Origin of the sequence: Brachybacterium hainanense (assembly GCF_042434575.1) — a bacterium.
In the GTDB taxonomy this organism is placed as follows: domain Bacteria; phylum Actinomycetota; class Actinomycetes; order Actinomycetales; family Dermabacteraceae; genus Brachybacterium; species Brachybacterium hainanense.
Genome location: NZ_JBHLSV010000016.1, coordinates 1 through 86,761, shown reverse-complemented (window position 1 = coordinate 86,761; position 86,761 = coordinate 1). Strand labels below are relative to the sequence as shown.

Annotated in this window: 83 protein-coding genes; 32 read left to right on the top strand and 51 right to left on the bottom strand. The window is 73.0% G+C overall.

The genetic code is table 11. From position 1 onward, the window contains the following. Positions 1-340: 340 nt before the first annotated feature. The 6 genes from ACFFF6_RS13350 to ACFFF6_RS13325 all read right to left on the bottom strand — a co-directional run bounded on the left by ACFFF6_RS13350 (position 341) and on the right by ACFFF6_RS13325 (position 4,821). The gene (locus ACFFF6_RS13350) at positions 341-1,390 is read right to left on the bottom strand and encodes an SIS domain-containing protein (RefSeq protein ID WP_376981514.1); all 1,050 of its coding nucleotides are present in this window, start codon (positions 1,388-1,390) and stop codon (positions 341-343) included. Between the two features lie 14 nt (positions 1,391-1,404). Next, positions 1,405-2,214: a PTS system mannose/fructose/sorbose family transporter subunit IID gene (locus ACFFF6_RS13345; protein WP_376981512.1), complete on the bottom strand. Its 810-nt coding sequence runs from the start codon at positions 2,212-2,214 to the stop codon at positions 1,405-1,407. Then, positions 2,207-2,995: a PTS mannose/fructose/sorbose/N-acetylgalactosamine transporter subunit IIC gene (locus ACFFF6_RS13340; RefSeq protein WP_376981510.1), complete on the bottom strand. Its 789-nt coding sequence runs from the start codon at positions 2,993-2,995 to the stop codon at positions 2,207-2,209. Before ACFFF6_RS13340 ends, ACFFF6_RS13345 begins: the two co-directional genes overlap by 8 nt. 1 nt (position 2,996) lies before the next feature. Continuing rightward, on the bottom strand, positions 2,997-3,488 hold the full coding sequence (locus tag ACFFF6_RS13335; RefSeq protein ID WP_376981508.1) for a PTS sugar transporter subunit IIB: 492 nt from the start codon (positions 3,486-3,488) through the stop codon (positions 2,997-2,999). Further along, positions 3,481-3,891, bottom strand: coding sequence for a PTS sugar transporter subunit IIA (locus ACFFF6_RS13330; protein ID WP_376981506.1), 411 nt, complete (start codon positions 3,889-3,891; stop codon positions 3,481-3,483). The genes ACFFF6_RS13335 and ACFFF6_RS13330 overlap by 8 nt, the downstream gene beginning before the upstream one ends. Before the next feature lie 183 nt (positions 3,892-4,074). Continuing rightward, a complete protein-coding gene (locus ACFFF6_RS13325) occupies positions 4,075-4,821 on the bottom strand; it encodes a GntR family transcriptional regulator (RefSeq protein ID WP_376981504.1) in 747 nt (248 codons plus the stop codon). A 249-nt stretch (positions 4,822-5,070) separates the two neighbouring features. Here ACFFF6_RS13325 and ACFFF6_RS13320 point away from each other — a divergent pair, with 249 nt between their 5' ends. The 3 genes from ACFFF6_RS13320 (at position 5,071) to ACFFF6_RS13310 (ending at position 8,292) form a co-directional block, all read left to right on the top strand. Next, positions 5,071-6,777 (top strand): homing endonuclease associated repeat-containing protein, encoded by a 1,707-nt coding sequence (locus ACFFF6_RS13320; RefSeq protein WP_376981502.1) that lies wholly within the window; start codon positions 5,071-5,073, stop codon positions 6,775-6,777. 57 nt (positions 6,778-6,834) lie between these two features. After that, complete coding sequence (locus ACFFF6_RS13315) at positions 6,835-7,599, top strand: CPBP family glutamic-type intramembrane protease (RefSeq protein ID WP_376981499.1); 765 nt, start codon at positions 6,835-6,837, stop codon at positions 7,597-7,599. A gap of 213 nt (positions 7,600-7,812) precedes the next feature. Further along, positions 7,813-8,292: a TY-Chap domain-containing protein gene (locus ACFFF6_RS13310; protein WP_376981497.1), complete on the top strand. Its 480-nt coding sequence runs from the start codon at positions 7,813-7,815 to the stop codon at positions 8,290-8,292. A gap of 95 nt (positions 8,293-8,387) precedes the next feature. Here ACFFF6_RS13310 and ACFFF6_RS13305 read toward each other — a convergent pair whose 3' ends face one another. Further along, the gene (locus ACFFF6_RS13305) at positions 8,388-8,957 is read right to left on the bottom strand and encodes an HAD family hydrolase (RefSeq protein ID WP_376981495.1); all 570 of its coding nucleotides are present in this window, start codon (positions 8,955-8,957) and stop codon (positions 8,388-8,390) included. A gap of 179 nt (positions 8,958-9,136) precedes the next feature. Here ACFFF6_RS13305 and ACFFF6_RS13300 point away from each other — a divergent pair, with 179 nt between their 5' ends. Next, positions 9,137-9,889 carry a hypothetical protein gene (locus tag ACFFF6_RS13300; RefSeq protein ID WP_376981493.1) on the top strand — a complete coding sequence of 251 codons (753 nt, stop codon included), beginning with the start codon at positions 9,137-9,139 and terminating at the stop codon, positions 9,887-9,889. 67 nt (positions 9,890-9,956) lie between these two features. On the opposite strand, the gene ACFFF6_RS13295 is transcribed toward ACFFF6_RS13300, so the two are convergent. The 4 genes from ACFFF6_RS13295 to ACFFF6_RS13280 form a co-directional block, all read right to left on the bottom strand. Continuing rightward, complete coding sequence (locus ACFFF6_RS13295) at positions 9,957-10,628, bottom strand: class I SAM-dependent methyltransferase (RefSeq protein ID WP_376981491.1); 672 nt, start codon at positions 10,626-10,628, stop codon at positions 9,957-9,959. A 160-nt stretch (positions 10,629-10,788) separates the two neighbouring features. Further along, positions 10,789-13,098, bottom strand: a complete 2,310-nt coding sequence (locus ACFFF6_RS13290; protein WP_376981489.1) for a sodium-translocating pyrophosphatase — start codon at positions 13,096-13,098, stop codon at positions 10,789-10,791. Positions 13,099-13,260: 162 nt separating this feature from the next. Further along, positions 13,261-13,785, bottom strand: coding sequence for a hypothetical protein (locus ACFFF6_RS13285; protein ID WP_376981487.1), 525 nt, complete (start codon positions 13,783-13,785; stop codon positions 13,261-13,263). A 40-nt stretch (positions 13,786-13,825) separates the two neighbouring features. Beyond that, on the bottom strand, positions 13,826-14,788 hold the full coding sequence (locus tag ACFFF6_RS13280) for a patatin-like phospholipase family protein (RefSeq protein WP_376981485.1): 963 nt from the start codon (positions 14,786-14,788) through the stop codon (positions 13,826-13,828). Positions 14,789-15,157: 369 nt separating this feature from the next. Here ACFFF6_RS13280 and ACFFF6_RS13275 point away from each other — a divergent pair, with 369 nt between their 5' ends. Then, the gene (locus tag ACFFF6_RS13275; protein WP_376981483.1) at positions 15,158-15,895 is read left to right on the top strand and encodes a DUF6226 family protein; all 738 of its coding nucleotides are present in this window, start codon (positions 15,158-15,160) and stop codon (positions 15,893-15,895) included. 132 nt (positions 15,896-16,027) lie between these two features. Here the strand turns inward: ACFFF6_RS13275 and ACFFF6_RS13270 are convergent, their stop codons facing one another. From ACFFF6_RS13270 to ACFFF6_RS13205, 14 genes are all read right to left on the bottom strand, one after another. Further along, positions 16,028-16,792 (bottom strand): ABC transporter ATP-binding protein, encoded by a 765-nt coding sequence (locus ACFFF6_RS13270; RefSeq protein WP_376981482.1) that lies wholly within the window; start codon positions 16,790-16,792, stop codon positions 16,028-16,030. Then, positions 16,789-17,610: an ATP-binding cassette domain-containing protein gene (locus ACFFF6_RS13265; RefSeq protein WP_376981480.1), complete on the bottom strand. Its 822-nt coding sequence runs from the start codon at positions 17,608-17,610 to the stop codon at positions 16,789-16,791. The genes ACFFF6_RS13270 and ACFFF6_RS13265 overlap by 4 nt, the downstream gene beginning before the upstream one ends. After that, entirely contained in the window at positions 17,607-18,521 is a 915-nt protein-coding gene (locus ACFFF6_RS13260; protein ID WP_376981478.1) for an ABC transporter permease, read from the bottom strand. Before ACFFF6_RS13260 ends, ACFFF6_RS13265 begins: the two co-directional genes overlap by 4 nt. Continuing rightward, complete coding sequence (locus ACFFF6_RS13255) at positions 18,518-19,507, bottom strand: ABC transporter permease (protein ID WP_376981476.1); 990 nt, start codon at positions 19,505-19,507, stop codon at positions 18,518-18,520. Before ACFFF6_RS13255 ends, ACFFF6_RS13260 begins: the two co-directional genes overlap by 4 nt. Continuing rightward, positions 19,504-21,027: an ABC transporter substrate-binding protein gene (locus ACFFF6_RS13250; protein WP_376981474.1), complete on the bottom strand. Its 1,524-nt coding sequence runs from the start codon at positions 21,025-21,027 to the stop codon at positions 19,504-19,506. Before ACFFF6_RS13250 ends, ACFFF6_RS13255 begins: the two co-directional genes overlap by 4 nt. 174 nt (positions 21,028-21,201) lie before the next feature. Then, positions 21,202-21,477 carry a GlsB/YeaQ/YmgE family stress response membrane protein gene (locus ACFFF6_RS13245; protein WP_376981472.1) on the bottom strand — a complete coding sequence of 92 codons (276 nt, stop codon included), beginning with the start codon at positions 21,475-21,477 and terminating at the stop codon, positions 21,202-21,204. Positions 21,478-21,570: 93 nt separating this feature from the next. Then, entirely contained in the window at positions 21,571-21,903 is a 333-nt protein-coding gene (locus ACFFF6_RS13240) for a hypothetical protein (protein WP_376981470.1), read from the bottom strand. Further along, positions 21,893-22,468 (bottom strand): hypothetical protein, encoded by a 576-nt coding sequence (locus tag ACFFF6_RS13235; protein WP_376981468.1) that lies wholly within the window; start codon positions 22,466-22,468, stop codon positions 21,893-21,895. The genes ACFFF6_RS13240 and ACFFF6_RS13235 overlap by 11 nt, the downstream gene beginning before the upstream one ends. Next, a complete protein-coding gene (locus ACFFF6_RS13230) occupies positions 22,465-23,064 on the bottom strand; it encodes an RNA polymerase sigma factor (protein ID WP_376981466.1) in 600 nt (199 codons plus the stop codon). The genes ACFFF6_RS13235 and ACFFF6_RS13230 overlap by 4 nt, the downstream gene beginning before the upstream one ends. A 5-nt stretch (positions 23,065-23,069) precedes the next feature. Next, entirely contained in the window at positions 23,070-23,753 is a 684-nt protein-coding gene (locus ACFFF6_RS13225) for a hypothetical protein (RefSeq protein ID WP_376981465.1), read from the bottom strand. A gap of 26 nt (positions 23,754-23,779) precedes the next feature. Next, positions 23,780-24,328 carry a DUF6286 domain-containing protein gene (locus tag ACFFF6_RS13220; protein WP_376981463.1) on the bottom strand — a complete coding sequence of 183 codons (549 nt, stop codon included), beginning with the start codon at positions 24,326-24,328 and terminating at the stop codon, positions 23,780-23,782. Further along, a complete protein-coding gene (locus ACFFF6_RS13215) occupies positions 24,325-24,726 on the bottom strand; it encodes an Asp23/Gls24 family envelope stress response protein (protein WP_376981461.1) in 402 nt (133 codons plus the stop codon). The genes ACFFF6_RS13220 and ACFFF6_RS13215 overlap by 4 nt, the downstream gene beginning before the upstream one ends. Before the next feature lie 2 nt (positions 24,727-24,728). After that, positions 24,729-24,905, bottom strand: a complete 177-nt coding sequence (locus ACFFF6_RS13210; protein WP_376981459.1) for a hypothetical protein — start codon at positions 24,903-24,905, stop codon at positions 24,729-24,731. Positions 24,906-24,964: 59 nt separating this feature from the next. Continuing rightward, entirely contained in the window at positions 24,965-25,483 is a 519-nt protein-coding gene (locus ACFFF6_RS13205; RefSeq protein ID WP_376981457.1) for an Asp23/Gls24 family envelope stress response protein, read from the bottom strand. Between the two features lie 176 nt (positions 25,484-25,659). Here ACFFF6_RS13205 and ACFFF6_RS13200 point away from each other — a divergent pair, with 176 nt between their 5' ends. The 4 genes from ACFFF6_RS13200 (at position 25,660) to ACFFF6_RS13185 (ending at position 28,516) form a co-directional block, all read left to right on the top strand. Further along, positions 25,660-26,115: an OsmC family protein gene (locus ACFFF6_RS13200; RefSeq protein ID WP_376981455.1), complete on the top strand. Its 456-nt coding sequence runs from the start codon at positions 25,660-25,662 to the stop codon at positions 26,113-26,115. A gap of 78 nt (positions 26,116-26,193) precedes the next feature. Further along, the gene (locus tag ACFFF6_RS13195; RefSeq protein ID WP_376981453.1) at positions 26,194-26,925 is read left to right on the top strand and encodes a methionine ABC transporter ATP-binding protein; all 732 of its coding nucleotides are present in this window, start codon (positions 26,194-26,196) and stop codon (positions 26,923-26,925) included. After that, complete coding sequence (locus tag ACFFF6_RS13190; protein ID WP_376981450.1) at positions 26,922-27,599, top strand: methionine ABC transporter permease; 678 nt, start codon at positions 26,922-26,924, stop codon at positions 27,597-27,599. Before ACFFF6_RS13195 ends, ACFFF6_RS13190 begins: the two co-directional genes overlap by 4 nt. A gap of 35 nt (positions 27,600-27,634) precedes the next feature. Continuing rightward, positions 27,635-28,516 carry a MetQ/NlpA family ABC transporter substrate-binding protein gene (locus tag ACFFF6_RS13185; protein WP_376981448.1) on the top strand — a complete coding sequence of 294 codons (882 nt, stop codon included), beginning with the start codon at positions 27,635-27,637 and terminating at the stop codon, positions 28,514-28,516. Positions 28,517-28,534: 18 nt separating this feature from the next. Here the strand turns inward: ACFFF6_RS13185 and ACFFF6_RS13180 are convergent, their stop codons facing one another. Further along, a complete protein-coding gene (locus ACFFF6_RS13180; RefSeq protein ID WP_376981447.1) occupies positions 28,535-29,479 on the bottom strand; it encodes an AraC family transcriptional regulator in 945 nt (314 codons plus the stop codon). Further along, a complete protein-coding gene (locus ACFFF6_RS13175; protein WP_376981445.1) occupies positions 29,476-30,252 on the bottom strand; it encodes a phytanoyl-CoA dioxygenase family protein in 777 nt (258 codons plus the stop codon). The genes ACFFF6_RS13180 and ACFFF6_RS13175 overlap by 4 nt, the downstream gene beginning before the upstream one ends. A 275-nt stretch (positions 30,253-30,527) precedes the next feature. Between ACFFF6_RS13175 and ACFFF6_RS13170 the strand changes: the two genes are divergently transcribed. The 12 genes from ACFFF6_RS13170 (at position 30,528) to ACFFF6_RS13115 (ending at position 44,535) form a co-directional block, all read left to right on the top strand. Beyond that, positions 30,528-30,659 carry a hypothetical protein gene (locus ACFFF6_RS13170; protein ID WP_376981443.1) on the top strand — a complete coding sequence of 44 codons (132 nt, stop codon included), beginning with the start codon at positions 30,528-30,530 and terminating at the stop codon, positions 30,657-30,659. Beyond that, positions 30,656-30,745: a potassium-transporting ATPase subunit F gene (locus ACFFF6_RS13165; protein ID WP_376981441.1), complete on the top strand. Its 90-nt coding sequence runs from the start codon at positions 30,656-30,658 to the stop codon at positions 30,743-30,745. The genes ACFFF6_RS13170 and ACFFF6_RS13165 overlap by 4 nt, the downstream gene beginning before the upstream one ends. Next, positions 30,745-32,433 carry a potassium-transporting ATPase subunit KdpA gene (kdpA, locus tag ACFFF6_RS13160; protein ID WP_376981439.1) on the top strand — a complete coding sequence of 563 codons (1,689 nt, stop codon included), beginning with the start codon at positions 30,745-30,747 and terminating at the stop codon, positions 32,431-32,433. Before ACFFF6_RS13165 ends, kdpA begins: the two co-directional genes overlap by 1 nt. Before the next feature lie 3 nt (positions 32,434-32,436). Next, complete coding sequence (gene kdpB / locus ACFFF6_RS13155; protein ID WP_376981437.1) at positions 32,437-34,599, top strand: potassium-transporting ATPase subunit KdpB; 2,163 nt, start codon at positions 32,437-32,439, stop codon at positions 34,597-34,599. Positions 34,600-34,624: 25 nt separating this feature from the next. Continuing rightward, complete coding sequence (gene kdpC, locus ACFFF6_RS13150) at positions 34,625-35,239, top strand: potassium-transporting ATPase subunit KdpC (RefSeq protein ID WP_376981435.1); 615 nt, start codon at positions 34,625-34,627, stop codon at positions 35,237-35,239. 2 nt (positions 35,240-35,241) lie between these two features. Beyond that, complete coding sequence (locus ACFFF6_RS13145; RefSeq protein WP_376981433.1) at positions 35,242-37,746, top strand: sensor histidine kinase; 2,505 nt, start codon at positions 35,242-35,244, stop codon at positions 37,744-37,746. Further along, on the top strand, positions 37,734-38,426 hold the full coding sequence (locus ACFFF6_RS13140; RefSeq protein ID WP_376981431.1) for a response regulator transcription factor: 693 nt from the start codon (positions 37,734-37,736) through the stop codon (positions 38,424-38,426). The genes ACFFF6_RS13145 and ACFFF6_RS13140 overlap by 13 nt, the downstream gene beginning before the upstream one ends. Before the next feature lie 164 nt (positions 38,427-38,590). Continuing rightward, positions 38,591-39,277 (top strand): NUDIX hydrolase, encoded by a 687-nt coding sequence (locus ACFFF6_RS13135; protein ID WP_376981429.1) that lies wholly within the window; start codon positions 38,591-38,593, stop codon positions 39,275-39,277. A gap of 42 nt (positions 39,278-39,319) precedes the next feature. Further along, on the top strand, positions 39,320-40,639 hold the full coding sequence (gene nadA / locus ACFFF6_RS13130) for a quinolinate synthase NadA (RefSeq protein WP_376981428.1): 1,320 nt from the start codon (positions 39,320-39,322) through the stop codon (positions 40,637-40,639). A gap of 100 nt (positions 40,640-40,739) precedes the next feature. Then, entirely contained in the window at positions 40,740-42,428 is a 1,689-nt protein-coding gene (gene nadB, locus ACFFF6_RS13125) for an L-aspartate oxidase (protein WP_376981426.1), read from the top strand. 103 nt (positions 42,429-42,531) lie between these two features. After that, on the top strand, positions 42,532-43,398 hold the full coding sequence (gene nadC / locus ACFFF6_RS13120; protein ID WP_376981424.1) for a carboxylating nicotinate-nucleotide diphosphorylase: 867 nt from the start codon (positions 42,532-42,534) through the stop codon (positions 43,396-43,398). Positions 43,399-43,401: 3 nt separating this feature from the next. Continuing rightward, on the top strand, positions 43,402-44,535 hold the full coding sequence (locus ACFFF6_RS13115) for a cysteine desulfurase family protein (RefSeq protein ID WP_376981422.1): 1,134 nt from the start codon (positions 43,402-43,404) through the stop codon (positions 44,533-44,535). 292 nt (positions 44,536-44,827) lie between these two features. On the opposite strand, the gene ACFFF6_RS13110 is transcribed toward ACFFF6_RS13115, so the two are convergent. Together ACFFF6_RS13110 and ACFFF6_RS13105 are read right to left on the bottom strand one after the other, a co-directional pair. After that, positions 44,828-45,133 carry a hypothetical protein gene (locus tag ACFFF6_RS13110; RefSeq protein WP_376981420.1) on the bottom strand — a complete coding sequence of 102 codons (306 nt, stop codon included), beginning with the start codon at positions 45,131-45,133 and terminating at the stop codon, positions 44,828-44,830. A 476-nt stretch (positions 45,134-45,609) separates the two neighbouring features. After that, entirely contained in the window at positions 45,610-47,955 is a 2,346-nt protein-coding gene (locus tag ACFFF6_RS13105; RefSeq protein ID WP_376981418.1) for an AAA family ATPase, read from the bottom strand. Between the two features lie 99 nt (positions 47,956-48,054). On the opposite strand from ACFFF6_RS13105, the gene ACFFF6_RS13100 reads away from it, so the two are divergent. From ACFFF6_RS13100 to ACFFF6_RS13075, 6 genes are all read left to right on the top strand, one after another. Next, a complete protein-coding gene (locus tag ACFFF6_RS13100; protein ID WP_376981416.1) occupies positions 48,055-49,290 on the top strand; it encodes a sensor histidine kinase in 1,236 nt (411 codons plus the stop codon). Next, on the top strand, positions 49,278-49,973 hold the full coding sequence (locus ACFFF6_RS13095) for a response regulator (RefSeq protein WP_376981415.1): 696 nt from the start codon (positions 49,278-49,280) through the stop codon (positions 49,971-49,973). The genes ACFFF6_RS13100 and ACFFF6_RS13095 overlap by 13 nt, the downstream gene beginning before the upstream one ends. A gap of 55 nt (positions 49,974-50,028) precedes the next feature. After that, positions 50,029-51,123 carry an AAA family ATPase gene (locus ACFFF6_RS13090; RefSeq protein ID WP_376981412.1) on the top strand — a complete coding sequence of 365 codons (1,095 nt, stop codon included), beginning with the start codon at positions 50,029-50,031 and terminating at the stop codon, positions 51,121-51,123. A 65-nt stretch (positions 51,124-51,188) separates the two neighbouring features. Then, on the top strand, positions 51,189-51,479 hold the full coding sequence (locus ACFFF6_RS13085; RefSeq protein ID WP_376981410.1) for a hypothetical protein: 291 nt from the start codon (positions 51,189-51,191) through the stop codon (positions 51,477-51,479). A 29-nt stretch (positions 51,480-51,508) separates the two neighbouring features. Next, positions 51,509-52,804 carry an alpha/beta fold hydrolase gene (locus ACFFF6_RS13080; protein WP_376981408.1) on the top strand — a complete coding sequence of 432 codons (1,296 nt, stop codon included), beginning with the start codon at positions 51,509-51,511 and terminating at the stop codon, positions 52,802-52,804. Between the two features lie 50 nt (positions 52,805-52,854). Beyond that, positions 52,855-53,697, top strand: a complete 843-nt coding sequence (locus ACFFF6_RS13075) for a sugar phosphate isomerase/epimerase family protein (protein ID WP_376981406.1) — start codon at positions 52,855-52,857, stop codon at positions 53,695-53,697. Positions 53,698-53,763: 66 nt separating this feature from the next. Here the strand turns inward: ACFFF6_RS13075 and ACFFF6_RS13070 are convergent, their stop codons facing one another. Together ACFFF6_RS13070 and ACFFF6_RS13065 are read right to left on the bottom strand one after the other, a co-directional pair. Beyond that, a complete protein-coding gene (locus tag ACFFF6_RS13070; RefSeq protein ID WP_376981404.1) occupies positions 53,764-54,429 on the bottom strand; it encodes a response regulator in 666 nt (221 codons plus the stop codon). Continuing rightward, positions 54,426-55,709 carry a sensor histidine kinase gene (locus ACFFF6_RS13065; protein ID WP_376981403.1) on the bottom strand — a complete coding sequence of 428 codons (1,284 nt, stop codon included), beginning with the start codon at positions 55,707-55,709 and terminating at the stop codon, positions 54,426-54,428. Before ACFFF6_RS13065 ends, ACFFF6_RS13070 begins: the two co-directional genes overlap by 4 nt. A gap of 113 nt (positions 55,710-55,822) precedes the next feature. Here ACFFF6_RS13065 and ACFFF6_RS13060 point away from each other — a divergent pair, with 113 nt between their 5' ends. Next, on the top strand, positions 55,823-56,566 hold the full coding sequence (locus ACFFF6_RS13060) for a GAP family protein (RefSeq protein ID WP_376981401.1): 744 nt from the start codon (positions 55,823-55,825) through the stop codon (positions 56,564-56,566). Here the strand turns inward: ACFFF6_RS13060 and ACFFF6_RS13055 are convergent. Beyond that, entirely contained in the window at positions 56,550-57,776 is a 1,227-nt protein-coding gene (locus tag ACFFF6_RS13055) for an MFS transporter (RefSeq protein WP_376981399.1), read from the bottom strand. The two genes, ACFFF6_RS13060 and ACFFF6_RS13055, sit on opposite strands and share 17 nt — an antisense overlap. Positions 57,777-57,978: 202 nt before the next feature. Here ACFFF6_RS13055 and ACFFF6_RS13050 point away from each other — a divergent pair, with 202 nt between their 5' ends. Further along, the gene (locus ACFFF6_RS13050; RefSeq protein WP_376981397.1) at positions 57,979-59,070 is read left to right on the top strand and encodes a glycoside hydrolase family 172 protein; all 1,092 of its coding nucleotides are present in this window, start codon (positions 57,979-57,981) and stop codon (positions 59,068-59,070) included. 360 nt (positions 59,071-59,430) lie between these two features. Further along, a complete protein-coding gene (locus tag ACFFF6_RS13045; protein WP_376981395.1) occupies positions 59,431-60,318 on the top strand; it encodes an aldo/keto reductase in 888 nt (295 codons plus the stop codon). Positions 60,319-60,373: 55 nt separating this feature from the next. Here the strand turns inward: ACFFF6_RS13045 and ACFFF6_RS13040 are convergent, their stop codons facing one another. Next, positions 60,374-60,703, bottom strand: coding sequence for a nuclear transport factor 2 family protein (locus ACFFF6_RS13040; RefSeq protein WP_376981393.1), 330 nt, complete (start codon positions 60,701-60,703; stop codon positions 60,374-60,376). Between the two features lie 14 nt (positions 60,704-60,717). Beyond that, entirely contained in the window at positions 60,718-61,473 is a 756-nt protein-coding gene (locus ACFFF6_RS13035) for an SDR family oxidoreductase (protein ID WP_376981391.1), read from the bottom strand. Between the two features lie 63 nt (positions 61,474-61,536). On the opposite strand from ACFFF6_RS13035, the gene ACFFF6_RS13030 reads away from it, so the two are divergent. Next, complete coding sequence (locus ACFFF6_RS13030) at positions 61,537-62,241, top strand: TetR/AcrR family transcriptional regulator (protein ID WP_376981389.1); 705 nt, start codon at positions 61,537-61,539, stop codon at positions 62,239-62,241. A 235-nt stretch (positions 62,242-62,476) separates the two neighbouring features. Next, positions 62,477-62,974 carry an FBP domain-containing protein gene (locus tag ACFFF6_RS13025; protein WP_376981388.1) on the top strand — a complete coding sequence of 166 codons (498 nt, stop codon included), beginning with the start codon at positions 62,477-62,479 and terminating at the stop codon, positions 62,972-62,974. Between the two features lie 13 nt (positions 62,975-62,987). On the opposite strand, the gene ACFFF6_RS13020 is transcribed toward ACFFF6_RS13025, so the two are convergent. The 17 genes from ACFFF6_RS13020 to ACFFF6_RS12940 form a co-directional block, all read right to left on the bottom strand. Then, positions 62,988-63,650: a nucleoside/nucleotide kinase family protein gene (locus ACFFF6_RS13020; protein ID WP_376981386.1), complete on the bottom strand. Its 663-nt coding sequence runs from the start codon at positions 63,648-63,650 to the stop codon at positions 62,988-62,990. Then, positions 63,643-66,948 (bottom strand): UvrD-helicase domain-containing protein, encoded by a 3,306-nt coding sequence (locus ACFFF6_RS13015; protein WP_376981384.1) that lies wholly within the window; start codon positions 66,946-66,948, stop codon positions 63,643-63,645. Before ACFFF6_RS13015 ends, ACFFF6_RS13020 begins: the two co-directional genes overlap by 8 nt. Then, positions 66,945-69,764 (bottom strand): PD-(D/E)XK nuclease family protein, encoded by a 2,820-nt coding sequence (locus ACFFF6_RS13010; protein WP_376981382.1) that lies wholly within the window; start codon positions 69,762-69,764, stop codon positions 66,945-66,947. The genes ACFFF6_RS13015 and ACFFF6_RS13010 overlap by 4 nt, the downstream gene beginning before the upstream one ends. A 91-nt stretch (positions 69,765-69,855) precedes the next feature. Beyond that, positions 69,856-70,452 carry a hypothetical protein gene (locus ACFFF6_RS13005; protein WP_376981380.1) on the bottom strand — a complete coding sequence of 199 codons (597 nt, stop codon included), beginning with the start codon at positions 70,450-70,452 and terminating at the stop codon, positions 69,856-69,858. A 77-nt stretch (positions 70,453-70,529) separates the two neighbouring features. Further along, a complete protein-coding gene (locus ACFFF6_RS13000; protein WP_376981378.1) occupies positions 70,530-71,795 on the bottom strand; it encodes an MFS transporter in 1,266 nt (421 codons plus the stop codon). Between the two features lie 143 nt (positions 71,796-71,938). Further along, positions 71,939-73,435: an arylsulfatase gene (locus ACFFF6_RS12995; protein ID WP_376981376.1), complete on the bottom strand. Its 1,497-nt coding sequence runs from the start codon at positions 73,433-73,435 to the stop codon at positions 71,939-71,941. 78 nt (positions 73,436-73,513) lie between these two features. After that, positions 73,514-74,632 (bottom strand): SPFH domain-containing protein, encoded by a 1,119-nt coding sequence (locus ACFFF6_RS12990; RefSeq protein ID WP_376981374.1) that lies wholly within the window; start codon positions 74,630-74,632, stop codon positions 73,514-73,516. Positions 74,633-74,743: 111 nt separating this feature from the next. Then, positions 74,744-75,280, bottom strand: coding sequence for a glutathione peroxidase (locus ACFFF6_RS12985; RefSeq protein WP_376981372.1), 537 nt, complete (start codon positions 75,278-75,280; stop codon positions 74,744-74,746). A 95-nt stretch (positions 75,281-75,375) separates the two neighbouring features. Beyond that, positions 75,376-76,332, bottom strand: a complete 957-nt coding sequence (locus ACFFF6_RS12980; RefSeq protein ID WP_376981370.1) for an aldo/keto reductase — start codon at positions 76,330-76,332, stop codon at positions 75,376-75,378. A gap of 40 nt (positions 76,333-76,372) precedes the next feature. Then, positions 76,373-77,284, bottom strand: a complete 912-nt coding sequence (locus ACFFF6_RS12975; protein ID WP_376981368.1) for a PfkB family carbohydrate kinase — start codon at positions 77,282-77,284, stop codon at positions 76,373-76,375. Positions 77,285-77,348: 64 nt separating this feature from the next. After that, the gene (locus ACFFF6_RS12970) at positions 77,349-79,280 is read right to left on the bottom strand and encodes a penicillin-binding transpeptidase domain-containing protein (protein ID WP_376981366.1); all 1,932 of its coding nucleotides are present in this window, start codon (positions 79,278-79,280) and stop codon (positions 77,349-77,351) included. An 82-nt stretch (positions 79,281-79,362) separates the two neighbouring features. Continuing rightward, a complete protein-coding gene (locus tag ACFFF6_RS12965; protein ID WP_376981364.1) occupies positions 79,363-80,262 on the bottom strand; it encodes a serine hydrolase in 900 nt (299 codons plus the stop codon). Further along, positions 80,255-81,100: a LysR family transcriptional regulator gene (locus tag ACFFF6_RS12960; RefSeq protein ID WP_376981362.1), complete on the bottom strand. Its 846-nt coding sequence runs from the start codon at positions 81,098-81,100 to the stop codon at positions 80,255-80,257. The genes ACFFF6_RS12965 and ACFFF6_RS12960 overlap by 8 nt, the downstream gene beginning before the upstream one ends. A 133-nt stretch (positions 81,101-81,233) precedes the next feature. After that, positions 81,234-82,433: an RNA polymerase sigma factor gene (locus ACFFF6_RS12955; RefSeq protein WP_376981360.1), complete on the bottom strand. Its 1,200-nt coding sequence runs from the start codon at positions 82,431-82,433 to the stop codon at positions 81,234-81,236. 8 nt (positions 82,434-82,441) lie between these two features. Beyond that, entirely contained in the window at positions 82,442-82,792 is a 351-nt protein-coding gene (locus ACFFF6_RS12950) for a YciI family protein (RefSeq protein ID WP_376981358.1), read from the bottom strand. A gap of 131 nt (positions 82,793-82,923) precedes the next feature. Beyond that, positions 82,924-85,026 carry an oxidoreductase gene (locus tag ACFFF6_RS12945; protein ID WP_376981356.1) on the bottom strand — a complete coding sequence of 701 codons (2,103 nt, stop codon included), beginning with the start codon at positions 85,024-85,026 and terminating at the stop codon, positions 82,924-82,926. A gap of 121 nt (positions 85,027-85,147) precedes the next feature. Further along, positions 85,148-86,254 carry a MerR family transcriptional regulator gene (locus ACFFF6_RS12940; protein WP_376981354.1) on the bottom strand — a complete coding sequence of 369 codons (1,107 nt, stop codon included), beginning with the start codon at positions 86,252-86,254 and terminating at the stop codon, positions 85,148-85,150. Between the last annotated feature and the right edge of the window lie 507 nt (positions 86,255-86,761).

Genomic DNA, 86,761 nt, shown 5'->3' with positions numbered 1-86,761 from the left:
GCCCCTGCCGCAGGGACGACGAAGCGGGGCACCCGTCGACGGACGGATGCCCCGCTTCACCCTGCCCACTTGACAGGGAAACCCCACATATCAGTGCTAGCGCGATGACGTGTTTGAAGACCGCGGGCGTGCAGGCCTCGGTCAGCACGGCATCGGTGAGGTCGCTCCACTCCATGAGCCCAGGATGCGGCGGGGAAGGGACAGACGGGCACGAGCGCGTGTCGGGAGCGCACGAGACAGGGACCGGGGCGCGCCCGCGGGAGCGGCGATGCCCCCGCAGCCACCGCTGCGAGGGCCTCACCGTCATCACGCCGTCATCGACCCATGACCCCGCCCCAGCTCACCGGTCCTTGCTCGCCAGCCGGTCGTGGAACGTCGGGTCCTTCGGCGTCGCCGGGTCGTAGCCCTTCTCCCACGGCACGAGGGCGCTGATGAGCTGCCCGGCGATGGGGAAGGTGAAGGTCTCGTAGCCGTCGTTCGGCACGTCGCCCAGGAACAGATCCGTGCATTCGCGCTGCACGCTGCCGATCACGTGGACGTGCTCGGTCCACTCCTTCAGCACGGCGGCCATGGTCTCCATGCGCGGCTCGGTGCCGTCGTCGAGCAGGACGATGCAGGAGTCCTCGGTGATGGCGTTGTAGATGCCGTGGATGAACTCGTTGAACTCGTACGCGGTGACCGGGACGCGCAGGGTCTCCAGGGTCTTCAGGGCGACCTCGAGGGTGTCGCCGTACAGGGACGCGGGGCCCACGAAGCGCAGGTCGCGGGTGGCGGCGAACTCGGGCAGGTGCGCGCGCACCCACGCCTCGGCGGCGTCGCACACGCCGTCGAAGCGGGTAATCGCCGCTTCGAGCGCGGCCGAGGCTGCGACGGTGTCCTCCGCGGTGAGCGTGCCGTTGCTTCGGCCGATCGCCTGGGCCAGCAGCAGCAGGTTCAGCTTGGTGCCGTAGAAGCCCTTGGTCTTGGCGCCGGCCGTCTCCGGGCCGACGGCGACGGTCAGCACGTGGTCGGCGACCTTGTCCAGGACCGCGCCCTCGCGGCCGCACATGGTGGCGATCGCGCAGCCGGCCTGCTTGCCCAGCTCCAGGGCGCCGAGGGTGGACAGGCTGCCGCCGTCCTGGGAGATGCCGATCATCAGGGTGCCCGCGCCGTCGCCGATCATCTCCGCCGTGACGGCGAAGGGGTAGACGGCGCGGACGTCCAGGCCGCAGGCCTCACGCATGGCTTGCTCCATCTGCGCCGCGCTGTGGAAGCTGGTGCCGGAGCCGGTGACGATGATCCGCGTCCAGGGACCGGCGGCGACCTCGGCGAACAGGGCCTCGGCCCCGGCCTGGATGTCCTTCAGACGGGCGGGCGTCTCGCGGATGTACTCTTCGATGCGGGTGTTCATGGTTCCTTTTTCTGTCAGAGGATGTGGAGGACGTGGAGGAGGATCCCCGCGGCGAGGACGCCCAGGGTGATGCGGGTGACGGAGACCTTCTTGCGGATCAGGAGGAAGATCCCGATCGTCGCGAGCAGCGGCAGGAGCGCGGGGAACATCTGGTCGAGGATCTCCTGGATCTCGACGGTCGCTCCGGACATCCCGAACGTCAGGGGAGTGGTGATGTTCAGCAGGGTCGCGACCATTCCGCCGACCACCATCATTCCGATGATGTTCGCGATCGACATGACCGTGTCCATGGTCCCGGCGGCGGCCATCTTCTGCAGGGATTCCGTCCCGAACCGGTATCCGTAGCGCAGCCCGAGATAGCGCACCGCCAGATGCGGGATGTTGTACAGCAGCAGGAACAGGATCGGCCCGAGGATGTTCCCCTGGCTTGCCAGGGAGATGCCGATCCCGGCGGCGATCACGCGGAACGTCCCCCAGAACAGGGAGTCCCCGATCCCGGCGGCCGGCGCCATGAGCGCCGCTTTGACCGCGTTGATCGAACTCGTGTCGAAGTTCTCCGGGTCCTTGGCGTTCTGCTCCTCCATCGCCGCGCTCACGCCCATGATCGCGGGGGAGACGGCGGGAGTGGTGTTGAAGAACGTGAGGTGGCGCTGCAGCGCCTCGGCCCGCTCCTGCTCGGTCGTGTACAGCTTCCGCAGCACCGGGATCATCGCGTACGCGTATCCCAGGTTCTGCATGCGCTCGTAGTTGAACGCTCCCTGGAGGGCGAAGGACCTCCAGAACACGGAGCGCAGGGTCCTAGTGTCCAGAGCCCGCTCAGTCATAGACGATCTCCCCTTCGGTGAGGCTGTCGACGTCCGACGATTCCTTCGTCGGGGCGCCGTCGCGCTGCGTGAACAGCGTGAGGATGATGGCGATGCAGGCGCCGATCAGGGCGACACCCGTGATGTCGATCCCGGCATAGGCGGCGATGAGGAAGCCGAGCACAGCGAACACCGCCGTCCGGCGCGAGTAGAGGATGTCCAGCAGCAGCGCGAATCCGACCGCGGGAAGCAGGTTCCCGGCGACGGTGAGGCCGTCGATGATCCAGCTGGGCGTCGCATCCATGAATCCCTCGATCCGACCGGCGCCCAGGAGCGTCGCCAGGAATGCGGGAATGGCGGTGGAGAGGAAGAACAGGATCGGCGGGATCCACATCATGACGGTGACGCCGCGGAAGTCCCCACGCAGCGCGAAGGCATCGGCCCGGTTCGCGAAATGCAGGTTGATGATGCGGACCAGGACGCCGAGGGACTGGGCGAGCACGGCGACGGGGACGGCGATCGCGAGGGCGACGCCCACGCCCTGGCCGGACAGGATCGCGAGCGTGGTGCCGATGACGCCGCCGGTGACCCAGTCCGGCGGGGTGGAGCCGCCGATACCTGCCAGGCCCATCCACACCAGCTCGAGCTGGGCTCCGATCATGATGCCCTCGACAGGATGGCCGAGGACCACGCCGACCAGGACGCTCAGCACGAGCGGGCGGCCGAACAGGGTGACGCCGAAGATCCTCTCGTCGAGGATGCCGATTCCGGCGATGAGGCCGATGAGCAGTGCGGTCGTCATGTCAGGAGGCCTTCCGCGACCGGGCCTGCGCGAAGGGGACGGGGGTGTCCCGGGGCAGCATCCGCAGATCGATCGCCACCCCTTGCGCCTGGAGCGCGTCGAGCTGCGCGAGCTCCTCGTCGGTGACGGCGGTGTGGTCGGTGAGCTTCGTGCGTCCCTCGCCGGCGCGCTGGCCGCCGATGTTGAGGCTGGTGATCGCGCCGTCGCTGCCGGCGATGAGCGCCGCGGCATCGGCCACGGTCTTCACCAGCACCATGACCCGAGCCTTCTGGGCGTCGGCGAACTTCCGGACGATCTCCCCGGACTCCGCGACCGAGCGGATGTAGAGCTTCACCCCGGAGGGGGCGGCGAGCTTGAGGGCCATGGCCTGAGTGGGATCGGCCTGGGCGGCGTCGTTGGCCACGAGGATGGTGTTGGCGCCGACGGCTGCGGTCCAGCCGATGGCCACCTGCCCGTGGATGAGGCGGTCGTCGACTCTGACGAGGTCAATCATCGTTGTCCTCCGATGCGTGGATGAGGGTGCTGATGTCGGTGATCGCGGCGCTGCCGGCTGCCGCGAGGGAGGCGCCCGAGGGCGGATCGAGCGCGGTGAGGGCCTCGAGGAGCATGGGCAGGTTCACGCCCGTCACGAGGTCGAAGTCGCCGTGCTCGAGGAGCAGCCGGCTGCAGATGTTGAAGGGGCTCCCTCCCTGGATGTCGACCAGGACGAGCAGGCGCTCCTCGGCGGCGCGACCGGCGTCGACCAGGGCGGTGAGCTGCTGCTCCGCGTCGGTGTGGTGGAGGTCGGCGGTCATCTCGAAGCAGCGGACGTGATCGGTCGCGCCGACGATCAGCGCTGCGGTCCGGGTGAGCGCCGTGGAGAGGTCTCCGTGGGCGGCGATGAGGATGTTGGGCATGAGCGGGCCTCGCCTCCTGGGCGTTTTCGGGCAGGGGTGAGCGCACGGTGGGTGCGCAGGGGCTATCGGGCAGGATCGAGCGCGAAGGGGAGTGCGCCGGGCGTTCTCGGGTGCGGCAGGGCGCCCCATGTCAGGGGTGGGTCATGGGCGGCGAGGCCGCGGTCCCGGGGGAGGTCCCCCGGATCACTCGGGGTTCAGGGACTCCCGGTTGACGATGCGGACGGTCCGGACATCGCCGCGTGTGTACTCGTAGGACCACCACAGGGGTCTGCCCCGCTGGTCGTAGGAGGGACCGGAGGTGCGCAGCCAGGGCTGCGTCGGGTCGGTGGTGAACCGCTCCTGGATCTCAGGGGGAAGGTTCGCGGCTGAGACGTCGACCACCGAGTTCCGGACCGAGCGGCCGTGGCGGTCGGCGATCTCCCGCATCGAGGCATGCCAGTCCGTCGATCGCCAGTCCGGCACATCGGAGGGATTCAGCACGTTGATCGCGTAGGTCAGCAGGTCGCCGCCGTCGATGTATGCGCGCTGGATCTCGAGGACCTCGCCGTCATGATGGAAGAACGAGGACTCCTCCGGCTCCGCGGGCCGCGTCACCGCGGCGAGGACCTCGACCTGCGGCTGGTGGCCGCGGGCCTCGAGGAAGACGCGCATGCTGCGGATCAGGTTCGCGGAGCCCTTCATGATCGTCGAGGCGCCGGGGACGATGTAGCGCCCCGATCCGCGCCGGACCTCGACGATGCCCTCCTGCTGGAGCATCGAGTACGCCTCGCGCACGGTGGTGCGGGAGACGTTGTACGTGCGGCAGCTCTCCGGCTCCGATGGCAGCTTCGCGCCATCGGGCAGGTCCCCGTGGAGGATCTGTCGGCGCAGGTCCGCGTAGACCTGCTGGGTCATCGAGCTGGTCTGGATCGCGCTCGGCGTGAAGTCCACGGAGCCCTCCCTTCGGTCACCGCATCGTATCGTCCCGATTGGTTGCCGGTCATCATGTTGTCCGACAAGTTGAGAGTAGGGTCGACGGCAGGCACCTTGCAACCGGCTGTGACGTGCGTTACGCGACGGGATTCGGGTGTCGGGGAGGGGCGCGGGCGACATGAGGCGGGTCCGCCGCCGGTCGACTGTCCGACCCCTCTCTCGCACTCGAGGCACCGCATCCGTCAGGGGAAGGGAAGGGCGAGCACGATGACGATCATCGACATCGGCCGAGGGAGCATCGGCCAGCAGCAGGCAGGCGAGGACGCCTCCCGCGGGAAAGTCGTCGAGGCGGTCGGGGAGGTCGGTGCGCTCGATGACTCGGTCGCGGATGCGCGGATCTTCGACGTCGACGCCGTGGTCGACCTCGCCCAGCAGGGCTACACCATCGGGGAGATCGTCGAATTCACCAGCGCGAGCACCGCCCAGGTCGAAGCGGCGCTCGAGGCCGTGATCCCGGGCGGCGCGGCGAGCATCCGCGTCGCGCTGCGAAGCCGGCTGCGGGCCTGGGCCGCGCACGCCGCCGACGACGGCTGGCAGGCAGCGGAGTCCGCCTTCGGGATCCCGCACGCCAACATCACCCGCCTGGTCCGCTCCCCGGAGCAGGATATGGCCCTCTCGGCGGGGGAGGAGCCCGAGGCCCTGCGACCGGGCTATCTGGACTCCGCCCTGTCCGGCACCGTGCTCGAGGACGAGCGCGCCCGCACCTGCGTGCGCTGCTACGCGATGGGCGCGACGCTGCAGGAGCTGGGGGACCGCTTCGGCGTCACCCGCGAGCGGATCCGCCAGATCATCACGAAGCACACCCCGTGGAGCACGACGGACATCGGTCGCACGCTGCGCGGTATGCGCGAGGCCCGGGAGAGGGAACACCGCGAGGCCGTGCAGGCCTGGTCCCTGGCACATCCCGGTGACACCCCCGAGAGCGGGGCTCGACGCCTCGGCATGACCGAGGACCAGGTGCGGGAGCTGCTGGGATCCCGGCGTACGAACCATCTCGCTCCGAGGGCGCGTCCGGTCTCCGCTGTGCGGCGCAGCGACGAGCAGATCCTCGAGGACCTGCGCACCTTCCACCGCGAGACGGGACAGCGCACCGCGAGCGCCTTCGCCGCCTGGGCGAAGCAGCGCGGGGTGCCCGGGAACCAGACCGCTGCGATCCGCTTCGGCACCTGGAACGAGGCCCTGCACGCCGCGGGCCTCACGACCGAGCGCGGCCGGCCGCGCTCCGCGCTCGGCGAGGACGACCTCTGGGCTGCGGTGATCGCCGCGGTCGCCGCCCCGGACGGCGGCACCTCCAGCGCGAAGGCCGATGCGTGGCTGCATCGACATGACGGTGCTCCCTCCCTCACCCTGATCCGCCAGCGCCTCCCGTACCGCTGGGCGGAGATCGCGGCGACCGCCCTCGCCGTGCTGCGCGGCGAGCCGATCGACCTGGGCGAGGGGTTCGACGATGCCTGGCGAGGCCGCGTCACCGCCCCGCGGACCTGGAGCGAGGCGTCGCCCGAGGTCGAACCCGCCCAGCATCTCCGCGACGCCATGGCGGAGCTCGGCGAGAACCTCACCATGGCCCGCTACCGCAGCTGGGCGAGCGCGCGCCGCCGGCCCACCGCACAGACCCTTCTGCGCCGCACCGGCCTGAGCTGGGGTGAGCTGGTCCGCGAGGCCGGCGGGATCACCGGTGGGACGAAGCCCGCGTGGACCGATGCGCACTGCCGCGACGCCGTGCAGGACTTCCGCGCCGCGCGACCCGGCGGCGGATCCGAGGCGTACGCGCAGTGGGCGCGTGAGAACGGCCGACCCTCCCTCGCCACGGTGATCAAGCGCCTGGGGTCATGGAGCGGAGCGGTCGGCATGGACATGCCCGCCGCGGAGGTCATGGATTCCCCCCGAGCTCGCGAAAAGCAGGAGCAGCCGTGAGGATGGGGAGACCCGGCGCTCCAGTCGGCGTGACGACCGGAGGATGATCCCGTGCACATGACGACCCCCGAGGGACAGAAGCTCGCGTCGACCGCGCCGTGGGTGGTGATCCTGGTGTGGCTGCTCGGTTCCAGTGCGGCGGCGGTCGGCCTGCTGGCCGTGCAGGAACCTCTCGGTGTTCCCATGGGTGTGCTGTCGCTGGTCATGCTCGCCCCCGCGATCGGGGCCTGCGCGACCTGGGTCCTCCTTCCCCGGGCCCGACACCTCGGCCTCCCCGCGGCATCGGCTCCGCGCTTCCTGCTCTCTCTGATGCTGGCGACGATCGCCGTCGCGATCTTCGTCCTCGGCGTCTGGTTCGCCCGTGGCGCGCCACCGGCGGTGCCCGATGCTCTGGCGGGCACACCGTTCCTGCTGATCCTCATCGCGCAGCTGCTCGGTGCCGTCTGCGAGGAGGTCGGCTTCCGCGGAGTCCTTCTCCATCAGCTGCTCCGGAGGCTGAACCGCCCGATCTCCGCCGTCCTCAACGGCGTGCTCTTCGCGCTCTGGCACGTCCAGTACTTCGCGCTGCCGCCGCTCCAGCATGCGGCGTTCATCATCGCCGCGACCGCGCTCACCCTCACGATGACCTTCGTGATGACGGGATCGTTCTGGCAGCGGATCGTGATCTGCAGCGTGATCCATCTGGGGGCCAACCTCGCCCTGGCCTTCACCGGCGAGGACGTGGTCGACATGCCCGTCTTCGCCGCGATCTCCCTCGTGGCGGCGGCGGTCCTCGTCCCGGCGGCGATCCTGCGCGACAGATGGCCTCTCGCGGACGCGTGAGCGCGAGCTCCCCGATCCGCCGCCACGGCAGCATCCGCCGCAGCCGACCGGGTCGCTTCCGTGCATTCGGCCCGTGCCGGGCGGCATCGGCCGCGGGCTGCACCATGTCCTGGCACCAGTGCGCGCGAGGTCGAGTTCCCGTAGGGTCGAGGGCATGCAGCGCTGCATCGACCCTCGAATCCATGACCGATCCGACGGTGGTGAGCTCTGGTGATGACCTGGGATGAGCTCGTCGAGTATCTCGCCCTCACGCTCTACGAGGTGAGGGAGCGGACGTTCCTGATCATCTCCTCGTCGCGGGAGCGCGGCGGATACGTCCAGTTCGCCGGGGAGACCGATCGTGTGGATGCCGAGGCGGCGTCTGCGCGGTTCGCGCCCGGGATCGACGAGTCCCGGCTCGCTGCAGCGGGATGGGACGCGCCGAGGCCGGAGGCCCAGGATCTCCACTGGAGCCTGACGCTCCCGCTGCCCGCCACGCTGCCGCAGCACCGCGAGTTCGCCGGACGTTGCGTGGCGGCCCTGCGTGACGCGCACGGCGTCGCATCCCCGGAGGACCTCGTCTACCAGGCTTGGCGTGACCCGGAACCGATGCCGGACGGTGTCGACCTGCAGGACGAGGAGCTCGCCGAGCTCGACCCCGGCAAGCCCCGGCTGGTCCTCCCGGAGCTGGGTCTGCGGGAGGAGGGGCGCTGATCACGGAGGAAGCCGGCCCGTGATCGCGTCCTGCCGGATCGACCGGATGCCATCGACCGTCGCACCGGACCGGTGGCGGATGAGCGATCGTTCCGTCAGGCGTCGATCGTCGGTGCCGTCTCTCCGACATCGGCCCCACCACGCTCCGCCTCCAGCCGCAGCAGCAGTCCCACCAGCTCCTCCGGCGTCTCGATCCGATGATCGGGCCGCTCGATCTCGGTGCGGGGCTCGCGCGGGTACCGCGGCGTCCACGCCAGATGCACGCTGGTCATGCCCATCGCGTTCGCCCCGGCCACATCGCGCTCCAGGTTGTTGCCGACCATGACGCAGCGCGAGGCGTCCTCCGGGGAGAGATCCAGGGAGCCGAGCGCGGCCTTGAACATCCGCGGGCTGGGCTTGCGGTGGCGCACGGCGTCGGAGCAGGTGAGCGTCTCGAACAGGTCCAGCACTCCGTGAGAGCCCAGGAGGTTCTCGAAGGACGTCAGGCGTCCGTCGGCGACCAGAGCGAGGCGGAAGCCGGCGTCCGTCAGGCCCTGGAGCATCCGCCGGGCCCCGGGGACCATGTCGCCGGCCAGGACGATGCCGTCCTCGCCATGGACCTCCGAGCCCTCGTCGATGAGGGTGTCGCCGCAGTCGAGCAGGACGATGTGGTGCCTGGTGGTCATGCGGGATCCTGTTCGACGGAGGGGAGCGCCGGAGACGCGCACGGTCCGTGCACCGTACCTCCGGCATCCGCATCGCAGGGCGCGCATGGGCACTTGTCCCCATGTCGGACTCGGCGCATCGCCCCTAGCGTGAAGAGGACAGGCACGCGAGGGTGCGTGCCCCGTCCGAGGAGTTCAGCATGTCCCCCGATTTCAGCCAACCCGAGGAGTTCGCCGTCGGCGACACGGCCAAGGTCATCCGGAACACTCTCACGAGCACCGGCTGTCTGCTGGTCGTGGCGGGACTGCTGCTGTGGTTCCTCATCGCCGCCGGGCTCGGCGCGGCGGGCATGGAACCGCCGCTGGGGCAGATCCTCAGCGCTCTCATCACCCTGGCCGTCCTCGCCCTGCTCCTCGCGCTGCGCGTCGCCCAGCTGCGCCGGAACCTCTCCACCGCGAAGCTCGTCGTAGGACCGACGGGTCTCGAGCAGCACGACGATTGGGGCAACGTGCGGCGTCTCGCCTGGGATGCCGTCCTCGAGGCCGGCACGGTGCGCCCGTTGAAGAAGGACGCGAAGATGATCGCCGGGAACTCGATGGCGAAGGCCGTGGGGGAGGCGGGCGTGAACGCGCTCGCCTCCGCGGCGCAGTCGCTCGGCTCCGCCGTCGGCCTCCTGGGCTACGGCGAGGTCGAGTTCCGCAGGAACGACAGCCCGGCCATGCGAAAGGCCTACGCGGACGCCTTCGGCATCGGCCCCAATGGCCGACCGCTGGTGGGCATCCAGCCCTTCGTCTTCGACGAGAACTGGACCAGCGGGCGCATCGGCGCATGGATCGGGCGCTTCCGGCCCGAGATCCTCGAGCAGGCGCGCGCCGAGATCGCCCGCCGCGGCGGGACGGGGACGCAGCCGGGGGACGCCGGCTCCGGCGGGGCATCGGCGCCCACGGACTGACCTGCCCCGATACGCGTCGGATCCGAGGGGCGCACGCCCCGCCGCCCGAACGGATGCCCATGCCGCATCAGCGCACCGCCCACCCCCACACCGCTGTGTTCACGGGCCACGCGGGGGAGTGCCGCAGCAGGCCCCGGACGGCGTGCACCTCGGCGAAGCCGACCGCCTCGATACGGGCGAGCGTGTCCCGGTGCGGGTCGCAGCCGCCGGCGATCGCTCCCCACGGCCGGCGCAGCGCCCCCTGCGCCCGGCCGCGCAGGCTGCCGGCGGGCGCGGCCACATGCTCGACGAAACGGAACTGTCCGCTCGGTCGCAGCACCCGCGCCACCTCCGCGAGCGCGGCCTCGGCATCGGGGATGGTGCACAGCGCGAGCGAGCAGATGACCTCGTCCACGCACGCATCGGGCAGGGGCAGGCGCTCCGCGGAGACCGGCAGCACCACGGCCTCGATCCCGGCGCGATCGCATCGCGCGCGCAGGGACGCATGCAGGGCCCGGTTCGGCTCGACCGCATACAGCCGCGTGCCCGCGGGCAGCCAGGGAAGGTTGGACCCGCCGCCCGCTCCCAGCTCCACGACGTTCCCGGCGGCGAGGTCCGCGAAGGCCTGGTCCTTGTGCGGTCCGGTGCAGTGGTTCATCGCCCGGATCGCCAGGTCGAGCAGACGCGCGGGCGCCGCCGGCCTCCGGGCTGGACCGGAGGCGTCCTCGTCGTAGGGCAGCAGAGTCAGCGGGGCGGCCATGGCGTCAGCGTAGGCCTGCAGGACGGTGGTGCCTGCACGTCGGCAGCGGTCAGGATCAGGCTCCGACGTACCTCTCGTGCTCGGCGGCGAGTCCTGCGAGGGCGGGGGACCTGGTGCGCCTCGCCGTCTCCACGCCGGCGGACCAGATCCCCGCTCGGCCTCAGCTCCCGGACCCCTCCACGACCCGGGCCCGCTCCGCCTCGTCGTCGCCGGTGTCCTCGAGGACCACGCCGCGCCGGATCGAGATCGCGACCGCCACGGCGATCAGGAGCACGGCGACGGCCGCGATCGCGTACCGCAGCGGATTCGCGTCCCCGCTCAGCGCGGACATCCCTACGACGGCCGGGGCGATCAGCACGGCGACCAGGTTCATCACCTTGATGAGCGGGTTGATCGCGGGACCGGCGGTGTCCTTGAAGGGGTCGCCCACCGTGTCGCCGATGACGGTCGCGGCGTGGGACTCGGAGCCCTTGCCGCCGTGGTGCCCGTCCTCGACGATCTTCTTCGCGTTGTCCCAGGCTCCGCCGGAGTTGGCGAGCAGGATCGCCATCAGCACGCCCGACGCGATCGCCCCCGCGAGATAGCCCGCGAGGGCGGGGGCGCTCAGGCCGAAGCCGACGGCGATCGGCGCCGCGACCGCGAGCAGGCCCGGGGTGGCGAGTTCCCGCAGCGAGTCACGGGTGACGATGTCGACGACCTTGCCGTACTCGGGCTTCGCAGTGCCCTCCATGATCCCGGCGATCTCCCGGAACTGACGGCGCACCTCGTAGACGACGGCACCCGCCGCCCGACCGACGGCGTTGATCGCGAGGCCGGAGAATAGGAACACGACGGCGGCGCCGATGATCACGCCCACCAGGGTCTGGGGGGAGAAGACCACTGCCTGGTCGAGGAACTGCTGGTAGCGCTCGCCGAGGACCTCATGGATCGCATCCGTGTAGGAGCCGAAGAGGGCGGTTGCGGCGAGCACCGCGGTCGCGATCGCGATGCCCTTGGTGATCGCCTTGGTGGTGTTGCCGACGGCATCGAGCTCGGTGAGGACCTGGGCTCCCTCGCCGTCGACGTCCCCGGACATCTCCGCGATGCCCTGGGCGTTGTCGGCGACCGGCCCGAAGGTGTCCATCGCGACGATCACGCCGACGGTGGTCAGCAGCCCGCAGCCGGCGAGGGCGATCGCGAACAGGCCCGTCACCCCGGCGCCGCCCAGCAGGAAGGCGGCGAAGACGGCCCCGGCGATGACGAGCGCCGTGAACACGGCCGATTCCAGGCCCAGCCCGAAGCCGGAGAGGACCACGGTCGCCGCCCCGGTGCGGGAGGTGGCGGCGACCTGCTGGACGGGGCGGTCCTCGGTGCCGGTGTAGTAGCCGGTCAGGTACAGGATCAGCACGCCGAGGGCGATGCCGATCGCCACGGACCCGGCGGCGACGATCCGCGGATCGTCGACCGCGGCGCCCGCATCGGCCATGCCGAGCTCGGCGAAGCTGCCGGGCAGGTAGGCGAAGGCGGCGATCGCGCACAGGACCGCGGAGATGATCGCGGCGACGAAGAAGGAGCGGCGGATCGTGACGAGGGCGCTGACGCCGTCGCGCGGCCGGATCAGGTATAGGCCGATCAGCGCGGTGACCACGCCGATCGCGGGGACGATCAGCGGGAACACCATCCCGGACTCGCCGAAGGCGGCACGGCCCAGGATCAGGGCGGCGACGAGCGTGACCGCGTAGGACTCGAAGAGGTCCGCGGCCATGCCGGCGCAGTCGCCGACGTTGTCGCCCACGTTGTCCGCGATGGTCGCGGCGTTGCGGGGATCGTCCTCGGGGATGTTCTGCTCGACCTTGCCGACCAGGTCCGCGCCCACATCGGCCGCCTTGGTGAAGATGCCGCCGCCCACGCGCATGAACATCGCGACCATGGCGGCGCCGAAGCCGAAGCCTTCCAGCACGAGCGCGGCGTTCCCGCGGAACAGCAGCACGACCGCGCCCGCGCCCAGCAGGCCGAAGCCGATGGTCGCCATGCCCACGCAGGCGCCGGTGCGCACCGCGATCATCATCGCGGGATCGCGGCCGGTGGTGTGCGCCGCGGCGGCGACCCGCACGTTGGCGCGCACTGCCAGCCACATGCCCAGGTAGCCGATGAGCCCGGAGAAGATCGCGCCCACCAGGAAAGCGACGGAGCGGGCCACGCGCAGCAGGAGCGCGCCCGAGCCGTCGGTCCCGTGGACGGGCAGCAGGAGCAGCAGCAGGAAGGCGATCGCGGCGAACACGCCGAGGGTGCGCAGCTGACGGCGCAGATAGGCGGCTGCACCCTCCTGCACGGCACCGGCGACGGCGTTCATGGTCGGTGTGCCGGTGCCTGCACGCAGCACCTCGGCGCGGAACCGCAGTGCCATGGCCACGGCGATCAGGGCGATCACCACGATCACGGCGACCGTGGCCAGGCTTCCGGCGGAAAGGGTGATGGCGTCCGGATTCATGGGTCCTCCACACGTCCTCGTGCATCAGGGACAGGCCCGCAGCTCGTCCTCGAGCGGGCGGTCCTCGTGCGGGCACTCTACTCAGAGGGGGCGTCGAAGCGCGGGCTTTCCGACCGATCGGTGGGTCGACGAGGACGGGTATCAGCCCTCATCGGCCCCGGATCAGCGGCGCAGCACAGAGGGGCGGGGGAGCCCGAGGTCCTCGAGGAGGTCTCCGAGCGCCCGGTCCAGCTCCACGCCGCCCTGGGTGATCTTGTTAGACCCGAAGGCGCGCAGCGCGGCGCTCGGCACGTCGAGGGTGAGGACGGTTCCCGGTCGCGCTGTCGTGTGCGCCTGGATCCGCAGGTGCGTGGACAGCAGCGTCGCCGGCTCGAGCCGGTGCAGCCGCGCGGCGATGGGGTGGTGCACGATCGTCCAGACGATACTGCGGGACCGGCTGCCCGCGTGCTGCAGCAGATCGCTCGGGCGGGAGGTCGCCGTGCGCACGAAGCCGCTGGGCGCCTCCCATTCCAGGCCCCGCACGAACGCCGCCCAGTCCGGAGTGAGCTGCGTGAGCGCCTCCTCCTCGGACAGCATCGGGACCACGGCCTCGAAGGCATGGACGAGGGTGTCGAAGCGGGCGGGCGTGGCGAGCGTCAGGCGGCGGGCCGGGTGCTCCTGGACGGTCTCCTCCATCGCGTAGCTCATGGGGTCATTGTCCCTGTGCTGGCTGTCTGACCGCCCGGCATCAGCATCGCCACAGCTCAGCGACCTGCGGGGCGTTCAGCAGGCCCTGGTCGCGACCGACGCGCGCCGCCTCCGGGCGCAGCGCCGCGTTCATCGCATTCGCTCCGAAGAGGTGATCGTGCGCGACATCGGGCACGAGGACCCGGACCTGGGAGCCCTGCGCGCACAGCGTCCCGACCCGGTCCTCGAGCAGCGTGCCCCAGGTGCGCGGGTGCAGGGACCGACCGCCCAGCGGCGAGAGCACCAGGACGCGCCCGCAGCCGCTGGCGAGGTCCGCGTTCTCCGCGCCGATGCGGAAGCCGCCGTCGATCAGGCGGCGTCCGCCGAGCCGGTAGGCGGGACCGCTCGCGCAGCTCGCCGCGACCGCGTCCACGAGGTCCACGCCGCTGTCCCGGTCCAGCAGGACCTCCTCGCCGGTGCGGGCGTCCACGGCGGTGAGGACCACGCGGCGCTGCGGCCATTCGGCGGTGCTCAGGCGGGCGGCGACGATGCCGCGCCAGCGCCGGGAATGCTGCGGGCCCGCCTGCTCCCCGCGGGCGAGGGCATCCGCGCCGATGCGACGGCGGAAGTCGGGGAGATCTGCGGAGTCCGTGATGATCCCGGTGATCCGGGCGAGGGCCGAGGCCGCACCGGCTGGGCCCGGAGGCGTTGCAGGGGACCGCGGCGCCGAGGAGGCGGATGGCGCGGCGGTGCCGTGCATCGGCGGGGTCTCGAGCACCGCCTGATACAGCTCCGCAGGGCTCCGGCCGATGAGCTGCGCGGCCGCCGTCGCACCTGCAGAGGTGCCGATGGTCAGCTCGGGCGCGGAGACATCGGCCCCGCCCTCGGCAAGGCCCGCGAGGACGCCGATCAGCCAGGCGTTGCCGGTGGATCCGCCGCCGCCCAGGACCAGGGCGCGAACATCGGGCGCCGGGGCGGGCGCGGAGAAGACATCGGAGGACGAGGAAGGAGGAGCTGTATGCATGGGAGTCGCCTTTCGCGAGATGCGCGGTCGGGGCTCCCGGCGGGCGGCTGCGTCAGCCGCGCGATCGTGGAGGGAGAGGAGCACCCACGGTTGCTGCGGTCATGGGTCCCACCTCCTGTCTGCTGGTCACGATCGGATCGAGGCTAGCACCCGCGGGAACCTACGGACGAGGAGGTTTCCGGGGAGGACGGCGGGACCGGGCCGGGCGCCCGCGGCCCGAGCACCCGGGCAGCCCCCGCCCCTGCACGCCGGGGCGGAGGAGGGTATCGTCGGCGAGCGTCGCACCCTGCGGGGGCGGCTGCCCGCGGCGCTGCCGGGAGTCTCGGAGCGGTGATGTGCTTGCCGGGACGACGATCGGAGGACGGGGAGATGAGTGCACGGTTCACGATCCCGCTGTTCGCGGAAGACCCTGACGACGACGTCGAGCCGGCGCCGCCCGAGCTTGCCGCGCCGCTGCAGAGGCTCCTCGGCGATGTCGAGACGGAGTTCGCGCACCTCGGCGGGAACGCGATGCGCTGGGAGGATCCGCATCAGCTGCCCGACGGCACGCTGCGGGACGTCCTCGACGAGGAGTACAGCCGCGTCAGCGATCCGGAGAAGTACGAGGTCCTGGCCGCTCGCGCCGCGGCATGGGCCCGCGTGCTGACCGGCCGCGGCTGGGCGGAGGCGATCGAGGTCGACGGGCCGGAGCTCAGCGCCTGGCGGGCGGCACCGCGCGTCGAGCCCCGCGACGTCACGGTCATGCGTCCTCATCGCCCCGGGGCTCTCGCTCTGCGACTGGGGCGCACGGCGGCCGAGTCCGGCATCCACGGCCTCGTCCTCGGGGTGGGTGAACCCGCCGTGGAGGTCGAGCTGCTGCCGGACTGCGGCTGCGATGCCTGCGATGACGGGTCCGACGGCCTGCTCCGAGCGCTGGACGAGGTGATCCTCGACGTCGTCGAAGGCGCCTACGAGGTCTCCTGGTCCAGACGCGGCTTCGTACAGCGGACCCCGGACGGCGGGAGCCTCGCGGAGGGCGGGCTCTCACGGTTCCCCGAGCCGTTCCGGATCACCGCCCTGCCGTGGGCCGACGCCTGGACCCCGCGCCCGCTCATCGATCCGCTCTGATCCTTCCCGGCCCGACGCCGACCGGGGAAGCGGCCCGCGTCCGCGAGGACGACGTGGAGCCGATCCGCCCGGTGGGGCTGGAGCGATGGGGCCGGTGCGGTGAGGGTGGGATGACGCCGGGTCGCGCCCCTTTCACCCCAGCTGCGGCACGGCCGCGAGGAGCCTCCGGGTGTAGGGGTCCCGGGGATCGGTGAGCACCTCGGGGGTGGGGCCGTGCTCGACGATGCGGCCGTCGCTCAGGATCACGATCTGCTCGCACAGCTGGCCGACGATCGCGATGTCATGGCTGACGATCACCATGGTCATGCCCAGCTCCTCCTTCAGCCGGGCGAGCAGGGCGATGGTCTGCGCGCGGACGGAGACGTCCAGGGCGCTGACCGGCTCGTCGGCCACGAGCACCTCCGGGGAGGGGGCGAGCGCGCGGGCGATCGCGATGCGCTGGCGCTGCCCGCCGGAGAACTCGCCCGGATAGCGGGAGGCCATCCCCGGCTCGAGGCCCACCGACTCCAGGAGCTCGGCGACGCGGGCGCCGTGGTCGCCGGGGATCCTCAGGGATTCGAGGGGCTCGCGGAGGATCCGGCCCACGCTCATGCGGGGATCGAGCGAGGAGCGCGGGTCCTGGAAGACGAGCTGGACGGCTCGGCGGAAGTCCCGCATCCGCCCGGGCCGGGCACGGCGCAGGGGCTCGCCGCGGAACTCGACGGTCCCGGCGGTGGGCGAGGACAGCCCCATGAGCAGGTTCAGGATGGTCGACTTCCCGGCCCCGGACTCGCCGACGATCCCGAGGCTCGACCCCGCTCTCACCTCGAGGTCGATGCCGTGCAGCACGCGTGCGGCCCTCGGCCCGGAGCCGTAGGACTTCTCGGCGCCCCGCAGGGCGAGCAGCGGCGCGCTCATCGGTTCTCCTCGGGCGGGTCGGACGGGGGACCGCCCCGGCCCGGCAGCGCGGTCACACTGCGGGCGGCGGTGATGAGGTCCTGCGCGTAGCCGCTGGCGGGGGCCGCGAGGACGCGGGCGGCGGGCCCGGTCTCGACGACGCGGCCCTCCCGCATGACCACGAGGTCCTCGGCCACGCGGGCCACCACGGGCAGGTCGTGGGAGACGAAGACGAGGCTCACGCCGGTGTCCTCGATCAGCCCTGCGAGCAGGGTGAGGATCTCGTCCTGCAGGGTGACGTCCAGAGCGGTCGTGGGCTCGTCGGCGATGAGCACCTCGGGTTCGCAGGCGAGCGCCATCGCGAGCGCGACCCGCTGACGCTGCCCGCCGGAGAGCTGCCACGGGTACGAGCGCAGGATCCGGTCGTGGTCGCGCAGCGCGACCATGTCCAGCAGCGCGACCACCCTGTCGCGGGCGGCGGATCCGCGCAGGCCCGTGTGCAGGCGCAGCGGCCCCTCGATCTGCTTCCCGATGCTCATCAGCGGATCCAGGGCGGTCAGCGGCTCCTGGAACACCATGGCGATGCGTCGGCCGCGGATCCTCCGCAGCGCGCGCTCCGGCTTGCCCAGCAGCTCCTCGCCGTCCAGGCGCACCGAGCCGGTGGCCCGCATGCCCTCCGGCAGCAGGCCCAGCACCGCCTGCGCGGTCAGCGACTTGCCGGAGCCGGACTCGCCGATCACGCCGAGCCGTCCACCGGCGGGCACCTGCCAGGACGCGCCGTCCAGGAGGCGACGACCGGAGGAGGTGGTGACGGTGAGATCCTCGATCTCGAGGCTCATCGGGCCCTCCTCAGCTGGGGATCCAGGGTCTCGCGCAGGCCGTCGCCCAGCAGGTTCAGCCCCAGCACGGTCGCGGCGATCGCGAGGCCGGGGGCGATCGCCGCCCACGGCTGGGAGGACACCGTCGACTGGGCCTCCAGCAGCATGCGCCCCCAGCTGGGGGCAGGCGGCGGTGGGCCCAGGCCCAGGTAGGACAGGGACGCCTCGGCGAGGATCGAGGCGCCGCCCAGCAGCATCATCTGCACCACGAGGGTGGGCGCGACGTTCGGGATCACGTGACGGCGGACGATCCCGCCCCAGCCGGTGCCGGAGACGATCGCGGCGGTCACGTACTCCTCGCGCAGCACGCGCGCCGTGTTGATGCGGGTGATGCGCGCGATCACCGCGGAGCCCGCGATGCCGATCGCGAGGATCGCCGAGCTGAGCGAGGCCCCGCGCACGGTCACGACCAGCATCGCCAGCAGGAGCGTGGGGAAGGCGATCAGCACGTCGATCACGGCGGCGAGCACCGTGTCGACCACGCGGATCGAGGCGGCGGCGACCACGCCGATCACGGTGCCGATCACGGTCGCGATCGCGACCGAGGAGACGGCGACCAGCAGCGCGGACCGTGCCGCGGCCATGAACTGGGTGAACACGTCCCGGCCCAGCCGGTCGGTGCCCAGCCAGAACGCCGCGGACGGCCCGGCCAGCCGCGGCCCGGATCCGGTGTCCGTGAGCGCGTAGGGCGTCCAGAGGATCGACGCCAGCGCGAGCAGGACGGTGATCCCCAGCAGCACGCCGCCGATCACGAGAGACGGGGAGAGCGCCCGGCGGCCGCTCGTACGGCCGGAGCCCGCGCGGGCATCGGATCCGGGGGCGGGAGACGTGCCGGTGGCGGCGCCCAGCTCGGGTGGTCGCAGGTCGCTCATGCCCGGCCTCCCGGGGTTCCGGCGGCGCGCAGCCGCGGGTCGATGATCCTCTGCAGCAGGTCCACGCCCGTGTTCGTGAGCAGCACGACCGCGGTCAGCAGCACCACGAGGTTCTGCACGATGGGCAGGTCGCGGGCGGTCACGGAGGTCAGCAGCAGAGTGCCGAGGCCGGGCAGCGCGAACACGTTCTCGACGACCACGGCGCCCAGGAGCGAGGTCGCCAGCTCGATCCCGAGGATCGCGACGACGGGGACGGCGGCGTGCCGCAGACCGTGGCGCCACAGGGCGGCGGGCAGCGAGTAGCCCAGCGAGCGGGCGGTGCGCAGGTGATCGGAATCGAGGACGTCCAGGACCGCGGCCCGCACGTAGCGGATCATCACCGAGCTCATGGCGATCGCGATGGTGACCGCGGGCAGGATCAGCGCGCGGATCGCCGCGACCGGATCGTCCCAGCCCTGGCGGGGGAAGCCGCCCGCGGGCAGGGTCCCCGCCTCGAGGGCGAACACCCAGATGAGGATGACGCCCACCCAGAAGATGGGGACGGCGACGCCGACCTGCGAGAGCGCGGAGACCGCGAGGCCCACCGGGGACCGGCGGCGGACCGCCGCGAGCGTCCCCAGCGGGAAGGACACGAGCACGGAGAGCACGAAGGCCGCGAGCGACAGGGGCACGGTGATGCTGAGGCGTCGTGAGATCAGCTCCCCGAAGGTCGTCTTCGAGACGAAGCTCGTGGAGGTGCCGGTGAGGAACTCTCGCAGCCATCCGGCGTACTGGTCCACGAGGGGCTGGTCCGTGCCCAGCTCGCGGCGCAGCTGCTCCAGCTGGGCGTCGGTCGTGCCCACGCCCAGCAGCGCGCCTGCCGGGTCTCCCGGCAGCACCCGCAGCACGAGGAAGACGATCACCGAGGTGGCCCAGAGCGCCACGAGCGGCAGCAGCACCCGGGTCAGGAGGAACTCGGCGGTGCTGCTGCCCCGGCCGCCCGTCACGCCCCCTCGCGCACGATGTTCGCCACGACGAAGGGCTCGGCGTTCTTGTCCGGGGAGAAGCCGGTGACGCCGGCGGCGGCGATGCGGATCTGGGGCGCCATGAACAGCCATGCGGAGGGCGCCTCCTCCGCGATGATCCTCGAGAGCGCGTGGATGTCCTGGACCTGCTCATCCTCGGTCCCGGCCTCCTCCGCGGCGACGGCGAGCTGCTGCACCTCGGCGTTGTCGTACTGCCAGTAGAAGTCCGGGTTCGCGTACCAGAGCACGTCGCGCGGGTTGTTGTGGCTCATGAGCGTGGTCGAGTAGTCCTTGTTCGTGTAGACCCTCTCGTACCAGGTGGAGTCGTCGATCGCGTCGAGCTGCACGCTCACGCCGATGGCCTCCAGGTCCGAGGCGATCTGCTGCACGATGATCTCCTCGGTGGAGCCGGCGACGTAGGTCAGCGGGACGCTGAGGGAGGTCTGGCCCGCCTCGGCCAGCAGCGCGGTCGCGGCCGCGGGATCGTAGGCGTGGATCTCCGCGAAGGACGCGTCGTACCAGGGCTCGGAGACCGGGGGCATCGAGCCGATCACGACGCCCTTGTCGCCCCAGACGGCGCTGAGGATCGCGGGACGGTCGATCGCGGTGTACAGCGCCTGGCGCACGCGCACGTCGTCGAAGGGGGCGACCTCGTTGTTGAAGGTCCACACCCACTTCTGGATGGAGCTGCCCTCGGTGATCGTGTACTGCCCGGGGTCCTCGAACTGGGAGAGCTGATCGGGGCTCTGCTGCTGCAGGACCAGGTCCAGCTCGCCGGTGCGCAGGGCGTTGTTCATCGCGGTCTCATCCGCGAAGAACCGGAAGGTGACGCCGGGGTTCTTCGCGCGCTCGCCCCAGTAGTCCTCGTTGCGGGTGAGGGTGAGGTGGTCGCCCTGGACCCATTCCTCCAGGCGGTAGGGGCCGGTGCCGTTCTCGGAGGTGTTCTCCGTGTCGCCGTCGCGGACGATCGTCACGGAGGCGAGGAAGAAGCGCAGCGAGGCGCTGCGGTGGGCGAGGGTCAGCACGAGCGTCGCCTCGTCCGGGGTGTCGATGCCGGTGATGACCCGCAGGTCGGAGGCGCGCGCGGACTTCGACTCGGGGGCGATGGCCTGGCCGATGGACCAGGCGGCGGCCGTCGAGGTGAGCGGGCTGCCGTCATGGAAGAGGACGCCGTCCTGCAGGGTGATCGTGACGGTGAGGCCGTCCTCGGACACCTCGACGGTCTTGGCGAGCACGTCGATCACGGCGCCGGTCTCGTCCACCGCGGTCAGGCCCTCGTACACGTTGCGGCTGGTCGTCTCGGAGATGCCGGAGGAGCCGCCGACGTTGCGCTGCATCGAGGTGGGCTCGTTCGTGGTGCCGATGACGATCTCCTGCTCGGCGCCGCCGGCGTCGCTCGCGCCGGAGCCGGACCCGCCTCCGCAGGCGGCGAGGGCGAGGGCGGCCAGAGCGCTGCCGGAGAGCAGGAGGGTGCGGCGCGCGAGGGCAGGTCGAGAGGTCATCGAGGCTCCAGGGGCAGGAGGGGGCCGTGGCGCACGGCGGCGCGACGGCGGGTCTGGTCCGGGGGCGGAGGCGTCCGGGACGACAGGACGCGCGCCCGATCACAGCTTATCGGACCCATAGCCCTGGCTTGGGGTGCGATCGGTCGCACTCCGGGTACGCCGCACCCCGGGCGATCAGCTCTCTTCGTCGCTGGTCAGCAGTCCCCAGGCGAAGGAGAGCACGACCGCGCCGAGCACCGCGGTCACGAGGGAGCCCCACGACCACGGATCCGAGAGGACCGAGCCCACGCCCGTCGTGCCGAAGATCCCGAACAGCAGGCCTCCGATGAACGCGCCGACCACGCCGAGCGCCGCGGTGGCGATCCAGCCGCCTCCCTGCTTCCCGGGGATGACGAGCTTGGCCAGGGCGCCTGCCAGCAGCCCCACGATGATCCAGCCGATGACGACCATGGTCTCCTGATGTCTCCTCTTCTCTTCTGCACTCTTCTGTCCTGGTGCTCCCAGCCCTGTTCCGCCGGCACTCGCCCGGCCGCCGAGGGCGCCTCAGCCCAGCGACTGCACGCGCACCATGACGTCCGTGCCCTCGGGCAGATGCCCGCGGACGGCCGCCCGCACCGTCCGCTGCACGTCGGCGACGATGCTGCGCACCGGCGCCGTCCGGTGCAGCCCGATCTCCACGATCACCGTCCCGGAGCCGCGGTCGAGGATGACTCCGTAGTGGGCGTCCGCCTGCGAGCGGCGGATCCGGGCGTCGATCGCGCGCAGGGTCGTGGCGATCCCGGGTTCGATCCCGCGGACCCCGGGGACGGCGCACACGACCGAGACGAGGTCATCGGCGGTGAGCGGCGTGGAGGCGGGCTTCGGCTCAGCGGTCATGGAGATCCTCGATGCGGATGTCGACGGGAAGGTCCTGCAGGTCGAGCTCGAGGGCGCAGGTCTCCTGGACGGCGGCGCGGACTCGGTCGGCGAGGGCGATCAGGCTGCCCCCGTCGTGGCGGGCGGAGATCCGGCACCGGATCCGGCGGGGGATGCCGCGCTGGATCGGACCGTGCGCACTCGGGGTGTACGTGACCTCCGAACGCAGCGCACGTGCTCCGGGGACGGCGTCCACGCTCTCCCGCAGCAGAGTGCGCAGCGCGAGCTCGGTCAGCACGTACGGCCCGTCCGGCGTGGGCGGCATCTCGACGCGGCGGCCGTGCCGAGCATCCGCGCGGACGGCCTCCTTGATCGTGCGCAGCGCGCGCGAGGACATCTGGAACGCGTCGTCGCCGGACTGCTCCTGAGCGGCCCATTCCTCGCGCACGGCGCGGATCAGCCGGTGGTAGGACTCGGTCGCCTGCGCCTGCGCGAGGGCCTCCGCCTCTGGGCGCGGGGAGGGGGCGGATCCGACGGCGTGGGAGGGCCGGCCCGGATCGGGATCCTGCGGGGTCATGTCGCTCACCTCCATTCCTCCATCCGTTCGATGACACGTGCCCGGGCGCGGGCGAGCCTGCCGCGCACCGTGGTCTCGCTCGACCCGACGATCCGGGCGATCTCCTGGTAGGAGAGCTGCTCGAGCTCGCGCAGCACCCAGCAGGTGCGCAGATCCACCTCGATCCCGGAGAGCACCTCGTGCAGCGCACGGGTCTGGGCGTCGAGCTCGGCGGCCCGCGCGGGGTCAGGAGCGGGCCCTGCGGCACCGAGCACGGCGTCGGCCGCGGCCTCGAGATCCCGGTCCTCGCCCGGGTCGGTGCCGCGACGCGCCCGGGTGCGGACGAGGTCGGTGGCGCGCCGTGTGCAGATGCGGGTCAGCCAGGTGCGCAGGGCCGCCGGCTCCTCGAGCAGCTCGATGCGCTTCCACGCGTGCAGGAGCGTCTCCTGCACGACGTCCTCCGCGTCCTGGCGGTCGCCCACGATCATCGCCGCCGTGCGGAAGAGCCGTCCCTGGACACGGTCGATGATCTGCTCGAAGGCCGTGACGTCCCCGTCCTGAGCTCGCAGGACGAGCGTGCGCTCGTCCTCGATGCGCGGCGGCGCCGATGCGAAGGTCTCATCCATGCGCCTCAGGAGCCTTCCCGGGCGGGCATGGGCGCGACCTCGTGCTCACGGGCGGGAGCGCCGTGGGCCGAGCCGGGGACGCCGGGGACGAGAGAGGCATCGCGGCGTCGAGGAGCGGCAGGAGCGACGCGGACGAGGACGTCGACGGCGCGCGGGGCGGTGCCGAGCGCGAGAGCGGAGTCCTCGTGGAGGATCTGCCGGGTCCGCGGCACGCACCGGCGGAGCTCGGCATCCGGCGCGGTCTCCAGGACCGCCCGCAGCCGGAGCTCCCGCACGGAGCCCGAGGCCCGCACGTCGACCCTGCGGATCCCCGGGACGCCTTCGAGGCGATCCTCGAGGGCGTGCTCGAGGACGGCCGGCTCGAGGGAGGCGAGCGATCGGCCCTCGGGGTCGCTGATCTGCAGTCGGGCGCTCGTACGGCGCGCGGGGAGCTGTGCGCGCAGCAGGAGGGCTCCGAGGAGCACGGCGAGGAGCGCGAGAGCCGCTGCCGCGGGCAGCAGCCAGCTCTGGTGCGCCGCGGCGATGTCGGCGATCACGGTGTCCCGGTGCGGGATACCGGGGCGGAGCTGCGCCGGAAGCGCGTCCGTCGCCCCGAGCCGGTCCGCGGTCGCGACGGCGGCGCCGAGGATCAGCAGGATCCCGGCCGTGCCGAGCACGACGCGGTTCCCGGCGGCAGGGGTGGTGGGCATGATCGGACCTCCTGTCCTCGAGGATCTCAGCGGGCCCCGCGCACACGGATGCGCAGCCGCGGGGCGGGGGACGGGCCGAGCTCGGCGATCGCCGCCTCGGCGGCTGCCCGGACCTCGGAACGCACCTGGTCGACGTCCTCGACCTCGGTGCGGATGTCGAGGCGCGCGCGCGAGGGGACGACGCGGACGCGGGCGGAGTGGACCCCGTCGACCTGCACGAGGCGCGCCCGCAGATGCCGGGCGAGGTCGGCGTGAGGGATCGCGGTCACCCCCGGCACCTCGTCCGCCAGCATCTGGCGTCCATCCCGCGGGCCGGGGAGGACGGCGAGCAGCATCAGGAGCAGTCCGACCGCTGCGGCGAGCGCCGAGGCGGCTGCGACCGCGGGGGAGCCGATGCTCCGCTCGGCGAGCGCGGCGATCGGTGCGGCGGCCTGCTCGGGCCAGGCGCCGGTCGTCATACGGGTGATGAGCAGCCAGGCGCCGCCGAGACCGCCGACCAGCCATGCGCCGCCGAGCAGGGCAGCGGCGGGCTTCCGCGCGGGGCGGTGCACCAGAGGCGTCGGGGACGATCTCATCGCAGCTGCCTCCGTCCGGTGTGCTCGGGATTCAACCAGGTGATGTCGATGTCGAGCCGGCCGACCTCGAAGCCGGTCAGCTGTGCGACGCGTGCGACGACGTGATCATGCAGCATGGCGGCGACCTGGTGCAGGGCCGCGGGGAAGGCCATGCCGACGTCGAGCCGGATCACGGCGCTCGCCCCGTAGAGGTCGCAGGACGCGGAGGGCGGTGAGTCGAAATCCCGGCGGGCCCCGATGCCGAGGACCCCACCGGCCCCGGAGCCGATGCCCGGGACCTCCCGTGCGGCCTGCGCGGCGATCCGCGCCACCACGCTCGCGGGGATCCGCGTGGTCCCTGCGCCGTGCGGGCCGCCGGGCGCAGGCCCCGGGGGTGCGGACGGGTCGAGACGGTCCATCCTCAGCGCCTCCGCCGGTCGGTGATGCCCTGGATGTCGATCCGCCCCTCGAGCACCATGCCGACGGCGAGGCCGATCGCCGCGAACACCAGCACGAGGAAGAACTGGCTGAAGGTGCCGAAGGCGAGCGCGGCCCCCAGCAGCAGGCCGACGAGCAGGCAGAGATGGGATGTCCTCATGGGATCTCCTCGGAACGTGGGTCCCCGGGAGTGGGCCGGTGCCCGCCCCCGGGGAGCGGTCACTTCAGGTCGGTGGAGCCGGCGGCGGGGTCGGCGGCGTCGTCGTCCTGCGGGAGGTGCACGTCGACGACGTTGATGTCGACCTCGATGACCTCGAGGCCGGTGGTCCCCTCGACCTGCTCGATGATGTTGCGGCGGATCGCATTGCCGACCTCGACGATCGACGCGCCGTACTCGACGACGACGGTCACGTCGATGGCGGTCTGGGTCTCGCCCTTCTCGACGCCGATGCCCCCGGTGACGTTCGTCTGCGCGTTGGGGATGCGGTCGGTGATGGCGCTGAAGGCGCGCCGTGCGGCGTTGCCGAGGTCGTACACGCCGGGGACCTCGCGGGCGGCGATCCCGGCGATCTTCGCGACGACGACCTCGTCGAGGGTCGTGATGCCGCGGCTGGTCTGGAGGGGACCGCGCGGCACGCGCTGCTCGCCCTTCTCCTCCGGCGTCGTCTCCTTCTGCGCCGCGGCCTCGCGGGCGCGCTCCTTCTGCTGACCGGTCTGCGGGATGGTGGTCTCGCTCATGGCTTCTCCTTCGTCGGCGCCCGGGGTGGCCGGGCTTCGGGGTCGGACAGGGGAAGGACGTCGTGGCGGGCGGATTCCTCACGGCGCTCGAAAGTGATCTGCGCCACATGGGTGTCGTGCTGCGTCGGGTCCGCGACCGCACACCGGGTGGCCGGGCGCACGCCTACTCTGGCCGTATGCCTGATCCCGCGTCCCGTCCCGACCGGTCCCTCTACACCGCCCGCGCGGAGAACATCGGCGGCACCGCCGGGCAGGTCCGCATCCATGACGGACCCGCGGCCCTCGAGGTGCTGCCGACCGGCGGGCCGCGTCCTCGTGCGGAGGGCCTCAACCCCGAGCAGCTGCTCGCGGCGGCATGGAGCACGTGCCTCGCCGCGACCCTCGAGGTCGTCCTGCGCGAGAACGGGCACGCCGTGCGCAGCCGCGTCGAGGTCGAGGTGTCCCTGCACCGCGACCCTGCGGGGGGCCTCCGCTTCCGGCCGCGGGCCCTCGCGCGCATCGAGGAGCTGCCGCGCGAGATCGCCGTCGAGATGCTCGATGCGGCCCATCGGCGCTGCCCCGTCTCCAAGCTGCTCACCGCCGGGGTCGACGGCGGCGCCGGCCCGGAGGTCGCGCTCGCCGACCCGGCGTGAGCGAGGGCATAGCCCATCGGCCCCGGCGCTGACCTAGGCTCGAAGCGCCTGCCCCTCCGCCGCTGCCCCAGAGAGCCGATGATCGAGTTCCACCACGTCACCAAGACCTTCCCGCAGGGTCGCGCCGCGGTGACCGCGCTCGCCGGTATCGACCTGGAGATCGCTGCCGGCGAGATGTTCGGGGTCGTCGGCGAGAGCGGTTCCGGCAAGTCGACGCTGCTGCGGCTCGTGAACGGTCTGGAGAGGCCGAGCTCCGGCACCGTGCTCGTGGCCGGCGAGGACCTCTCGCGCCTGCGGCCGCGGGAGCGGCGCCGGCGCCGCCGCGGCATCGGCATGGTCTTCCAGCAGTTCAACCTGCTCGGCAACGCGACCGTCGCCCAGAACGTCGCCATGCCCCTGGTCCTGCAGCGCGAGCACGATCCGCGCCGCGTCGAGGAGATGCTCGACTTCGTGCGGATGGCCGATCACCGGGGCCGGCACCCCGCGCAGCTCTCCGGCGGGCAGAAGCAGCGCGTCGCGATCGCCCGCGCGCTCGTCACCCGCCCGCGCGTCCTGCTGTGCGACGAGCCGACCTCCGCCCTCGACGGCGGCCGCACCGCGGAGGTCATGGAGACCCTGCGACAGGTCCGCGCCGAGTTCGGCACCACGATCGTGCTGGTCAGCCACGAGCTCGACGTGGTCAAGGGATCCTGCGACCGGGCCGTCGTCCTCGAGGACGGCCGCCTGGCCGCGCTCACCGCGATCACCCCGCCGCCCGAGTGCGAGCAGGCCGGCAGCTACGCCGAGCGCGCCGCCCGGTACCTCGCATGACCGCGCTGCTGGCCTCGCTCGCCGAGCATCGCGGCGAGATGCTCCTGGCGATCCTGGAGACCGGATACATGCTCGGCAATGCCCTGCTCGCCGCGCTGCTCGTGGGGCTGCCGATGGGCACCCTCCTCTACCTCTCCCGCCCCGGCGGTCCCTTCCCCCGTCGCGGCCTGCACGCCGCCCTGAACGCCTACGTCAACGTGGTCCGCTCCGTGCCGTTCCTGCTGTTCGTCGTCGCGCTGATCCCGTTCACCCGCTTCGTGGTGGGCACCTCCTTCGGCACGACCGCGGCCTCCGTCCCCCTCGCCTTCGTCGCCGCCGCCCTGTACGCGCGCCTCGTCGAGCAGACCCTGCTGGACGTGCCCGAGCAGACCGTCGAGCTCGCCCGCTCCCTCGGGGCGAGCCCCGCACAGCTGATCCTCCGCTTCCTCTACCGCGAGGCCCGGTCCGGCCTCGTGCTCAGCCTCACCACGGTCACGATCTCCCTGGTCTCCTACTCGACGATCATGGGCGTGGTCGGCGGGGGAGGAGTGGGCGACTTCGCGATCCGCTACGGCTACCAGACCTACGAGTACGGGCTCATGTACGTCACGATCGGGATCATGGTCGTGTGCGTGATGCTCATCCAGGGCGCGGGCACGATGCTCGCCCGCGCCGTCGACCACCGGGCCCGCTGATCCCGCGCACCCGTCATCCCCTCAGGCAGGTTCCCATGCAGCACCTCTCCCACCCGTCCCGCACCGGCGTCCCCGCCCGCCCCGTCGGCCGACGGGCCCTCGGCCTCGGGGCGCTCGCCGGCGCCTCCGCGCTGGGTCTGGCCGCCTGCGGGATCGGCGGCGGTCCCGCGAGCGGGGGCACCGGCTCCGGCGGGACCGTCATCAAGGTCGCCTCCCATATGACCCCGATGACCGATGTCGTCGAGATCGCCGCGACCGCCCCGGAGGCAGGAGGCTACGACATCCAGCTGGTCCAGGTCAGCGACAACGTCCAGTACAACCGACTGCTGGCCGACGGCGAGGTCGATGCGAACTTCGCCCAGCACGAGCCGTACATGCAGGCCTTCAACGAGGCCAACGGCGCGCAGCTGGTGAAGCTCGCCCCCGTCTACGACGCGAAGGTCGGCTACTACTCCAAGGCCTACGACACCGTCGAGGAGATCCCCGAGGGCGCGAGGATCGCGATCCCGAACGACGTGTCCAACGAGGGACGTGCCCTCGCGATCCTCCACGAGCACGAGCTGCTGACCCTCCCCGGTGACGCCGGCTTCGAGGGGCGCGTCGCCGACATCGCCGAGAACCCCCTCGGCCTCGAGTTCGTGCAGGTCGACCTGCTGAACCTGTCCTCGGCCTACGATGAGGACGACATCGCCCTCGTCTACAACTACCCGACCTACATCGCGAAGGTCGGCCTCACCCCGGCCGATGCCCTGCTGCTCGAGGAGACCGTCGACCAGCGCTTCGCGATCTCCCTGATCGCCCGCGAGGACAACCGCGAGGATCCCGGGATCGTGGCCCTGCGGGCCGCGATGACCAGCGAGACGGTGCGCGCCTTCCTCGAGGAGGAGCACAGCGCCACGCTGATCCCCGCCTTCTGAGCCGGGCACCGGACCGTCTCAGCGCGGGAGGTGCAGGGTGCCGCCGCAGGCGCGGAAGGCACCGGGCGGCTGGCCGTGCTCGCGGCGGAACGCGGTGATGAACCCGCGCACCTCTGCGTACCCGCAGGCGCGAGCGATCTGGGCGACCGGCTCCTCCGTCTCGAGCAGCAGCCGCGCGGCGCGCTCGAGCCGCAGCGTCCGCAGCCGCCCCATGATGCTGACCCCGCGCTCGGCCGCGAAGATCCGTGCCGCATGCCGCGAGGACAGATGCGCCGCCTCCGCGATCTGCACGACCCCGATGCGGCGCTCGAGATTGTCCGCCATGTACCGCTCCATCGTGGCGACCGCGGGCTTCGTGCGGTCCGTGCGCACGGCTGTGACCTGCAGGTCCTCTGCCGTGCTGCAGGCTCGCGCGGTCTCCAGCACGAGCAGCTCGCCGAGCGCGGCCAGGCGGGCCCGGTAGCCCGACCGGGGAGCGGCGGCCTCCTGGGCGAGCGCCTCCACCACGGCCGGGAGGATGCCGAGGTCGCGGGACACGGCGGGCGCATCGGCGGCGAGCAGTCCGCGCACCCATGGCGGCGGGGCTGCGGGTTCCTCGGGCGCGGCGCAGGGTGCGCCCGCGAGAGGTCGTGATCGAAGCGCGAAGCCCCAGAAGGCGATGCCCAGCGGATCCTCGCGGCTGGAGACGATCTCATGGACGTCGCCGGGCCGGGCGATGAACAGGTCTCCCGCCCCCACCGGATGGTCCTGCGCGCGGGAGGTGAACACGCCGCGGCCCGCGTAGGCGAGGCAGACCTCGACGAAGGAATGGGTGTGCAGGTGGTTGCGCCAGTATTCCGGCGCGTAGAAGCCCCAGCTCAGGAAGTCCACGCCCACGCCGTCGACCTCGCCGGACTCGAGGAGCCCGGCGAGGTCGACGAGGAAGGCCGCGGCCGAGACCGGGGCGAGGGCGGGACGGGTCACCGCTGGTGGGCCCGTCCCGTCGGATCGGTCCCGGCGAGGATGAGGCCCTGGCCCAGCGACTGCGTGTGCGCGTCCCCGATGAGCGTGTCCTCCGGGTCGCGGTACTGGACCAGCCAGGTGGTGCGCGCCTCGTCGGAGACGTTCACGCCGGAGCTGTGCACGGTCAGGTACGTGAAGAAGAGGACGTCTCCGGCCTCGGCCTCCATCGGGATCAGCTGCTCCTGCGGGAAGTCCGGCAGGTGGAAGCCGCCCTCCGGGTCATGCTCGCGCGGCCCCTCCGTGTGGCTGCCCGGGGCGATGCGGACGCAGCCCTTCGCATCGGGCGCGTCGTCGAAGTGGAAGATCGCCGCGCCCACCCGGTGGTCCTCGTGCGGGAAGAACGGATGGTCCTGGTGCGGGGGGAACGGGGAGCCGTTCTCCGGCGGCTTCACGAACATCTTCGTGTGGTGCAGCTGCACGTTGGGCGTGCGCAGGACGGCCGCGACGACGTCCGTGAACCGCGGATCGGTGAGCAGACGGGTGTACGCGGCATCGTAGAACTGGGCGTCGTGGAGGTGCTGGAGGCTCGTCATGCGACCCATCGCGGCCTCCGCGGCGCTGCCCCAGGTGGGGTCGTCGTCGCGGTGCAGGGACTCCAGCAGGGCGTGGCTGCGCTCGCGGTACGCAGCCGCCTCCTCCGTGGTCAACAGGCCCTTGACCAGGACGTATCCCTGCTCGTCGTAGGCATCGGCGAGTTCGGCGAGCTCCTCGGGGGAGCGGGTGGGGGTGGTCATCATCGACCCTTCCGTGTTCGGGTGCGGACATCTCGAGCGCTCATCGACGACTCTAGGGACCGTCCGGCTCGGGAATCCAGGGGATGGGCGGACATCGATGTGTCCGGAACAGCCATGAGGGCGGAGGGCGCGGGACGGCGGCGCTTCGCATGCGCACCGGGTCACCTCGGCGTGAGCGGAGCGTGAGGGTCGCCCGGATGCCCGTATGGGAACCGTGAGGATCGCCGCCTCCGGGCCGGGAGGGGTGTTGCATCGGGTTCTGCGCCGCTCCCGCGGTGCCGCCGGCGACCCCGTCGGCGCTCTCCTCGGATCGGAGCCCCTCCGTGCTCGACATCGTCACCGTGCTCGGCGTGATCGCCGTGTTCCTCGTCCTCGGCCTTCTGGGGAGGGCGGTGGGAAGGCTGTGATCGTCGTGGAGCTCGTCGCCGCGGCTCTCGGCATCGCGGCCGTCGGCTATCTCGTCCTCGCCCTCGTCGCCCCGGAGCGATTCTGATGGATGCGCTCGCGACGACCTGGATCCCCGCCCTGCTCTCCCTCACGACGCTCGCGCTCGTGCTCGGCCTCGTGCACCGCCCCCTGGGCGACTACATGGCCCGCGTGTACACGACGGCGAAGGACACCCGGATCGAGACCGGGATCTATCGGATCCTCGGCGTGGACCCCGCCGCCGAGCAGACCTGGCAGGCCTATCTGCGCAGCGTCCTCGCCTTCTCCGCGATCGGTCTGCTGATCCTCTACGGGATGCAGCGCCTGCAGCCGTTCCTGCCCTATTCCCTCGGTCTCGACGCGCCCTCGGAGCACCTGGCGTTCAACACGGCGGCTTCCTTCGTCGGCAACACGAACTGGCAGTCCTACGCGCCCGAATCCACCCTCGGGTACACCGTGCAGGCTGCCGGCCTCGCGGTCCAGAACTTCGTCTCCGCCGCAACGGGCATGGCGGTCGCCGTCGCGCTCGTCCGCGGCTTCGCCTACCGTCGCTGCGGCACCATCGGCAGCTTCTGGGTCGATCTGATACGCGGAATCCTGCGGATCCTGCTGCCGATCGCGGCGCTCGGCGCGGTCGTGCTCCTGTTCGGCGGGGTGATCCAGAATCTCCACGCTCCCACCCTGGTGAGCACTCTCGCGGGCGGCCAGCAGTCGATCCCCGGAGGCCCGGTGGCCTCGCAGGAGGCGATCAAGCTCCTGGGCACCAACGGCGGAGGCTTCTTCAACGCGAACTCCTCGCATCCCTTCGAGAACCCGGCGGCCTGGACGAACCTCGTCGAGGTGCTGCTCATGCTGCTCATCCCGTTCTCGCTGCCCCGGACTCTCGGCACGATGCTGGGCGAGCCCCGTCAGGGCCGAGCGATCCTCGCCGTGATGGCGATCATGTTCACCGCTTCCTTCGCGATCCTCACGGTCGTTGAGTCCGCGGCCTCCGGCAGCGCCCCGGAGATTGCGGGCGCGGCGATGGAGGGCAAGGAGCAGCGTTTCGGGATCGTCGGCTCGACCCTGTTCACCACCGCCGGCACGAGCACATCCACCGGGGCCGTCAACGCCATGCACGACTCGTACACGGCGCTCGGCGGAGGCATGGCGATGCTGAACATGATGCTCGGGGAGATCTCGCCCGGCGGCGTCGGCTCCGGCCTGTACGGGATCCTCGTGCTCGCCGTGATCGCCGTGTTCCTCGCCGGACTGCTGATCGGCCGCACCCCGGAGTACCTGGGCAAGCGCCTGGGGCCGCACGAGATCACGCTCGCGGCCCTGAGCATCCTCGTCATGCCGACGCTCGTGCTCGCCGGCACCGCCCTCAGCTTCGCGATCCCCGGCATCCGGGAGAGCGTGGTGGGCACCTCGATCCTGAACCCGGGTACCCACGGCATGTCCGAGGTGCTGTACGCCTTCACCAGCGCGGCCAACAACAACGGATCCGCCTTCGCGGGACTGACCGCGAGCACCCCGTGGCTCGACGGGGCGCTCGGCGTGACGATCCTGCTGGGCCGCTTCATTCCGATCGTGCTGGTGCTCGCGCTGGCAGGATCCCTCGCGGCACAGGACCGGGTGCCCGCGACCGCGGGGACCCTCCCCACCCACACGCCGACCTTCGTGGGCCTGCTGACCGCGGTTGCCGTGCTGGTCAGCGCCCTGACCTTCCTCCCCGTCCTCGCCCTGGGCCCCCTCGCAGAAGGGCTGATCTGAGCCATGTCCGCATCCACCACCAGCACCGACGCGAGGCCCGCGGAGACCGGCCCCGCCACCGCCGCGCACCGCGGCGCCTTCAGTCCGCAGCAGCTCCGTGCTGCGCTGCCCGGAGCGCTCCGCAAGCTCGACCCGCGCACGCAGCTGCGCAGCCCCGTCATGATGCTCGTCTGGGCCGGGGCGGCCCTCACCACGATCATCGCGATCGCCGAGCCCTTCCTCGGGGGACCCGCAGATTCCGGCGGCGTCCCCGTCCCGCGGGCCTTCACCGGTGCGATCGCGGTCTGGCTGTGGCTGACCGTGCTGTTCGCCAACCTCGCCGAGTCCGTCGCCGAAGGACGCGGGAAGGCGCAGGCGCAGACCCTGCGCCGCACCCGCACGAGCACCACGGCATCCCGCATCCGCGCCCATGACCCCGCGGCGGACCCCGACGCGGAGCGGGCCGAGCTCGAGTCGGTGCCCTCGTCCGAGCTCGCGCCCGGCGACCTGGTCGTCATCCGGGCGGGAGAGCTGATCCCCGGGGACGGCGACATCGTCCGCGGCATCGCCTCGGTCGACGAGTCCGCGATCACCGGGGAGTCCGCGCCGGTGGTCCGGGAATCCGGCGGGGACCGCTCCGCCGTCACCGGTGGGACCCGCGTGCTCTCGGACCGGATCGTGGTGCGGATCACCTCCAAGCCCGGCGAGACGTTCGTGGACCGCATGATCGCGCTGGTCGAGGGCGCCTCCCGGCAGCGGACCCCCAACGAGATCGCGCTCGGGATCCTGCTGTGCTCGCTGTCGATCATCTTCGTCGTCGTCGCGCTGACCCTGAACCCGATCGCCTCCCATGCGGCGGCCCCCGTGAGCGTCGCCGTGCTCGTCGCGCTCCTGGTCTGCCTCATCCCCACGACCATCGGTGCGCTGCTGTCCGCGATCGGGATCGCCGGAATGGACCGGCTGGTGCAGCGCAACGTGCTCGCCATGTCCGGCCGTGCGGTCGAGGCGGCCGGGGACGTGACCACCCTCCTGCTCGACAAGACCGGCACGATCACCTACGGCAACCGCCGCGCGAGCGCCTTCGTCCCCCTGGGCGGGATCGAGGCGCAGGAGCTGATCGGCGCCGCGGCGCTGTCCTCGCTCGCCGATCCCACCCCCGAGGGTGCATCCATCCTCGAGCTCGCCGCGGCGCAGGGCGTCCGACCGGGCGCCGCGGCACCCGGCGAGATCGTCCCCTTCACCGCGCAGACCCGCATGTCAGGGCTGGACCTGCCCGACGGACGCCGGATCCGCAAGGGCGCGGGCGCCGCGATCGCGGCATGGGCCGAGGAGGAGGGCGCCCTGCTCCCGGAGAACCTGCTCGCCCAGCTGTGGGACGAGGTCGCGCGGATCTCGCAGTCCGGCGGGACCCCGCTCGCGGTCGCGACGAAGGACTCCTCCGGCACCGCGACCCTGCTCGGAGTCGTCCACCTCAAGGACGTCGTCAAGGAGGGGCTGCCCGCGAAGTTCTCACAGCTGCGCGCGATGGGCATCCGCACGGTGATGATCACGGGCGACAATCCGCTGACCGCTGCGGCCATCGCCGCGGAGGCGGGCGTCGACGACTACCTCGCGGAGGCGACGCCCGAGGACAAGCTCGCCTACATCCGTCGGGAGCAGGAGGGCGGGCATCTCGTCGCGATGACGGGCGACGGCACCAATGATGCTCCGGCGCTCGCACAGGCGGACGTGGGCGTGGCCATGAACTCGGGCACCTCGGCGGCGAAGGAGGCCGGCAACATGGTGGACCTCGATTCGGACCCCTCCAAGCTGATCGACATCGTCCGCATCGGCAAGCAGCTGCTCATCACCCGCGGGGCGCTCACGACCTTCTCGATCGCGAACGACGTCGCGAAGTACTTCGCGATCGTCCCCGCGATGTTCCTCGGCGTCCTCCCTCAGCTCGAGGCGCTGAACGTGATGGGCCTGCACTCGCCGGCGTCCGCGGTCCTGTCCGCGGTGATCTTCAACGCGATCGTCATCCTCGCGCTGGTCCCGCTCGCGCTGCGTGGGGTCCGCTACCGCCCCGGCGGCGCCGCGAGCATCCTGCGGCGCAACCTCGCCGTCTACGGGCTGGGCGGGGTGATCGCCCCCTTCCTCGGGATCTGGGTGATCGACCAGCTGGTCCGCCTGATTCCCGGCTTCTGATCCACCGTCCCCCAGGAAGGCTCCCATGATCACCTCGACCCGCGCCCACCTGCGCACCCTCCGCGCGGCGGCCCGCGCCACCGCGCTGCTGACCCTGCTTCTCGGCATCGCCTATCCCCTGGCGATCACCGGCCTCGGCCAGCTCGCCCTGCCGGTCCGGGCGGACGGATCCCTCCTCGCCGATGCGGACGGCGAGATCGTCGGCTCGGCGCTGATCGGCCAGTCCTTCGCCGATGCCGACGGCGACCCGTTGCCCCGGTACTTCCAGGGGCGGCCCTCCGCGGCCGGGGACGGTTATGATGCGGCCGCCTCCTCCGGGTCGAACCTCGGGCCGGAGAACCCGGAGCTCGTCGCCGAGATCTCGCGGCGTCGGGCGGAGATCGCCGCTTTCGAGAGCGTTCCTGCGAGCCGGGTTCCCGCCGACGCGCTCACCGCCTCGTCCTCCGGGCTCGACCCGCACATCAGCCCCGCATACGCGCAGCTGCAGGTTCCCCGGGTCGCCGCGGCCCGCGGCATGGACGCCGAGGAGGTGCGCCGGCTCGTCGCGGCCCACACGCAGAGCCCGGATCTCGGATACTTGGGATCGTCCCGCGTGGACGTGCTCGGGCTCAACATCGCATTGGACGACGCGGAGGAATGACCATGACTGGACGGGGGCGGTTGCGGGTGCTGCTCGGCGCGGCCCCGGGCGTCGGCAAGACCGTCACGATGCTCGAGGAAGGACGTCGCCTGCGGGAGGACGGCCGCGACGTCGTCCTCGGCTTCGTCGAGACCCACGGCCGCGCAGCGACCGCGGCGATGGTCGCCGGGCTTCCCCTCGTCCCGCGGACCCGGATCATGCACCGCGGCGTCGCGCTCGAGGAGATGGACCTCGACGCCGTCCTCGCGCGCCGACCCGAGCTCGCCCTCGTGGACGAGCTCGCGCACACCAACGCCCCCTCGTCCCGCCATCCCAAGCGCTGGCAGGACGTCCAGGAGCTGCTGGACGCGGGCATCGATGTGATCTCCACCCTCAACATCCAGCACATCGAATCCCTGCATGACGCGGTCGAGCAGATCACGGGCGTCCCCCAGCACGAGACGGTCCCCGACAGCTTCCTGCGCGGAGCGGACCAGATCGAGGTCGTCGACCTCGCCCCGCAGGCCCTGCGGGACCGGCTGCGCGGCGGGCTCGTCTATCCGCCCGAACGGATCGACGCCGCCCTCTCGCACTACTTCCGGCTCGGCAACCTCACCGCGCTGCGGGAGCTCGCGCTGATCTGGCTGGCCGACGAGGTCGATCAGGCGCTGCAGGGCTACCGCGACGAGCACGGCATCGAAGGCACCTGGGAGGCGCGGGAGCGCATCGTCGTCGCGCTCACCGGCGGGCCCGAGGGGGAGACCCTGCTCCGGCGCGGTGCTCGCATCGCCGCTCGCTCGGCCGGAGGCGAGCTGCTCGCCGTCCACGTCACCGGTCAGGACGGGCTGCGCAGCGGCGATCCTGCGGACCTCGCCCAGCAGCGCGCTCTCGTGGAGGAGCTCAACGGCACGTACCACCAGGTGATGGGCGAGGACGTGCCCGCTGCGCTCGTGGAGTTCGCCCGCTCCGTGAACGCGACCCAGCTCGTCCTCGGCGCGAGCCGCCGCGGGCGCCTCGCCGCGGCTCTGACCGGGCCGGGGATCGGCGCGACCGTGGTGCGCGAATCGGCGGACATCGACGTGCACATGGTCAACCACGCCGCCGCCGGCGGGCGGACGACGCTGCCGCCGCTCACCGGGGCGCTGACCCCGCAGAGACGGATCGCAGGCTTCGCGATCGCGTTGCTGGGCGGGCCCGCGATGACCGTGCTGCTGGCCATGGCCCGCAGCCCTGCCGCGATCACGACGGATGTGCTGAGCTACCAGCTGCTCGTCGTCGTGGTCGCGCTCGTGGGCGGGGTCTGGCCCGCTCTGTTCGCCGCTGTGCTGTCCGGGGTCACCCTGGACTTCTTCTTCCTCGAGCCGCTGTACACGGTGCACATCCACGAGCCGCACCACCTCATCTCCCTGATCCTGTACGCCGTGATCGCCGTGCTCGTGAGCCTCGTCGTGGATCGGGCCGCGCGCCTCGCCCGCGCCGCGCGGCGGGCCGCCGCCGAGTCCGAGCTCATCCAGACCATCGCCGGGAGCGTCCTGCGCGGCGACAGCGCCGTGCAGGCGCTCATCGGCCGTGCGCGGGAGACGTTCCAGCTGTCCGCGATCGTGCTCCGGCGCGAGGGAGAGGAGCTCGCCCGCGACGGCGACCCGTCCCTCGCGGGGCCGAGCGCCGCTGTGCCGGTGGGTGAGCACGCTGCGATGGAGCTGTACGGGCGCGACCTCGCCGCAGCCGAGCAGCGCCTTCTCGCGGTCGTCGCCGCCCAGCTCGCCGTCGCCCTGGAGCACCGGGACCTCACGCGGACCGCACGGCAGATAGAGCCGATCGCCGCCTCGGACCGGGTCCGTGGCGCGCTCCTGTCCGCGCTCAGCCATGATCTGCGCCGCCCGCTCGCTGCTGCCGCCGCTGCTGTCGGCGGCCTGCGGGAAGCCGGTCCCGCGCTCGGGCCGGACGATGAGCGGGAGCTCCTCGAGACGGCCGAGGAGAGCCTCGCGGCGCTCGGCGCGCTGGTCACCGACCTGCTCGATGTCAGCCGGCTGCAGGCAGGCGCCCTCAGGATCGGCGTGAGCCCCACCGATCCTGCCGAGGCGATCTCCCCGGCCCTCGAGGAGCTGCACCTGGGACCGGACGAGGTGGGGCTCGGGCTCGAGCACGGCGAGGCCCTCGCGAGCGCGGATCCCGTGCTGCTGCAGCGAGTCCTCGTGAACCTGCTGGCGAACGCCCACCGGCACAGCCCTGCCGGGGTCCCGGTCCACATCGGCACCAGCACCTTCGGCGATCGGCTCGAGATCCGCGTGATCGACCGGGGGCCGGGCGTCGCCGAGGACGAGCTCGAGGACATCTTCCTGCCCTTCCAGAGGCTCGGGGACACCGACAACACGACCGGCCTGGGTCTGGGCCTCGCCCTCTCGCGCGGCTTCGTCGAGGCGATGCACGGCGAGCTGCGTCCCGAGGACACTCCCGGGGGCGGGCTCACGATGGTCATCTCCCTCCCCCTCGCACCCGACAGGACGGAGCGACCATGCGGATCCTGATCGCCGACGACGACCCGCAGATCCTGCGGGCCCTGCGGATCACCCTCACCGCGAAGGGGTATCGGATCACGATCGCGGTCGACGGGGCGGAGGCGATCTCCGCCGCGATCGATCATCGGCCCGATCTCGTGCTGCTGGATCTGGGGATGCCGCGGATGGACGGGGTCGCGGTGATCGAGGCGATCCGAGGCTGGTCGCAGGCGCCCATCCTCGTCGTCTCCGGCCGGACCGGTGCCGCCGACAAGGTCGAGGCGCTCGACGCCGGGGCCGACGACTACATCACCAAGCCCTTCGCGATCGAGGAGCTGCTCGCGCGCATCCGCGCGCTGACCCGTCGCGTGCAGGCGGAGGAGTCCGCGCCGGTGGTCCGGCTCGGCGAGGTCACGATCGATCTGGCCGCGCACAGCGTCAGCCGGGAGGGCCCCGACGGGGTCCGGCGCATCCGCCTGACGCCGACGGAATGGCAGGTCATCGAGATCCTCATCCGGGGGGCAGGGAAGCTCGTGACCAGGCAGGACATCCTCACCGCGATCTGGGGCACCGAACATGCCGAGGACACCGGCTACCTGCGCCTGTACATCTCGCAGCTGCGGCGCAAGCTCGAGGAGGACCCGGCGCACCCGGTGCATCTGATCACCGAGCCCGGCATGGGATACCGGCTGGAGGGCCTCACGCGATGAGGCGGCGGTCGGGGAGCTCGACGTTCTGGCCGGGTGAGTTAGAGTCACCCCGGCTGTGACCGCGGTCATACCTTAACTCGGGATCTTCCAGTTCTGGTCGCGGTGACCCTAAGGTCGTCGCCATCGTAAAGGTCCACGCGACTTTAACTGGAGGTGACCCGTCCATGGCCGATCCGATCGCGCTCGCCGTCTCGACGGTCATCTTCGCCCTGCGCCCCCACCCCACGGCGCATCGGCCCGTCCTGTGGATCCCGCTCGTGCGTCGCATCCGCGCCCCTCACCAGGGGACTTGGGCGCTGCCGGGCGGACCGCTGGCCTCCGACGAGGGGCTCGCGGCATCGGCCGCCCGCAATCTGCGCGAGACCACGAACCTGACCCCCGGGTATCTCGAGCAGCTCTACGCCTTCGGCTCCCTGGACCGCGCCCCCACCGCGGCCGAGCGCACCGTCTCGGTCGTCTACTGGGCCCTGGTCCGCGCCGCCGAGGCCGAGGCGGGCAGGGAGACGCTCAACGTCCGCTGGTTCGTGGCCGACGAGCTCCCGCCGCTCGCCTTCGACCACGCCCTCATCGTCGAGTACGCCCTGTGGCGCCTGCGCAACAAGGTCGAGTACTCCCGCATCGCCGCCGCGTTCCTCGGGGAGACCTTCACCCTCGCCGAGCTGCGCGGTGTCCACGAGGCCGTCCTCCAGCGGCCCCTCGACCCCGCGAACTTCCGCCGCCAGGTGGAGGCCTCCGGGCGGCTCGTCCCCACCGGCGAGTACCGCACCGGCGGTCGCCACCGGCCCGCCCAGCTCTACCGCCACGACGAGTCGATCGAGCTCGCCGACAACGGCCCGCTCACCGGCCTCTGAACCCGGCGCACCCACCACGCCCCGACCCGCAAGGACCTCGTCATGACCCTCACCGCCTCGGTCGACCTGACCATCCGCGACATCTCCCGCGGCGCCCCCGGCAGCACGTGCTCGACCCAGCTCCTGGACGCCCCCTGGGACGTCGACGCCCGCGAGAGCGGCTACGGCCCCGGCGCCTCGATGGCCGACGCCGCCCCCGTGACCGCACCCCGCCAGGGCGAGATCCCCGCCGAGTACCGCGAGGCGAGCGCCGAGGAGCTGGATCGCCGCATCCGCGCCGCGAAGGCGGAGCTGGGCGAGCGGGTCGTGGTGCTGGGCCACTTCTACCAGCGCGACGAGGTCGTCCAGCACGTCGACTACGTGGGCGACTCCTTCCAGCTCGCGAACGCCGCGAAGGCCCGCACCGAGGCGGAGGCGATCATCTTCTGCGGCGTGCACTTCATGGCCGAGACCGCGGATCTGCTCTCCGCTCCCGAGCAGGCCGTGATCCTCCCGAACCTCGCCGCCGGCTGCTCGATGGCGGACATGGCGGACATCGACCAGGTCGAGGAGGCCTGGGAGCAGCTCATGGAGGTCTACGGCGGCGAGGTCGACGAGGACGGGATCGCCGAGGTCATCCCCGTGACCTACATGAACTCGAGCGCCGCGCTCAAGGGGTTCTGCGGCCGCCATGGCGGGATCGTGTGCACCTCCTCGAACGCGGCGACGGTGCTGGAATGGGCCTTCTCCCGCGGCAGGCGCGTGCTGTTCTTCCCCGATCAGCACCTGGGCCGCAACACCGCGAAGGCGATGGGGATCGGCCTCGAGCAGATGCCGATGTGGAATCCGCGCCAGGTGCTCGGCGGCAACTCCGAGCAGACCCTCGCGGAGGCGAAGGTGATCCTGTGGAACGGCTTCTGCTCCGTGCACAAGCGCTTCACGACCGCGCAGATCGACAGGGCGCGCGCCGAGCACCCGGGCGTGCGCGTGATCGTCCACCCCGAATGCCCGATGCCCGTGGTCGACGCGGCCGACGAGTCCGGGTCCACCGACCACATCCGCCGGGCGATCGAGGGCGCCGCCGAGCCGACGACCTTCGCGATCGGCACGGAGATCAACCTCGTCCAGCGCCTGGCGGCGGAGCACCCGCAGCACACGATCTTCTGCCTGGACCCGGTCGTGTGCCCCTGCTCGACGATGTACCGCATCCACCCCGGATATCTCGCCTGGGCTCTCGAGTCCCTGCTGCGCGGCGAGATCATCAACCGCATCACCGTCACCGACGACGTCGCCGAGCCCGCGCGCCTCGCGCTCGAGCGGATGCTCGCGGCGAAGCCGTCCTCCGCCGCCGCGGCGCGCGGGGCCGATGCGGCCGGTCGCTGAGATGCCCGGCCGGGGAGCGGGCGCCGACCCGCATGCCGTCGGGGCCCGGGAGGCCGGACGGGGCAGACGCGCCGCGGATACCCTCGCCCCGGCCTGTCCGGTGACCGATGCGGACCTGCTGGTTATCGGCTCCGGGATCGCCGGTCTGAGCGCGGCCCTGCGCGCGAGCGCCGGCGGTGCTCGCGTGCTCGTGGTGACCAAAGGGGCGCTCGCCGAGGGCTCGACGCGGCACGCCCAGGGCGGGATCGCCGGGGCCGTCGGCCCGGGGGACTCCCCGGTCGCACACGTCGCGGACACCCTCGCCGCCGGCGCGGGGCTGTGCTCCGCCGATGCGGTGCAGGTCCTCTGCACGGAGGGGCCGGCCCGGATCGCGGAGCTCATCGCCCGGGGCGTCGCGGTCGATCGGGACCCGGAGGGTGAGGTCCTGCTGGGCCTCGAGGGCGCCCACTCCCGGCCCCGCATCCTCCACGCCGGCGGCGATGCGACCGGGCTCGCGATCGAGGAGGCGCTGCTCGCCGCGATCGACGCCGCCGCGATCCCGGTGCGCGAGCACGCGACCCTGATCGACCTGATCGTGTCCGACGGCCGGGTCCGCGGTGCGCAGGTGCTCGTCGGGGACGGTGCCGCGGCGGTCGCGCAGGTCCTCGATCTGCGCGCCGGGGCAGTCCTGCTCGCCACCGGCGGGGACGGCCAGCTCTTCGCCCACACCACGAATCCTGCGGTCGCGACCGGGGACGGCATCGCCGCGGCCGCCCGCGCCGGAGCACGCCTCGCCGATCTCGAGTTCCACCAGTTCCACCCCACGGCGCTCGCCGCGCCCGGGCCCGAGCCGGAGCGCCGATTCCTCATCTCCGAGGCGGTGCGCGGGGAGGGAGCCGTGCTGCGCGATGAGCATGGCCGCCGCTTCATGCCGGAGGTCGATCCCCGCGCCGAGCTCGCGCCGCGCGACGTGGTCGCCCGGGAGATCGCGCAGGTCATGGCCCGGCAGGGCGGCAGGCCCGTGCTGCTGGACGCGACCCGGACCGGGCCCGCGGGCATCGGTGCGGGCGAGCGGGCGGCCTGGCTCGCGCGCCGCTTCCCGACGATCGACGCGGCGGTCCGGGCCGCCGGGCTCGACTGGGCGCGGGAGCCGATCCCCGTGACGCCCGCCGCCCACTACCTGATGGGCGGGGTGTCCACCGACCTCGAGGGCCGCACCTCGCTCCCGGGCCTGTACGCGGCGGGGGAGTGCGCCCGCACCGGGGTCCACGGGGCGAACCGCCTCGCCTCGAACTCCCTGCTCGAGGGCGCCGTCTTCGGGCCCCGCGCCGCCGATGCCGCTCTTGCCGACCTCGCCCCCGTCCCGTCCGGGAATCCTGCGGCCGCGTCGCCGAGCGCGGGATCCGGTTCGCATCCTCACCCCGGAGGCGGGTCGCTTCCTCCGGTCGGGGGCGCCGCCGTGGTCGACCGGCGCGCTCTGCAGCGGCTCATGTGGGAGCGGGTCGGGCTCATGCGCACGGGCGCCGAGCTCGCCGAGGCCGCCCGCATCCTCGAGGCCTGGTGCGCCCCCGCGCCCACGTCCCGCTCCGCCGCCGAGGACCGGAACCTTCTGGAGCTCGGCCGCCGCGTGGTGGCCGCCGCCCTGGCGCGTCCCGGCTCCGTCGGCGCCCACCATCGCCTCGACGACCCCGCGCTCGTCGTTCCTCCCGAGGCATGGTCCGCCTGCCCCGAGCCGATGCCGCTCGAGGACACAGGATCGGTCCCTGCCGGTCGGCCGGTGCTCGAACCGGCGTCCGCCTCCGCTCCCTGATCTGCCCTGACCTGACCAGCGCTGGATCTGACCAGCGCTGGACCCGCCCCGGCCCCGACCTTCGGCGGCCCTGATCCGTCCCCGTCCCCTGGAGGCCCGCCCCATGCTCACTCCCGCCCACATCGACCGCGTCGTCTCCGCGGCCCTCGTCGAGGACGCCCCCTGGGGCGATGCGACCGGCGAGGTCTTCCTGCCCGCCTCGGCCCGGGCCCGGGCCGAGCTGCGTGCCCGCGAGCCCGGCGTCCTCGCCGGCGGCGATGTGTTCGCGGCTGCGTTCCGCCTGACCGACCCGACGGTGCAGGTCGAGCTGGCCGTCGCCGACGGCACCTCCTTCGCGGCCGGTGACGTGCTCGGACAGGTCGAGGGCCCGGCCCGCGCCGTCGTGCAGGCGGAGCGGATCGCGCTGAACTTCACCCAGCGCATGTCCGGGATCGCGACGCTGACCCGCGCGTTTGTCGATGCCGTGGCCGGCACGGGCGCGCGGATCACCGACACCCGGAAGACCACGCCCGGGCTGCGCGCCTTCGAACGCCATGCGGTCGCCGCCGGCGGCGGGGTGAACCACCGCTTCTCGCTCTCGGACGCGGTGATGGCCAAGGACAACCACCTCGCCGTGCTGCAGCAGCAGGGCCTGGACCTCACCGCGGCGATCCGCACGGCCCGTGCCCGGCTCGGCCACACGATGCGGCTCGAGGTGGAGGTCGACCGGGTCGAGCAGATCGAGCCGGTGATCGCGGGCGGGGTCGACGTCATCATGCTCGACAACTTCAGCCTCGAGGACCTGGCCCGCGGGGTCCGGATCGTCGCCGGCCGCGCGATCGTCGAGGCCAGCGGCACCGTCACCCTCGACACCGTCGGCGCGATCGCCCGCACCGGCGTCGACGTCATCTCCTCGGGCGCGCTCACCCATTCGGTGCGCAGCCTCGATCTGGGGCTCGACGTCGCGGTGCACGCGGGACGGGACGCCTGAGCCGTGCTCTACCTGGACGCGGCGGCGACCACGCCCGTGCGCCGCGAGGCCCTCGAAGCGGCCTGGCCCTACCTGACCGGAACCTTCGGCAATCCCTCGAGCCACCACACAGCGGGGGAGGCGGCCGCGGCCGGGCTCGCCGATGCCCGCGCCCGCGTCGCGACGGCGCTCGGGGTGCGTCGCAGCGACGTGATCTTCACCAGCGGCGGCACCGAGGGCGCGAATCTCGCGATCAAGGGCCTCGCCCTCGCCGCGGCCGATGCCGGACGGGCCCGGCACGTGGTGACCTCGTCGATCGAGCACGAGGCCGTCCTGGACAGCGTCGACTTCCTGGTGCGTCGCCACGGCTTCGAGGTGTCCTTCGCGGATCCCGGGTCGGACGGCGTCGTCACGCCTCGGGCGCTTGCCGCCGTCCTGCGCCCGGACACGGCGCTGGTCTCCCTGGCCTACGCGAACAACGAGGTCGGCGCGGTCGCGGACGTGCCCGCCCTCGCCGAGGTCGCGCACTCCTGCGGCGCCCTCCTGCACACCGACGCGGTGCAGGCCGCGGGGCATCTTCCGCTGCGGGATCCGGGGGCCGATGCGCTGACGATCTCCGGGCACAAGCTGGGCGCCCCCAAGGGCATCGGAGCGGCCATGATCCGCGGGCGCCTGCCGCTCGAGCCCCTTGTCCACGGCGGCGGGCAGGAGTCGGGTCGGCGCTCTGGCACCGAGAACGTCGCCTTCGCGGTCGCGCTCGCCACGGCCCTCGAGCTCGCCGAGGCCGAGCGGGAGGAGACCGCCGTGCGCCTGGCGGCGCTGCGGGATCGGTTCATCGGCCGCGTGCTCGCCTGCTGGGACGGCGCCTTCCTGACCGGTCCCGCGGAGCCGGCGCGGCGCCACCCGGCGCATGCCTCCTTCTGCTTCCCCGGTCGCAGCGGCGAGTCGATCCTGCTGGACCTCGAGGGGCGCGGCGTCCTCGCCTCGAGCGGCTCCGCCTGCGCCGCCGGCAGCGACGAGCCCTCCCACGTGCTCACGGCGATCGGCATCGACCAGGAGGTCGCGCAGACGGCGGTGCGCGTCACGCTGGGCGCAGGCACGACCGCGGCGGACGTCGAGGCGGCGGCATCGGCCTTCGAGAGCGTTCTTCGCGGATAGGCGGATAGGCGGATAGGCGGCCACGGTGTCGGCCGACGGGCCGGTCCGGCGCGATACCCGGGCCGAACGCGCCGATCCGCCTCGGGCGGTGTGCACGGCGAATTTCCGGGCGGGGAGACACAGTGCGTTCGGAAGACTCGTACATCATGGACATCATGGACATCATGGACATGTTCCTGGGACGCATCATGGCCCTCCGGGCGCACTCCGCCTCGCCGGCCCCTCCGCCACCGCGGCTGTCTCTTCCCATCCCAGGCACGCGACGTGGCCGTGCCCGTCGTGCCGAGCCCGGTCACCCCGCGTGGGCCCACCAGTCGGAGACCGCCTGCGAGACCTCGCGGCCGTAGAGGGAGGTGAGGTCCCGGTCCCGGTAGCGTGAACCGGTTCGGCGCGCAGCGGGAGCGGATCGGTCGACGGCGCAGGCGATCTCGTCCAGGGCGTCGGGACCCCGGCGCAGATAGGACCGCCGCTCTGCCAGGTTCAGAGCGATCAGCACGCTGTAGCCGAAGCCGTGGTGCGTGCAGTTCACGTCGAGCAGCAGCTCGGCGTCGCGCTCCAGGAGGAACCATGTGCCGGACCGGTGATCGATGACCTTCATCGCGTCATGCTGGCACTGCTCCGCCGAGGCGCCCAGGGCCGGAGCCTCACGTGACCATTCCGTTGCCGAGCGGTTTCGGACCCGGGTACGCGGCTCAGGTCGGTCATGTGCTGCTGCGCCACCGGTCCAGCTGCTCGTCCAGCGTTCGGCGGAGATGCCGGATCTCCCGCGGAGCAAGGACGCCCGCGAAGTCCGGATGTGGCAGTCGCCGTGCAGGAACGCCGAGGACCCGGCGGCGAGGGCCTCGTCGATCCGGGCGAGGTCTCCCAGCACGGTGGCGACGCGCAGGTCATCGCCGGGCTCCTTCCAGAGCCGTCGTGCCGCGGCTGCGAGCTCGCCGCTGTTCCGTCCGGCAGCGGACATCCTGTGGGGCTCCTCGCCGAGAGCTCCTCGGACATGCTCGCCCGACGCCGGGACCGTCCGATGGATCTTTCCCAGCAGTCGGGCGAGGGAGACCCACATCGCCGGCGTCCCCGTCATCCCGCCCAGGCCAGGAACTCTTCGGCAGCCACCACGGGCTTGCCCCATCTCGCGGCCGCCTTGGCCTTGTTCGACTGGGAACCGCGTTCGGCGACGACGAGGACATCGGTCCGGGTCTTGGTCACGTTCGCGACCGGCTGCAGGCCGTGGCGACGGGCGATCGACTCCATCTCCTCCCGCTCGAGGACGCCGCGGGAGGCATCGTGGACGGTGCCGGTGAAGCACACGCGCGCGCCCGGTCGCAGGAGCGAGGAGAGATCCGCGCAGCCCTCGAGGGCCAGGTCCTCCGGCAGCACCCGGATCCCGTAGTGCGCCTCCGCCGCGCGCAGCCGGTCCACCGCCTCCTGATCGGGGTCCAGGACCCTGGACCAGGCGCGCTCGAGCTCCTGCGCGAGCAGCCCTGCCGCGTCGTCCTGCGCGGAGACGTTCCCGCCCACCAGGAAACCGGTGGGCCCTGCGATCCCCTCGGGACCGGTGGTGCGGGCCAGCAGGAAGCCGTGGCCGCGAGGGATGACCGGGAAGGTCGTGTCGGCACCCGGGAGCAGGGGGAGCATCCCGGCCTCCCCGGCCACGATCCCCTCGGCCGGGGCGTCCTCCCGGCGCAGACGCAGGGCGGCGTCGCGGATCGCACGGGCGCGGTCGAGGGCCGTGCCCGTGCGCACGGCCGTGCGCTCGGCGATGGTGAGGCGAGAGGCGGGCAGCTCCACGCCCAGCGGCATCGGCTCCACATGCTCGGTGCGCTTGAGCTCGAAGTCGATGACGTGCAGCAGCTCGTCGATCCCGACGCCCACGGGGACCCGGCCCGCGAGCAGGGGCGAGAGCGCGGGCCATGCCTCGGACAGCAGCGGCGCGAGCTGCACGTCGCGGGCGGTGATCCCGAACTCCGACTGCGCCCGGAACAGATCCATGGTGGGGTTCACGACGGTGGTGACCTCGTCGCCGTCATCGGTCGCGACCGCGATCTCCACGGGCCGCGGCCGGTACCGGTCCCCGCGCTCGCCCACGATCAGCGCGCTCAGATACACCTCGCCCAGCGCATCCCGCGGCGGGATCGAGGCGGTGAGGAAGCGCCGCACCCGAGGATCGGTCTTGAGGTCCCGCGGCAGCACGTCGCGCCGCAGGACCAGCCCCGCCAGGCTCGTGCAGCGCGAGAGCGCGACATACAGCTGACCGCCCGCGAAGGTGCCGCCGGTGAGGTCGACGATCACCCGGTCCAGGGTCTGCCCCTGCGACTTGTGGATCGTGATGGCCCAGGCGAGCTTCACGGGCAGCTGCGTGAACGTCCCGATCACCTCATGGCGCAGCTCGCCGCCGTCCACGACCGGCCGCGTCACGTCCCAGGTGTGGGGCCGCACCTCGACCCGGTCGCCCTCGCGCAGGTCCACGTCCAGGACGGGCCCGTCGGCATCGGCCCGGATCCGGGCGATCCGGCCGAGGGACCCGTTCACCCAGCGGTCCCCGGGGTCGTTGCTGAGCAGCATGACCTGCGCGCCCTCGGCGAGCTCGAGCTGCGCCTCGGTGGGGCGCTCGAAGCCGTCGAGCTCGCCGCGGACGTCGGCGGCGAAGGCCCGCACCGGTGTCCCGAGCCGCTCCAGCATCCGTGTGTTGCGGCCGTTCACGATCGAGTTGGTCGTCGCGAGGGTCAGCCAGAACTCGTCCTCGGGCGGCTCGAAGTCCCGGTTCGTGCGGGTGTTCAGCTCCGCACGGGCCTCCTCGAGCAGCGTCCCCTCGCGGACCTGGTTCAGCAGCTCGATCAGCCGTGCATCGCCCTGCTGGCGGAACACCGTGGTCAGCTCGAGGACGGGGAAGACGTCCCGGTCGAAGGAGCGGGCCGCGGAGAAGTAGGGGCTTCCGTAGCGCTCCTCGAGGAACGCCGTCTCCGCATCGCGCACCACCGGCGGCAGCTGGTACAGGTCGCCGACCAGCACCAGCTGCACCCCGCCGAAGGGCTCGCCGGGCTGCGGTCCGAAGCGCTCGAGAGCCGCGGCGAGGGCGTCGAACAGGTCCGCGCGCACCATCGAGGCCTCGTCGACGACGAGCACGTCGAGCTCGGCGAGGGTCTTCGCGAACCGGCCCGGGAAGTAGCCGGGACCGCGCACCATCTCCTCGCTGACGCCGGCCGGGAAGGAGAACAGCCGATGGATCGTGTACCCCTGCACGTTCAGGGCCGCGATCCCGGTGGGCGCGACGGTCACGGCCCGCTTCCGCGTCCGCTCCAGGAACAGGCGGACCAGCGTCGACTTGCCGGTGCCGGCACGGCCGGTGAGGAACACGTTCGACCCACCCAGCAGCAGGTCCAGGGCTTGGCGGAACTCGTCGGTCATGGTGAGGGTCGCGGCCATCGGCCCATTGTCCCGCACCCCCGGCCCGTGGTGCCGGTCCGGCATCGCCTCGTGCTTTCGGCCGATCCCGAGCAGGCGGCTCCTGCCTACGATGGGGCCATGCCGTCCGACCCGCCCCTGCCCTCCGAGGCGGAGGCCGATCCCGCCTCAGGCTGGCGGCCGGCGCTGCAGGCGCTCGGCGTCTCGGCGCTGTGCCTCATGATCGGGGCGCTGGTCATGCTGGCCGTCTCCGCCTCGAGCCTGCAGGAGCAGGGCACCCCGCTTCCGGAACCGCTGCGGCTCGTGCTGCTGATCGACCTGCTGGTCGGCATCGTCTGCGCCATCGCGGTCGGGCCGATGCGCCGTGCCGGCACCTGGAACCTGCTGATCGTCGCGTCCACCGCGGTCAGCGGCACGTCGATCGCCGCCGGGGCGGTGGCGCTCGCCCGGATCGGGGAGCGGCGGACGCGGCGTCTGGACGCGACCGCGATCGGTGTCGTCGCCGTCTGCGCCGTCGTGAACGCGCTGCTGCTGCGCTGGGCCGCCCCCGGCAGCGTCTGGACCATCCCGTGGGAGGTGCTGCTGAGCCTCGCCTTCGCGGGCGCCTCCCTGCTGTGGGGCCGGGCCCGGGGGACGCGCGCGGCCCTCATCACCTCGCTGCGCGCGCAGACTCTGACGGCGCAGCGGGAGAAGGAGGCGCTCGAACGGGAGCATGCCGCGCTGATGGCGCAGGCGCGGTCGGAGCAGCGGGCCGCGATCGCCCGCGACATGCACGACAGCCTCTCGCATCATCTCTCGCTGATCGCCATGCACGCCGGTGCCCTCGAGTACCGGGACGACCTGCGGACGGCGGACCGCCGTGCGGCGGCCGGGACGATCCGCGCGAGCGCGCAGGCGGCGAACGCGGAGCTGCGCGAGGTGCTCTCCGCGCTCCGCGCCGACGGGGCGCCGCTGCCCACGGCGGCGGATCTCTCCGCCATGGTCGAGGAGGCGCGCCAGAGCGGCCACCGCGTGCATCTGCGCTGGTCCGGAGGCCCGTTCGAGGCCGCCTGCCTGGACCGGGCAGGGACGACCAGCGTCGTCACGATGGTGCGGATCACCCGGGAGCTGCTGACCAACGCTCGTCGGCACGCGGCAGGGGAGACCCTTGAGCTGGACCTCGACCGGGAGGGCGAGGAGCTCGTGCTGCGGGCTCGCAACCCGGCTCCGTCGTCGGCCGCCGCGGGGAGACCGGGCTCGGGGCTCGGCCTCGTCGGCGTGCGGGAGAGGATCCGTCTGCTGGGCGGGACGCTGCAGGTGACCGGTCGGGCCGGCACGGACTTCGAGGTGGAGGCGCGGCTGCCATGGAGACAGTGACGCAGACAGCCACGGGGCAGGTCAGGCTGCTGGTCGTCGACGACGAGGCGCTCATGCGGGCCGGTCTGAGGCTCATGCTCGACGGGGCGGAGGGCATCACGGTCGTCGGCGAGGCGGGCGATGGCGTCGAGGCCCTCGCGGCCGTCGCCGAGCTCGACCCGGACGTGGTCCTCATGGACCTGCGGATGCCGACGATGGACGGGATCGAGGCCACCGGGCGTCTGCGGAAGGCGGGTTCCCGGCCCGCGGTCGTCGTGCTCACCGCGTTCGACACCGATTCCTTCCTGCTGCGGGCCCTGCGTGCCGGCGCGGTCTCGTTCCTGCTCAAGGACACGCCGCCGCAGGATGTCGTGCAGGCGGTGCACGAGGCCGCGCGGGGAGGGGCGCGGTTCTCCCCGACGGTGCTCACCCGGCTGATCCGTCTCGCCGCACGGGAGGACGTCGCGGCCGCGCAGGAGCCGGAGGCGCCCGCGCCGCCCGCCGCGCGGACCGTGGCCCCGGCGGAGGTGACCGCCCGCGAGTGGGACGTCGCACAGCTGGTCGCCCAGGGACTGACCAACGGCGAGATCGGGGAGGCGCTGATGATGTCGCTGCCGACGGTGAAGACCCACGTCGGTCATCTCTTCGAGAAGCTGCACGTCACCAATCGCGTCCAGCTCGCGATCCGCGTCCTCGAGCGCTGATGCCTGCCGGTGATATTGCGATGCTTCCCCAGGAGCTTCCACGTAGGCTTCTGACATGCATGTTCTGCGTCTGGCTGGGCCGCCCGGAGTGGGGAAGTCGACCCTCGCGCAGGCGATCGCCGCGCGCTTCGCGGCCGCCGGGGACGCCACGACGCATGTCGACATCGACCAGCTGGGCATGCTGTACCCCGCACCGGACGGGGACCCGGACCGATGGCGGCTCAAGGAGCGCGCGCTGGACCGGGTGGCGATCATCCATCGCCGCGCGGGCTCGCACCGTCTCGTCGTCTCCGGGGTCGCCTGCCCGGACCTGCCGCCGCCGCCGACGATCGCCTGCTCGGTGACGTCCCTGTGGCTCGATGCCTCGGATGCGCAGCGTCGTGCACGTCTGGGCCCGCGCGGATGGAGCCCGGAGCAGCGGGAGCGGACGGTGCGGATCGGCGGGGAGGAGTCCGCGCGCCTCGCTCCGGGCTGGAGGCGCCTCGGGACCGATGACCTCGGCGTCGAGGAGACCGCCCGGAGGATCCTCGACCTCGCGGCGCAGGCGGAGGCGAAGCCGCTGGGGCCCACCCCCCTGCCGGAAGGGGCGGACAGCCAGCTCGCCCCGGTCCTGTGGATCACCGGGCCGCGCTGCACGGGCGCCTCCAGCATCGGCTGGCAGCTCGCCCAGGAGGCGTGGGCGGCCGGTCGCCGCCTGGGCTTCCTCGACCTCGCCCAGCTGTCCCTCGCCCGGAACCTGCCCGGAGGGGAACGGGCCGCCCGCGTGCTCGGCGCGGACTGCGCGGCCAGTCTCCACGAGTGCTTCGTCGCCGCCGGCGGCACGGCGAGCATCGTCGTCGCCCCGCTCGACGCCGGTCCGGAGCTCGCGCTCGCCGCCTTCGGCGACGTCCCCGTGATCCCGGTGCGGCTGGACGCATCGGCCGCGGACCTGCGCGCACGCGCCCGGTCCCGTGCCGACGGCGGCGGGCCGGTCCTCGCCGGCGACGACCTGCGCGAGGCCACGCCCTTCGAGATCGCCGCCGTGGTCCGGCGGGCCCTGCACCAGCGCATGCTGCCGCTGCGCCCGGGAGAGATCCGGGTGAGCACCACCGGGGCCGACGTGCCCTCCGCCGCGGCCCGGATCCGCACGGCGACCGGGTGGTCGGCCTGATCCGGACGCTCCCGTCGGACCCGCGCTCGTAGACTGCCGGGCACGGAGAGCGGAAGGAGCGGCCGATGGCGATGGCGCTCGCGGTGCTGCTCGGCGTCCCGGCCCTCCTCGTCGTGATCGGGATCGTCCTCGTCGCGCTCGGCGTCCGGGAGCTGCGGGCGACCCCGATGCGGCGCGCGGGCGTGCTGCCGATCGTCGCGGGTGCCGGCACGCTGTTGTGCGCGGTGCTCGCGCTGAGCGTGCTGTGGAGCGACATGCCCTACGGGGTCGTGCTGCTCCCCGTGCTCGCGCTCGTCCTCGCGGCCCTGGGGGACCTGGTGCTCCTGGCGCTCTGGGCGGTTCTGCGACTCCGATGATCCGGAGCCGCCCCGCCTAGACTCGTCCCATGCCTCCTGAGACCGCCTCCTGGACCCTGCCCGGCCTCGTCCTGACGGACCTGACGCTCGAGGTCCCCCTCGATCATGACCGCCCCGAGGGACCGCGCCTCAGCGTGTTCGCGCGCGTGGCCGCGGCCGAGGGCGGCGCGGACCGGCCCTACCTCGTCTACCTGCAGGGCGGCCCCGGCTTCGAGGCGCCCCGGCCGGCGCTCGAGTCGCCGAGCCCGTCCTGGCTGCCGCGCGCCCTCGAGGACTTCCAGGTCGTCCTGCTCGACCAGCGCGGCACCGGCCGCTCGACACCGGTGGGACTGGACGTCGTCCTGCCCGCCGGCGCGATCCCCGGAGCGGCGACACTGCGGGAGGCGGCGCCCGAGGACCAGGCCGCCTACCTCGCGCACTTCCGGGCCGATGCGATCGTCCGCGACGCGGAGGCGGTCCGTGCGGCGCTCGGCGCGCGGTCGTGGTCGCTGCTGGGCCAGTCCTTCGGCGGCTTCACGACCCTGCGCTACCTGTCCGAGCACGCCGACCGCCTGGACCTGACCCTGTTCACGGGCGGCCTGCCCGTGATCGGCCCGCGACTGGACGAGGTCTACACGACGACGTGGGAGGGGATGGTCCGGCGCTCCGAGGAGTTCTACGCGCGCTTCGACGGGGACCGGGACCGCATGCGCCGGCTCGCCGACCTCGCACGGGCCGGCGAGCTGGTCCTGCAGGACGGGCAGGCCGTGAGCCCTGACCGCCTGCGCACGGTCGGGCACCTGCTGGGAGCCTCCGGCGGCGCGGAGAGGCTCCACTACCTGCTCGAGCTGGATCCGGTGAGCCCGGCCTTCCGCCAGGCGCTCGCGGACGCCCTGCCCTTCGGGGGAGCGAACCCGATCTACACCGTCCTGCACGAGTCCTGCTGGGCCGATGGCCAGGCCACCCGCTGGGCGGCGGACCGCACCATGCCGGAGCAGGTGCGGGCCGATCCCACCCTGCTGGCCGGGGAGCACGTCCACCGCAGCCTCCTGGACGAGGACCCGCAGCTGGCGCCGTGGAAGGAGGTGGCGGACATCCTCGCCGAGCACGAGTGGCCCGCCCTCTACGACTCGGAGGCGCTGCGAGCCGCGCAGGTCCCCGGCGCCGCGGCCGTGTACTTCGCCGACGCCTACGTCCCCGCGCAGTACTCGCTCGAGACGGCGGCGCTGCTGCCGAAGCTGCGCCCCTGGGTGACCAGCGAGTATGAGCACAACGGCCTGCGCGCGAGCGGCGACGGCGTCTTCACGCACCTGCTGGACCTCGCCCGCGGGCGCCGCACCGCCTGATCGGCGAACGCGGCTCCGGTCGGGGCGCAGCGGTCGATACAGTGGATGCCATGAGCAACGACGCCCCCGCCCCCGCGACCCCGATGGCGGTGCACGCCTGGTCCCTGCATCGGACGCTCGGCCGCTTCGTGTCCGAGCACGCCAATCCGCCCGGATCCACGGGCATGATCCCGACGGCCGCGGCGCCCGGCGCCGTCGACATGCTGGACCTGCCGCGGGAGCTCGCCGCCCACGGCATCGGGACGGTGCAGCTGTGCCACTTCCACCTGCCGCGCCGCGACCGCTCCTATCTCGAGGAGCTGCGAGCCGCGCTCGCCGAGGCCGAGGTCGCGCTCGACGCGCTGCTGGTCGACGCCGGTGACCCGATCCACCCCACGGACGCCGATGCCCACGAGGCCTGGATCGCCGGCTGGCTCGAGGACGCCGCCGTGCTCGGCGCCGCACGCGGCCGCGTGTGCGCGGGGGAGTCGGCACCGACCCCGGAGCGCATCGCTTCGAGCGCCGCCCGGCTGTCCCGCCTGGCCGCGGGATCGCCGGTCCGGGTCGTCACCGAGAACTGGAAGGACCTGCTGCCCACGGCCGCGGACGTCCACGCGCTGCTGGACGCGACCGGGGACTCGGTCGGCCTCCTGATCGACCTCGACAACTGGCAGATGCCGGATCGCGACGCGCAGCTGGCGAGCATCGCCCCCCGCGCCGAGACCTCCCACGCCAAGTGCCCCACCATCGCGGACGGCTCCCTGGACACCGAGCGCTACCGCCGTACCCTGCAGGCGGTGCTGGGAGCGGGCTACGCGGGACCGCTGTGCCTGGTCTACGCGGGAGCGGACGACGACGAGTGGGCGGGCCTCGCCGCCTGCCAGCAGGTCGTCGACACCGTGCGCACCGCCTGAGGAGCCATCGGCGCCGACCCGGCTCGCCGTCCGGCACCTGCGGCGGTCACCCGCCGCCGGCGGGGCTCAGCGGTTCTCCTGCCACCACAGCGCCGCCTGCAGGCGGGAGTCGACGCCGAGCTTCGCGAGCACATGCGTCAGATGGGACTTGACCGTCGTCAGCTCGATGAACAGCTCTCGGGCGATCTCGCGATTCGACATGCCGGTCGCGAGCAGCCGCAGAACGTCCTCCTCGCGCGCGGTCAGGGCGGGTCCGGGTGGCGGCGGAGGCAGGGCCTCGACGGTGGCCGGCTCCCCGCCGCGCAGCCGCGCGAGCACGGCGCGCATGGCCTCGCGCGACAGGGCCGCATCCCCGGCGGCGACCGCCCGCACCGCGGCGAGGAAGCGGGCGGGATCCTCGGACTTCACGAGGTAGCCGTCGGCCCCGGCGGCGAGGGCGCCCAGCACGTAGTCGTCGAGGTCGAAGGAGGACACGACGAGCACCCGGGCCCCGGTCGCGCACAGGTCCGGGGTGATGTCGATGCCGGTCGCGCCGGGCATCCGCACGTCGGTCAGCACCACGTCGGGCCGGTGCTCCCGGGCGATCGCGAGCGTCTGCGGTCCGTCGCCGGCCTCGCCGACGACGTGGATGTCCTCGGCGGCGTCCAGCAGGGCGACGAGCCCGGCTCGGACGGCGGCGTGGTCGTCGGCGACGATGACGCGGATGGGGGCGCGGTGCGGCAGCTGGGTCATGCGGGCCCTCCTCGGGGTGGCGGGGCAGGAGTCGGCGGATCGTGGGCCGGTGGTGCGGGAACGGCGTCGATGCGGGCGGGCAGGCGCACCTCGAGCCGCCAGGACCCCGGATCGCGGGGATCGGTGGCGGACCGTGCGACGCCGCCGAGCGCTCGGCAGCGGTGCTGCAGCGAGTCCAGGCCCAGCCCGGTACCGGGATCGGCCGCACCGCTGATGCGGTTGGTGCAGGTCAGGATCACCTCCCGCCTGTCCCGCTCGAGGCGGACCTGCAGGGTGCGCGGCGCCTGTCCGTGCCGCAGCGCATTGGTGACGGCCTCTGCGCCGCAGCGCAGCAGAGCGGCGCGCACAGCCGGTCCCACCGTCGTCTCGTCCTCGACCAGGGGGTCGACGGAGATGTCCGCGGCGGCGTCCCCGGTTCGCAGCCGGTTCTCGAGCTCCGCCCAGGACACGGTCGTGCCGAGGACGCGCGCGGTGTTCGCGTCCTCCTCGGTGAGCAGGCCGATCATGGCGCGCAGATCGCGCAGAGCGGCCCGGGCGGAGTCCTGCGTGGTCAGGAGGGACTGCTCGCGCGCGGCGGCATCGGGCAGCGAGCGGGCGAGCCCCGCGTGGAGGGTGACCGCGCTCAGATGCCCGGCGACCAGGTCGTGGAGGTCCTGGGCGATCTCCTTCCGTTCGAGCTCGACGGCGCGGTCGGCGCGCTCCGCGGCGAGGGTCCTCTCCGCGGCGGCGAGAGCCTCCGCGGTCAGCTGCGCGGTGCGATGCAGGCGCACGTCCCAGCCCCAGGCGAGAGGCGTCGCGACCGCGACGACCACCACCAGCAGGCCCACGACCATCCCCTCTCCCGGCCCGAGCAGCTGCACGAGCGCGGCGATCAGGCTCGCCGACAGCACCGCTGCGACCGCGGTCGCAGCCCGGGCCAGGCGCAGCGTGCCGTGCACGATCGGGGACCACAGCGCTTCGAAGAGCAGCAGGTAGGCCGCGATCTGGCCGCCCCACAGGACGATGCCCACGCTCAGACCGCCTGTCACCGCGAGGGTCACGACGGGGTGCCGGCGCCGCCACAGCGTCCCGACGGCTGCCACGAGCAGGACGACGAGGCCCAGGACGTGGGTCTGCTCGGAGCTGCCGCCGAGGAAGCCGGAGGTGCCCACGCCCACCAGCTGCAGGGCGAGCACGGCACCGATGTACAGCAGCGCGGCGCGGACGTCGCGGCGCTCGATGCGGTCGGGTCGCGAGCGCACGCCGGGATCGGCGAGGGCATCGGCAGCGGACCGGGACATGCCGGCAGGCTACCGGCACCCCGCCGCTCCGGGTCGGTCGCAGGCCGCGGGACGGCAGGGTTCGGCACCTAAGGAGGAGGCGCGGACACGACCCCGGCCGGAAGGATCGGAGCATGGAGCAGCTCATGTCCGCCGCCGGCCCGCTGGGCCTGGTCGTCCTCGCCCTCATCGACTCCACGAGCGTGGGAACCCTCGTGATCCCGCTGATGATGCTGGTCGGCTCCGCCGGTCCTGCCCGTCGCGTGGCCGGACGCACCGTCCTGTACCTGCTGGCGATCGGCGCCTTCTACTGGGTGCTGGGGGTGCTGCTGCTGGCGGGGCTGCTGCCGCTGCTCGAGCGGGCGCAGGGTCTGCTCGCCACGCCCGCCGCCTCGGTGCTGCTCGCCGCGATCGGTGCCGCCCTGGTGGTGTGGTCGTACCGGAGTGATCCGGCGACGATCCGCAAGCGCGGCGGGGACCCGGAGGCCTCCTCGCGCCGCTGGGCCGAGCGGGTCCAGCGCGCCGCCGACTCCCTGCGCCTGCTGGTGGGTCTCGCCCTGCTGGCCGGGGTGGTCGAGGCCGCCTCGATGATCCCGTATCTCGCTGCGATGGGGATCCTCGCCGACATGGGCGTGGGCCTCGGCGGGGGAGCCGTGATCCTGATGGGCTACTGCGCGGTGATGATCGCGCCCGGTCTGCTGCTCGCGGGCGCGAGGATGCTCGCCGGCAGCCGGGCCGATGCGCTGCTGGGCCGCATCCACACCTGGGCGATCCGCAATGCAGCGAGCGCCTTCTCCTGGGCGGTCGGGATCATCGGCGTGCTGATCCTGCTGCGCACCCTGGGCCCGGCGCTCGGCGTCCTCACCGCGCTGCGCTGAGCCGTCCGCGCCGCCCGAGCGCGAGGACGGCCAGCATCGCCAGCAGCGGCAGGGCGGGCACGACGCGCAGGGCGAGGCCCACCGAGGCCAGGGAGATCAGCGAGCTCGCGACGATCACGCCCGCGGAGCTGGCGGTCCGCAGCATCGCGAACACCTCGGCGCGGCGCTCGGGCGGCGCCAGGTGGTCCAGGATCAGGGAGTACGAGGTGCCCAGCGGGGCGAGGACGGCGCCCACGAGGACCGCTCCCAGCAGCGTCGTCGAGACGCTCTGGCCGATGGCGACGATGCCGATGCCGGCGGTGGTCACACCCAGCCAGGCCGTCACGAGCCGCAGCCGGGGGCCGCGGCCGCGCGCGCTCACCCAGAGCCCGCCGGCGACCGAGGCCAGGCACAGGGCGACCGGGAAGATCGAGCTCCAGGCCGGGTCGAGGCCGTAGCCGACGGCGAGGGACACGGCCCCGATCTCGATCGTGGCGATGGCTGCGCTGCTCGAGGCGGAGCAGCCCAGCCACAGCCAGACCTGCCGCGGCAGCGGTGCGCGGCGCCCGCCCGTCTCCGGAGATGGCGGTGCCGCGGAGCCGGCCGCGCCGCCGGGACCTCGCCGCAGGGTCAGCAGCGGTGCGGCCCCGAGCACGACGACCGTCCAGGCGGCCAGCAGCGGGGAGGCTCCGCCGAGGACGGAGGCGAGGGCGGGGGAGAGGACGAACACGATCTCGTTCAGCGTCGCGGACACGCCGAGGGCGCGGGGCAGGCGCGATGGGGTGATGAGCGCGTTGAGCGCGGCCCGCAGGCGGCCGTGGACCGCACCGGCGACGAGCCCTGCCGCGGCGGCCGCGGCGACGAGCAGCGCGAAGGGGCCGTCGGTGCCGGCGAGCACGGCGATCGCGGCGAGGGCGAGGGTCCGCAGCGCCACCAGCACCGGCACCGAGGCGAGCAGCGGAAGGCGCCGGCCCAGCCGGGTGATCGGGACGGCGCCGAGCACCTGTGCGATCGTCATGGCCAGCACGAGCGCGGCACCGGAATCGGCGGATCCCGTGATCGGCAGGGCGATCAGCGCGAACAGGATGGGGGCCGCGGCCTGCGGGACCGAGACGGCGGCGCTCGCCGCGAACCACCCCAGCAGCGCGGCGGAGGGGCGGGGCCGGGACGTGAGGCGGCGCGTGTCGGTGTCGGCGCAGCGCCGCAGGCGGCCACCATCGTTCCCGAGCACCCGATCCCCTCTCGCCTCGTCCGATGCGCGATCGCGTGCGCGCGGCCCGAACACTCTACTGTCCGTCCTGCCGGGCACGCCCGACCCCTGCTGCCGAGCATCCCCGCGATCCTTGACGCATGCAGGCCGGCTCCGTACCGTGCGGGGACATCGTTCCCCGCGACCGCCGCCGGTCGCCCCGCCGCTCCGATGAGGGAGTCCCATGGTGCTCGCCGCCGAGTCCATCGCCCGTCTGCGCCGCGTCACCACGCGCTCGATCAGTCCGGAGAACCCGGACGGCTCCCCAGGCGGCGGCGCCCGCGCCACCGAGGGCACGGGCGCCGACTGCGCCCGTGACCTGGGTCCGGGCTGGAAGATCTCCCCGAGCATCGACATCGAGCCGGGCCGCGCCCATCCGCTCGCGGAGATCGCGGGGTCCGGGAGGATCACCCACATCTGGATCACCGTGCATCCCGACGCCTGGCGGTCGCTGATCCTGCGGGCGTACTGGGACGGCGCCGAGGAACCCGCGATCGAGGTCCCCTACGGCGACTTCTTCTGCCAGGGCTGGGGTGTGTTCGCTCAGGTCGACTCGCAGGTCGTCGCCGCGAACCCGCATGGCGGCCTCAACTCCTACTGGCCCATGCCCTTCCGCGAGGGCGCGCGCCTCACCCTCGAGAACACGGCGGATTCCCCGGCTCGCGTGTACTACCAGGTGACCTTCGAGCAGGGCGGGGACCACGGCGAGGACGGCTATCTCCATGCCCAGTGGCGCCGCTCGAACCCGCTGGCGGACCGCACTCCGCACGTGCTGCTCGACGGCATCGAGGGGCAGGGGCACTACGTGGGCACCTACATCGCCTGGGGCTCGCACTCCAACGGCTGGTGGGGCGAGGGCGAGATCAAGTTCTATCTGGACGAGGACGAGCAGCACCCCACCATCTGCGGCACCGGCACGGAGGACTACTTCGGCGGCGCCTGGAACTTCGACGTCCCGGGGCAGGGGTACACCACCTTCACGACACCGTACCTGGGCATGCCGCAGGTCATCCGGCCGGACGGCCTGTACGTGTCCCAGCAGCGATTCGGCATGTACCGCTGGCACCTCGCGGACCCGATCCATTTCGCGCGTCGTCTGAAGGTGGACATCCAGGCGCTCGGCTGGCGCAGCGGCGGGCGGTACCTTCCCCTGCGCGACGACATCGCCAGCACGGCTCTGTTCTACCTCGATCGTCCCGTCGCCTCCCGTCCCGGGACCCCCACCGCCGACGCCATGGAGATCCAGCGCGGCCCCGGCGCAGCCCCCGGTCCGTGAGCCGATGCTGCTGCGCCGAGGGGAGGGAGACGTTCGGCCGAGGGAGCTGCAGGCGGGAGCTGCGCAGAAGGAGGGGCGCGCCGCCGACCGGGACCGTTCGCCCCATGCCCGATCGGCGGCGCGCCAGAAGTCGCGACAGCTGGCGGGGTGCACCGCGTCAGCGACATCCGTGGCACCAGGGGGAGCGATCCAGGACCGCTTCCCCTGACTGCTCGACCAGCATAGGGGACCCTCACCTCATTACGCAAGGTCATGGTTGCAAAATACGTGTTTAATAGGCTGACCTGGGGAGGTGGGCGCGTGGGGCCGCGCGGTGGACAGGGCTTTCCCTGTGTGTGATGCAGCGCATACGCTCTGCCTATGACCTCTCCTCGCCGCATCGGATCCCTCACCGTCTCGCCCCTGGGCCTCGGCGCCATGCCCCTGTCGCTGGGACGTGACCCTCTTCCCCCGCATGACCAGGCCATCGCCACCGTCCATGCCGCGCTCGACGCGGGGGTCACCCTCATCGACACCGCGGACGTGTACGCGCCCAGCTGGGACACGATGGGCCACAACGAGAAGATCGTGGCGGAGGCGCTGCGCTCCTGGAGCGGAGACGCCTCCCGGGTCGTCGTGGCCACCAAGGGCGGGATCACCCGTGAGAAGGACGTCACCCCCAATCGTCGCAACGCCTCTCCCGAATACCTGCGCAGCGCCCTCGAGGCCTCGCTCGGCGCCCTCGGCGTGGACCGGATCGACCTGTACTACTGGCATCGGCCGGACCGCTCGCGTCGCTACGCCGACGGCGTCGAGGCCCTCGCCGCCCTCCAGCAGGAGGGGCTGATCCGCGAGATCGGCGTGTCGAATGCGAACGTCGAGGAGCTCGACGTCGCGCGCGAGGTCCTCGGCGAGGGCGGCCTCGCCGCCGTGCAGAACGAGTTCTCGCCGCGTTTCCACCACACCAGCCACCGTGAGCTGCAGTACTGCGCCGAACACGGCATCGCCTTCGTCCCCTGGTCGCCGCTGGGCGGCATCGGCGGCGGATCGAAGACCGTGGGGGAGAGGTTCCCGAGCATCGCGCAGGTCGCCGCGGCCCACGGTGTCAGCCCGCAGCAGGTGACGCTCGCCTGGGAGCTGAGCCTGGGCGAGCATGTCGTGCCGATCCCCGGCGCGAGCCGCCCCGAGTCCATCGCCGATTCGGCGCGGGCCATGGATCTCGAGCTCAGCGCGGAGCAGCGCGCCCTGCTCGACGAGATCCTCGCCTGAGCAGGGCGCGGGTGCGTCCTGTGCCCGCCGCCCCTCCTGTCCGGGGGCGCCCCGATCAGCCCTCCCGGATCGTCATCCGGGCGATCCTGTCGCCGTCCAGGTCGAAGCGGAAGCTGGACGGGCCGTTGGCGTGCGTCGAGCGCCAGTCGCCCACGACGGTCACCGACGGGCCCGAGACGGTCACGGCGGTGACCGTGAGCGTCGGGGAGGAGCCGATGAACTCCGTGTCGCTCCATCGCGAGATCTGCTCGAGGCCCATGAGCTCGCGGCCCCAGTCGTCGACGACCGGCGTGTCGGTGAAGAGATCGAAGGCGCGGGGGTCGTGTGCGGTGACCGCCGCGAGGAACGAGGCGACGGGCTCGGGGATGGACGGTGTGCTCGTCATGGTCGTGCTCCTTCTCAGCGGGTGGTGTATCCGCCGTTGGCGAAGATCGTCTGTCCGGTGATCCATCCGCCCTCGGAGGCCAGGAACCGCACGATGGGCGCGATGTCCTCGATCCTCGTCAGCCGGTTCCCCATGCCCTGGGACCTGTGGAACGCGACGCGCTCAGGGGTCTCCTGCCCGTAGAAGAACGGGGTGTCCATCGGTCCGGGGGCGATCGCGGTCACGGAGATCCCGCGGTCCGCGAACTCCTTCGCCGCGGCGCGGGTGAAGTGCTCGACCGGGCTCTTGCCCCCGGCGTAGGTCGAGTATCCGTCGGTGAAGGCGGCCAGGAGCGAGGTCACGATGGTGATGATCCGCCCGCCGTCGGCGAGCTGCCGGCCCGCCTCCTGGATGAAGAAGTAGGCGGACTTGGCGTTCACGTCGAACATGGCGTCGTACTCGTCCTCGGTCGTCTCCAGGATCGGCTTGCGCAGGACCTTGCCGGCGGTGTTGACGGCGACGTCGAGGGGGCCGATCGCCCGGGTCGCATCGGCGAAGAGGGCTGCGACGTTCGCCGGGACCGTCAGATCGGCCTGGAGGATCGTGCCCCGGGATCCTGACGCCTCGACGGAGGCGAGCGTCGCCTCGGCGTCGGCGCGGCTCGCATCCGAGTTGTAGTGGATCGCGATGTTCGCGCCGGCCGCGGCAGCCTGTCGGGCGACCAGTCCGCCGAGGTTCTTCGCCCCGCCCGCGATGAGGACGTTCTTCCCGGTGAGGGTGTGCTCGGTCATGGGAGCTCCTCTGTGTCGATGATACGGATCGTTATAGCAATGCTACAGAGCTACTGTAGCAGCATGACAGAGCGCGCCCCGGGGGATACACGAGAGCGGCTCCTCGCCGCGGCCGCGGACCTCATCGCCGCCGCACCCGGCGAGGACTTCTCCCTGCGCGCGGTGTGCGATGCGGTCGGCGTGAAGATGCCGACCCTCTATCACTTCTTCGGCTCCAAGCAGGGGCTCGTCGACGCCGTCGTCGAACGCGGCTTCGACCTCTACCTGGGACAGAAGGAGGCCATGGAGACCTCCGGGGACCCGATCCAGGACATCCGTGCCGGCTGGGATGCGCACGTCGCCTTCGGGATCGCGAATCCGGGCTTCTACACGCTCATGTACGGCACGGTCAGCCCCGGGCATTCGCCGGCGGCCCAGGCCCGGCCCAGCGAGATCCTCCGCGGCCTCACCGCCCGGGCGGAGGAGCAGGGGCGCCTGGTCGTCCCCTCCGCGCAGGCGGCCGCGCACGTCCTGGTCACCAACATCGGCGTCACGCTGCGGCAGATCGTCCTCGCCCGACCGGATCCGGAGCTGAGCCGCGCCGTGCGCGAGGGGACGATCGCCGCGATCACCGGGACGAGCCCGGGAGCCGACGGCCCTCGCCGTGATGCGCTGACCGAGGTGACCGAGCTCGCGGCGGCGCATCCCTCGGTCCTCGGAGCGGCGGAGACACGACTGCTCGTTGAATGGCTGCGCAGACTGGGGGGCGCCGCGCCTGCCATCCCGTGAAGAGATTCCGATTGCCGCCGGCGCCGAAGAGGCGTACGGTGGCGCGGTCCGTGACCGGAGAGGAGATCAGCATGCCCACGTCGCATGCGGGGAGCGAGGCGGCGCGTCCAGCCCGCCCGGCCAGAGCCGGGCGTGCCCGAGCACGCCGCCCCTGACCCTCACCCTCCGCCTGCCGACCGGGGGCGCAGTCCCCTGCGCATCCCGTGCTCGGGCATGCCCGTCATGAGGAGATCTCATGCACCCTGTCACCGAATCCCAGATCCGCGCCGCCGTCATCAACGCCTCCAAGGGCGAGGCGAAGCGCGCCTCCATCCCGGACCTGTCCGCCGTCACCTGGGAGGACATCGACCTCCTGGGCTGGACCGATGCCAAGCGCCCCCTCCACAGCTACGTCGCGCTCGAGGTCGACGGGGAGCTCGTGTGCCTGCAGCTGCAGGGCAGCGAGGCCCCGCCGCGCAAGAAGCTGCTGTGCGCCTGGTGCGAGGACGTCGTCGACGGCACCCGCGCGGCGCTCTTCGGAGCACCCCTGACCGGGGACGCCGGACGGCGCGGGAACACGATCGGCACCGCGATCTGCGCGGACTTCCGCTGCTCCCGCAACGTCCGCCGCGCCCCGACCTCCTTCGAGATGCGCACGGAGGACCCGGCGATGCTGGAGTGGTTCCGCGAGCAGCGGATCGCCGGTCTGCGGGAGCGCTCGGCGGCGTTCGTCCGCGCCGTCCGCGACCGCTGATCCCGCGCGGAGCTCAGCGGAGCGTCACGACCGCATCGGCGCGCGGCCGGGTCGCTGCGACCAGACGGGCATTGGCCTCGTCCGGTCCCAGCGCCCAGTCGCGCGCCGCCCGCGGATCCTTCCCGAATTGCTCGTGGCGGGCGATCAGCCGCGCATGCCGCAGCTCCTCGGGCACCTCCACGAACCAGCACGCATCCAGCAGCGCACGCACCCCGGCGAAGGGTCCATCCGGGCACAGCAGATAGTTGCCCTCCGTGATGACCAGCGGCGTCGCGGCCTCGACGGGGATCGCGCCGGCCAGCGGCTGCTCGAGGTCCCGCTCGAACATCGGCGCCCACACGGGCGGGTCCCCGGGCCGGGCCGCGCGCAGTCGAGCGAGCAGTGCCGTGTAGCCGGCGGCGTCGAAGGTGTCCGGGGCGCCCTTGCGGTCCCGGCTCCCCAGGGCGTCGAGCGCGACGTCGGCGAGATGGAAGCCGTCCATCGGCACGACCGTGCAGGACCCGGGCGGCAGCGCGGCCGCGAGCGCGGCGGTCAGCGTGGACTTCCCGGCCCCGGGCGCCCCGGCGATGCCCAGGACCCGGCGGACCCCGGTCATCTCCGCCTGCGCGAGCAGCGTGCGGGCGGCCTCGACGGCGGCGCCGTCCCCGGTGATCCGGGGCGGGATCGGATCAGGCATCGACGGGCTCCTCGGGACGGGCGGCGCGGGCGAGGCGGACCTCGAGCACCTCGCCGCGCAGCGGCAGATGGATCAGCACCGCGCCCACAGACAGGCCCGCGGACTCGAGCGCCCGTGCGTAGGTGTCGAGCTGGCCCAGGTGATGCTCGCGCACATGCGCGGCGGGGTCCTCGCCGGGAAAGCTCTTGTGGTCCACGAGGACGTGGCTCCCGTCCTCGTTCCGCAGCAGCGCATCGATCCATCCCTCCATGACCTGGGCGTCCTCGTTCCACCAGGTGATCGGCTGCTCGGTGAGCAGGCGGGTGCCGGGATGCTCCGCCGCGAGGTACCGGTGCCAGGCCTCCCCGGCGCGCAGCAGCACCTCGGGGCCGATCGCCCGCGCCACCGACCAGCGCTCCACGAGCCGCTGCGCCGCCTGCTCGCGCTGCGCCGACCCGAGCTCCGCCAGCGGCAGGGCCAGATAGGCGTGGACGGCCTCGCCCACCCGGTCCCAGTCCCGTCCCCCCTGATCGACGAGGCGGGGGCCGATGCTCCGCGGCGCGAGCACCTCCCCGAGCTCCTGCGCGGAGGCGACGGCGGATGCCTGGAAGCGTGCGCCCGCCGTCCGCGGGGCGTCGATGCTCGCGGCGGAGCGCAGGCCGGGGAGGTCCGTGATCGCGAGCGGGGAGCGCGCGGGCTCGTGGCCCCGGCCGACCGGCGGGTCGGTGCGCAGGGTGCGGATCCGAGCGGGCAGCTCCGGGCCGTCGGCGACGCGGATGCTGCTGTCGCCCGAGGACCAGCCCAGCAGCGACGGCGTGTCGGCGCCGCCGTCCAGCAGCAGGTCCAGCTGGGGAGCGCTGCCGTCCCCGGCGAGGGCGGTGACGTCCTGCGCGCGGGTGAAGGCGACGTACTGCAGGCGGCCGGCCTCCTCGCGCTCGGCCCGGGCGCGGCGCCGGGCGTGCTCGGTCGCGGCGAGAGCGTCCTGGAGGGGTGCGAAGCCGGGCAGCACGGGCGGCCAGCACCGGACGGACCGGCCCGCGAGGGGATCGGTGACGTCGAGCTCGGCGGCGGGGACGACGAACACGCCGGAGGTCTGCGGACGGTCGGAGGGATCCGGTTCGAGCAGCAGCACGACCTTCGACCATTCGAGGCCCTTGGCCATGTGGATCGTGCCGACCCACACCGTGCCGGGGATCCCGTCGAGGTCGGGGCCGCGTTCGGTCGCATCCAGCTCCGCTCGCAGACCGGTCAGCGTGATCGGCGCGGAGGCGGCACGGGCTCGGTCCGCGTACTCGGCGGCGAGGGCGCGCACGGCGTCCAGGATCCGCAGCCCCTGCTCGGGCGCGGGCCAGGTGCGGATCCGCTCGGGCAGGTCGAGAGCATCGATCAGGGCGGTGATCATCTCGCGGGGGGTGAGGGAGATGCAGTCCTCGCGCAGGCGGCGCAGCGCAGCCAGCGACTCGTCCTGCCACCATGTCTCGAGGACGCCCTCGCGCGCCGCGCGGTCCTCGGCGGCGGCGAGCTGCGCGAACCATGTCCGATGCGCGCGATGCTCGGCGAGCAGGTCGACGAGCTCGGTCAGCGCGAGGGTGTCGCTGCGGTCCAGGGCGAGGGCGAGCCCGGCACGGATCAGGCGTCCTTCGCGGGTGGCCAGCACGGACGCCCCCTCCCCGGAGGCGGGGATGCCGCGCGCGGCGAGGGCCTCGACCACGGCGGCGCGGCGCGTGTTGGTGCGGACCAGGACGGCCACGTCGCCGGGGTCCGTGCCGGGCTCGGCGAGGAGCTCGGCGACGCCGTCGGCGACCGCGGCGGTGCGCTGCGCGATCGTCGGCCGCTTCGGGCTGCCGCTGCGGGAGAGGACGGGCTCGGTCAGCCAGCCCTCGAGACGGCCGGGCTCCCGTCCCGCGGCGGCGCGCCGCCGCACGGCATCCGGAGCGGCCCTCATCGCGACCTGGGCGTGCGGCAGCTCCGGGAAGATCCGTGGGAACACGGCGCTGACCAGGTCGAGGACCTGCTCCTGGGAGCGCCAGGAGTCCTGCAGGTCCTCCGTCGTCCCGGGGCCCAGCGCCGAAGCACCGGATCGGATCTGCTCGAGGATGCCGACCATGAGCGCGGGATCGGCGCCGCGGAAGCCGTAGATCGCCTGCTTCGGGTCGCCCACCCAGATCTTGTCCTCGATCAGCAGGCTGAGCTCGAGGAACAGGGCCAGCTGCACGGGCGAGGTGTCCTGGAACTCGTCGACCGCGAGCAGATGGAACCGGTCGCGGATCGCGGCGCGGACCCGCTCGCTGGAGCGGATCAGATCGAGCGCGCCGACCTCCTGGTCGATGAAGTCGATCAGCCCCAGCTCCCGCTTGTGCCGTGCGTACGCATCGAGAGAAGCGGCGGCGGTCTCCATGACCAGGCCGATGAGGTCGCGGACGTCGTCGTGCAGCGCGGGCTGCGCCAGCAGCTGCTCGTGGATGCTCTGGGCCGGGCCCAGCAGCGCGGCGTCCACGTCCTTGGAGTAGGCGTACGCCGTCGCGCCGGGGTCGCCGAGCTTGGCGCGGGCGACCTTCGCGATCCTCGTCCACAGCGACCAGGGGGCGCGGGCGCCCTGGGCCAGCCGGCGGTGCAGCTGCTCGAGCTCGGGCAGCCTGCCGGTGACGGTCCTCGCCGCCGCCGCGCTCAGCTCTCCTGCGGCCGCATCGGAGCGCAGCTCCGCGAGCGCGGAGCCGAGCCGGGAGAGCCAGGCGGGGCGGTCGTCGACGGTCCCGCGCGCCGGCAGGGCGGCCGCGAACTCCTCCCAGGAGGCGCAGGATGCCGCGCGCAGGTGCGCGGCATCGAGCTGGTTGCTGCGGGCGGCCTCGGCGAGGCGGCGCACGACGGCGGTCCATGACGGCGTCTCCCCGCGGGTCGGGTCCGGGTCGTCCGTCCCGTCCAGCTCGAAGCGGGCCACGAGGTCCCGGGCGGCGGGGCCGATGCCGGAGGCGGCTTCGTCGATAGCGGCGGAGAACGCGGCCCTCTGCTGCTCCTCGTCCAGGACCCGCACCTCCGGGGAGATCCCGGCGTCGAGCGCGAACTCCTGCAGCAGCTGCCCGAACACCGCGTTCACGGTGCCGACGAGGGCGCTGTCGGTCCCGCGGGCCTGCTCCGTCATGCCTTCCTCGAGGAGGGTGCGACGCACCCGGTCGGTGAGCTCCGCGGCGGCCTTGCGCGTGAAGGTGGTCGCGATCAGCTGGGACGGCGCGAGCCCCTCCCGCATCCGATCCGCGATCCGATGCGTGAGGGTGTAGGTCTTTCCGGATCCGGCGGAGGCGTTGATGAGGGTGAAGGTCATGCCCGATCTCCTGTCAGCCCGCAGAGCTGGGCGTAGGCGCTGCTCGCGCAGTAGCTGCGGACCAGGAGGCCGCCGGCACCACGGGCCTCGCGACGTGCCTGCTCCCACGCCTTCTTCTGGCGTGCGTAGGGGGCGTCGGGGCCGATTCCGGCGTTGTCGAGCACGTCTCGGCAGCCCACCCGCACCCGACCGTGCGCGATCTCGGAGAGGGTCTCGCCGATGGCGGCGAGGGTGCGGCGCCAGGCCTCGCGGGTGTCCATCGGCGCGCGCCCGCGGGGGTCCAGCTGCGGCTCGGCGGAGACGAACTCGCCGCTGCGCAGCAGGTAGTAGCCGATCGCCGGGGCGGTCTCGAGCGCGCGGCCGTCGGCGGCGGCCTCCTGCTCGAGGGACCAGGCGTAGGACGCCAGCTGGATGGCCTCCCCGGTGTCGTGCAGATCCTCGTAGGTCTTCGCGCTGGAGGCCCATTTCAGATCGATGACCGCGGGACGGCCCTGCGCGTCGACGGCGTCGACGTCGCGGCTGCCCACGAAGCGGACCGTGGTCCCGGCTCCGTCGACCTCCAGACTCAGGGGCAGGTCGAAGCGGGATTCGGTGCCGGTGATCCGCAGCCCGGCATCGGTCATGCGGCGCAGCAGCTCCTCGATGGAGCGGATCGCCCGGGCACGGATCTCCGCGCGCTCGGCGCTGCGCCCGGGCAGGTCGAGCTCGGAGGCGAGGCGCGGCACCGTCCGGTCGAAGACGGCGCCGATCCGGGCCGGGTCGGGGACGGTGGGCCGGACCCCGCCCAGCTGCTCGTCGAACAGCTCGGCGACCAGCTGCTCGACCACGGCGTGCACGAGCGTGCCCACCATCGGCGGACCGGTGGGCACCGAGGCGACCTGCGCGGGACGGATCCGCATGGCATGCTCGAGCAGCCAGTGGAAGGGGCATCCCAGGAGCGTCGCCATCTGCGAGTACGACAGCCGCTCCGGCAGCAGGTGGGCGTAGGGCGCGGACTCGTCCTCGTCCGTCCCGGGCAGCCGGATCGTGGTGGCCGAAAGGGGGGAGCGGTCGGTGCGGGCCGCGGATCGCACGGGCAGGGAGCGCCCTCCCAGCGACCAGCGGTCCTCCGCCGCGAGGGCGGCCGGGAGGAGACGGTCGGGTTCTCCGCGGCCGACCGCGGTCTCGAGATGGGCGAGCAGCCCGCTGGGCTCGGGGGTCTGCTCGAGGATCCGCCCGGGCAGCACGGCGATCACCCGGTCCGCGCTGCGCAGGCCGGCGAGGTCGGCGCCGATCGCGAGCGCCGCCGCCCGCTCGGGATCGACGAGGCGCGCCCCGGCCGCCGTGAGCGCGGCTGTCTCCGCGTGGTCCCAGACGACGGGGGCCGCGGTCGACGGATCCGCGGGCCCCCACCACAGGACCGTCCCGCCGGCGAGCTGGGCGGGGCGCGTGGTCACCGCCCAGGGGGCGACCTCGGTGCGGGCGCGCGGCGAGGCGCCGGAGCCGCCGCAGGAGTCGATGATCTGCTGGAGGGTGCGGCGGCTGAGCGACGCGGCGGGATCGAGCATGCCGAGCACCTCCCGCAGAAGCGACAGCTGGACGAGGGTCGCCTGCAGCTCGCCCCGGCCGCGGGAGATGCGTCGAAGCCGATCCGCGAGCCAGTCCAGCCGGATCAGGATCGCGGCGGGGCGCAGTCCGTCCAGGGGCAGAGGGTCCGTGACCAGGCGGTCGATCTCGCGTGCCGCGAGCGCGGCGGCCTCCGCGGTGCGGCGGTGCGCGGGATCGACCTGGGCGGGGGCGGCGGCGAGCTGCGCGATCGCCGTGCTCCAGGCCGCACCGATGCCGGGCTCCTGGGTCAGCGCGCCGAGCAGCGCGCGGCGGGTCGAGGCCGGGACGAGGCCGATCGGCTCCGCCTCGTGATCCGCACCGGGCAGCACCCGCAGATCCAGGAGCGCCGCCAGCTGATGCACGTCCACGGGGGCGGTCGCGACGTCGAGGAAGAGCCCCAGCACCTGGTGATGCGCCCGATCCGTCGAGGAGCTCACATATCCCACGGCGGGCAGGCCGCGGCGATGCAGAGCCCGGTCCAGGACGTCCGTGTCCGCGGTCGCGAGGACGGTGAGCGGTCCCTCGCCCGGGGCGGCCGGGGCCGCGAGGAAGCGGGCGGCGGCATCGGCCGCGGTCCATTCGTCGAGGCAGGAGACCACGTCGAGCTGTGGGTCCGCGTCCCGGGGGACGGTCGGGGCGGTGACCTCGACGCCGACGGAGGCGAGGAGGTCCAGCAGGTGCGGCCAGAGCCCGGGCAGGTCCGCGGCATGCTCGCGCAGCGCGATCCGCTCGAGGCCGAGCGGCCAGCCGCCTCCCGTGCGCAGCAGGTCCTCCAGCAGGTCGACGAGCTCGCGCAGGTCGTCCGCCGCGGCGGGGGAGAGCCTCGGGGAGCCGGGGCTGCCGGCCGCGGCCCGCCGCTCGAGCTGCGCGATCGCCGCGAGCCGGGGCGGGAGCCCGGCGGGGTCCGCGGCGGCGGGACGCCAGCCGGTCTCGACCGCGGCGTCGCGCCACCGCAGCAGCTGACGGGCGGTGCTCCACGGGTCGACCGAGAAGGAGGCGGCGGGCCAGAGCTCCTCCGGGGCGTCGAACAGGCGGGCCTGCGGCGGGAGCAGCCGCAGGTACTGGGTGATGCGGACGGCCTGATCGGTGGCGGGGCGGGTCAGCCCCAGCCGTGTCTGCAGCAGGGTCAGCAGCCCGCGCGGCCCCATCCGGACGGTGCCCGCGGCGCCGCCGGAGGCGGCATCGGCCCAGGAGGCGCCGTCGAGCGACCAGCCGAACTCGATCTGCATGAGGACCTCTCTCCCGCGGCCGCGACGGCGCCGATCGCCGCACAGGATCCACAGTAGGGGAGGGCGCCGACGCACGAGGCGAGACGCATCCTCACGTCGTGCGCGGACGCTCCCCGGTCGCGGTCCGCACGATCCCGACGACGAGCTGGGTCGTGCGCAGCAGAGGCACGCCCACCCAGGCGAGCAGCCACAGCACGAGCGCCAGCACGGCCGCGAGCTCGTTCTGCTCGGCCTCCAGGGCGAGGACCAGCAGGATCAGGTCCAGGGCAGGGAGCAGCCAGACTCCCGCGAGGCAGCACAGCACGAACCACGGGACGATCGGATCGCCGACCCTGGTCACGAGGCGCTGGATCGACAGGACCGCGGCGGACAGGTCCAGCCCCACCAGCACGAGCACGATCACGCCCCAGATCGCCAGGAGGACCAGCGGAGCGGTGGACCAGATCTCCCCGGCATCGGGGGCGCTCCCCGAGCTGGCGGCGGGATCCAGCGTCGCGACGAGGAGCATGAACGTGGCGTAGAAGAGGGCGAGCCCGATCACGCTCACGATGCCCCAGAGAGCGGCACCGACCAGGACGAGCACGCCATAGCCGCGCTTGGCCGGGGGCAGGGGACGGACGGGGACGAGGAGCCGGTGGCCGACGGGCGGGGGCGCCGACGGGACGGGCTGCCACGGGGAGGGATGCATGGCTGCACGGTATCCGGAATCCCGCGGACGCGGGGGCGGGCTGTGGACGACCGACCCTCGGGTGTCCGTGGAGCGTCCTAGACGGGGACGGGGACCGGGGCGTCGGCATCCAGACGGCGGCCCAGGACCAGGAGACCGATCATGGCCAGGAGGCTGAAGCCCGCCGGGATGAGGAACACCAGCGGCAGGCCGAGCAGCTGGGCGCCGATCCCGCCGGCGAGCCCGCCCAGCGCGGAGGAGATCGCCACCGAGGACAGGAACACCGCCGACGCCGTCGCGACCGCCTGCGGCAGCAGCCGCTGGGCGACGACGAGGCCGAGGACCACGAAGAAGCCGGCGACCCCGCCCATCAGGACCTGCCCCGCGAACAGGCCCGCCGCCCCCGGCGACAGGGCGAACAGCAGGTTCGCGCCGATGCCGAGGGCGGCGATGCCGGCGAGCAGGCGCAGCGTGCCCAGGCGCGCGGCGAGCGGCACCGCGAGCGGCATCAGGCAGATCTCCACGAGCGGCTGCACGCCGATCACGGCGCCGGCCACACCCGCGGGCAGGGACAGGGTCCGCTCCATGTGCAGCGGCAGGTACGCGAGCTTCACGGACTCGCCGGCGAAGACGCACACGTACAGGGCGGTGAAGGCCAGCAGCGGCGCCATCTCCCGGAGGCCGGGCCGGGGGAGGACCGCCCGCTCGGCCTCGGCGAGCACGGCATCGGCCCGGGCGATCCGGGTCGCGGCCGCGGATTCGCGTCGGCCGGCCAGGGGCAGCAGCTGGGCGAGGGTGCAGGCGGCGGTCACCAGCAGCAGGGCGCGCAGTCCCAGCTGGGTGGCGAGGAGGGCTCCGAGCACGGGGCCGATGATCCAGCCCCCGGTCAGCCCCATCCGCACGATCGCGAGGACCGATTCGGCGGTCCGGGCGGGCCGCTCGGCGAGGTCGTCATGGAGGGCGGCGAACAGCTGCGATCCGGCGGCGCCCGCGAAGCCGAGCAGCACGGCGCTGAGGACGAAGGGCATCCACAGCTGGGTGGAGGCCGCGATCCCGACCCACCCGAGGAAGCCGAGCACCGCGCAGAGGCGGAACAGGCCCAGGCGCAGCCCCGTCCGGTCCGAGCGTGCGCCGATGAGGTACCCGGCCACGGGCGCGGTGAGGTTCGTGAGGTAGTACAGACCGGCGATCGCGTAGGTGGCGTGCAGCTCCTCGACCAGGAACATGGCGATCTGCGGAGCGGCGGCTGCCGCACCGATGCCGAACAGGAGCATCGTGAGTGTCGCGCCCCGGTAGAAGGGGGTGCGCAGCACGAGGCGGAGCGCGGATTCCTGGCGCGGGGGCCCGCCGAGGCGTGCCGTCATGGGGGTGATCTCCTTCGACCGGTAGAACCTACCGCTGACATGGATTCCTGCACGGTAGTGCATCCTCGTCCGCGGCCCCCGGGGTGCCCAGGGATCGTCGGCGGCGGACGGGGCCGTCCGATCGCCCCAGCGGGAGCTGCCGCCTACAGCAGGGCGTGCGCGGACACCCAGGAGGCCTCGGAGCGCAGCGGCCGGCCGGGCACGAGCCGGTCCTCCTGCACGAAGCCCTCCTCGCGGCCGCGCAGATGCTCCACGAGCAGGGCCCGATGCCGGGCGAGCTCCTCGGCGAGCGGCCCCGAGCCCGCCTCCGGGACGAGGTCGTGGAGCTCCTGGGGGTCGGACTCGAGGTCGAACAGCTGCTCGTGCCCGTCTCCGGACAGCCAGATGTACTTGTAGCGCCGGGAGCGGATCCACTGCATCGAATGCCGCCCCAGAGAGCCGATCAGATGCTCGCCGTGCAGATGATCCCGCACCGCCTCGCCGCGTGCCGCCGCCCGCAGGCTCTGGCCGTCGACGCCCTCGGGGATCTCGACGCCCGCGAACTCGAGCAGGGTCGGCATGACATCGCGCAGCTCGGAGATCGCGGTGACCTCGCCGGGCGCGCCCCAGTCCTCCCCCAGCCGCGGCGGCACATGGACGACCAGCGGCACGCGGGCCGAGCCCTCGTAGCCCACGGACTTCCGGTACATGTCGTGGTCGCCCATCATGTCGCCGTGGTCGGAGACGAACACGATCACCGTGTCCTCGAGCAGCTCGTGGTCCGAGAGCTTCTCCCGCAGCCGGTTCAGCTGCAGGTCGATGAACTCGATCGAGCCGTAGTAGCCCGCCTTGACCTGCTGGTGCGTCGTCTCCTTCTGCGCCCCGAACTCGGCCTCGGAGGCGAAGTCGCGGCGGTGGGCGTCGAAGTCGCGGGTCCAGGTGCCCAGCGGGCGCGGACCCAGGTCGCGCGAGCGGTACTTGTCCCACAGCCACGAGGGCGGGTCGTACGGCGCGTGCGGCCGATGGAACGACATGTACAGGAAGAACGGCCGGGTCGGGTCGCGTCGCTCGAGGAAGCGGAAGGACTCGTCGGCCACCCAGCGGGTCGGGTGCAGCCGCTCGGCCCGCTCCCAGGGCCGGGCCGTCATCGCGTTGCAGCCGATCCCGGTCTCCTGGTAGTCGGCGCGCGGGTCCCCGGTCTCGCGTCGCAGGAAGTCGAGGTAGTCGTCGGTGCGGGGCGAAGGACCGCCCTCGAGACGGCGCGAGACGTGCAGGAAGCCGTCGTGGAGCAGGACGTCGTCGAAGCCGCAGCGGGCGCGGTCGGGGTGGACGTGCATCTTGCCGACGCCGAAGGTCTGGTAGCCGGCTTCGCGCAGGGTCGACTGCAGCGTCACGGGGTGCGCATCGGGGAAGGAGATCCCCTCCCGGTACCCGTAGCGTCCGTGCCGCTGCGGGGACTGGCCGGTGAACAGGGCGACGCGCGCGGGTATGCAGGTGGGAGTCGCCGAGTAGGCGCGCGAGAAGCGGTATCCGCTGCGGGCGAGGTCGTCGAGGTTCGGGGTGTCGATCGCGTCGTTGCCGTCGGCGCCCAGGGCGTCGGCGCGCATCTCGTCGACGCACACGAGGACGAGGTTCGGACGGGTGCTTCGCTGCTCGGGCACGCGGGCTCCTGAGGTCGGGACGGATGCAGGAAGCTCCTCCTGCGCGGGACGCGGGAGGAGCTTCCGGGAGAGGCCGGTTCAGCCCAGGGGACCGGATCCGGGCTGGTCCCAGGGGGCGGAGGCGTTCTGCGCCTGCTGCTGGGCACGCTGCTGGGCCTCGGCGGCGCTGCGGGCGGCCTCGCGGCGGGCGGCCTCCTGGGCGTGGCGCGCCTGGTCGGCGGCACGCTGCGCGCTGACGACGGCGTCCTTGTCGGCCTCGCCGTCGGCATCGTGCGCCGCCTGCGCCTGCAGCATGGCGGTGCGGATCTCATCGCCCATCGAGCCGACGGTGCCGGGGTTCGAGGGCAGGAACAGCACGTTCGAGCGGCCGTTGCGGGCCACGTCCTGCATCGTGTCGAAGTACTGCGTCATGAGCAGCAGCTGCTCGGCGGAGTGCTCGATGCCCACCTTGCGCAGCATCTCGTACTGCTCGGCGATGCCCATGGCGATCGCCTTGCGCTGGGCGGCGACGCCCTCACCCTGGAGACGCTTGGACTCGGCCTCCGCCTCTGCCTGGGTGACGCGCTTGATCTTGTCCGCCTCGGCGAGGGACTGGGCCGCGACGCGGTCGCGCTGGGCGGCGTTGATGGAGTTCATCGAGTCGCGCACGCGCTGGTCCGGGGAGATGTCCTGGACCAGGGTGTTGACGATGTTGAAGCCGAACTCCTGCATGCGCGCCGAGAGGGTCTCCTCGACGTTCCTCGCGATGTCGTCCTTCGATTCGAAGGCGGCGTCCAGGTTCAGGCCGGACAGGGCGGAGCGCACCGTGTCGAAGACGTAGGAGCGGATCTGAGCCTCGGGATTCGACAGCCGGTAGTAGGCGTCCACGACCTGGTTCTCGCGGATCACGTACTGCACCGCCACGGGCACGTTGACGAACACGTTGTCCTTGGTCTTGGACTCGATGTTCACCTCGAGCTGCTGGATGCGCAGGGAGATGGGGCGCGTGGTCGTCTCGATGAAGGGGGTCTTCATGTTCAGGCCGGGCCCGGCCACCTTCTTGAACTTGCCGAAGCGCTCGACGATCACCATCTCCTGGGTGTGGACGGTGAAGAAGATGCTCGTGCGCAGACCGCCGAAGAGCAGACCGCCGATGATGATGATGCCGATCACGAAGATCACGGCGATGATGAGGAATGCGATGATGCCGCCGTCCACAGGTGCTCCCTTGGTCGTGGGGTGGGATGGTCCTCGGTGAGGGGGTTCTGTGAGCCAGGCTACCAAGGGGCGCCCGGTCGCCTCCCCGCCGAAGGTCGAGGATCGACGCGCTCAGCGCGGAGGGGCGAGCTGCGCGGTCCCGCCGGTGATCCCGAGCTCCTGCTCGATGCGGCGTGCGATCCGCAGCGGCGGCACGACCGGGGCGTAGCGGCGCAGCAGCGTCCCCTCCCCGGAGAGGAGGAACTTCGTGAAGTTCCAGGAGATCCGGCCGCCGAGGATCCCGCCGCGCTGGCTGGTCAGCCACCGCCACAGGGGGTGCGCGTCCGGCCCGTTCACGTCGACCTTCGAGAACAGCGGGAAGGTCACGTCGTAGGAGGTGCGGCAGAACTCGATGATCTCGTCGTCGGCGAGGGGCTCCTGCAGGAACTGCGAGGACGGGAAGCCGAGGACGGTGAAGCCGTGGTCCTGATAGGCCAGCTGGAGGCGCTGGAGATCCTCGAACTGGCGGGTGAAGGCGCAGCGGGAGGCCGTGTTGACCACGAGGACCAGCTCGCCGCGATAGATCGAGAGGTCCTGCTCCTGCCCGTCGAGAGTCGTCGCCGAGAAGCTGTGGAGGGTGCGTGCGCGGCTCGATCCTGATCCGTCCATGCCTCGGATGCTCTCCCCGGTCTCTCGTGTCCCATGCAGCAGATCACATCGTAGGACCTGTGCCTGCGAGGAACGGGGGAGAGCATCTGAGGGGCTCAGGCGCCGGTGCTCGCGGCCTCGGGGAGCCGATGCGCGCTCGCCGCGTCGAGGGCGGCGACCTCCTGCGTGCTCAGCTCGAGGCCGATGGTGCGCACGAGCGCCGCGAGCTGCTCGAGGGTGCGGGCCGAGGCGATGGGTGCGGCGACCGCGGGACGCGACCGCAGCCACGAGAGGGCGATGGCGCTGATCCCGACGCCGTGCCCGGCGGCGATCTCGTCGAGGACCTCGAGCAGGGCGACGTTGCGCGGGTCCTCGAGGTAGGCGCCGGCCCCGCCGGCGCGCACGGAGTCGACCTCCCGGCCGGGCCGGTACTTGCCGCTGAGGAAGCCCGAGGCCAGCGAGGAGTAGGGCAGCTCGACGATGCCGAGCTCCGCGAGGGTCGGGGCGAGCTCCTGCTCGTAGGCGCGCTCGACGAGGTTGACGCGGTCCTGGGCGACGGTCACGGGGGTCAGGTCCCCGGCGGCGGTGATCGCGGCGGCGCTGCGCAGCCTCCCGGCCTCGAAGTTGGAGGCGCCGATCTCGCGGATCTTCCCCTCGGTCACGAGCTCGTGCAGCACCCCGAGGTACTCCTCCTGCGGGACCTCGGGATCGTCGCGGTGCGCGTAGTAGAGGTCGACGTGATCCGTGCGCAGGCGCCGCAGCGAGTCCTCGAGGGCGCCGCGGATGTTCGCGGGGGAGAGGCCGGGCCGCCGCGGGTGCGAGAACACCTTGGTCGCGATGCTCAGCGCGTCGCGGTCGGTGCGACGTGTGAGCCAGGAGCCGATGATCTCCTCGGACTCGCCGCCGCTGTTGCCGTCGACCCAGGCGGAGTAGACGTCCGCGGTGTCCACGGCGGTGCCGCCCGCGTCGACGAAGGCGTCGAGGATGCGGTGGCCGAGGGCGGCGTCGGCGGTCCAGCCGAACACGTTGCCGCCGAGGACGAGATCGCCGAAGGCGGAGGGGGCGGTGGGCATGGGGCTTCCTCTTTCGGAGCGGGGACGGGGCAGGACGGGGTCAGGACAGGAAAGCGTCGACCTGGGAGCGGGTCGGGGCGGTCGCGGGCCCGCGACGGGTCACCTTGATCGCGGCGGCGGCGTTCGCGCGGGTCGCGGCGCTCTCCCAGTCCGCGCCGAGCGCCCGCTCCGCCAGGAGAACCCCGGTGTGGGTGTCGCCCGCGCCGTTGGTGTCCACGGGCCTCTGCGGGAAGCCGGGGATCCAGGTGCCGCGGCCGTGGTGGAAGACGACGCAGCCCTTGGCCCCGTCGCGGACGACGACGGCTCCGCCGGAGCGGATGCGGCGGCGGATCGCCGGGGGCGCGTCCTGCACCTCGTCGAGCCCGGTCAGGTCCCGGGCCTCGGAGGCGTTGGAGGTCCACACGCTCGTGCGGGCGAGGACGCGATCCTGCAGCGCACGGGGGAAGCCCGCGAAGGGAGCCCCCGGGTCGAGCACCACGGGGACGTCCTCGGGCAGGGTCTCGAGGAAGTCCAGGAGCGCATCGCGGGTGGGCTCGAAGAGGCTGTAGCCGGAGATGCACACGAGGTCGCCCGGGCGCGGGGCCAGGCGGGCGAAGGAGCCCGCGCTCACGCGGCGCTCCGCGCCGTAGGTGGTGATGAAGGTGCGCTCGGCGGCCGGCTCGACCAGCACGATGCAGGTGCCGGTGTCGAGGTCGGGAACCGGGGCATCGGACATCCCGATCCCCTCGCGGGAGAGCGCCGCGCGGATCAGCTCGGCATTCGGCCCGGTGCCGATCGCACCGCCGTGCACGGCCTCGGCCCCGGCGCGGGCGGCCGCGACCAGGATGTTCACGGCCCCACCGGCGTAGCGGGCCTCCCGGGTCGCGTTGACGTTCCCGCCCCGTCCGGGCAGGGCCGGGACCTCGACGACGACGTCCACCAGGGCCTGGGCGGTGTGCAGCACGCGGGGCATGGAGCCAGTGTAGGGGCGCCGGCCCGGGCGGGGGCACGTCCGGTCGGACCTCCCCGCGGCCGGGTCAGACGATGTCGGCGGCGCCGCGCAGCAGATCGTGCGCGATCGGCCCCGCCGTGACGGATCCGTAGCTGCCGCGCTCGACGAACGCAGCGACGGCGAGGTCCCCCTGGGCGACGATCACCCAGGAGTGCAGACGCAGCTCGCCCTCGTCGTCGACCCATTCCGCGGTGCCGGTCTTGCCGATCGGGGCAGGGCCCGGAAGGTCCTGGAGATCGCGGAGCCCGCCTCGCTCGACGACTCCCGCGAGCATGCCCCGCAGCTGCTCGGCCTCCTCGCCCCGGAGCGGGACCTCGGGCTCCGGGGCCGGGGGCTTCGCATCGGCGATGACCCGCGGGGCGACCGCGGCGCCGTGCACGACGCTCGCGAGCACGGTGGCCATGGACAGCGGCGAGGCGAGCACCCGACCCTGCCCCATCATCGCCGCCGCGTGCTCGGTTCCCTCGTCCTCGGGGTCGATCGAGCCGAGGAAGGCGTCCAGCCCCTCCGCGGGCTCCTGCCCGAAGCCGAGCGCGGAGGCCGCCTGGGCGAGCTGCGCCTGCGGGACCCGCTCGTGCTGCAGGAGCAGCGCCGTGTTGCAGGAATGGGCGATGACGTCGGAGAGCGGCATGTCGCCGAACAGGTCGGGGGAGAAGGAGTCCGCGTTCTTGAACGATCGCCCGCCGACCTGGGCGCGCTCCGGGCACTGCAGGACCGTGTCCGGGGTGTCGCCGGCCCGCAGCAGCGCCAGCGCCGTGACCGTCTTGAAGGTCGAGCCGGGGGCGTAGCGGCCCACGAGCCCGATCGGATAGGCCTGCCCGACCGGTCCGAGGGCCGCGGCGAGCACGTCTCCGCTCGAGGGGCGCAGAGCGATGAGCGCGCTCGGCGCCTCGGTCCGCGCGAGACGCTCGGTGGCGAGGTCCTGCAGGCGCAGATCGAGGGTCGAGGGCACCTCGGCGCCGGGCACCGGCTCGCTGCGGTGCAGCTCGCGGGAGCGGTCCGCCTCGGGGTCCGTCGCGAGGACCTGGACGCCCGGCATGCCCAGCAGCTGGTCGCGGCGGGCGCGGGCGATGCCTCCGCTGCCCACCAGATCGCCGGGTTCGAGCGTCGGATCCTCGGCGAGATCCTCCTCGTCGGCCTCGCGCAGGGAGCCGAGCACCCCGGGGGCGAGGCCGCGGCGCGCCGCGAGCGGACGGGTCTGCTCGAGCTGGTGGTACCCCGGCAGCTGGGCCGCCTCGTCGAGGCGGTGCTGCGCGGCCTCCTCGGTGCGGACCGTGAGGGCGGGGACGAAGGCCTTCGGGCCGTACCCGGCGACGCTGGCCGCATAGGCGTCCGCGTCGATGCCGAGCAGCTCGGCGAGGTCGCGGGCGGCTCCATCCTGCTCCGCGGCGGGCACGGCGGTCTTGTCGATCCCGGCGACGATCACCTCTCGCGGCCCCAGCAGCTCCTGCCCGCCGCGGTCCAGGATGCGGCCCGGCTCGGGGGCGAGGGTGCGCAGCGCGAGGTGCTCGCGGGGGCCCAGGCTCGGCTCGTAGAGGGCCGGGGAGAGCTCCGCCGCCCAGCCGTCCTCGCCGTCCACGAGCTCCGCGCGGGACTCGACCACCCAGGGCTCGGGCAGCGGCGGCAGCGTCCAGGTCCATCGCAGCGGCAGCACGCGTCTCCCTCCTCGGACCGGCTCGGGGCCGGACCCGGACCATGCGAGGTCGACCTCGGCCCCCGGGACCTCGAGGAGGCGTCCGATGATGCGCTTGCGCTCGGAGGCGGCGGACCCGGGATCCCCGTCCGCGAGCGGCACCTGTGTGAAATCGCCGTCCCGCAGCGCCACGAGGAGCGCCTCCGCCTGCGCGGTCCCGTCCCCGCCGCGGGCGAGGAGGACGCCGCCGGCGGTGCCCGCGGCGGCGAGCATCCCAGCGCCCAGGAGGATGCGGCGGGTGGGGAGAGGCCGGGTGCGTGTCATGGGGGAACCCTTGCGGACCGCATCTCATCTGTCCAATATGCACGGACCTGGGGCACGTGCATGTCTCTGATATGACGGCAGGTCACAGGATGGATCGGAGCTCGCCGACGACGGCGGCGGCGATCTCCCCGATCCCGTCGTCGACGGCCGGGAGCAGCCGGCCGATCTCGAGGCTCTCGGTGAGGACGCACACCGCGATCGGCACCTCCCCCTCGTGCATGATCAGCGCGCTCTCATGCCGGAACGGGCCCCAGGTGCCGGTGCGACCGGCGACGTGCACTCCGGGATGGTCGAAGGCGCTCGCGATGCGTCCGCGCTGGACGAGGTTGCGCATCGCTCCGAGCACCAGATCGGTGCCGCCGGGGGTGGCCAGGCGGCCCTGCCACAGGGCCTGCAGCAGCCTCAGCTGATCCGCCGCCGTGGTCGTCGAGCCGAGCACGGCGTCGGAGGCGGCGCGGGCGAGGAGGGCGTCATCGCGGTCCGTCCCCGCCGGCCCGTCCTCGCCCCGGCGTGCCGCGACCGTCGTCGCGATCGTCTGCGCCGCCGTTCCGAGACGCGTCCCGGTCATGCCGGCGGCTCCGGCGACCTCATCGACGGCCCGGACGCCCACCCGACGGAGGATCACCTGTGCGGCGGTGTTGTCGGAGCCGACGAGCATCGAGCGCATCAGATCCCGCCAGCTGAGCGTCACCGGATCGCCGAGCAGGGAGAGCCCGGCCCCGCCCGGCACCCGGTCCGCGTCCGTCACCGTGACCTGCGAGGACAGCGCGGACTCCGCCTCCCGGACGAGGGCGAGGGCGGCGAGCGTCTTGTACAGGGACGCCCCGGGCCAGGGTTCCTGCGCCCGGTGGTCCAGGACGGGTCCCCGGCCGTCGGCCCGGGCAGCCGCGACGGCGACGTCGATGCCCACGCGGTCGGCGATGCGCAGCACGTCGCCCAGAGCGAGGGAGTCGGGAGAGCGCGGCGTCGAGGGCTCAGCCATGACCGATCCGCGCGAGCGTCGCGGAGACGGATCCGTGCACCGCGACCGCCGCCCGGTCGCGGACGGAGCGCCGCAGCACCGCGTGGAAGACGGCGGCGGCACGATCCACGGGCACGGGGCGGATCTCGACGTCGGCCCCGAGGTCCTCCGGCAGCTGCGGCTGCTCGGTCCAGAGGACGGCATGGACGCGGGCGGCGGCGAGGAGCCCCAGCGCCGAGGACCGCGGGAGGGCCCGGAGCTCTCCGCGCAGGGCCAGCCCCCGCAGCTCCCGCTCGAGGCGGGAGAGGAACGCCGCAGGGGCGCGCTCATGCACGAGGACGGTCGTCGTGGCGGTCGGAGCGATCGGCCGGGCCTCCCACAGGGGAGCGGCCGCGGCGCTGCTGGCCCGCAGTCCTTCGACGCGGAAGGGCGACAGGACGACGGCGGGCAGGTCGGCAGCGCGGGCGCGCCGCAGGGCCTCCTCGGTCGGGGTCGGCTCCAGGTCGAGGGCGAGGCCCGACCGGGCGGCGCTGCGGATGATCGACGTGCACCACGCATCCGGGAGGACAGGGTCCACCAGGAGGCGCACCGGCGCGGCCGCCTGCTCCGCGGCCGCGGCGCGCACACCGCCGACGGCCTCACGGGCGCGCCGCGCGGCCTCGAGCACCCGTGCCCCGGCGGGCGTGAGCACGGCCCCGGAGCTCGTCCGCTCGAACAGGACGCATCCCAGCTCGGCCTCGAGGCGGCGGATCGCCTGGGACATCGGTGGCTGCGCGATGCCCATCCGCTCCGCCGCCCGCCCGAAGTGCCCCTCGCAGGCGACCGCCTCGAACAGGTCGAGATGCCGGATCAGGTCCATGGCCAGCCTCCATATCTGCTGCGTGCGCGTGGCTGCCGCTCCTGCATCGCGGGCGCGTCATGAGCCGCGCCGCACGATACCCGCATGACCCTCGTACGGCGCCCCGGCGGTCCGCAGGCGCGGGGATCTCCCCTCACCCCTCGCCCCCGGCCTCTCGTGCCCGGCGCCGCAGGTGCTCGCGCTCGGCCTCGTTCTCCGCCATCCCGGCGGCCCGCTGGAACAGGTCCCGGGCCAGGGCCCCGCGCCCGCTGCGGGCGAGCAGATCCGCGCGGAGAGCCATCCCGTATCGGTCCTCTCCGGCGGGGTCCATCTGCGACAGCGCGGCCTCCGGCCCCTCGACCCGGGACAGCGCGACCAGGCGGCCCGTGCGGACCGCGGCCGTCGGGAGCATCGGCAGCAGCATGTCGTAGAGCGCGAGGATCTGTCCCCAGTCCGTCTCGGCGTCGCAGGCGGCATCGCAGTGCACCGCCTGGATCGCGGCCTGGAGCTGATACGGGCCGGGGCGGGCGAGGGCGAGGCATTCCCGGACCAGGGCGTGGCCCTCGGCGATCATCGTCCGGTCCCATCGGCCCCGGTCCTGCTCCGGAAGAGGGACGAGACGACCGTCGTCCGCGGCGCGCGCGGGTAGCCGTGCCCGCAGCAGGAGCAGGAGCGCGAGCAGCCCGACCGCCTCCGGCTCTCCCCGCGCCCGGCCCGCGATGAGCCGGGCCAGGCGGACGGCCTCCTGGCTGAGATCGAGGCGGCTGAGCGGCCCGGCCGTCGTCACGTAGCCCTCGTTGCCGATCGCGTACGTGACGGCGAGCAGCACGTCGAGCCGATCGGAGATCCGGCCCGGCTCGGGCAGACCGATCCGCGCCTCCCGGATCTTCCGCTTCGCCCGCGACAGCCGCTGGGCGACGGAGGCCTCGGCGGCGCCGAGGGCGCGGGCGATCTCCGGGACCGTGAGCCCGCCGACGAACCGGAGCGTCAGCACGACCTGCGTCTCGGGCGAAAGGCTCGGATGCGTGCACAGCAGCATCATCCGCAGCTCGTCGTCCTCCGCGCCCGCGGGATCGGGCACGGAGGGATCCTCCACCAGCATCGGGGCGAACCGGGCCTCGGTCCGGGCCCGGCGGATCCGATCGATCGCCCGGTTGCGGGCGGCCGCGACGATCCACGCCTGCGGGTTCGGGGGCACGCCCTGCCGCGGCCAGGTCTCCGCCGCGGCGAGGAACGCGTCCTGCACGGCGTCCTCGGCCGCATCGAGGTCGCCGAGCATGCGCAGGAGGATGGACACGGTGCGGCCGTGCTCCGCGCGGAAGGCCCGGTGCACGGCCGCGATCGCCTCGTCCATCGGCCGCCTCAGCCGCCGAAGCTCGGCGCCGGACGCACCTCGATGGCGAGGCCGGTCGCCTGCGCCACGCGCCCGGCCCACTCCGTCGCCGTGTCGAGATCGGGCACGTCGATGACGGTGATGCCGCCGATGTACTCCTTGAGCTCGGCGAACGGTCCATCGGCCAGGGCGATCCCCTGCTCGCCCGCGGTGACCACGGTCGCGGTCGACGGGTCCGCGAGAGGCATCGCGAACACCCAGACCCCGGCGGACTGCATCTGCCGGGTCACCTCGGTGACCTCCGCGATGACGTGCTGGAGCCGCTCGGGATCGAGGGTGCGTCCGGCCGGGGTGATGTTGCTGAGCAGGTACTGGGTCATGATCGTCTCCTTCGTGGCGGCCCGGCCCGGTGGCCGTGCTCATCCCTCATACGTCCGGGGCGTCGCGTTCTCGACATCCCGGCGGAAATCGTCCCGGATCGACGGCTCCGGGGTGCTCCGGCACGCCTGCCTCACAGGGCGGCGACGACCTCGACGGCCTGCCGGATCGCGCGCTGGGCGTCGAGCTGGGCGGCTCTCTCCGCGCCGCCGATCAGGTGCACGCGCGGTCCCGCGCCGCCCTCGGCCAGCGATCGCAGCGGCACCTCGAGCTCCCGGACGGACTCCTGGCCCGCACAGACCACGACCGTGTCGACCTCGAGCAGCTGCTCCGTCCCGTCCTGCCGGATCCTCAGCCCGCCGGCCTCGACCCCCACATACCGCACACCGCTGCGCTGGTCGACACCGGCATGGCGCAGCTCGGCCCGATGCACCCAGCCGGTCGTCCTCCCCAGACCCGTGCCGATCCTCCCTTCGCTGCGCTGCAGCAGGTGCACGGTCCGCCCCGAAGGAGCGGCACCGCCCGGGGCCGGGGTCCCGAGCCCGCCGCGATGCACGGCCGGGTCGCCGATGCCCCAGCGCTCCCGCCAGGCGACCGCGTCGAGGGTCGGCGAGGGGGAGGCGGCCACGAGGAACTCGGCGACGTCCACACCGATCCCGCCCGCGCCGATGATCGCGACCCGTCGCCCCGCCTCCGCCTGTCCGGCGAGCAGCTGCGCGTACGAGATCACCCGCGGCCCCCGCTCCGAGGCGGTGGGGGAGGCGCCGATCCAGGGCAGTGCGATCTCGCGGGGCCGGACCCCGGTGGCGAGGATGATCTCGTCATAGCCGGTGAGATCAGTGAGCTCCGCCCGCACGCCGAGGCGCACGCCGACCCCGGCCGCGAGCAGCCGGGATCGCCACGAGTCCAGGGCGAGGGCGTAGTCCTCCTTGCCGGGCACGCGCGCGGCCAGCAGGAACTGCCCGCCCAGCTCCTGCCCGGCCTCGAAGAGGGTGACGCGGTGCCCGCGGGAGCCGGCGGCGACGGCGGCCTCCAGGCCCGCCGGGCCGGCACCGACGACCGCCACGCGCAGCGCCCGATGCGCGGGGACGGGCACGAGCCGCAGCTGCGTCTCCCGTGCAGCGCGAGGATTCACCAGGCAGCTGGCCTCCTCCCCGACGAAGACCCGGTCCAGGCACGACTGGTTGCAGGCGATGCACGCCACGACCTCGCGGGCCCGGTTCTGCGCCAGCTTGCGGGGCAGCTCGGGGTCGGCGAGGAAGGGGCGCGCCATCGAGACGAGGTCCGCGTCGCCGCGCGCGAGGACCTGCTCGGCCAGATGCGGCTCGTGCACCCGGTTCGAGGCGACGACGGGCACGTCCACGGCCTCGCGCAGCCGGGCGGTGACGGGGACGAAGGCGGCGCGCGGCACCGACGTGGCGATCGTCGGGACCCGGGCCTCATGCCAGCCGATGCCGGTGGAGAGGACGTCGACCCCCGCGGCCACGAGCCCGTGCGCGAGCGCGAGGGTCTCCTCCCAGTCCTGCCCGTCCTCGACCAGGTCCAGCAGGGAGATGCGGTAGCTGAGCAGGCGGTCCGGTCCCAGGGCCGCGCGGACCGCCGCCGCGACGGCGAGGGGGAGCGCCCGGCGCCCGGCCGCCTCCTTCCCCCAGCGATCGCGTCGATGGTTCGTGCGCGGGGCGAGGAACTGGTTCAGCAGGTATCCCTCCGATCCCATGATCTCGACGCCGTCGTACCCGGCCTCCACGGCACGAGCGGCCGTGGCGGCGTAGGAGCGGATCAGCCGACCGATCCCCACCGAGCTCAGGCGCCGTGCCCGCAGCGGCGAGATGGGTGCCTTCGTCGCGGAGGCGGAGGCCGCGAGCAGATGCGCGGCGTAGCGGCCGGCATGCAGGATCTGCAGCAGGATCCGACCGTCGTGCTCATGCACGGTCCGCGTGATCAGGCGGTGTCGTCCGGCCGTGCGGGCGTCGAAGGGACGGGCGTGCGCGGTGAGGCGGCCGGAGCGGTCGGGGGAGTAGCCGCCCGTGATGATCAGCCCGGCGCCGCCGCGGGCCCGCTCGCCGAGGAACTCGGCCAGGCGCGGCAGGTCCTCGGCCCGGTCCTCGAGGCCCGTGTGCATCGAGCCCATGACGAGGCGGTTGCGCACCGTGAACGGGCCCAGGTCCAGCGGAGACAGCAGATGCGCGAACGGCGAGGAGGGCGTGGGGGCCGGGATGTGCGACGGTGCGGGCATGCCGCGATTGTGCCAGGGACGCCAGGGCGGCTGCGGGCCCTGCCGGTCCCCGCGCGGGTCCGTGTCCGTGCCCGCGCCGGGCGACGGCACGGACCCGCGGATCGGGCTGCGCGCCCGGTGCTCAGACGAGATCTGCGATCGCGAGGGCCGCGTCGTCCTCTCCGCCCGCGGCGATCGCCGCGTCCACGATCTCCGCCGTGCGGTGCTCGGGATCCGCACCGTCGACGGTGAGGAGCCCGGCGACCTGCTCGGCATCGAGCACGGCATGGACGCCGTCGCTCATCAGCACGAGCCGGTCGCCCGGTCGCACGGTGCGCACCAGCAGATCGGGCTCGCGGGGGGCGCCCGGGGCGAGGGCGCGGTTCAGGGTCGCGCGCTGCGGATGCGCAGCCGCCTCCTCGGCGCTCAGACGCCCGGCGGCGACGAGGGAGGCGATCAGGGTGTGGTCCTGCGTGATCGGGAACAGCGACCCGCCGCGGACGAGCACCGCCCGGGTGTCGCCGATGTGTGCGATCACCAGCTCCTCCCCGTCGATCAGCGCCGCGGTGAGAGTCGTGCCGAGGTGGTCGCCCTCCTTCGGGACGGTGGCTGCGGCGTCCTCCCAGGCACGGCGCATCGCCTCGAGGGCGGACGCGCCGTCGCCGAGCTCGCGGCGCAGCCGGACCGCGAGCGCCTCGAGGGCGTCAGGGGCTCGCCGAGCGTCGCCGAAGCCATCGGCGACGGCGAGCAGCAGACGGCCCTGCGGCAGGTTCTCCGCGACCGCGGCATCCTGCAGCTCGGGCCGCCGGAGGCGTCGCGCACGGGCGTGTCCGCGGGCGGCGGGGCGGGTGGTCGTGGTCGTGTCGGGCATGGCATCCTCCTGTGAGGTCTGCTCGAGGTCGGCGAGGAGTCGCCGGACGGCGTCCCCGCGGGAGCGGGCATCGGCCTGCTCCTGGCTCCACCAGGAGCGGATCTCCTGGGCGGCGCCGGCGGGGGAGAGGTCGCAGACGATGCGGATGCGGGCGAGCCCCATCCCGATCCCGCGCAGGGCGGCGATCCGCCGAGCCCGGGCGATCTGGTCGGGATGGTAGGCGCGGTAGCCTGTGAAGGGGTCGACCCGCGCCGGGACCAGCAGCCCGGACTCGTCGTACATCCGCAGCGCCTTCGCGCTCAGCCCGCCGGCCTCCGCCAGCCGGCCGATGCTCAGCAGGCCCTCGGGCCCCGCCTCCGGGTCCATCCGCTCGTGCATCCGGGTCCTCCCTGTCCTCGAGGCCGGGACGTCCCCGGCCCGATCCACGATCGGGATTGTCCCAGGGGCAGGGTCAAGCCTCCGGGAGAAGGAACCCTCGGGGCACGCGATGTCGACGTCGCTGGAGTCGTGCGTCGGACGTGCGGGGGAGGGCGAGGACCCGGGTCGCGAGCAGCGGCGCGGGAACTCCGAGCGGAGCATCTTGCCCGGGTTTCTGCATCGCGCGTCTTCCTCGCGTGATCCTTCTCTTCCGAGTATGGGGAGGAGAAGCAGGGCCCCGGGTTTTCCACAATCCTCGATGGGGGCCGGTTCGTGTGTCGGTGGCCCGAGTAGAATGGGTATCGCACAGGCATTCGGAACAGGTTGTGTGGCCACGTCGCGACCCGGGTGTCTGAGGTTTTATCCCGGAAGCTTGGAGGTGGTCTCGGTGACGCAGCTGGAGAATCCCGCTATGCCCGCCGGGCCCAGCGATTCCGGGGCACCGGGTGGTTCCGGAATACCAGGCGG

Bases quoted from the DNA above. Each gene is read 5' to 3' on its own strand.
- ACFFF6_RS13350 (WP_376981514.1), bottom strand. From the start codon at position 1,390: ATGAACACCCGCATCGAAGAGTACATCCGCGAGACGCCCGCCCGTCTG.
- ACFFF6_RS13345 (WP_376981512.1), bottom strand. From the start codon at position 2,214: ATGACTGAGCGGGCTCTGGACACTAGGACCCTGCGCTCCGTGTTCTGG.
- ACFFF6_RS13340 (WP_376981510.1), bottom strand. From the start codon at position 2,995: ATGACGACCGCACTGCTCATCGGCCTCATCGCCGGAATCGGCATCCTC.
- ACFFF6_RS13335 (WP_376981508.1), bottom strand. From the start codon at position 3,488: ATGATTGACCTCGTCAGAGTCGACGACCGCCTCATCCACGGGCAGGTG.
- ACFFF6_RS13330 (WP_376981506.1), bottom strand. From the start codon at position 3,891: ATGCCCAACATCCTCATCGCCGCCCACGGAGACCTCTCCACGGCGCTC.
- ACFFF6_RS13320 (WP_376981502.1), top strand. From the start codon at position 5,071: ATGACGATCATCGACATCGGCCGAGGGAGCATCGGCCAGCAGCAGGCA.
- ACFFF6_RS13315 (WP_376981499.1), top strand. From the start codon at position 6,835: ATGACGACCCCCGAGGGACAGAAGCTCGCGTCGACCGCGCCGTGGGTG.
- ACFFF6_RS13310 (WP_376981497.1), top strand. From the start codon at position 7,813: ATGACCTGGGATGAGCTCGTCGAGTATCTCGCCCTCACGCTCTACGAG.
- ACFFF6_RS13305 (WP_376981495.1), bottom strand. From the start codon at position 8,957: ATGACCACCAGGCACCACATCGTCCTGCTCGACTGCGGCGACACCCTC.
- ACFFF6_RS13300 (WP_376981493.1), top strand. From the start codon at position 9,137: ATGTCCCCCGATTTCAGCCAACCCGAGGAGTTCGCCGTCGGCGACACG.
- ACFFF6_RS13295 (WP_376981491.1), bottom strand. From the start codon at position 10,628: ATGGCCGCCCCGCTGACTCTGCTGCCCTACGACGAGGACGCCTCCGGT.
- ACFFF6_RS13290 (WP_376981489.1), bottom strand. From the start codon at position 13,098: ATGAATCCGGACGCCATCACCCTTTCCGCCGGAAGCCTGGCCACGGTC.
- ACFFF6_RS13285 (WP_376981487.1), bottom strand. From the start codon at position 13,785: ATGAGCTACGCGATGGAGGAGACCGTCCAGGAGCACCCGGCCCGCCGC.
- ACFFF6_RS13280 (WP_376981485.1), bottom strand. From the start codon at position 14,788: ATGCATACAGCTCCTCCTTCCTCGTCCTCCGATGTCTTCTCCGCGCCC.
- ACFFF6_RS13275 (WP_376981483.1), top strand. From the start codon at position 15,158: ATGAGTGCACGGTTCACGATCCCGCTGTTCGCGGAAGACCCTGACGAC.
- ACFFF6_RS13270 (WP_376981482.1), bottom strand. From the start codon at position 16,792: ATGAGCGCGCCGCTGCTCGCCCTGCGGGGCGCCGAGAAGTCCTACGGC.
- ACFFF6_RS13265 (WP_376981480.1), bottom strand. From the start codon at position 17,610: ATGAGCCTCGAGATCGAGGATCTCACCGTCACCACCTCCTCCGGTCGT.
- ACFFF6_RS13260 (WP_376981478.1), bottom strand. From the start codon at position 18,521: ATGAGCGACCTGCGACCACCCGAGCTGGGCGCCGCCACCGGCACGTCT.
- ACFFF6_RS13250 (WP_376981474.1), bottom strand. From the start codon at position 21,027: ATGACCTCTCGACCTGCCCTCGCGCGCCGCACCCTCCTGCTCTCCGGC.
- ACFFF6_RS13245 (WP_376981472.1), bottom strand. From the start codon at position 21,477: ATGGTCGTCATCGGCTGGATCATCGTGGGGCTGCTGGCAGGCGCCCTG.
- ACFFF6_RS13240 (WP_376981470.1), bottom strand. From the start codon at position 21,903: ATGACCGCTGAGCCGAAGCCCGCCTCCACGCCGCTCACCGCCGATGAC.
- ACFFF6_RS13230 (WP_376981466.1), bottom strand. From the start codon at position 23,064: ATGGATGAGACCTTCGCATCGGCGCCGCCGCGCATCGAGGACGAGCGC.
- ACFFF6_RS13225 (WP_376981465.1), bottom strand. From the start codon at position 23,753: ATGCCCACCACCCCTGCCGCCGGGAACCGCGTCGTGCTCGGCACGGCC.
- ACFFF6_RS13220 (WP_376981463.1), bottom strand. From the start codon at position 24,328: ATGAGATCGTCCCCGACGCCTCTGGTGCACCGCCCCGCGCGGAAGCCC.
- ACFFF6_RS13215 (WP_376981461.1), bottom strand. From the start codon at position 24,726: ATGGACCGTCTCGACCCGTCCGCACCCCCGGGGCCTGCGCCCGGCGGC.
- ACFFF6_RS13210 (WP_376981459.1), bottom strand. From the start codon at position 24,905: ATGAGGACATCCCATCTCTGCCTGCTCGTCGGCCTGCTGCTGGGGGCC.
- ACFFF6_RS13205 (WP_376981457.1), bottom strand. From the start codon at position 25,483: ATGAGCGAGACCACCATCCCGCAGACCGGTCAGCAGAAGGAGCGCGCC.
- ACFFF6_RS13200 (WP_376981455.1), top strand. From the start codon at position 25,660: ATGCCTGATCCCGCGTCCCGTCCCGACCGGTCCCTCTACACCGCCCGC.
- ACFFF6_RS13195 (WP_376981453.1), top strand. From the start codon at position 26,194: ATGATCGAGTTCCACCACGTCACCAAGACCTTCCCGCAGGGTCGCGCC.
- ACFFF6_RS13190 (WP_376981450.1), top strand. From the start codon at position 26,922: ATGACCGCGCTGCTGGCCTCGCTCGCCGAGCATCGCGGCGAGATGCTC.
- ACFFF6_RS13185 (WP_376981448.1), top strand. From the start codon at position 27,635: ATGCAGCACCTCTCCCACCCGTCCCGCACCGGCGTCCCCGCCCGCCCC.
- ACFFF6_RS13175 (WP_376981445.1), bottom strand. From the start codon at position 30,252: ATGACCACCCCCACCCGCTCCCCCGAGGAGCTCGCCGAACTCGCCGAT.
- kdpA (WP_376981439.1), top strand. From the start codon at position 30,745: ATGGATGCGCTCGCGACGACCTGGATCCCCGCCCTGCTCTCCCTCACG.
- kdpB (WP_376981437.1), top strand. From the start codon at position 32,437: ATGTCCGCATCCACCACCAGCACCGACGCGAGGCCCGCGGAGACCGGC.
- kdpC (WP_376981435.1), top strand. From the start codon at position 34,625: ATGATCACCTCGACCCGCGCCCACCTGCGCACCCTCCGCGCGGCGGCC.
- ACFFF6_RS13145 (WP_376981433.1), top strand. From the start codon at position 35,242: ATGACTGGACGGGGGCGGTTGCGGGTGCTGCTCGGCGCGGCCCCGGGC.
- ACFFF6_RS13140 (WP_376981431.1), top strand. From the start codon at position 37,734: ATGCGGATCCTGATCGCCGACGACGACCCGCAGATCCTGCGGGCCCTG.
- ACFFF6_RS13135 (WP_376981429.1), top strand. From the start codon at position 38,591: ATGGCCGATCCGATCGCGCTCGCCGTCTCGACGGTCATCTTCGCCCTG.
- nadA (WP_376981428.1), top strand. From the start codon at position 39,320: ATGACCCTCACCGCCTCGGTCGACCTGACCATCCGCGACATCTCCCGC.
- nadC (WP_376981424.1), top strand. From the start codon at position 42,532: ATGCTCACTCCCGCCCACATCGACCGCGTCGTCTCCGCGGCCCTCGTC.
- ACFFF6_RS13110 (WP_376981420.1), bottom strand. From the start codon at position 45,133: ATGAAGGTCATCGATCACCGGTCCGGCACATGGTTCCTCCTGGAGCGC.
- ACFFF6_RS13105 (WP_376981418.1), bottom strand. From the start codon at position 47,955: ATGGCCGCGACCCTCACCATGACCGACGAGTTCCGCCAAGCCCTGGAC.
- ACFFF6_RS13100 (WP_376981416.1), top strand. From the start codon at position 48,055: ATGCCGTCCGACCCGCCCCTGCCCTCCGAGGCGGAGGCCGATCCCGCC.
- ACFFF6_RS13095 (WP_376981415.1), top strand. From the start codon at position 49,278: ATGGAGACAGTGACGCAGACAGCCACGGGGCAGGTCAGGCTGCTGGTC.
- ACFFF6_RS13090 (WP_376981412.1), top strand. From the start codon at position 50,029: ATGCATGTTCTGCGTCTGGCTGGGCCGCCCGGAGTGGGGAAGTCGACC.
- ACFFF6_RS13085 (WP_376981410.1), top strand. From the start codon at position 51,189: ATGGCGATGGCGCTCGCGGTGCTGCTCGGCGTCCCGGCCCTCCTCGTC.
- ACFFF6_RS13080 (WP_376981408.1), top strand. From the start codon at position 51,509: ATGCCTCCTGAGACCGCCTCCTGGACCCTGCCCGGCCTCGTCCTGACG.
- ACFFF6_RS13075 (WP_376981406.1), top strand. From the start codon at position 52,855: ATGAGCAACGACGCCCCCGCCCCCGCGACCCCGATGGCGGTGCACGCC.
- ACFFF6_RS13070 (WP_376981404.1), bottom strand. From the start codon at position 54,429: ATGACCCAGCTGCCGCACCGCGCCCCCATCCGCGTCATCGTCGCCGAC.
- ACFFF6_RS13065 (WP_376981403.1), bottom strand. From the start codon at position 55,709: ATGTCCCGGTCCGCTGCCGATGCCCTCGCCGATCCCGGCGTGCGCTCG.
- ACFFF6_RS13060 (WP_376981401.1), top strand. From the start codon at position 55,823: ATGGAGCAGCTCATGTCCGCCGCCGGCCCGCTGGGCCTGGTCGTCCTC.
- ACFFF6_RS13050 (WP_376981397.1), top strand. From the start codon at position 57,979: ATGGTGCTCGCCGCCGAGTCCATCGCCCGTCTGCGCCGCGTCACCACG.
- ACFFF6_RS13045 (WP_376981395.1), top strand. From the start codon at position 59,431: ATGACCTCTCCTCGCCGCATCGGATCCCTCACCGTCTCGCCCCTGGGC.
- ACFFF6_RS13040 (WP_376981393.1), bottom strand. From the start codon at position 60,703: ATGACGAGCACACCGTCCATCCCCGAGCCCGTCGCCTCGTTCCTCGCG.
- ACFFF6_RS13035 (WP_376981391.1), bottom strand. From the start codon at position 61,473: ATGACCGAGCACACCCTCACCGGGAAGAACGTCCTCATCGCGGGCGGG.
- ACFFF6_RS13030 (WP_376981389.1), top strand. From the start codon at position 61,537: ATGACAGAGCGCGCCCCGGGGGATACACGAGAGCGGCTCCTCGCCGCG.
- ACFFF6_RS13025 (WP_376981388.1), top strand. From the start codon at position 62,477: ATGCACCCTGTCACCGAATCCCAGATCCGCGCCGCCGTCATCAACGCC.
- ACFFF6_RS13020 (WP_376981386.1), bottom strand. From the start codon at position 63,650: ATGCCTGATCCGATCCCGCCCCGGATCACCGGGGACGGCGCCGCCGTC.
- ACFFF6_RS13015 (WP_376981384.1), bottom strand. From the start codon at position 66,948: ATGACCTTCACCCTCATCAACGCCTCCGCCGGATCCGGAAAGACCTAC.
- ACFFF6_RS13010 (WP_376981382.1), bottom strand. From the start codon at position 69,764: ATGCAGATCGAGTTCGGCTGGTCGCTCGACGGCGCCTCCTGGGCCGAT.
- ACFFF6_RS13005 (WP_376981380.1), bottom strand. From the start codon at position 70,452: ATGCATCCCTCCCCGTGGCAGCCCGTCCCGTCGGCGCCCCCGCCCGTC.
- ACFFF6_RS13000 (WP_376981378.1), bottom strand. From the start codon at position 71,795: ATGACGGCACGCCTCGGCGGGCCCCCGCGCCAGGAATCCGCGCTCCGC.
- ACFFF6_RS12985 (WP_376981372.1), bottom strand. From the start codon at position 75,280: ATGGACGGATCAGGATCGAGCCGCGCACGCACCCTCCACAGCTTCTCG.
- ACFFF6_RS12980 (WP_376981370.1), bottom strand. From the start codon at position 76,332: ATGCCCACCGCCCCCTCCGCCTTCGGCGATCTCGTCCTCGGCGGCAAC.
- ACFFF6_RS12975 (WP_376981368.1), bottom strand. From the start codon at position 77,284: ATGCCCCGCGTGCTGCACACCGCCCAGGCCCTGGTGGACGTCGTCGTC.
- ACFFF6_RS12970 (WP_376981366.1), bottom strand. From the start codon at position 79,280: ATGACACGCACCCGGCCTCTCCCCACCCGCCGCATCCTCCTGGGCGCT.
- ACFFF6_RS12965 (WP_376981364.1), bottom strand. From the start codon at position 80,262: ATGGCTGAGCCCTCGACGCCGCGCTCTCCCGACTCCCTCGCTCTGGGC.
- ACFFF6_RS12960 (WP_376981362.1), bottom strand. From the start codon at position 81,100: ATGGACCTGATCCGGCATCTCGACCTGTTCGAGGCGGTCGCCTGCGAG.
- ACFFF6_RS12955 (WP_376981360.1), bottom strand. From the start codon at position 82,433: ATGGACGAGGCGATCGCGGCCGTGCACCGGGCCTTCCGCGCGGAGCAC.
- ACFFF6_RS12950 (WP_376981358.1), bottom strand. From the start codon at position 82,792: ATGACCCAGTACCTGCTCAGCAACATCACCCCGGCCGGACGCACCCTC.
- ACFFF6_RS12945 (WP_376981356.1), bottom strand. From the start codon at position 85,026: ATGCCCGCACCGTCGCACATCCCGGCCCCCACGCCCTCCTCGCCGTTC.
- ACFFF6_RS12940 (WP_376981354.1), bottom strand. From the start codon at position 86,254: ATGCACGAGCGGATGGACCCGGAGGCGGGGCCCGAGGGCCTGCTGAGC.